General features: G+C 45.3%; 103 protein-coding genes (1 of these 103 running past the window's edge). 46 read left to right on the top strand and 57 right to left on the bottom strand.

Features of this window, described 5'->3' with window-relative positions; translation table 11 throughout:
* The 6 genes in view from ABWW54_RS10400 to ABWW54_RS10375 are tightly spaced (at most 35 nt apart) and all read left to right on the top strand, a layout consistent with a single transcriptional unit that may run on beyond the window.
* A protein-coding gene (locus tag ABWW54_RS10400) for a Gfo/Idh/MocA family protein (RefSeq protein ID WP_353412394.1) crosses the window boundary here: on the top strand, positions 1–87 show its 3' portion. Its footprint begins 1080 nt before the window's first position; 87 of the gene's 1167 nt are visible here — the last part of the coding sequence; its start codon lies off the left edge, out of view; its stop codon occupies positions 85–87.
* A 30-nt stretch (positions 88–117) separates the two neighbouring features.
* Positions 118–1194: a sugar phosphate isomerase/epimerase family protein gene (locus ABWW54_RS10395; protein WP_353412187.1), complete on the top strand. Its 1077-nt coding sequence runs from the start codon at positions 118–120 to the stop codon at positions 1192–1194.
* A gap of 12 nt (positions 1195–1206) precedes the next feature.
* A complete protein-coding gene (locus ABWW54_RS10390) occupies positions 1207–2421 on the top strand; it encodes an MFS transporter (RefSeq protein ID WP_353412186.1) in 1215 nt (404 codons plus the stop codon).
* Positions 2422–2430: 9 nt separating this feature from the next.
* A complete protein-coding gene (locus ABWW54_RS10385) occupies positions 2431–3087 on the top strand; it encodes a gluconate 2-dehydrogenase subunit 3 family protein (protein ID WP_353412185.1) in 657 nt (218 codons plus the stop codon).
* A gap of 21 nt (positions 3088–3108) precedes the next feature.
* Complete coding sequence (locus ABWW54_RS10380; RefSeq protein ID WP_353412184.1) at positions 3109–4836, top strand: GMC oxidoreductase; 1728 nt, start codon at positions 3109–3111, stop codon at positions 4834–4836.
* A gap of 35 nt (positions 4837–4871) precedes the next feature.
* The gene (locus tag ABWW54_RS10375; RefSeq protein WP_353412183.1) at positions 4872–5714 is read left to right on the top strand and encodes a sugar phosphate isomerase/epimerase family protein; all 843 of its coding nucleotides are present in this window, start codon (positions 4872–4874) and stop codon (positions 5712–5714) included.
* 187 nt (positions 5715–5901) lie between these two features.
* On the opposite strand, the gene ABWW54_RS10370 is transcribed toward ABWW54_RS10375, so the two are convergent.
* On the bottom strand, positions 5902–6138 hold the full coding sequence (locus tag ABWW54_RS10370; protein WP_353412182.1) for a DUF6356 family protein: 237 nt from the start codon (positions 6136–6138) through the stop codon (positions 5902–5904).
* A 110-nt stretch (positions 6139–6248) separates the two neighbouring features.
* Between ABWW54_RS10370 and ABWW54_RS10365 the strand changes: the two genes are divergently transcribed.
* Positions 6249–6737, top strand: a complete 489-nt coding sequence (locus ABWW54_RS10365) for an Lrp/AsnC family transcriptional regulator (protein WP_353412181.1) — start codon at positions 6249–6251, stop codon at positions 6735–6737.
* Here the strand turns inward: ABWW54_RS10365 and ABWW54_RS10360 are convergent, their stop codons facing one another.
* On the bottom strand, positions 6738–8216 hold the full coding sequence (locus ABWW54_RS10360; RefSeq protein ID WP_353412180.1) for an NAD(P)H-hydrate dehydratase: 1479 nt from the start codon (positions 8214–8216) through the stop codon (positions 6738–6740).
* A 143-nt stretch (positions 8217–8359) separates the two neighbouring features.
* Between ABWW54_RS10360 and ABWW54_RS10355 the strand changes: the two genes are divergently transcribed.
* Positions 8360–9241, top strand: a complete 882-nt coding sequence (locus tag ABWW54_RS10355; protein ID WP_353412179.1) for a patatin-like phospholipase family protein — start codon at positions 8360–8362, stop codon at positions 9239–9241.
* Between the two features lie 88 nt (positions 9242–9329).
* Here ABWW54_RS10355 and ABWW54_RS10350 read toward each other — a convergent pair whose 3' ends face one another.
* Positions 9330–12110: a G8 domain-containing protein gene (locus ABWW54_RS10350; protein ID WP_353412178.1), complete on the bottom strand. Its 2781-nt coding sequence runs from the start codon at positions 12108–12110 to the stop codon at positions 9330–9332.
* A 518-nt stretch (positions 12111–12628) separates the two neighbouring features.
* Between ABWW54_RS10350 and ABWW54_RS10345 the strand changes: the two genes are divergently transcribed.
* A complete protein-coding gene (locus ABWW54_RS10345) occupies positions 12629–13414 on the top strand; it encodes an amino acid kinase family protein (protein ID WP_353412177.1) in 786 nt (261 codons plus the stop codon).
* Positions 13415–13793: 379 nt separating this feature from the next.
* Positions 13794–15245: an MBL fold metallo-hydrolase gene (locus ABWW54_RS10340; RefSeq protein ID WP_353412176.1), complete on the top strand. Its 1452-nt coding sequence runs from the start codon at positions 13794–13796 to the stop codon at positions 15243–15245.
* 222 nt (positions 15246–15467) lie between these two features.
* Here the strand turns inward: ABWW54_RS10340 and ABWW54_RS10335 are convergent, their stop codons facing one another.
* On the bottom strand, positions 15468–16355 hold the full coding sequence (locus tag ABWW54_RS10335; RefSeq protein ID WP_353412175.1) for a LysR family transcriptional regulator: 888 nt from the start codon (positions 16353–16355) through the stop codon (positions 15468–15470).
* A gap of 173 nt (positions 16356–16528) precedes the next feature.
* Here ABWW54_RS10335 and ABWW54_RS10330 point away from each other — a divergent pair, with 173 nt between their 5' ends.
* Complete coding sequence (locus ABWW54_RS10330) at positions 16529–17323, top strand: SDR family oxidoreductase (RefSeq protein WP_353412174.1); 795 nt, start codon at positions 16529–16531, stop codon at positions 17321–17323.
* Between the two features lie 90 nt (positions 17324–17413).
* Here the strand turns inward: ABWW54_RS10330 and ABWW54_RS10325 are convergent, their stop codons facing one another.
* A complete protein-coding gene (locus tag ABWW54_RS10325; RefSeq protein ID WP_353412173.1) occupies positions 17414–18409 on the bottom strand; it encodes a winged helix-turn-helix transcriptional regulator in 996 nt (331 codons plus the stop codon).
* Positions 18410–18515: 106 nt separating this feature from the next.
* Here ABWW54_RS10325 and ABWW54_RS10320 point away from each other — a divergent pair, with 106 nt between their 5' ends.
* Complete coding sequence (locus tag ABWW54_RS10320) at positions 18516–19994, top strand: carotenoid oxygenase family protein (RefSeq protein ID WP_353412172.1); 1479 nt, start codon at positions 18516–18518, stop codon at positions 19992–19994.
* Positions 19995–20092: 98 nt separating this feature from the next.
* Positions 20093–21340 (top strand): acetyl-CoA acetyltransferase, encoded by a 1248-nt coding sequence (locus ABWW54_RS10315; protein ID WP_353412171.1) that lies wholly within the window; start codon positions 20093–20095, stop codon positions 21338–21340.
* A gap of 131 nt (positions 21341–21471) precedes the next feature.
* Here the strand turns inward: ABWW54_RS10315 and ABWW54_RS10310 are convergent, their stop codons facing one another.
* The gene (locus tag ABWW54_RS10310) at positions 21472–22773 is read right to left on the bottom strand and encodes a pyridoxal phosphate-dependent aminotransferase (protein ID WP_353412170.1); all 1302 of its coding nucleotides are present in this window, start codon (positions 22771–22773) and stop codon (positions 21472–21474) included.
* Positions 22774–22851: 78 nt separating this feature from the next.
* On the opposite strand from ABWW54_RS10310, the gene ABWW54_RS10305 reads away from it, so the two are divergent.
* A complete protein-coding gene (locus tag ABWW54_RS10305; protein WP_353412169.1) occupies positions 22852–23751 on the top strand; it encodes a LysR substrate-binding domain-containing protein in 900 nt (299 codons plus the stop codon).
* 63 nt (positions 23752–23814) lie between these two features.
* Here the strand turns inward: ABWW54_RS10305 and ABWW54_RS10300 are convergent, their stop codons facing one another.
* The 7 genes from ABWW54_RS10300 to ABWW54_RS10270 form a co-directional block, all read right to left on the bottom strand.
* Positions 23815–24657 (bottom strand): NAD-dependent epimerase/dehydratase family protein, encoded by an 843-nt coding sequence (locus tag ABWW54_RS10300; protein WP_353412168.1) that lies wholly within the window; start codon positions 24655–24657, stop codon positions 23815–23817.
* Positions 24658–24690: 33 nt separating this feature from the next.
* Positions 24691–25914 (bottom strand): pyridoxal phosphate-dependent aminotransferase, encoded by a 1224-nt coding sequence (locus ABWW54_RS10295; protein WP_353412167.1) that lies wholly within the window; start codon positions 25912–25914, stop codon positions 24691–24693.
* Between the two features lie 20 nt (positions 25915–25934).
* On the bottom strand, positions 25935–27641 hold the full coding sequence (locus tag ABWW54_RS10290) for a hydantoinase B/oxoprolinase family protein (RefSeq protein ID WP_353412166.1): 1707 nt from the start codon (positions 27639–27641) through the stop codon (positions 25935–25937).
* An 11-nt stretch (positions 27642–27652) separates the two neighbouring features.
* Positions 27653–29728 (bottom strand): hydantoinase/oxoprolinase family protein, encoded by a 2076-nt coding sequence (locus tag ABWW54_RS10285; protein ID WP_353412165.1) that lies wholly within the window; start codon positions 29726–29728, stop codon positions 27653–27655.
* 96 nt (positions 29729–29824) lie between these two features.
* Positions 29825–30736: a LysR family transcriptional regulator gene (locus ABWW54_RS10280; RefSeq protein ID WP_353412164.1), complete on the bottom strand. Its 912-nt coding sequence runs from the start codon at positions 30734–30736 to the stop codon at positions 29825–29827.
* A gap of 222 nt (positions 30737–30958) precedes the next feature.
* Positions 30959–33181 carry a TonB-dependent receptor gene (locus ABWW54_RS10275; RefSeq protein WP_353412163.1) on the bottom strand — a complete coding sequence of 741 codons (2223 nt, stop codon included), beginning with the start codon at positions 33179–33181 and terminating at the stop codon, positions 30959–30961.
* 192 nt (positions 33182–33373) lie between these two features.
* Complete coding sequence (locus ABWW54_RS10270) at positions 33374–34060, bottom strand: Crp/Fnr family transcriptional regulator (RefSeq protein WP_353412162.1); 687 nt, start codon at positions 34058–34060, stop codon at positions 33374–33376.
* Between the two features lie 103 nt (positions 34061–34163).
* Between ABWW54_RS10270 and ABWW54_RS10265 the strand changes: the two genes are divergently transcribed.
* The gene (locus tag ABWW54_RS10265; RefSeq protein WP_353412161.1) at positions 34164–34937 is read left to right on the top strand and encodes a class II aldolase/adducin family protein; all 774 of its coding nucleotides are present in this window, start codon (positions 34164–34166) and stop codon (positions 34935–34937) included.
* A gap of 224 nt (positions 34938–35161) precedes the next feature.
* Here the strand turns inward: ABWW54_RS10265 and ABWW54_RS10260 are convergent, their stop codons facing one another.
* The 12 genes from ABWW54_RS10260 to ABWW54_RS10205 all read right to left on the bottom strand — a co-directional run bounded on the left by ABWW54_RS10260 (position 35162) and on the right by ABWW54_RS10205 (position 44272).
* Positions 35162–36274 (bottom strand): potassium channel family protein, encoded by a 1113-nt coding sequence (locus ABWW54_RS10260; RefSeq protein ID WP_353412160.1) that lies wholly within the window; start codon positions 36272–36274, stop codon positions 35162–35164.
* A gap of 34 nt (positions 36275–36308) precedes the next feature.
* Positions 36309–36803, bottom strand: coding sequence for a hypothetical protein (locus tag ABWW54_RS10255; RefSeq protein ID WP_353412159.1), 495 nt, complete (start codon positions 36801–36803; stop codon positions 36309–36311).
* 8 nt (positions 36804–36811) lie between these two features.
* Positions 36812–37444 carry a hypothetical protein gene (locus tag ABWW54_RS10250; protein ID WP_353412158.1) on the bottom strand — a complete coding sequence of 211 codons (633 nt, stop codon included), beginning with the start codon at positions 37442–37444 and terminating at the stop codon, positions 36812–36814.
* 30 nt (positions 37445–37474) lie between these two features.
* Positions 37475–37885: a hypothetical protein gene (locus ABWW54_RS10245; protein ID WP_353412157.1), complete on the bottom strand. Its 411-nt coding sequence runs from the start codon at positions 37883–37885 to the stop codon at positions 37475–37477.
* Positions 37886–38046: 161 nt separating this feature from the next.
* Complete coding sequence (locus ABWW54_RS10240; protein ID WP_353412156.1) at positions 38047–38727, bottom strand: PspA/IM30 family protein; 681 nt, start codon at positions 38725–38727, stop codon at positions 38047–38049.
* Between the two features lie 58 nt (positions 38728–38785).
* Positions 38786–39196: a DUF2170 family protein gene (locus tag ABWW54_RS10235; protein ID WP_353412155.1), complete on the bottom strand. Its 411-nt coding sequence runs from the start codon at positions 39194–39196 to the stop codon at positions 38786–38788.
* A 35-nt stretch (positions 39197–39231) separates the two neighbouring features.
* On the bottom strand, positions 39232–40971 hold the full coding sequence (locus tag ABWW54_RS10230; protein WP_353412154.1) for a polyamine aminopropyltransferase: 1740 nt from the start codon (positions 40969–40971) through the stop codon (positions 39232–39234).
* Between the two features lie 9 nt (positions 40972–40980).
* Positions 40981–41211 carry a hypothetical protein gene (locus ABWW54_RS10225; protein WP_353412153.1) on the bottom strand — a complete coding sequence of 77 codons (231 nt, stop codon included), beginning with the start codon at positions 41209–41211 and terminating at the stop codon, positions 40981–40983.
* 96 nt (positions 41212–41307) lie between these two features.
* Positions 41308–42210 carry a DUF350 domain-containing protein gene (locus ABWW54_RS10220; RefSeq protein ID WP_353412152.1) on the bottom strand — a complete coding sequence of 301 codons (903 nt, stop codon included), beginning with the start codon at positions 42208–42210 and terminating at the stop codon, positions 41308–41310.
* Between the two features lie 9 nt (positions 42211–42219).
* Positions 42220–43203 (bottom strand): hypothetical protein, encoded by a 984-nt coding sequence (locus ABWW54_RS10215; protein WP_353412151.1) that lies wholly within the window; start codon positions 43201–43203, stop codon positions 42220–42222.
* Complete coding sequence (gene speD, locus ABWW54_RS10210) at positions 43190–43684, bottom strand: adenosylmethionine decarboxylase (RefSeq protein WP_353412150.1); 495 nt, start codon at positions 43682–43684, stop codon at positions 43190–43192. Before speD ends, ABWW54_RS10215 begins: the two co-directional genes overlap by 14 nt.
* A gap of 42 nt (positions 43685–43726) precedes the next feature.
* Entirely contained in the window at positions 43727–44272 is a 546-nt protein-coding gene (locus ABWW54_RS10205; RefSeq protein WP_353412149.1) for a rhomboid family intramembrane serine protease, read from the bottom strand.
* 103 nt (positions 44273–44375) lie between these two features.
* Between ABWW54_RS10205 and ABWW54_RS10200 the strand changes: the two genes are divergently transcribed.
* The 3 genes from ABWW54_RS10200 (at position 44376) to ABWW54_RS10190 (ending at position 47683) form a co-directional block, all read left to right on the top strand.
* The gene (locus tag ABWW54_RS10200) at positions 44376–45116 is read left to right on the top strand and encodes an NUDIX hydrolase (RefSeq protein WP_353412148.1); all 741 of its coding nucleotides are present in this window, start codon (positions 44376–44378) and stop codon (positions 45114–45116) included.
* Between the two features lie 120 nt (positions 45117–45236).
* Complete coding sequence (locus ABWW54_RS10195; RefSeq protein ID WP_353412147.1) at positions 45237–46658, top strand: DUF3500 domain-containing protein; 1422 nt, start codon at positions 45237–45239, stop codon at positions 46656–46658.
* Between the two features lie 71 nt (positions 46659–46729).
* The gene (locus ABWW54_RS10190) at positions 46730–47683 is read left to right on the top strand and encodes a hypothetical protein (RefSeq protein ID WP_353412146.1); all 954 of its coding nucleotides are present in this window, start codon (positions 46730–46732) and stop codon (positions 47681–47683) included.
* Between the two features lie 30 nt (positions 47684–47713).
* Here the strand turns inward: ABWW54_RS10190 and ABWW54_RS10185 are convergent, their stop codons facing one another.
* The gene (locus ABWW54_RS10185) at positions 47714–48787 is read right to left on the bottom strand and encodes a serine aminopeptidase domain-containing protein (protein ID WP_353412145.1); all 1074 of its coding nucleotides are present in this window, start codon (positions 48785–48787) and stop codon (positions 47714–47716) included.
* 70 nt (positions 48788–48857) lie between these two features.
* Here ABWW54_RS10185 and ABWW54_RS10180 point away from each other — a divergent pair, with 70 nt between their 5' ends.
* A complete protein-coding gene (locus ABWW54_RS10180) occupies positions 48858–49745 on the top strand; it encodes an SDR family NAD(P)-dependent oxidoreductase (RefSeq protein ID WP_353412144.1) in 888 nt (295 codons plus the stop codon).
* Between the two features lie 88 nt (positions 49746–49833).
* Here ABWW54_RS10180 and gspD read toward each other — a convergent pair whose 3' ends face one another.
* Positions 49834–51870, bottom strand: a complete 2037-nt coding sequence (gspD, locus tag ABWW54_RS10175; RefSeq protein WP_353412143.1) for a type II secretion system secretin GspD — start codon at positions 51868–51870, stop codon at positions 49834–49836.
* A gap of 240 nt (positions 51871–52110) precedes the next feature.
* On the opposite strand from gspD, the gene ABWW54_RS10170 reads away from it, so the two are divergent.
* The 7 genes from ABWW54_RS10170 to ABWW54_RS10140 are packed head-to-tail and all read left to right on the top strand — an operon-like array spanning position 52111 to position 58299.
* Positions 52111–53691: a GspE/PulE family protein gene (locus ABWW54_RS10170; protein ID WP_353412142.1), complete on the top strand. Its 1581-nt coding sequence runs from the start codon at positions 52111–52113 to the stop codon at positions 53689–53691.
* Positions 53692–54714: a type II secretion system F family protein gene (locus ABWW54_RS10165; protein ID WP_353412141.1), complete on the top strand. Its 1023-nt coding sequence runs from the start codon at positions 53692–53694 to the stop codon at positions 54712–54714.
* A gap of 14 nt (positions 54715–54728) precedes the next feature.
* Entirely contained in the window at positions 54729–55160 is a 432-nt protein-coding gene (locus tag ABWW54_RS10160) for a type IV pilus modification PilV family protein (RefSeq protein ID WP_353412140.1), read from the top strand.
* Entirely contained in the window at positions 55157–55648 is a 492-nt protein-coding gene (locus ABWW54_RS10155; protein WP_353412139.1) for a PulJ/GspJ family protein, read from the top strand. The genes ABWW54_RS10160 and ABWW54_RS10155 overlap by 4 nt, the downstream gene beginning before the upstream one ends.
* The gene (locus ABWW54_RS10150) at positions 55614–56456 is read left to right on the top strand and encodes a pilus assembly PilX N-terminal domain-containing protein (RefSeq protein ID WP_353412138.1); all 843 of its coding nucleotides are present in this window, start codon (positions 55614–55616) and stop codon (positions 56454–56456) included. Before ABWW54_RS10155 ends, ABWW54_RS10150 begins: the two co-directional genes overlap by 35 nt.
* A 26-nt stretch (positions 56457–56482) precedes the next feature.
* Positions 56483–57415, top strand: coding sequence for a hypothetical protein (locus ABWW54_RS10145; protein WP_353412137.1), 933 nt, complete (start codon positions 56483–56485; stop codon positions 57413–57415).
* Positions 57412–58299: a hypothetical protein gene (locus tag ABWW54_RS10140; protein WP_353412136.1), complete on the top strand. Its 888-nt coding sequence runs from the start codon at positions 57412–57414 to the stop codon at positions 58297–58299. The genes ABWW54_RS10145 and ABWW54_RS10140 overlap by 4 nt, the downstream gene beginning before the upstream one ends.
* A 41-nt stretch (positions 58300–58340) precedes the next feature.
* On the opposite strand, the gene ABWW54_RS10135 is transcribed toward ABWW54_RS10140, so the two are convergent.
* Positions 58341–59885 (bottom strand): S1 family peptidase, encoded by a 1545-nt coding sequence (locus ABWW54_RS10135; protein ID WP_353412135.1) that lies wholly within the window; start codon positions 59883–59885, stop codon positions 58341–58343.
* A gap of 179 nt (positions 59886–60064) precedes the next feature.
* Complete coding sequence (locus tag ABWW54_RS10130; RefSeq protein ID WP_353412134.1) at positions 60065–60646, bottom strand: transglutaminase-like domain-containing protein; 582 nt, start codon at positions 60644–60646, stop codon at positions 60065–60067.
* 77 nt (positions 60647–60723) lie between these two features.
* On the opposite strand from ABWW54_RS10130, the gene ABWW54_RS10125 reads away from it, so the two are divergent.
* Complete coding sequence (locus tag ABWW54_RS10125; RefSeq protein ID WP_353412133.1) at positions 60724–61974, top strand: DUF819 family protein; 1251 nt, start codon at positions 60724–60726, stop codon at positions 61972–61974.
* Between the two features lie 723 nt (positions 61975–62697).
* The gene (locus tag ABWW54_RS10120; protein WP_353412132.1) at positions 62698–63681 is read left to right on the top strand and encodes an SGNH/GDSL hydrolase family protein; all 984 of its coding nucleotides are present in this window, start codon (positions 62698–62700) and stop codon (positions 63679–63681) included.
* 89 nt (positions 63682–63770) lie between these two features.
* On the opposite strand, the gene ABWW54_RS10115 is transcribed toward ABWW54_RS10120, so the two are convergent.
* Positions 63771–65183, bottom strand: a complete 1413-nt coding sequence (locus tag ABWW54_RS10115) for an alpha/beta fold hydrolase (RefSeq protein ID WP_353412131.1) — start codon at positions 65181–65183, stop codon at positions 63771–63773.
* 275 nt (positions 65184–65458) lie between these two features.
* Here ABWW54_RS10115 and ABWW54_RS10110 point away from each other — a divergent pair, with 275 nt between their 5' ends.
* Positions 65459–66973, top strand: a complete 1515-nt coding sequence (locus tag ABWW54_RS10110; protein WP_353412130.1) for a LytR/AlgR family response regulator transcription factor — start codon at positions 65459–65461, stop codon at positions 66971–66973.
* A gap of 19 nt (positions 66974–66992) precedes the next feature.
* On the opposite strand, the gene ABWW54_RS10105 is transcribed toward ABWW54_RS10110, so the two are convergent.
* The 3 genes from ABWW54_RS10105 to ABWW54_RS10095 form a co-directional block, all read right to left on the bottom strand.
* Entirely contained in the window at positions 66993–68612 is a 1620-nt protein-coding gene (locus ABWW54_RS10105; RefSeq protein WP_353412129.1) for an ATP-binding protein, read from the bottom strand.
* Positions 68588–69295, bottom strand: a complete 708-nt coding sequence (locus ABWW54_RS10100; protein ID WP_353412128.1) for a response regulator — start codon at positions 69293–69295, stop codon at positions 68588–68590. The genes ABWW54_RS10105 and ABWW54_RS10100 overlap by 25 nt, the downstream gene beginning before the upstream one ends.
* Positions 69296–69394: 99 nt before the next feature.
* Entirely contained in the window at positions 69395–71488 is a 2094-nt protein-coding gene (locus tag ABWW54_RS10095; protein WP_353412127.1) for a TonB-dependent receptor plug domain-containing protein, read from the bottom strand.
* 402 nt (positions 71489–71890) lie between these two features.
* Between ABWW54_RS10095 and ABWW54_RS10090 the strand changes: the two genes are divergently transcribed.
* Positions 71891–72253 (top strand): hypothetical protein, encoded by a 363-nt coding sequence (locus ABWW54_RS10090; RefSeq protein ID WP_353412126.1) that lies wholly within the window; start codon positions 71891–71893, stop codon positions 72251–72253.
* A 118-nt stretch (positions 72254–72371) separates the two neighbouring features.
* Here ABWW54_RS10090 and ABWW54_RS10085 read toward each other — a convergent pair whose 3' ends face one another.
* Positions 72372–72728: a hypothetical protein gene (locus ABWW54_RS10085; RefSeq protein WP_353412125.1), complete on the bottom strand. Its 357-nt coding sequence runs from the start codon at positions 72726–72728 to the stop codon at positions 72372–72374.
* 440 nt (positions 72729–73168) lie between these two features.
* A complete protein-coding gene (locus ABWW54_RS10080; protein WP_353412124.1) occupies positions 73169–74548 on the bottom strand; it encodes an L-serine ammonia-lyase in 1380 nt (459 codons plus the stop codon).
* 498 nt (positions 74549–75046) lie between these two features.
* Here ABWW54_RS10080 and ilvC point away from each other — a divergent pair, with 498 nt between their 5' ends.
* The 3 genes from ilvC (at position 75047) to ABWW54_RS10065 (ending at position 77984) form a co-directional block, all read left to right on the top strand.
* Positions 75047–76525 carry a ketol-acid reductoisomerase gene (gene ilvC / locus ABWW54_RS10075; protein WP_353412123.1) on the top strand — a complete coding sequence of 493 codons (1479 nt, stop codon included), beginning with the start codon at positions 75047–75049 and terminating at the stop codon, positions 76523–76525.
* Between the two features lie 178 nt (positions 76526–76703).
* The gene (locus ABWW54_RS10070) at positions 76704–77219 is read left to right on the top strand and encodes a hypothetical protein (protein WP_353412122.1); all 516 of its coding nucleotides are present in this window, start codon (positions 76704–76706) and stop codon (positions 77217–77219) included.
* A 222-nt stretch (positions 77220–77441) separates the two neighbouring features.
* The gene (locus ABWW54_RS10065) at positions 77442–77984 is read left to right on the top strand and encodes a hypothetical protein (RefSeq protein WP_353412121.1); all 543 of its coding nucleotides are present in this window, start codon (positions 77442–77444) and stop codon (positions 77982–77984) included.
* 366 nt (positions 77985–78350) lie between these two features.
* On the opposite strand, the gene ABWW54_RS10060 is transcribed toward ABWW54_RS10065, so the two are convergent.
* The 3 genes from ABWW54_RS10060 to parE are packed head-to-tail and all read right to left on the bottom strand — an operon-like array spanning position 78351 to position 81214.
* Complete coding sequence (locus tag ABWW54_RS10060; protein ID WP_353412120.1) at positions 78351–78764, bottom strand: chromosome partitioning protein ParB; 414 nt, start codon at positions 78762–78764, stop codon at positions 78351–78353.
* A 44-nt stretch (positions 78765–78808) separates the two neighbouring features.
* Positions 78809–79324: a DUF1653 domain-containing protein gene (locus ABWW54_RS20150; RefSeq protein WP_502907793.1), complete on the bottom strand. Its 516-nt coding sequence runs from the start codon at positions 79322–79324 to the stop codon at positions 78809–78811.
* Complete coding sequence (parE, locus tag ABWW54_RS10045; protein ID WP_353412119.1) at positions 79325–81214, bottom strand: DNA topoisomerase IV subunit B; 1890 nt, start codon at positions 81212–81214, stop codon at positions 79325–79327. It abuts the gene before it with no gap.
* Positions 81215–81405: 191 nt separating this feature from the next.
* On the opposite strand from parE, the gene ABWW54_RS10040 reads away from it, so the two are divergent.
* The 4 genes from ABWW54_RS10040 to folE2 are packed head-to-tail and all read left to right on the top strand — an operon-like array spanning position 81406 to position 85418.
* The gene (locus ABWW54_RS10040; protein WP_353412118.1) at positions 81406–81657 is read left to right on the top strand and encodes an exodeoxyribonuclease VII small subunit; all 252 of its coding nucleotides are present in this window, start codon (positions 81406–81408) and stop codon (positions 81655–81657) included.
* Between the two features lie 45 nt (positions 81658–81702).
* Positions 81703–82614, top strand: a complete 912-nt coding sequence (locus tag ABWW54_RS10035; protein WP_353412117.1) for a polyprenyl synthetase family protein — start codon at positions 81703–81705, stop codon at positions 82612–82614.
* Positions 82615–82660: 46 nt separating this feature from the next.
* On the top strand, positions 82661–84568 hold the full coding sequence (dxs, locus tag ABWW54_RS10030; protein ID WP_353412116.1) for a 1-deoxy-D-xylulose-5-phosphate synthase: 1908 nt from the start codon (positions 82661–82663) through the stop codon (positions 84566–84568).
* A gap of 55 nt (positions 84569–84623) precedes the next feature.
* Positions 84624–85418 (top strand): GTP cyclohydrolase FolE2, encoded by a 795-nt coding sequence (gene folE2, locus ABWW54_RS10025; RefSeq protein ID WP_353412115.1) that lies wholly within the window; start codon positions 84624–84626, stop codon positions 85416–85418.
* 195 nt (positions 85419–85613) lie between these two features.
* Here the strand turns inward: folE2 and ABWW54_RS10020 are convergent, their stop codons facing one another.
* The 5 genes from ABWW54_RS10020 to ABWW54_RS10000 all read right to left on the bottom strand — a co-directional run bounded on the left by ABWW54_RS10020 (position 85614) and on the right by ABWW54_RS10000 (position 89992).
* On the bottom strand, positions 85614–86969 hold the full coding sequence (locus ABWW54_RS10020) for an ATP-binding protein (protein WP_353412114.1): 1356 nt from the start codon (positions 86967–86969) through the stop codon (positions 85614–85616).
* Positions 86970–87003: 34 nt separating this feature from the next.
* On the bottom strand, positions 87004–87696 hold the full coding sequence (locus ABWW54_RS10015; protein ID WP_353412113.1) for a response regulator transcription factor: 693 nt from the start codon (positions 87694–87696) through the stop codon (positions 87004–87006).
* A 23-nt stretch (positions 87697–87719) separates the two neighbouring features.
* Positions 87720–88097, bottom strand: a complete 378-nt coding sequence (locus ABWW54_RS10010) for a PepSY domain-containing protein (protein ID WP_353412112.1) — start codon at positions 88095–88097, stop codon at positions 87720–87722.
* A gap of 112 nt (positions 88098–88209) precedes the next feature.
* Positions 88210–88854, bottom strand: coding sequence for a glycine zipper 2TM domain-containing protein (locus ABWW54_RS10005; protein ID WP_353412111.1), 645 nt, complete (start codon positions 88852–88854; stop codon positions 88210–88212).
* Between the two features lie 151 nt (positions 88855–89005).
* The gene (locus ABWW54_RS10000) at positions 89006–89992 is read right to left on the bottom strand and encodes a GlxA family transcriptional regulator (RefSeq protein ID WP_353412110.1); all 987 of its coding nucleotides are present in this window, start codon (positions 89990–89992) and stop codon (positions 89006–89008) included.
* 135 nt (positions 89993–90127) lie between these two features.
* Here ABWW54_RS10000 and ABWW54_RS09995 point away from each other — a divergent pair, with 135 nt between their 5' ends.
* Positions 90128–91099: a fatty acid desaturase family protein gene (locus ABWW54_RS09995; RefSeq protein ID WP_353412109.1), complete on the top strand. Its 972-nt coding sequence runs from the start codon at positions 90128–90130 to the stop codon at positions 91097–91099.
* A gap of 115 nt (positions 91100–91214) precedes the next feature.
* Here the strand turns inward: ABWW54_RS09995 and rnd are convergent, their stop codons facing one another.
* Entirely contained in the window at positions 91215–92330 is a 1116-nt protein-coding gene (gene rnd, locus ABWW54_RS09990) for a ribonuclease D (RefSeq protein WP_353412108.1), read from the bottom strand.
* A 118-nt stretch (positions 92331–92448) separates the two neighbouring features.
* Here rnd and ABWW54_RS09985 point away from each other — a divergent pair, with 118 nt between their 5' ends.
* From ABWW54_RS09985 to ABWW54_RS09965, 5 genes are all read left to right on the top strand, one after another.
* A complete protein-coding gene (locus ABWW54_RS09985) occupies positions 92449–93006 on the top strand; it encodes a hypothetical protein (RefSeq protein WP_353412107.1) in 558 nt (185 codons plus the stop codon).
* On the top strand, positions 93003–94364 hold the full coding sequence (gene mpl / locus ABWW54_RS09980) for a UDP-N-acetylmuramate:L-alanyl-gamma-D-glutamyl-meso-diaminopimelate ligase (RefSeq protein ID WP_353412106.1): 1362 nt from the start codon (positions 93003–93005) through the stop codon (positions 94362–94364). Before ABWW54_RS09985 ends, mpl begins: the two co-directional genes overlap by 4 nt.
* A gap of 114 nt (positions 94365–94478) precedes the next feature.
* A complete protein-coding gene (locus tag ABWW54_RS09975) occupies positions 94479–95126 on the top strand; it encodes a thiol:disulfide interchange protein DsbA/DsbL (RefSeq protein WP_353412105.1) in 648 nt (215 codons plus the stop codon).
* Positions 95127–95217: 91 nt separating this feature from the next.
* Positions 95218–96561 carry a nucleotide 5'-monophosphate nucleosidase PpnN gene (ppnN, locus tag ABWW54_RS09970; protein WP_353412104.1) on the top strand — a complete coding sequence of 448 codons (1344 nt, stop codon included), beginning with the start codon at positions 95218–95220 and terminating at the stop codon, positions 96559–96561.
* A 263-nt stretch (positions 96562–96824) separates the two neighbouring features.
* Positions 96825–99080 (top strand): TonB-dependent receptor, encoded by a 2256-nt coding sequence (locus tag ABWW54_RS09965; RefSeq protein ID WP_353412103.1) that lies wholly within the window; start codon positions 96825–96827, stop codon positions 99078–99080.
* Between the two features lie 102 nt (positions 99081–99182).
* Here ABWW54_RS09965 and ABWW54_RS09960 read toward each other — a convergent pair whose 3' ends face one another.
* From ABWW54_RS09960 to ABWW54_RS09925, 8 genes are all read right to left on the bottom strand, one after another.
* On the bottom strand, positions 99183–100451 hold the full coding sequence (locus ABWW54_RS09960) for an amidohydrolase family protein (RefSeq protein ID WP_353412102.1): 1269 nt from the start codon (positions 100449–100451) through the stop codon (positions 99183–99185).
* The gene (locus ABWW54_RS09955) at positions 100448–101872 is read right to left on the bottom strand and encodes an amidohydrolase (RefSeq protein WP_353412101.1); all 1425 of its coding nucleotides are present in this window, start codon (positions 101870–101872) and stop codon (positions 100448–100450) included. The genes ABWW54_RS09960 and ABWW54_RS09955 overlap by 4 nt, the downstream gene beginning before the upstream one ends.
* Before the next feature lie 120 nt (positions 101873–101992).
* Positions 101993–102844, bottom strand: a complete 852-nt coding sequence (locus tag ABWW54_RS09950; RefSeq protein WP_353412392.1) for an aspartyl/asparaginyl beta-hydroxylase domain-containing protein — start codon at positions 102842–102844, stop codon at positions 101993–101995.
* 66 nt (positions 102845–102910) lie between these two features.
* Positions 102911–103327: a hypothetical protein gene (locus ABWW54_RS09945; protein ID WP_353412100.1), complete on the bottom strand. Its 417-nt coding sequence runs from the start codon at positions 103325–103327 to the stop codon at positions 102911–102913.
* Positions 103328–103445: 118 nt separating this feature from the next.
* Positions 103446–105086: a DEAD/DEAH box helicase gene (locus tag ABWW54_RS09940; protein ID WP_353412099.1), complete on the bottom strand. Its 1641-nt coding sequence runs from the start codon at positions 105084–105086 to the stop codon at positions 103446–103448.
* Between the two features lie 246 nt (positions 105087–105332).
* Positions 105333–105698, bottom strand: a complete 366-nt coding sequence (locus ABWW54_RS09935) for a 2Fe-2S iron-sulfur cluster-binding protein (RefSeq protein ID WP_353412098.1) — start codon at positions 105696–105698, stop codon at positions 105333–105335.
* Complete coding sequence (locus ABWW54_RS09930) at positions 105674–106108, bottom strand: group II truncated hemoglobin (protein ID WP_353412097.1); 435 nt, start codon at positions 106106–106108, stop codon at positions 105674–105676. Before ABWW54_RS09930 ends, ABWW54_RS09935 begins: the two co-directional genes overlap by 25 nt.
* An 8-nt stretch (positions 106109–106116) precedes the next feature.
* Positions 106117–106527, bottom strand: coding sequence for a TehB family protein (locus tag ABWW54_RS09925; protein ID WP_353412096.1), 411 nt, complete (start codon positions 106525–106527; stop codon positions 106117–106119).
* 148 nt (positions 106528–106675) lie between these two features.
* Between ABWW54_RS09925 and ABWW54_RS09920 the strand changes: the two genes are divergently transcribed.
* Positions 106676–107185, top strand: coding sequence for a hypothetical protein (locus ABWW54_RS09920; protein ID WP_353412095.1), 510 nt, complete (start codon positions 106676–106678; stop codon positions 107183–107185).
* A complete protein-coding gene (locus ABWW54_RS09915; RefSeq protein WP_353412094.1) occupies positions 107178–107681 on the top strand; it encodes a hemerythrin domain-containing protein in 504 nt (167 codons plus the stop codon). The genes ABWW54_RS09920 and ABWW54_RS09915 overlap by 8 nt, the downstream gene beginning before the upstream one ends.
* On the opposite strand, the gene ABWW54_RS09910 is transcribed toward ABWW54_RS09915, so the two are convergent.
* Entirely contained in the window at positions 107678–108106 is a 429-nt protein-coding gene (locus tag ABWW54_RS09910) for an Rrf2 family transcriptional regulator (protein WP_353412093.1), read from the bottom strand. The two genes, ABWW54_RS09915 and ABWW54_RS09910, sit on opposite strands and share 4 nt — an antisense overlap.
* Positions 108107–108870: 764 nt before the next feature.
* Entirely contained in the window at positions 108871–110505 is a 1635-nt protein-coding gene (locus ABWW54_RS09905) for a hypothetical protein (protein WP_353412092.1), read from the bottom strand.
* Positions 110506–110948: 443 nt separating this feature from the next.
* Between ABWW54_RS09905 and ABWW54_RS09900 the strand changes: the two genes are divergently transcribed.
* Positions 110949–112094 carry an IS4 family transposase gene (locus tag ABWW54_RS09900; RefSeq protein WP_353412091.1) on the top strand — a complete coding sequence of 382 codons (1146 nt, stop codon included), beginning with the start codon at positions 110949–110951 and terminating at the stop codon, positions 112092–112094.
* A 241-nt stretch (positions 112095–112335) separates the two neighbouring features.
* On the opposite strand, the gene ABWW54_RS09895 is transcribed toward ABWW54_RS09900, so the two are convergent.
* The 3 genes from ABWW54_RS09895 to ABWW54_RS09885 form a co-directional block, all read right to left on the bottom strand.
* Positions 112336–112734, bottom strand: coding sequence for an excalibur calcium-binding domain-containing protein (locus ABWW54_RS09895; protein ID WP_353412090.1), 399 nt, complete (start codon positions 112732–112734; stop codon positions 112336–112338).
* Positions 112735–112874: 140 nt separating this feature from the next.
* The gene (locus ABWW54_RS09890) at positions 112875–113816 is read right to left on the bottom strand and encodes a TolB-like translocation protein (RefSeq protein WP_353412089.1); all 942 of its coding nucleotides are present in this window, start codon (positions 113814–113816) and stop codon (positions 112875–112877) included.
* Positions 113817–113979: 163 nt separating this feature from the next.
* Positions 113980–114642, bottom strand: coding sequence for a CPBP family intramembrane glutamic endopeptidase (locus ABWW54_RS09885; protein ID WP_353412088.1), 663 nt, complete (start codon positions 114640–114642; stop codon positions 113980–113982).
* Positions 114643–115343: the final 701 nt, after the last annotated feature.

Below are 115343 nucleotides of genomic sequence, written 5' to 3'. Positions count from 1 at the left end.
GTTCGAGGCATGGCGTTTATCGAGTCCGTGGTTTCAGCCAATAAGTCTGACCGAAAATGGCATCCAATTAAGCTTCATATTGATTAACACTGTCTAATTAAACCATACCCGTTACGCATGGAAACAAAGATAAAAAAGCAAACACAAATTAAGGGACCAGCGATCTTTTTGGCTCAGTTTATGGGCGATAAGGCACCATTCAATACCCTGAATGGCTTATGCAATTGGGTCTCAAGTCTCGGTTATAAGGGCATCCAAATTCCCACTTGGGAAACGCAACTTATCGACTTAGACCTTGCAGCGCACAGCCAAGATTACTGCGATCAGCTTTCTGAAACAATCGCTTCATACGGTCTTGAAATCACGGAGCTATCCACCCATTTGCAAGGTCAACTGGTCGCCGTTCACCCCGCCTATAACGACATGTTTGACGGTTTTGCTCCGAAGCATCTTAGGGGCAAACCGCAAGAGCGAACTGAATGGGCAGCAACTCAACTAGCGCTGGCCGCCAAAGCCAGTGCACGCTTAGGGCTTGAATCTCATGCTAGCTTTTCAGGGGCACTTTTGTGGCAAACAAACTACCCGTGGCCTCAACGACCCGCTGGCCTAGTAGAAGAAGGGTTTGCTGAGCTCGCTAGACGATGGTTGCCAATCCTAAACGCATTTGATGACTCTGGCGTTGATGTTTGTTATGAATTACATCCAGGTGAAGATCTGCATGATGGTGTTACCTTTGAGCGCTTCTTGGACGTCACGGGAAATCATCCCAGAGCTAATATCTTATACGACCCGAGCCATTTCGTACTGCAACATTTAGACTACCTATCATTTATTGATCATTACCATGAGCGAATAAAGGCTTTTCACGTCAAAGACGCGGAATTTAATGTCAATGGGAAATCTGGAGTGTACGGAGGTTACCAATCTTGGGTCGATCGCCCTGGTCGATTCAGATCGTTAGGCGATGGCCAAATAGACTTTAGAGCAATATTCAGCAAACTGACTCAATATGGTTATCAAGGTTGGGCAGTTCTAGAATGGGAGTGCTGTTTGAAACACCCTGAAGACGGAGCGGCAGAAGGAGTCCGCTTCATTGAGGAACACCTTATACGCACCACCGACAAAGCGTTTGACGACTTTGCCAGCGTGGAACAAGATCAAAAATTGAACCGCCAAATTCTTGGTCTCACCTAGGAGAGCGACATTATGACTCATCAAGAAGTTACACAACGTAAACTATTTATCGCATGCTGCATCGCCCTCACCGTAACGTCCATGACGTTCGCCATCCGAGCGGGTATCTTGACGCAATTGAGTGAAAGTTTTGGTTTCACCGACACGCAATTAGGGTGGATTAACTCAATGGCCTTTTTAGGGTTTCCCGTTGCCACTGTGTTGGGCGGGCTTCTCTACAACTCCTTAGGCCCAAAAGTACTGTCCGTCGTGGCGTTTGTCGGGCACCTATTAGGCTTAGTGTTGACTATTTATGCCACGGGGTTTTGGAGCCTTCTGATCTCAACGTTCTTTATCGGCTTTGCCAATGGTGCCGTTGAAGCCGCGTGCAACCCTCTTATCGCTGAGTCCTATCCAAACAAAAAAACCACCATGCTCAACCGTTTTCATGTGTGGTTTCCAGGCGGGATTGTGATCGGAGCGTTGATTTCAAAGGTATTTACCGATTTGGGCTTCTCATGGCAAAGCCAGATCGCCGTCATGATCATTCCCACAGCCGTGTACGGTTGGATGATGCTCTCGCTTAAGTTTCCAGAAGCGCGTCACTTTGAAACATCCACGAGTAAAAATGCCAAGGCGCTTTTATCACCGTTATTTTTGTTTATGGTGCTTTGCATGACACTGACGGCCACTGCTGAACTGGGGACACAGCAATGGATTGAACGAATTCTAAGCGCATCAGGGGCATCGCCTATGTTAATACTGGCGATGATCACTGGCCTGATGGCCATCGGGCGCTACTTTGCAGGTCCGCTAATCCAACGTATCAACCCGGTCGGTGTGCTGTTATTTTCGGCCGTTGTATCAACGATTGGCATTTACAGCATGAGTATTGCTACCGGCCCAATGGTTTATCTGGCCGCCATTCTTTTCGCCATCGGCGTTACTTACTTCTGGCCAACCATGGTCGGATTCATCGCAGAGCAAGTGCCCGCCGCTGGAGCATTAGGCATGTCAGTGATTGCCGGAGTCGGAATACTCGCTGTCAGTATTTGGAATCCCGTCATTGGTAGTTGGATTGACTCAGCAAGGCAGCAAGCTCAAGAACAAAACCTAACGGGTGGCGCCGCTGACTTGGTCGCCGGGCAAGCTGCCCTCTCAAATTTAACCCTATTCCCATTAATGCTGATTATCGCGTTCACTGGTTTGTTCTTGGTAATGCGAAAACAATCTCATCAATCATCTTAGAGGAAAGTTATGAATCGTGAAGCCACACCTAACCACGTTACTGAGCCCGATGACTCTAACAGCGCACTCCCTAAGAGCGCACCAGATAGACATAAAAGACGATTGATCCTGGCTATGGGCACGCTTATTGGGGGCGTGGCTGCTGCAGAGCTTTTGGGAAACAACGGCCTGGCGGTAGCAAGCTCATACTCCCCGAACATTGGACAAAACGTTGAACCGGGTAAAATTTTCAGTGTAAAACTAATGGCCGACCTAAAGGCCATTTGCCAATTGGTTATTCCCAGGACAGAAACCCTAGGAGCTGGCGATGTCGATGTCCACGGGTTTATCGACAACCAGCTCTTTCATTGCTATGAGAAAGCACAGCAAATGAAGGTCGAAAATGTTCTCACGGAACTGAACAAACAAAACGAGGCTGGCTTTGTTTCTCTTTCCACAGAGCAACAGATGGCACTGTTAAACAGGTTTGACAGTCAACATAAAGGAATCAAAAACGACCTTATCGATGGGTTTAAACTTCTCAAATCGTTGATTGTGTTTGGCTATTACACGAGCGAAGAAGGCGCGAGCAAGGAACTAAAATATTTGGCTTTTCCTGGGCCGTTTAAAGGTTCTATTCCTTATGAATCCGTGGGTCAAGGCTACGGCGCGTTTGCGTACTATTAATTTTAGAATAAGAAGATCACTATGCAAGAACATACTTACGTAAATGAGACCAAAGAAGAGTTCGACGTTCTGATTGTTGGCTCGGGCATTACGGGAGGCTGGGCCGCAAAAGAGTTTTGCGAACGAGGCTTTAGCACCCTGATGATCGAGCGAGGCCGTGTGGTTAAACACCGCGAAGATTATACTGGTGAAGGCAAACCAGTGTGGGATAAACCATTGCGCTCACGCGTAAAGCTGGATGACGTAAACGAAAACTACCGTATTCAAAAACAGTGCTATGCCTTTAATGATGCCACAAAACAGTTTTTTGGAAACGATAAAGACCTGCCATACAGCACCGAAAAAGGCACCGATTTCAGTTGGATAAGAGCCAATCAATTGGGTGGCAAATCATTGCTCTGGCATCGACAATCGTACCGTTTAAGCGACTTTGATTTCGAAGCTAACGTTAAGGACGGCCACGGAAACGATTGGCCGATCCGCTATGACGACCTTGAAAAGTGGTATGACCATGTCGAGACCTTCGCAGGCATCAGTGGCTCCAAGGAAAATTTACCACAGTTGCCTGACAGCGTTTATCAACCGCCGCATGAACTGACCAAACCAGAACAAGACTTCAAAGACGTGATTAATACGCACTTTGAGAATATTCGACCAATAATAGGCCGTTGCGCTCACTTAACCAAACCAACTGAGCTGCAAATTTCGTTAGGACGCGTGAAGTGCATGTCCAGAAATGAATGTCAGAAAGGCTGTTCGTTAGGCGCCTATTTTTCAACCCAAAGCAGCACGTTGCCCGCCGCCGCGAATACCGGAAATCTACAAATTGCGCCAAACAGCGTTGTTGATAGCCTAATTTATGACGAACGCACCAACCGCGTAAAAGGGGTCCGCGTCATAGACAATGACACCCTTGCAGAACGAGAATATTTTGCCAAAGTCGTTTTTATGTGTGCATCCACTCTAGGTTCCACGCAAATACTGTTAAATTCAAAATCAAAGAAGTTTCCACGCGGAATAGCGAACAGCTCTGGGGTGCTAGGCCACTATTTAATGGACCATAATTACAATGCCAGCATTGGTGGCACCTTACCCGGCTACGAAGACGAATTCTATATCGGCCGTCGACCTACGGGTATGTACATCCCCAATTTTTACTACAAACCCAGCCTCTATAAAAGTAACTTTGTACGAGGGTACGCATTTGCCACCTCGGCTTTCCGAGAAGATTGGCGACAGATGGCAAACAAACAAGGAATTGGAGTCGACTTCAAGAAAAAGCTCAAACATGCAGGCCAGTGGCGTATCCACATGATGGCCCAAGGTGAAATGCTGCCGCGTTATGAAAACCAGGTCAGCTTGCACCCAGACAAAAAGGACAAATGGGGCATTCCTCAACTGCATATGAATGTCCAATGGTCTGACAATGAACGAGAAATGATGCAAGACGCAGTAGAAGTTGGAACCAGCATGCTTAAAAAGGCCGGGGTCGAAGATATCTATGGTTCGGCGAACGATACCCCTCCGGGTCTTGCGATTCATGAGGTGGGCACCGCCAGAATGGGAAAAGACCCGAAAGACTCTGTTCTCAATGGGTACAACCAAACACACGATATACCTAATCTGTTTGTCACCGACGGGGCCAGTTTTTGCTCCACAGCAGTGCAAAATCCTTCGCTCACTTTTATGGCACTCACTGTCCGCGCGGTCGACTACGCTGCTAAAGAGTTTAAAGCAGGCAGGCTCTAATACTTAACTCCCCGAATTCTAGACGATTATCTAAAATGAAATTATCAAAACTCCTCTTTCCATTTCTAATATGTTTTTTAACGCCTCTATCTCATGCAGCAGACCTGAAAGTCAGCGTTCAACTGTGGTCTGTCCGTGATGATCTAAAAAGTGACTTTCGAGGGACGATTAGTAAACTCGCGGAAATGGGTTTTCAGGGTGTTGAATTGGCTGGCGAGTACGGCGAATTTAGTAACGACCCTGAAGGGTTAGCGCAATTCATTGAATCTAAAGGCATGGTCATTAGCGGCACGCACACTGGCTTTGATTTGTTGACGGACGAAAAAATTGAAAACACCTTGGATTATTATCGCCGAGCGGGCGTAACGGCGGCCATCATTTCTTGGGATGAGCGTGCTTTTTCTGAAGATACAGTCTGGCAAACCATAGCGGACTTAAATCGATTACAACCAATAGTCGAATCCCATGGCATTAAGTTTGGATACCATAATCACGCACAAGAATTTGGCACTTACAAAGACACCACACTCTGGGAGCATATCGGCCGCTCTACAAAAGAGTCACTGGTGATGCAATTAGACGCAGGCTGGGCACAATTTGCCTCGAAAGATCCTGCAAAACTGGTCGAGACTCATGCAGGCCGAACGCTATCGACTCATTATAAAGCGGCTGCAAACGAGGCTGATCTGGGCAAGCTGCCGCTCATTGGGCAAGACTCTCTAGATTGGCCGGCCCTCATAGAAGCAAATAGAACCGTTGGCGGCACTGAATGGGTGGTGTTAGAACAGGAGGAGTACCCCAACGGTTTGACCCCGCTTGAAGCAGTTTTGGCGTCAAAACAGGCACTGGATAGATATTTAGCTGAGCGAGAAAACTAATTACGACCCTGCATAAGCTTCCTTGTTACGCCGATTTGGTGGCTATTTAGACTTAGCATCACGTAAGTACTACTAAGTGTGACTGAAGATAACACTCCACCAAATTGCCAACCGGCCTCTAGATTTGTTCATTAGGCCAGAGAGTCCATTCTTAGTCACACAAATTTCATACTCAACACCTAAGGTGTCAATCTGACTGTGAATGCCTGTTTGTTAACATTGAATCATGCAATTCAGAGATCACCTTGCTGCCGGTTTTCACACACAGAAAGGGGAAAACGGCATGCACAAAGCAGGCGCCGCTCGCCATCAGCATCTTTCCTGCAAACGTACATGCGGTGCCAAGGTGTTGAAAGTAACTTTCTCCCACTGAATTCGGGTGTTGCGAGAATGCGCTGATTACACTGCTGCCAAATTGTTTCATGATCCACTGTTATCTCAATTTAAGTACGTAACAAGTGTAACGACGCTTGAGCAATGACGCATCCCATATTACCCTAGTTAAACCCTCCAAATTAGATACCCATACCAATTATGTCGAAAAAGCTAGAACTTGATACCAAGGACATTGAAATTCTAAATATATTACAACGCGACGCAACCAGTTCAGTTCAAGTCATTGCTGAAGAAATCGGATTAACAAATAATCCCTGCTGGAGACGCATAAAGAGGTTACAGGAGAGTGGCGTAATTAACCGTTACTCAATCGATATCAACCGAAAGGTGCTTGGGCTTGGTACAACTGCGTTTGTGACCATTAGAATTGAAAAGCACAGTGCGTCCTGGTTAGATCGCTTCTCTGAGGTGGTAAAAGCCATGCCCGAAATTTTGGAGTGCCATAGAATGACCGGAGACGTGGACTACTTAATGAAAATAGCCGTTAAAGATCTAAACCACTACGACGAGGTGTATCGAAGCTTAATCGAAAAAGTAGACGGACTTTCTGATGTCAGCTCAACGTTTTCTATGGAAGAAATAAAAACTAACCCACTAATAGACGCAAGCACCGTAAAGAGAAAGTAGTTACCACAATGACCTTAAAAAGGGGTAGATATCAGTAGCTCGTAAGTGTTTTCCTAGTTTACGCGTTGCTGAATCACCGGCGGTAGCATGAGCCCATACAGCAAGTTTTGCAGCAGCCTCAAGGCCGAAGCCTTGTGCCAGCAATCCGCCTATCAAACCAGCCAATATATCCCCCATACCGGCGGTGGACATGGACGGGTTGCCATGCTCACAAACATGGATTCTTTGAGCTGTTGCAACAAGCGTTCCTGCGCCTTTTAGCACACAAACGCCACCGTATTTTCGCTGTATTGCTTTGGCTGCGAAAAATCTGTCTCTTTGGATCTCATCAGATTTACAGCCCAAAAGTTTTGCAGCCTCTCCTGGGTGCGGAGTTAACACCCAGTTGGATTTCAGCCTTGGCTGGTCAGCCAAAAACTGCAGCCCTTGGGCATCGACCACCATGGGCTTTTCATAGTCAAGAAAGTGTCGAAAAAGAGAATCTATCTCTTCTGACCATTCTAAACCTGGGCCAAAAATAAGTGCCGAAGAACCACTAAGCCACCGACCTACTTCTTGTTGATGTAGATAATTACTGGTCATAAGCTCGGGGGTTCGAGACAGGGCGACCGCTCTGTGTCCTTCATGGGTCATCAAACGAACCACGCCGGCGCCTGCGATAAAACCAGCTTCCGACGCCATAATACCCGCGCCGCCCATCCCGTCACTACCTCCGATGACAACAAGGGAGCCAAATAAGCCTTTATGTGAGTTAAGAGATCGAGGCGGCAATAGCGGTTTCTCTTCGATTAATCTATGCGCAGATGGTTCAATACCTAGGTCGTTAACTGAAGTCTTAACACCTAAATCGTCAAATACCAACTCACCAGTATAGTAACTTGCTCCCCCCGCCAGGAGCCCTTGCTTTAGCGCTATATAGGTAATAGTTTGAGAAGCTTTCATACAATCACCCAATGGGCTGCCGCTGTCACCACACAACCCCGACGGAATATCCAAACTGAGAACCGGAAGTTTGGTTGCATGTATTCGGCGGATCAATTGTGCGTGATTCTCTCGAATCTTTCCTTGCAGCCCTATTCCCAATAGAGCATCAACAACTACGCCGGAAATCGACAAGTCAGTGATCGACTCCTGAGTTCTAAGAATCGACACCGTTTGCACACCCTGCTTAAGAGCAAAGTCGTAAGCCAGTTTTGCGTCGCCCCGCAACGTCGCCGTATCGACGATGCTCACCACAGAAACCTCTAATGACGAAGACATCGCAAGACCGGCCACAATATAGCCATCACCACCGTTGTTCCCTCCACCACAAACCACGGTGATTTTATCCGCCTCAGGCCATGTCTTTACTAGCAAGTCAAATGATGCACGCCCCGCTCGCATCATTAGCTCAAAGCCAGGTGTCCCATTCTTTATGATCGCCAAATCAATGGCTTTAACCTGGGAACATTGGTACAAAGAACTCGGAAGCGTGGTCATGGTGTTTGGAACTCGTATTATCGCTCTAAAGGCTTGGCATCGGTCAATAACGAATATCTAGATTATAAATAGGTCACGAACCGTAATCATGGCTTAACAAAGCTACAATACACCAAGATTTATCGATGCGCTAAAATGACAACATGAAAACTATCTCGCTGGTACTTGGCAGTGGTGGAGCTAGAGGCTTAGCCCATATCGGAGTAATACGCTACTTAGAGTCTAACGGTTATGACATTAAATCAATTTCAGGAAGTTCCGCTGGCGCTTTAATTGGCGGAGTTTACGCCGCTGGAAAGCTGGATGAATTCGAAGAATGGGTTCGGGCCATCACTAAATTAGACATGGTGCGTTTGTTGGACATCTCTTGGAGCGGCGGCGGGTTCTTTCGCGGTGATAAGTTCATTAATACTCTGATCGAACTTGTGGGAACACAAAATATAGAGGACCTACCAATTAGGTACACGGCCGTGGCGTCTGATATCCGAAACGAAAAAGAAGTTTGGCTAAATTCCGGTGACTTATTCGAAGCAATTCGCGCGTCGATATCACTGCCTTTGTTTTTTACGCCACTTGATAGAAATGGTGCCAAGCTCATTGATGGAGGCGTACTCAATCCGGTTCCGATAGCGCCTACTTTTGGGGATGAAACCGACCTCACGATTGCCGTCAACCTTGGAGGAAAGTTCGACCCGTCACTGAATCCTCAAAAGAACAAGAAAAGGAAGATACCCAAGGTCGATGACTCGTCGCCGGTCAGACTTAAATTGGCTAACTACATCAAGCGCATGCAACTGAGTAGAGCGAACAAAGGAGAGGTTGATATGGGCATGTACGACGTCGCTAACCAAGCCTTTGAAAGCATGCAAGGCTCACTCGCAAATCAAAAACTTGCAGCCTACCCCCCTGATCACACAATAGAAATCCCACGAAATGCCTGCCGAACTCTGGAAGTGGATCGAGCGGACGAAATGATCGAACTAGGCTTAAGCCGAGCCACGCAATACTTCGACTCAATCAGGTAGATGGCAACCGAACTCAGGCAAACCGCGCCGTAAGTTAAATTAAGCACTCAATTGGCATGCCCCGTCGATCATCACTGACTAAAAACACTTACAATGATCCACCAACGGTGACCGAAACCAGGCCTTTACTGAAGTTACCATGAGAATCCGTCACCCAATATTCAAACGAATCGGTGCCGACGAAGCTCGGGAGCGGACGATAGGTTACGGTGTCGTGATCGTCCAGAAAAACCAGTCCATTGCGCGGCTGAACAATGCCGTCAATTTTAAGATCATCGCCATCGGGGTCTGAGTCATTGGCCGTTAGAGTTATCTTTACGTCGTTCTCGACAACGGTATGAGCTAGATCAGGGTTTGCGCTAGGTGATCTACTGCCTAAGTTTATATTTTGAGCCCTAATCGACGGGTAAAATGGCGTAAATCGATTATTAATGGCACTTTTTACGTTAGGCCCAAGATAGGTTTTAAATCCGTACTTATGAATCGTGCCAGTGGCTCTGTCACTGAAATAGTTTTCGATAATCGTGTAATAGTCGCCTGTCGCAGCATCAACTTGATAACCATTCTCCAGAAGGTTGGCCAGCATTTGTCGATATTGAACGCCCACGTCGTCGGTACCAGCGGGAACGGGCGCGGTACCGATACTGTCGGTTTTTGTACCCACATATTGAACATTGACTCCCCCACCTGCTTCCAAATACTCAAAACGACCGTTCGTTTGGTTTAGGTTTAAACTAAAACGGCCAAGTTGTAATTCGTTCTCATTGATAAAGGTATCTGACGCGTCATTCTCCTCATATAAATCCGCAACTCCAGTAAAGCTCGGTTCAATGATCACGTATTGATCTCGTCCAAGGTCGTCTGCATTGGTGTAATGCTTGGACAAGTGCATGCCCACCGGGAAGCCCTCAATATTAGCCCTTCGGATCACCATGTCCGATGTATTTGTGCCCAGCTCAATTCCCCAATTAGGGCTGGAAAATGGCACGGCCGGTGACGCAATTAAATCGGCATTGTCGACAAGGTAATGCGAGGTGTACTCCATCCCGATGCCATGACGAACATTCCATCCTTTAAAATTTGAAATTACGGTGTAAATATTATGCCCTTGATTCGGGTTTGCTTTGACAACGTACATTCCAACCGTGGAAGCGAACGCCTCATTATTGTCAAAGTTCCTGATCGGCGGATCATCAGGAGTCGTGCTTGGATCGAACCCTAATGCCTCAGGCAACATGAAATTTTCGGCTGGAAAATTTAGCATTCCGGCACCACGATGCAGGTAGGCGTAAGCATTGTTAAAACTTGCTGCCACGTTATCGATACTTCGAACCATACGCCCTTGAAACCAAAATCCGACGCCATTACGGCCTATGTCAAACTCCTCACGTTGATTACCATTTTTCGGATTTATGGCGCGATTACCTTCGCCCTTTATCGCGAGATTATTTGACCAGACTCCCGTCTCATTGCCTGTCTCGGCAACGAAACCAGCCCCGAAGGTGTCAAATGACACATTGCTATCAAAAATAGCGTGACTGTCGTGATGCGTATAACCCCATCCAGGCGACCCAAACACCGCATTGCCGACAATCACCGCCGGCGAGCGTTGATCCGAAGTCCCAATGCGATGGAGATGGAGACTGTATCGCCCGCGGACATTACTGTTCGCCATAACCGAAGTCACGTCCGGCACATCGAAGGAGCGGATCGACTTATCTGTTCGACCTAACTGGTGAAACTCGGCATAACGTACATCCACGTTATTGCTGTGCATGAACATCACGTGTCCCCGTTGATGAGTAGGTACGGTGGACCCATTTTCAGTGCGAATAACGACATTTCTAGAGTGATTCGCGACGCTGGTTTTCAGGTCAGCGCGTGGACTCGAATGATCGTATTCAAGGTTGCGATCAAGCCCAATGACCGTACCATTAATCGAGGTTATGATTCGGACCTCATCTTGTGACCCAAAATAACGAACGGCTCGAATGGTGTTATCCCATTTCCACCCTAAATACGTGGTTCCGGCAACAACAATTGTATCTCCGACTTTCCAGCCCACAGGAGATTCCGACAGAACAAGAGAGGATGCTCCTCGAATTGGATTCTGAGATACCTTTGTGTGACTCAGTTTTGCGGCTCCATGGATCCGAGTTTTACCGTGAGCAACAATCCCACGAGATAACAGCATGGGGTCCTTAAGAGTATCAATATCGCCATTATTTGCTATGACCAATTGGACTGTGACGGCTTCGTTCACGGGCTGACCTCGGCTCCCCAGTTGTAATTCCCCTCGAGGATCAACCACCAGAGTATCAACAATCATTTTGCTGGATTGATCTGTAGCAAACTGGAGCTTTCCGTCAACTCTAACGGTGTTAAATCGCTGCTCTAATTCTCTATCATACGTTACCGATACGCCCTCAGGAATCACGACGTTAGCGCAATCTCCTGGTACCCTTCTCTTGTACCAAGTTGAAACACTATTCCACGCTCCATCGCGGACCGCGACATGAGTAGCCGACTCATAATCCACAAAGTCAAAAATTGCGTTGTGCTCGGCCACCTTACTGGCGATGCTATCAATTGCCTGCGGAGTCTCGCCAAAATCATAATCACCGCGCGCGACCGACGCCATCAACTCACACACACTATCGCCTATATTATCTGGGTCATCCAATAACAGCATTAAAGGGCTAATGATTGACACCGCCGCCGTGCGTTTCGCTTTGCTGTCGGACCCATGCCGGTGTTGAGCTAAAGCGCTCTCAGAAAAAGTGGCGACAACAAACGACGAGGAACACAATAGAGCAAGAAGGCAAAGTAGCTGTCGACGCAACACTTGAGCAACATACATTTTCATCATTTAGGAACTTCTTTTCGGGTAATAGCTTAGGGTCAATTAATGCTAGCAACCTACCAAGCGTATTTCTAGACGTCGTTATTTGTCATCACCTGCGGTCAAATTTGATGTTTGACTGAGACGTTCAACTATATGATTCAACCGATAGTTGAACGCCCTACTCACACTTCGAATGCCGAAAGATTAAATACGCCTTTCGTGGTAATAAACTTAAAAAATCGTTACAAAGCGCGTTCACAACGAACGTTCACATTAAGATTCGTCTTTAGAAAAGGTTGTGTTACATACGCTTAGTGGCCGCGTTTTACGCATAAATGTAATAAAAGCGCTGGCGCTCAACGTTATTTTTGATATAGTTCCGCCAGGCGCCGATTTGACTCTGATTGCGGGCGCGGAATAAATTCAGCTAAAGCGAGCTCAACCCGCGTTCCCGTCGTGTTGCCGTCTTTATTGCTAAGTTTTTCCCTCAGTTGGCCTCTATCGTTTTAGAATTTTTAAGCCACTTACCTGAAAGAAATTAAATGAGCACGACCAACATTGTTGTTTTGAAATTCGGTGGATCCGTTATCCATAGTGACGCTGACTTTCATCGTATTCACCACGAAATTAAAAGACACACCTCTCAAGACCACCTTGTCGTCGCTGTTGTATCAGCCTTTTATGGGGTTACCGAATCGTTGATTAATAAAGCGATTAAAAACGGTTTCAAGCCAAGTAGTTCAGACTACGCAGAGCAAATAGCGAAAGGTGAGTTTACATCAGCGAATGAACTGGTTTCGTATTTGAATGCAAGAGGTACGGACGCTTCGAGAAAGTCGCCAGCTGAGCTCGAATTCATGGCTGAAGGCGCTCGCGACTCGGGCAAGCCAATACGGATTAACGCTCATTTGATAAACTCTGCATTAAGTCGGACACCCGTCATTGTGGTGCCCGGGTATTCAGCAATCGACTCTAATGGCGATTGCATATTGCTCGGGCGTGGCGGCAGCGATATTAGCGCGGTGTGCATCGCTGAGTCTCTGGGCTTGAACAGTGTGAGACTATTAAAAGACGTCGATGGCCTTTATGACATGGACCCAAACAAGCACCCAAATGCAACACGCCTAGATTACGTCAATTACGCGACCGCAAAAGAGATTGGCGGTGAATTGATTCAAACTGAAGCCATCGAATTTGCGGCCAGTCGTGGCATATTTATCGATATCGCGGCAATTGGTGAGACCGAAGTGTCGAGAATAGGCCCGATTGAATCGTGCGCGCAATTGGTTGACGTCGCGCCGTTATCGTCTGAGGCCAACGTCGCCTAACGATCATTCGAACTCCTGACGTTTTCTTTCCAATGAGTCATAAGTTATCGAGCCTACAGTTTACAACGTTAGGTTCGTTCTAACCGCATAATAAACGGCTATGCGCGCGCTTTCGATGTGGTCCAGCCAGCGAATCGTCCTAAAGCGTGTTCAATGCGTCCACCGCAGCCCACCCATGCTTTTCACATCACCAAAATAGTTGATAAATACAGTGATTTAGTGATGCTTTCATCGTCCCGCTCAGCATAACAATGCGCGTCCTTGGCGTTGAACCTCGCTCGCATTAGCGTTCTGCGCTCAACTGGTTGCAACGATATGATCAAAAAAACAATCATTAAGTCATAACAAAAACTCATACATCAGCCAAGAGGAACTTAATATGAAAGTGATTTACATCGGTGGAATCGTGATCTACGCCACATTAACCGGCAGCCTACTCGCAGGCGAGGCTGAAAATGAAGTAATCGACAAGCTAGTTTCTGCTTACGGGGGATCATCACTTACCGAGTTAGAAAATTATCAGATATTGACCAAATACCGAACGCCTGCAACCGGACAAAGCCACAGCCCTGAACTGACAGAAATTGGGCATTCCGCCATCAGCTTACTGGTCGAGACTTCGAGCAATAAGGCCGTGCTCGATAATTGGAATGAAAACAGAGGCGGCACTTTTCAAGGAACCACGATCGGTAAGGGAGAGAAAGCGTATACGCTCAACTATCAAACCAACACCTACGGCGAAGCCAATAGTTCAGATCCTAAAATATTTGCTGGTGGGACAATGCGTACCTCAGACACGGTTCTGGCTTTCGAGGCAAATAAGGCCAGGGAACACGCAACGCTTTCTAATGATGTTTCTTATATGAACCGAAAGCATCATGTGTTAACGATGCCGTTTCCCCAAAGCCCTGATCTGAATCTCTACATCGATGCTGATACTTTTCTTATCTCAAAAATGGTTCGAGTGAATCCACAGCTAGGAAATTTGGACTATGTTTTCTCTGATCATCAGAAAACGCAAGGAGTAACCTATGCGTCGAGTGCGTCCTTTTCAATCGCCGGCCTCCCTACGCTAATCAGCACCGCAAGAACCCTTAAGGTCAATCAGGTTTTAAGTGAGAACCACTTTCAACTACCTACGTCGTTTACTCCTGAAGGAGAGCGGGTGGACAGCTCGGAGCTAAAAGCCACGAAAATATCAGACCGTGTTCATCATGTCGGCGCTAACGGTGCCTTCACCCTTTTCATTAACACAAGCATGGGAACGATTGGCGTCGGCGCCTACGCTGGAGTAACGGATCGCTACCACTTTTATAAGAACGAAGCGAAGAACCATAAGCCAATGACCTATCAAGTGGTCACACACCATCATTCTGATCATATTGGAGGAACAGGCGAAGCAATTGAATTAGGAGCCAAGCTTGTGACGGTGAATGAGAACGTGGAGGTGATTGCCGACAGCATCAGCCCTACGCCTAACACGTCCTCGTTTCTCACTGTGGACTCACAAACCACGTTAGGCAGTGGCCGAGCCAAAGTGGATATCTATGAAGTTTCCACGATCCATGCAAACAGTTTTTTGGTTGCCTATGTTCCAGCTGATAAAACAATTTTTCTTGCTGACCATTTTGGCTCACCATTCGCAACCGGTACACCATCCGCAAACCAAAGCACCGTCGACATGTTGGCGGCATTGGATGAGCTAAAGCTTGACGTGAAAAAAATTACCACCGCGCATAACGCCAGAGTCTTCACAATGAAAGAAATGCGAAAATCCGTTGCCGACTTTACACCGACGTCGTGCTTAGCGAATCGTCCAGTGTGTGGTTGAAACCCCATAGTCACTCTGAAAAAAGAGTCGTACAGAGGATAGGTATCTTGGGCTTAGCTTTAAAAGTGGTCAAGTTTAGCCCAAGAGCACTATCGTCACCGACTTAATACGGCATCGGTCGCATACACTGACATACATTAGGGTTTTCTCTAACCAACCTTAATCGCTTAAACCGAAACGACAGATGAAACGCCCATAGAGCGCACCTCGAAAATGCCTCATTTATGGTTCCCCTGAAAGAAACTCAATGAAAGCCCTCGTTTTCGCTGGTAAGAATTTTTTTGAAGAATAAAGTAGCCAGATTGCCGACTCTTCCGACGCACCAGAGGCCTTCCAAGTTGGCAATACATGGACTAACTTCCCTGAATGTAGGTCTTCGTCCACCGTCCAGTCTGCAAGTAATGCGATACCGAATCCATCGTGAACACACTGCCTTATTGCAGCAGCACTGTTTGTCACTAATGCTGGATTAACCGCCAATTTTTGGACCCCCATGTTCGATCGGAACTGCCAAATGTGTCGAAAATCTGGGTAATCAAACGCGACTAACTCATGATTTGTTAAGTCTTGAGGGCATCTGATAGGCTCAGAGTGAGCTAAATAGGAAGCGCTCGCTACCAATCGGTAATTGACCGTGGCAATTTTGCGAGCAATCATACTACTTTCTTCTAATACACCGTGCCTTATTGCGACATCGACCTGCTCACCCACCAGATCAACACGGTTATCCGACAACCTAAAGTTCAGTTCTACTTCGGGGAATCGCTTACGAAACTCCACTAACATTGGCGCGATCACTATCTGTCCATAGGATGTAGACGCGGAAACAGTCAGTCTCCCAGAAGGCTTGATCATGGACTGCCGCAAAGACCGATGTGCCAACTCAATTTCTTCAATAAGAGGCACAATTTGACTAAAGTAATTGTGCCCCTCCTGAGTGGGGGTCAAGTTACGTGTGTTTCTTTGAAACAATCGAATGTTTAAATCTCGCTCTAAAAATGCAATGGATCTGGAAACTGTGGATGGAGCTAGGTTTCTGGTTCTGGCCACAGCGGCAAAGCTTCCAGCGCTGTACACCGCAATAAACAGCTTTATGCTATCAATATTCATTAGTGCATTATTAGCACGAATGAAACTAAAAATGTCTATTTAAGTGCATTTCCTGTTTCTATATAGTCTGCCATAACAGGGTAGATCTTATAACAAGCCGCCCAAAGGTTGCGTAAATCGGCAACTTAGCACGAACAATCCAACATTCGCCCAACACAATAGAGAGAACAATAATGAGACAAACATCACACTTAACGGGAAAAACAGCCTTAATCCTAGGTGCAAGTCAAGGAATTGGACTCGCCAGTGCGAACTCACTGGCTTTTTATGGCGCTACCGTTGTGTTGGCCGCTCGATCAATCGACACCATAGAGACTGAGGCGACAAATCTAGCAAACCTTGGATTCAACGCGTTTGCCATACCTTGCGATGTCACCGACTATGATAGCGTGACTCACGCGGTAGAATTTACTAAAGAGAAAACGGGCCGCGTGGATATTCTTGTAAACAATGCGGGGGTTATCGATCCGCTCACCACACTTATTGACTCAGATCCGACACAGTGGAACCGAGCTATCGACACCAATCTGAAAGGAGTCTATCACGGCATGCGCTCGGCACTACCCATCATGAAAGATCAAAAAGCGGGCACAATCATCAATATGAGTTCAGGCGCCGCAAACAGCGCATTAATCGGCTGGAGTCATTACTGTTCAAGTAAGGCGGCAGCAAAAAAATTAACGGAGGTCGCAAACTTAGAACTCACGGGCACTAACATTCGTGTAATTGGTCTCTCTCCAGGCACAGTTGCCACTCCGATGATGGCTAAAATTCGAGATGCAGGCATAAACCAAGTAAGTACGCTGAACTGGGACGCTCATTTACCTCCACAATGGGTTGGAGAGACGGTTGCCTACTTATGTGGCGAAGGTGGAAACGAATTTTTAGGACGTGACTTTTCACTAAAGGCAGTTGAAGGGAGAAACCTAGTTAAAGAGTTTAGTCGCAACGGTGCCTTCAGAAGTTAAAGGCCTGGCTTTGCGCTTTATGCTTCGTAAAAGCCGGTTATGCGTCATAAACGCAAAAACCATCGACAAATCATACATAGACTCAACAGACTATTTTAGTTCTATGTCTTCCGGCCAGGGTTTTTGTCCACAGCCACCACAAACCACGTCCAACACGAGAGGCTTGCCACATGCGCTGTGTATTAATCTGCCCTCCCTTTGTGATGAAGGCGCCATGTTTTCAACAACCCATTGACGCAAACTCATGATGAACGGAAAAAGTGACTTTCCCTTTTCAGTTAACTGATATTCATGTCGTACCGGATTCGCTTGATAAGCGACACGCGTCAGCACACCGGCTTCAATGAGGAACTTGAGCCTATCCGCAAGAACGCTTGAAGGTATATTCAATTGATTAATGAATGCATCAAACTTCTTGGTATTAAAAAAGCACGCTATCAATAACAGTATCGTCCACCTATCTCCAATCATACTAACCAAGCCTGGATCCTTTTCAAGTTCTGAATCAGTGGGTTTAGGCTTACTCTTTCGGTGTTTCGCGTTACTCGCACGTATTTCTTCCAGCTGCCTATCGAGCTGTTCCGACATGTCTAACCAATTTACTTCGTCAAACCGCACCGGCAATTTGCAAGCGCGGCACACCGGCTTCGGGGATAACCGCTGACCACAAACGCTGTGGTGCAAACGTTGGATGACACTGCTTTGCCTATCGTTATTTTCACGCCAGTCCGCCTCCCATTGAACCGCAAGCAATGACGAACTCATCAGGCCAAGACCTCGTTGTGTAAACTTGTATTCAAATCGCTTTGAGGTTTCCGAATAAGGTGCTTTGTAGAGTATTTCATTATCGATTAACGCGTTCAACCTCCGCGTTAGGGTTGCTCGACTGATTGAAATGCGCTCGCAGAATTGCTCAAACCTAGTACTACCGTAAAAGGCCTCCCTAAGGATCAACAGCGTCCATCGATCCCCAATGACGTCTAAGCCATTAGCAATCGGTTCATTGAGTATCAGTTGGTGGTTCATCGCCTGAGTGTAGCAAAGCTTTTCGCCCAATACTGTGGTCAATATTGTGATACATACCACTTAGTCTCTCTAATAAACCAATAAATACTCTTTATATATAAGCTATTGACTAAATACAAAAACTAAATTAGTTTCATAGTCGAAGTTACATACAGTAAGCATAAAAATGAAAATTCTCGAAAAAAACACCATCAAACACACTTTACGGCGCAGCATACATCCATACCTAAACGGAGCATGGAAACCCAATTACACTGAATACACGGCAACCGAGTTAGACGTAATAGGTGACATCCCAGCAGATATAGACGGTGTGTACATTCGCAACACAGAAAACCAACGCCATGAACCCATTGGTCACTACCACCCTTTTGATGGAGATGGCATGCTCCATGCTATCTCGTTCAAGGATGGTAAAGCCGAGTACCGCAACCGATTTATCAGAACGAAAGGCTACGAAGAGGAGGATAAGCTTGGAAAATCAATTTGGACTGGCTTCGTAAACGACCCAAAAAAATCGAAAAGGCCTGGCTGGGGTGCTCAAGAGCATTTGAAAGACGCATCATCAACGGACGTGGTGGTTCATGCAGGAAAGGTTTTATCTACCTTTTGGCAATGCGGAGATGGTTACCGCCTAGACCCTTATACCTTAGAACAATTTGGAGCCGAAAACTGGGTTCCTAAGGAGGGAATATCGGCACATCCTAAAGTAGATGAGAATACCGGTGAAATGATGTTTTTCAACTATTCCAAACAAGCACCGTACCAACACTATGGGGTGGTTGATAAAAACAATAAGCTCGTTCACTACACGCCAATCCCGTTACCTGGTCCGCGGTTACCGCACGATATGGCGTTCACCAAAAATTACTCAATTTTGATTGACCTGCCCTTCTTCTGGGATCCGGAAAAGCTCAAAAAAAATCAACACGTTCCAACCTATTACGGTGATACGTTGCCAACCCGGTTTGCAATTTTCCCTCGTTTTGGTACCGAGGAAGACGTCATGTGGTTCGAGGCTGATCCAACTTACGTTTTGCATTGGATGAACGCGTACGAAGAAGGAGATGAAATTGTGCTTGACGGATACTTTCAGGACAACCCGGATCCAGCACCACTTAAAGGCATGCCCAAAAAAGTAGGAAAATTCATGGCTGGGTTGGACGAAAGATCGTTCCAATCTAAGTTACACCGTTGGCGTTTTAATCTCAAAACAGGCGAAGTCAAAGAGCAGCACCTAGATGACAGAATATTAGAATTTGGCACGTTTAACCAAAAATACGCGGGCGTAAAATCGCGCTATTTATATTCAACGTGGACAAAGCCGGGCTGGTTCCTATTTTCAGGCATCGTTAAACACGACCTAGAAACCGGAGAATCTTGGAGTTTACCCTTTGGTAAAAAACGCTATGGTAGCGAGGCGCCCTTTATTCCAAGAAACAATGCAAGTTCAGAAGATGATGGGTATTTAGTCAGTTTTATTACGGACATGAAAGAAAATCGCTCTGAATGCATCTTGGTTGACGCTAAAAATATCGAAGCAGGCCCTATATGCCAAATACTATTACCACATAGAATTTGCAGTGGTACTCACGCGACGTGGGCAGACGGACCAAGCATTAGGGCGTATAAAGAAGAGCAGTAAGGCCACCCTTCTTTGAGACGTTTTACGCAGACGTTTGCGTTGAGCCCTTTCTGCAAACACAACTATAGACAATCAATCCACTCTCGGTATCGCAAACAATGTCAATTGAACCCATCTATATACTCGGCGGCCATCAAACGGATTTCACTCGTAATTGGAGCCGAGAAGATAAAGCCATTTATGATCTTTTCGAGCACGCAATTCAGTCTGGTTTGGAAAGCACAGGCCTAGACGCGCAAGAGGTCGATGTTGGGCATGTTGCCAACTTTGAAGGCTCTTTGTACACCGGGCAATCTCACTTAGGTGGTTTTTTCGGTCATGTCGATCCAGCCATGCGTTATTTACCAGCTTCCCGTCATGAAGCTGCGTGCGCCTCTGGATCAATGGCCATACTGGCCGCCATGGCTGACCTAGAATCACAACGCTATGAGCTAGCGTGCGTGGTAGGAATTGAACTAATGCGCCCAAAATTAGACGACAAATTAGACCGTCTGCAAGGGGCTTCATTTGTAGGGAAAGAATGGACCGACGCGAACTACGTATGGCCAAGAGCCTTCAGCGACATGATCGACGCGTATGGGCAACGTTTTGGGATTGACAAACGTCATTTGTCGGCGATTTCAGAAAAAAACTTTTCTAACGCCAAGAGTAACCCGAACTCGCAGTCTAGGCATTGGGAATTCAACCCCATTGCCTTTCAAGCTACGGACAAGCTACCAAGACATGATAAAGAAAACCCGGTTATTGAAGGCAATATACGGAGACTCGATTGTGGTCAAATCACCGATGGTGCAGCAACGATATTTCTCGCAACAGAGAGCCGCGCCAAACAGTACGCTTCAGAACATGGAAAAAACCTAGAAGACATTCCTAGAATCAAAGGCTGGGGACACATCAACGCACCGATGGCGTTTAACCATAAACTTCAACTTGGCGCTCAAACACCCTACCTTCTGCCGCACGTCAATACTCTATTCACCCAAACCTTAGGCCGCGCTAATTTAAGCTCCATTCATGACATCGGCGGAATGGAGGTCCATGACTGCTTCAACATTACCGAGTACATGATTTTGGATCACGCCGGCCTAGTTGAGCCAGGCAAAATCTGGAAGCTCATTGAAAGAAATTACTTTGATAAAAATGGCACACTGCCAGTAAACGCGAGCGGTGGACTGATAGGATTGGGGCACCCTGTCGGAGCAACGGGAGTTAGGATGGCACTCGATTGTTTTAAACAAACCAGTGGCCAAGCTGGCGAAACACAAATCAAAAATGCGAATAATATGATGACATTTAACCTCGGAGGCAGCACCACCACGTGCGCCAGCTTGATCATTGGCACCTAGCTTCTAAACATAGCTCCTAGAAATAGTCCCTAAGCCCGGCAGGCAGACATTTTCTGTCTGCCAAGGCGGGGCACCAATGAAATCATAATCCAAAAACACTCGCACCCCCGCGTAATCAACTCTTGATTGGATTAACCATTAATAGATTCGGTGAGCTTTCTAAACTCGTTCAATGCGCCAACTACGTTTGGAGCTATTTGATTAACCATGTCACTAACAGAGCCTTGACCTTTGTGAGTCTCCCACTGCTGCAACGCTTGACCTCCGTCGTAATCACATCCAGATAAGCGGAGCCTTAGGGTAGACGCAGGCTCGCCAAAGGCGCTACCCGGCAGCGTTGCAACGCCGTGCTCGTTTAACAGATGAAACGACAAATCTTCAGAAGATCCAAATCGCTTAGACAATAACTTAGAAAAGTCCGGCCAGGTATAAAAACCACCTTGAGGAATTGCACAGTCGGCACCAATCGCTCTGAGCTCATGCGCTATGTATTGGTTAACCGTCGCATGAATATCAGTGGTGTCAAAGATAAAACGCTCAATATCATCGTGGCCTTGATAGGCTTCAATGGCCGCATATTGTATTGGTGCGGGCACCGAAGACCACAACTCACTGGCAATGTGGTTGAACCTGTTTAGCAACCCGGACTTGTTCTTGGGAATCATACCTATGCCGAGACGCCAACCGCCTAATGATAAATGTTTTGAAAGTCCACTGGTTACCAGTGTTCCCTCAGGGTATAGCGCGGCTAGGGATCGGTAGGTGTGGTCAAACGAAAGGCGCCCATAGATTTCGTCTGAAATGATAACGATACCATTATCTCGACATATCTGAGCCACATCCAGCAAGTCATCATTTGAGATGGACAAGCCACTTGGGTTATTCGGAAAGTTCACTAACAGTTTAGTTGGGTTAAGGCCTTGTGATCTTGATGTGACGATACTTTCTAATAACGATTGACCATCGAATTTGTAACCCTCGTCGGACAGTATCGTCCCAACCTCTATCACCCGTTGCTGGAGCAAATCCGCTTGCGGTCTGTAACTCACCCAAGATGGTGTCGGTAACAATAAATCACCTGGGATTGCCATCTGCATAGCAAACAAAATCAGCTTACTACCGGGCCCAATCACCACATCGTATTGATCTGTATCCACACCGGCATGCTGATTCTGATGGTCGGCAACGGCCTCAATTAACTCCGGCAACCCCATTACAGGCAAATAGCTCTTCCGATCAGCATGGGCTTGCAAAGCATTGATCATTCGCTGCGGAGCAGGAAATGGCGCCTCCCCAAAACCCATATGAAATATACGACGCCCTTCATCACGTATTCGTTTTACCGACTCATTAATCGCTAACGTTGGCGAAAGATGTTGAGAATATTCTAAACTTGCATGTTGCTTCATAATTAATAAAATAGGGTTATTCATCTAATATTTGCAATTCTATACGCATACAACAGCTCTATTTATAGAATTATATTTATGATATATCTAATTTAGGCATACATGATCTACAATCAACTTCCCCCCCTCAATGCCGTAAAGGCGTTTGACGCCGTGATGCGTCAAGGCTCGATTAGTGAGGCTGCTTTAACTCTTTGCGTGAGTCAAAGTGCGGTCAGTCGACACATAGCCAACCTAGAATCCTTCCTGGGTGTAATGTTACTAATTCGAAGTAAAAGTGGTACGGAACCGACCAAAGAAGGTAAAGCGTTTTTCGAAAAAATCAGCGTTGCGCTCTCTGAGATCATGGATGTCTCGTCACAACTCCGCGCCAAGCAGTCTGGAATTCAAGTCATCAAAATCAGTTCTCTTTCAAGCTTTGCCCTTCGATGGTTGGTCCCGAGAATCGAAGAGTTTCAGAGCAGACACCCAAACATAGCCTTAGAAGTCAGCATTTCTGATCATCGACCCAATTTTGACTTGGGACAAATCGATTGCGCCATCGTCTCTGAACCGTACAAGAATGGCAATGAGCGTGACGCTCACCTTGCATTTGAAGAGTTGGTATTGGTAGGGGAAAGCACCCTACTGGCTGAAAAGCCTGTCTGCTGCGCTCGAGACATTACGAAACATCAAGTGATTCACACCACAACCCGCCCCGAGCTTTGGCTCACGTGGTGCAAAAAGGTCGGGTTAGCTGAAAACTATGAATCGTTGAACGGTTTGGCGTTTCAAGACTTCTACATATCGATTGCCGCCTGCCTAGCTGGGCGAGGACTTGCGTTAGTACCCTCATTCCTAATTAACGATGAGCTACGCAGTGGTAGGCTAACCAAGCCCGATGTGGAGACCTTAACGACAGAGCGTGAATACAAGTTGGCCCTAGCGCCAATAAAAAAACATGACCGAGCGATCATGTCGCTGAAAAATTGGTTAGTCGACACAACCAAAGATTTACCCTAACGTTAAAAGGCCATGGCGCCTCGCCGCATTTAGCCTTTTAACATTGGATTGACGTTGAACGAGTTAGGTCACCTTTTTATCGTTCACAATATTCATTGATGCTACGCCACTGTTGCCAAGTTCGACCGAAGCAAATGGCCCCCCCAAATACAAATGACCTGGGTCTTTTAGATCAAGCGCAGGCGTTTGAGCTAATATTTCTTCGGCAAACTGCTCTGCATTGTCTTTTGGCTTATACCCCAGAAAATCGGCTTTACTGTTATCCACAGGACACCGGTCGTTATTCGAAATACCATAGACGACCGTAAACTCTGTGACAGGGGTGTTAATCGATTGCTCTACCAAATGAATCAAGTCGTCGTAGGAAAGCCATGTGCCTAATGCTCGTGCATTGTTAACCTGCGCACAACTAAAGATCCGCATACACACAGATTCTATGCCGCGCTTGTCCCAATACATACTCGCCAAATCTTCGGTAAAGCACTTCGCCAACCCGTAAAACGTATCAGGCTTATGTGGCGCATCCAAGCCAATTCCTTGAGTGCGCGAATGCATTCCAACGGCGTGCACGGAACTCGCGTAGACCACACGGCGAACCCCATTGCGGTAGGCCGCTTCCCAAACATTGTAGGCGCCAACAATATTTGGCCCCAATATGGTTTCAAACGACGCTTCATCACCGTACGCACCAAAATGCACCACCATATCCGCGCCCTTCAGGACGGCCTGCATTTGCTCTAAACTCGTCAAATCGGCCTGTGTATACTCCTCTCCGGCATAGAGTTCGCCGATCTCCTCAGCAATGTCCGTACTGACAAGCGTTTCGGCCATTTTAGTGAGTGGTTCGCGTAAATATGAGCCCAAACGACCGGCGGCCCCGGTCAGGACAATTTTTTGTAATTTCATTGTTTTATCCTTATCGACAGTAACAAGTTAATACTAGTTGAAAAGTTTCTTGACGCTCGATTCAATTCGATCGAGCGCGCTCATAAGAACTTCCTCGGATGTGGCCGTGGAAATTCGAAAAAATGGAGACAGGCCATAAGCACTGCCTGGGACGGCAGCAACAAGGGCATCTTCCAATAGGTATTGCGTAAAATCGGTATCACTCTCAATAGACTGACCTGAAGGAGTTTTTCGGCCTATGCAGTCAGCACAATCAATGTAGGCATAAAAAGCCCCGTGAGGCTTATCTAAACTAAGCCCTTCAATCAAAGCAACTCTCTCCACCACGGCATTTCGCCGAGCCTCGAATGATTTTCGAAATAACGTAACCGAGTCTTGAGGGCCGTTCAGCGCCGCAGCGGCGGCGGCTTGAGCCACTGAACACGCACCCGATGATATTTGCGACTGTACTTTAGTCATGGCAGAAATGAGCGCTTGAGGACCCGCACCATAGCCAATTCGCCATCCTGTCATCGCGTAGGCCTTCGAAACTCCATTCACTATCAATGTTCGGGGCCTTAGCTCAGGGCAAGCCAACCCAAAAGACACAAATTTGAAATCGTCAAACACAATGTGTTCATATATTTCATCAGCTAACACGAGAACATTTCGATGTTGTGATAGAACCCGACCTAGCTCTTCTAACTCTGACCTGGTATAGGTTGCGCCACAAGGATTGGAAGGTGAATTCAATATTAACCAACGGGTTCGCTCACCAATGGCACTTTCCAGAGAGTCAGGAGTCATTAAAAACCGGTTCTCAGCCTTGCACTCGACCTCAATGGGTTTTGCGCCTAATATCACGACCATGTCTTTATATTGACCAAAGTACGGCGCACAGAGAAGCACTTCATCCCCCGGATTCAACGTTGCCATAAGCGCATTGAAAATCACTTGCTTAGCGCCGTTACTTACGATCACTTCTGGCGATTCAAACTGAACACCGTTCTCACGTTTGAGTTTTCCGACGACGGCCTGTTTTAATTCACTCGTACCATCAGTAGGTGGATAACGAGTCTGGCCATTTAACGCAGCCTGATGCGCGGCGTCTATGATGTGGGAAGGTGTGTCGAAATCCGGCTCACCTAAGCCAAGATCAATCACATCCTTACCTTGTGAACGAAGCTTCTTCGCTGACTGACTCACCCAAGCTGAGGCTGAGGGTTTCACCAATTCAAGCGTTGAAGATGCGTAAGATATTTGTTCAGATAAGTTCATTTAATTTCTCAACGCTATCGTTAAATAGGCTCTCCTTTAGAAATAGACGTTTTAACTTCTTCTATTTTTTCCTCAGAGAGACCGTAGTCCCGTTTGGCGGACTCTTCCGTTATATAGCCTCTTGCGAAGTCACGCTCAATAAGTTCTTGGCTTCGCTCAGCGACTGGACCATAGCCAGCACCGCCAGGAAACTCTAAAAGCACCTTTTGACCGTGCGGGACGAACTGCTTACCTTTCCCCTTCATGGCGCTGCCATCGGAGCGCTTAATCACCGTCGACGCTCCATCTCCACCACCTTGACGACCACGCGCAGGGTGATTAACGCGATCGAACATCGCCTGAAAATCAAACTCATGCCCTTCTGTGGCACTGACCTCCATGAATTGACCAAGCCCCCCTCTGTACTTACCAATTCCACCACTGTCAGGTCGTAATTCTTTTCTCCAGATCACAACCGGCCCAGCGTGTTCAGTGGCTTCTACGGGCATGGTCATGACGCCAGATGGAAAAGCCGTCGCACTTAGACCGTCTTTGGTGGGGCGCGCCCCGGCCCCGCCTGAATTAAATGTAAGCACTTCACCTCGACGAGCATCTTGGGGTGGCTTCTGATCGGTTCTCGGTCGCACCGATAACTGAAAATTGCAGAGCGTACTCGAGCCCTCCGCAGGCACCGTGTTCGGCAGAACCTTGTCCAATGCGTTGTACACGGCGTCAGGAATCAATTGCCCCACAACATGGCGCAGGGCTACCGGCGCGGGCCTTAAGGCATTCAATATACAGTTCTCTGGTGCGGTAATGACAAACGGCGCTAACGATGCTGCGTTATTGGGTATCTCTGGAGCAATTGCGCATTTTAGTGCGTAGCAAGCGTAGGCCTGACTGTAAACCAAAGGCACATTAATGCCTTTTTTATCCAGACCTGAGCTGCCGGCGAAGTCGCAAAGTACCTTATCATCATCAATACTGATGGCCACTTTTAAGTCGATAGGATTGTCATAACCATCGATGGTCATTTCCCCAGTCGCCTTATTATTGGGCAGAGCAGCGATCCTCTCTAAGGTTGCCAATCGGGAATTTTCCAAAATGAATTCAGCTATCTCATTTAAATCCGCTAATTGAAACTCCTGCATCATTTCGACCAAACGATCGTGCCCTATTCCATTACATGTCGCTAAAGCAAAGATATCGCCTACGACTTGATCTGGTTCTCTCACGTTCCCACGTACAATGTGCACAAATGCGTTATCAACTTTGCCTTTGTCGATAAGCTTCATAATTGGAATGTACAGCCCTTCTTCATACACCGAGGCGGCGTCGGCTCCAAACCCTCTGCCGCCAATATCAACCACGTGAGACGTCGAAGCAAAAAAACCTATTAATTTTCCATTAAAAAAGGAAGGACTGACAACGGTAATGTCGTGAAGGTGTCCCGTTCCTTCCCAAGGATCATTGGTAATATAGACATCACCTTCGTGCATATTTTGCTTGCCTATACGACGTATAAAATGCGCAACGGAAGCCGCCATTGCATTAACATGACCTGGCGTGCCGGTAACAGCTTGAGCCAACATCTTTCCACTGTTGTCGTAAACACCGGCTGATAAATCACCGGCCTCTCTCACAGCTGTGGAGAATGCGGTTCGAATTAGGGCCTGTGCTTGTTCCTCAACCACCGAAATAAGCCGGTTCCACATTACCTGCTTGGTTACCGCGTTTAAATTGCTCATCTTTTCATCCTCTACTTCGAAATTACATCTAAACAACCATCAGGCTGTTTGATAACCAAACGGCTACTGGGAACAATGACTGTCGTTTCATCTTCTGTGATGGCGGCTGGCCCGTTCACAAAATCGCCATCGTGCATATTCATTCTTAACGCCACCTCCGCCTCAACGGTCTGACCTATCGCTGGATCAAACATTGGACGAGTGCCTGAACTTCGAGCTTCGCAGCCTTGCTCAAGCTCATGCACTCGGTCGACAGCTGGAGTCGGTGTGGTGGCATTGACGGCCCAAACGGTAATTTCAATATCCATTCCATCCACAGGGCGACCAAACAGACTCACGTACTCGGCCTCAAACAATCGTTTAAATTCCTCACTATCCGGAGCCATCGCTTGCTCTACGGTTAACGCCACTGGAATCTCCCAGCCCTGGCCTGAATAACGCATATAGACCTTAAATTCAGAAAGGATCTCCGCCTGATCATCACAAGAACGGACGAAGCTAGTAGCTTCATTTTCCAAATCCGTGAGTAGCTGGCCGATTTGCTGAGAACTAAAATCAGACAACGTCATAAACACACTACGATTTGCTTCGAAGCTAAACGGTGCACGAAGAAAGCCAATGGCAGAGCCGACACCAGCGCCTGTCGGCACTAATAAACGCTTGATTCCTAACTTTTCGCATAGTCTTCCAGCATGAAGTGGCGCGGCTCCTCCGAACGCAATCATGGTGTACTCTGCTAAGTCTTCCCCATTCTCGACCGCGTGCACCCTCGCTGCGTTAGCCATGTTTTCGTCAACAACCTCTACCAAGCCATAGGCTGCGGTTAATGCATCCATCTCTAGCTTGTTCCCCAATTCATTCACTAAAGCACTCGCCGAAGACCCCTCATCGAGCTTAATTGTTCCACCGGCAAAGTTATTCGGATCAAGTTTGCCAAGCGTCAGATCCGCGTCAGTCACGGCTGGACGCGTACCTCCCCGGCCAAAACACGCTGGCCCCGGTTCGGACCCAGCAGACTCTGGCCCAACGCGAATTTGCCGCATTGAATCCACATGCGCTAAAGAGCCTCCTCCCGCGCCAATCTCCACCATGTCAATAACGGGTATGGAGATGGGCATTCCAGACCCTTTCTTAAATCGATAGGTTCGCGCAACTTCGAATACGCGACTGGTTTTAGGGGTTTTATCATTAATCAAACAAATTTTTGCGGTGGTTCCTCCCATGTCAAAAGACAGCACTTTATCAAGATCGTATCGAGCCGCGATGTTAGCCGCAAATACCGCCCCACCCGCCGGACCAGATTCAACTAAACGCACCGGAAAATCCGCCGCGCTTTCAATCGAAATTATACCGCCGCCGGAGTGCATCAAGAAAATAGCGCACTCCACGCCTTGTTCACGAAGCCTGCCCTCCAGTCTGCCTAAGTAGCTTTTCATCAACGGCTTAATGTAGGCGTTTGCCACTACCGTGTTAAAACGCTCGTACTCGCGCATTTGCGGTGACACTTCACTCGAAATAGACACCATAATGTCTGGCGCTTTTTGTTGAAATACGTCACGAATCAGTTGCTCATGCGAATCGTTCAGGTACGAATGCAATAAGCCGACCGCAACACTTTCAAACCCGCCATCAATGATGTGGTCAACAAGTTTCTCGACTTCAGATTTTACGAGTTCAATGAGAACCTCACCCTGAGCCCCAATTCGTTCAGAGACGGTAAAGCGTTGTTGTCGCGGTATCAGAGGCTCTGGAAGACTTAAGTTTAGATCGTATTGTTCAAATCGCGATTCAGTTCGCATCTCAATGACATCACGAAAGCCTTGTGTCGTTACCAACGCCGTTTTAGCCCCACGTCTTTCGATCAGCGCATTAGTAGCCAGCGTGGTTCCATGAATAATCTGTCCTAAATCAGCGGGTTTAATACCCGCTTTATCACAAACTTGTTGCATGCCATCAATGATCGCATTTTCAGGCGCCACGTAGGTCGTTAACACCTTGGTTGAGAACTGTTGACCATCCTTTTCTAACACAACATCGGTAAACGTACCGCCGATATCGACACCCAGTCTAATTCTTGATTCGCGCATTTCGTGATTGAGTTTCTTGGTAAATAACTTGACCAGTCTACGTCGCACAAATCATAAATAAAAATTATTTATTCTTATTGCAATGATTAAGTTTATTTATTCAACATTGTAAGTAGCGGCCATCTCTTGAGAGATAATCTGGGCTATTAGTGCGGCATTTTCCACAACCTTTGGCGCTCGGTCTGAATTAAAGCGAGCGAAGAACGCAAGCTGCTTTGGCTTCCAGTCATAATCCAATGCGATTAGTGCTTTGGCTTTTAAATGCTCTTCCACCAACGGCTTCAATAAAACCCCAGTTCCATACCCGTCCGCCACCATTTGCACTGATACCATCAAGTTACTGGACGGAACCAATCTCACGGCGTTTTTAGCACCTGCCGCAAAATGTGTCGCCACTTCTTGGTACGCTAACGTATTCTTCGCGTGAGTGATGACGGGTTGAGAAGCAAAATCAGAAATTTTGATTTCCGCTATCTCACATAACTCTGAATGAGGCGATGTAACCCAAATCATTGGAAACTCGCCCAATTCCAAGTTTCCCGACATGGAATGCACAAAAGGGCCACTTTGAAAAGTTAGATCCAAATTATTGTGAAACAATTCGCGCTCCAAGTTAGCAGCAAGATCAACAATCAGCTCAATCAACGTATTCGGGTAGCGCGCTTTAAATTGCTTCAAGAATTGATTTAACCAAGTGTGCGCGACCATTTCAGTCACGCCTATTCGGACCACCCCATCGTATAGATCATGCGCTTCAGCAATGTGAATTAGGTCATCAACACTTTGAACAACCTTACGAGCTTGATCAAGCAGCTTCTTACCTTTAGACGTAAGGCGAATGGAACCAGCATCACGTTCCATCAATGACACTCCGAGGCACTCCTCCAGCGATGAAATTCTGGACGACACATTCGGCTGTGTGGTGTTCAACTGATCAGCTGCTTTGCCAAACCCTCCAAGGTCTGACACAAAAACGAACGTCTCCAATTGTTTAAGTGTTAGTTTCAAAATACTGTGCCACTGTCTTAAATCTTCAAACAAATATACAAGGTTTAGCTTGGTAATTTACTACAAATTGAACGATTTTGGACAAAAGCAGAATCGTAGGTCACTTGCGCGATTAATGCAGTGTGAGACGCTGTCAAAAATGAAAAACCCCTTAACAGCCACGCCGAAAGGGGTCTATCGTTACTAACAACTCTATTTATGCAATAAGCTGGAAGCTCCTAACTAAAAGCTCTTAGAGAATTCAAGCCCCCAAAATCGAGGTTCATTAATGAATGCCGCTGGGTTTAGAAAATCAAGTGCACCATCTGCGACGATTTCGTTGGTGATATTTCGGCCAACCAACGCTACGTCCAAGGTTTGATCAGAATTTTTATAGCCTAATCGCATGCCTCCGATCCAACGCGACTCGGCAACAAACTCAACCGACTCATACAAAAATATGTTTGAGTCGCTTCGGTAGTTCCAATCAGTATTTGCGTACAAATAACCAGAACTGATTTCCCGATCATAACTCAGTGACAAATTAGTCAACCATTTGGGTGCACGCGGCAATGGATTTCCGTCGACAGAAACCAAGTTTACGGTTCCGAAAAACCCTTGAAACGTGTCAACAATGGGATCTAGAGTCGTACACAACGGAGTCGATGAACACAATTCAGTATTTAAATTTGAGTCCTTAATTTCAGTGTCGTTGTAGCTTAAGTTCGCACTAAACTTAAGCCCCTCTGTAAACAGAATTTCGACTTCAGTCTCGAACCCCGCACCATCTACTTTTTCAGCGTTCAACAGTTCATTCGTGTTGCCAGTACCACCGGTAGCCGTAAGCTGTTGATCATCAATAGAGAATGCGTAAACAGCTGAGTTCCATCTCGCTCTTCCACCCAACAATGATGCTTTATGACCGACCTCAAATGAAGTGATTTCTTCGGTTTCCGCCTGACTCGTGAAACCAAAACGACCCAAGGTAACGGGGCCACGAGAAGCCGTGGCTAAACGAGTGTAGACGGCCCAGTCTTCATTTAAGTCGTAGTTGAGTGCCAACTCATAGCTTACGTAGTCATCACTGGCTTCAATCTTAGCGGCCGGTGCATTTGAACCCGCGCCAGGGACAACTTGAAGTTTTTTATCGTCATCGGTGTATCTTATTCCCGCCGTTAGACTTGTCTTGTCATTGAGATCAAACTCTATTTGACCAAAGATAGCCGCTGATCTTGTGTCTTGTACAGCTTGAGTTAACTGCAACCTCGAGCCATCATTACTAAAATCGACACTGTCTACCGTTATTGCTTCGTCGAGGTAATAGGCACCAACTTGGTAAAATAAATTGTCAGTTTGACCAGACAATCTTAGCTCTTGCGTAACTTGATTGTGATCTGATAGGCCATCTCCCGAAGAAACACTAAAGAAAGCTTGCCTTCCCAACTGCCCGATGGCCTCTGGGCCACCTTGAACACCGCCATCAATATCGGCAAAACTAAAACTGTCTAACGAGTCATAAGATGTGATCGACGTTAACCTACGACCTTCCCCTAGCTCAAAGCTCAATTTGGCACTGCCACCAAAATGCTCTAACTCCATACCTTCGTTTTGCAAATCATGTGAAAAGACTTCTTCATTAAATCCAGGGCGTAACCCCTCAACACCAGGAGTAAATGCGTTCCCATAGAAAACTTGTGGCTGGTCGCCGTCTTGCTTGAAGCCATGCACCTTGAATAGCGCCGAAAATGCATCACTCGGTTCTACCAGTACTTGTAAACGATAAGCGAACTCATCAAACGCACCTCGATCATCCCCCACGCCGTTGACCGTGTTGTCTAACCACTTTCCTCTGTCTAGGTATTTGAAGGACGCCCTAGCCGATACTACTTCGGAGATCGCTCCTCCATACGCCCCTTCCAAACTCACAGTCTCACGACTGCCATAGCCGGCTTTTATGTACCCATGTGAGTCTTGTGAGGGCTGCACCGAATCAACTTTAACTACGCCTGCCGTGGTGCTTCGCCCAAACAACGTTCCTTGAGGGCCTTTAAGTACCTCTACGCGAGCCACGTCGTACAATGGAAGGCTTTTTAACACGGAGTTCTCTAAGTTTACTTCATCGTAAATCAACGACACGGGCTGAGTCGCGTTCACATCAAAGTCGTAATTTCCTAGCCCTCTGATGTAAAAGCGAGGCGACTGCCTGCCGTTGGATGATTCAATTTGCAAACTGGGGACTCGGCCAGCCAAGGCTCTAATATTTTCACCAGCACCTAGAAAATCTTCTACTTCCGCGGCTGTAATTGCGGATACTGCAGAGGGTATATCTTGTAAGGATTGCTCGCGTTTTTGGGCGGTTACCACCACTTCCTCTAACACAAATTCGGTGTTTTGAGCTATGACTGTAGGAGTGTAATTAAGGGTTAGCGCAGCCAATACTGCACCTGATAGGTAGGTTCTCTTCATTTTGTTGTCCCTGATCGAAAGGAAGGGAGAAATGTACCATTTACATACTGGAAATTCTCTAAATAGAAGAGCAAAAGGAATTAAATTGATTCAAATGGATGATTCTCACATGGCATCACTTCTTAGGAAGTCGACGCTGTTATGGATACGCCGTCAAGCCGGTGGAAATGTCGGGCATCAATGCACCCGACGTCAGTATGGAGATGGCTCATTCGATGCTAGATCGTGCAAGCCGTCGACCGAAACAATATCAAATCCTCTGTAAATTCGAGCAATAAGCCCTTTATGCTCCCAGCTCTTTAGAATTTTATTGATGCTCTGACGAGACAAGCCAATTAAATCACTCAGATCTTGCTGACTCATTTTTATGGTTTCATCTCCATTTTGCTTCGAATGCATTTCGACCACTCGTTTCGCTAGGCGTCTCTCTGGAGAAATTAACAAAAAATCATCCAGAGCTGAGAAGGCACCTCGAATATGAGCACACAGCATTTGCACCATCAATTCATGGATATCAGGGTGCTCTATAGACATACGTCGCAGCGCCATGGTTGGAAACAAGGCGTAAACGCAATCATCCAAGGCCACTGCATCGTGGGTTCGCGGCTTACCGTCAAGAATTGAAATTTCACCGAACCAGTCTCCGGGAGCAATGGTTGTCAATAAGAACTCAGTACCGGCTATATCGGTCGCTCCGGCTCGAATACGCCCATTTAGCACTCGGATTAGGCCTGCAGGTTCGTCTCCCTTTCGATGTATCACCTGGCCTTCGGATGCGTTCTTAATAACCGCAATCCCCATCAATGAGTCAACTGAACCTGTGACCAAACTGGATAACAGAGTGTCTTTACGTAAGATGTCTTTGCTTGTTTGATCCACATTACCACCACATTTAACCCTAATACACCAAACTGTAAAGTTCTTTACAGTCCCTGTAAAGCTTTCCTGCGATAGTTAAGTCCTCACAACATCGGAGGCCAAAATGAACATTGCTTTATCAACACAAATTGAATCGCTTAAAACTGAGGTAAGTCCAGAAGAATGGGACTTACGCGTAGACTTAGCCGCGGCCTATCGACTGATCGCTCATCACGGGTGGGACGACCTTATATTCACTCATATATCAGTGAGAATCCCGGGGCCCGAGCACCACTTCCTAATAAACCCATATGGATTCCTGTTTGAAGAAATAACGGCAAGCAGTTTAGTGAAAGTAGACCTTAATGGTAAAAAAGTCATGAATTCTCCGTATGAGATCAACCCCGCAGGATTTACCATTCACAGCGCGGTCCATGAAGGCCGTGATAGTGCGAAGTGCGTTATGCACACTCATACCACCAACGGTATTGCGGTCTCGGCTCAAAAAGAAGGCCTATTACCACTGTCCCAACAATCTCTATTTTGCCTCTCATCGATGTCGTACCACGATTATGAAGGAGTGGCTCTGCGTGACGATGAAAAGCCAAGACTGGTTGCAGACCTCGGCAATGCAAATTTTATGATACTGAAAAATCACGGACTGTTAACCTGTGCGCCATCAATCGCCGATACGTTTCTGGCAATGTACACGCTTGAAACCGCTTGCGATATTCAAATAAAAGCTCAGGCTTCTCCGGAATTATCTCTCGTCCCCAATAGCGTCATCTCAAACATGATGGAACAGGCCAGTGAGTCCACTCACGGGCTGGGGGGAGCCCTCGCATGGCCAGCGCTGTTGCGAAAATTAGACCGACTGGATTCTTCTTTCCGCACGTAACTTTATTGTCTAAATCAACTAGGACGGTGGCTTTGCTTCAACGGCCGCCGTTCCTGATCAACTGAACAAAAACCGGCCATCCTTTAAACACAAAAAGGTATCTAAAAACCAAAGAAATCGCCGATAGCAGGTTTGATAACCGCCAGTAGCTTGGACTATCAACGTGCTATTTCAGAAGCGCATCGCCGCTAAAAAAATGCCAGTCAAAAGAATCGAGTTGCCATTCAAGACTCACCAGATAAGGCTTGCTCCAAGCGCCCAACATTTCCAATATCGTGTTGCCGAGAAAGGACAATTAAACCATCACCATCACACACCTGATCGGCTTTGGGTTGCATGTGGATATCACCGTTTTGGGTGTATGCGATGGGAGTTCCCACCCCAGAGATCAAAGCCTGAGACACCAGCTCGAGCCACGTCTTGCCGCTAAATTCAATGTCCTTACGATACAGTGAGTCGCCATCTTCTCGGAGCAGATCCTCAATGATTTTCTCTGTACCTGGGTTAACCATGGCACGAACCACCAGTTCTGGATACGCTCTAATTGGTCTAATCACAACGTTGGCTCCCGCTTCTATAAACCGCGAATAATTATGATCCACAACCGCTTCAGCGACAATTTGCGCATTAGTATTCATGGCTTTTATCTGAGTCAGCACATCAAAAGTCACGCTATCGGATACGGTGTCATAGGGATCACGGGCTAACAATACAATGTAATCAGCCTGATCAAGGGATATTGTCTCCAATATCCCTGTATCTTCAGCTGCACCGGTTCGGTGGAGTAACTTCAAATCAGTCAACGACTGCGGTAAACCATCAGGGTACTTGCGCGAAAGTAATTTCACAGGCGAATCCTTTAACGCTTGAGTATCGGAAATTTCCTTTATTAAACGTTTTAGATACCGCTCCGTGTCCTCATTGGGGCTATTTATTATTTGTATGTGATTACGCATATTCTTCCAGACCCATGAGCCTCTTCGCTTTCTATCGTTTATTAAAAATCGCCATTCAACTATTTCAGAAATCAACAAAGTTAATACTGATATTGCAAACGTATAAAGAGACAATACCGTCGTAATTCGACCGATCGTGGTACCAGGCGAATAGTCTCCATACCCAACCGTTGTAATCGTCGTAAGCGACATCCACAAGCCATCAGAGAGAGTCATCTTCTCGAATACGATCATCGCCGCGGTATTGATCGCCACCAGAGTGACCAGCAACATCAGCAAAAAGCCAATTCGTTTACCAATATTCGAAGATAAATGGCGTGTTAGTCGCCTTTTCCTGCGAGTACGTGACAGCCCGACAATTTGCTGTTTAAGTGAGTTCATAGTTCAAATTATTCGGACGGGTTTCACCGACGAATTACTCGTCAATGTCTTGATCTCGGGATGCCAAGGCTAACTGAAATTTTTCATGAATCCCATCAGATACAGCTTGAAGATCCTTCATTGCACCAACATTGAGCTTTTCATCGAGCGAACCGTTGTCTACTTCTACCGCATTCGAATCGTCCAACGTTTGCGCTGTTGACAAAACCGACGTAACTTCCTGGGTTAACTGCCTTCTAATTTCAGCTTTGTCGTTGGGGTCTACATCATAGCGCCGACCTAACTGCTCCAGCTCTTCATCGTTAAAAGACACACCAATTCTCGCTCGCTTAGGCGGGCTTGATGGCATACCTAAGATCTCTCTAATCATTGAGCTAGGTGCCTTGTGTTCTCTCGCAGCCAGTGTGCGTAACAGGATGTCCGCGGCGTCCGGAAAGTCCAAACTGATTTGCACTTTTCGAATCTTAGCTGACTCTTGCTCCCACTTTTGGTGCTTTGCCGATAGATCTTTACTGCTTTCGTTTGCCATTTAACACGCTAACCACTGGTTAAGTAAGATTCGACCGCCGTCAATGAAACCGAAATCTCGGCGAAGAATTCTGTTTCTCCATCTTCCCATATTTCAATCGAGAGGGAGTGATGGTCTGAACTTCCTTCAAGTTCATGGTAAGTAAACGGTGTGGAATCATCTTCATAGGATGAAATTCCGCTTTCGCGTCGATCCTCACTATAATAGTACGCCTGGCCTTCACATAATGTGCGAGTGTAACGTTCACAAACCCAGGCCTCACGATCCGCCGAAACGGCGTCAGAGCGAAGGTTTAACACAGCTGGCGACGAATCTGGATCAAATATCGATGCAAGCTCATCACCGTCAAATATTTCGATGATCTCTGGGTGTCTGATTTTGTGAGAAAAAGTAATGATCTCGCGATCAGCATCAAATGTTGCATTGACTTTCAAGCCTGACGAGTGGCTTAGGCTTATATCGGACACCAACTGTCCAGCATAATCGTACGTATTTACCGACTCAACGGATAAGGTTTCGCCACTCAGGCCTTCAGGTAATACTTCTCGAAATTTGAATGCAACAAGATCACCAACATGCAATTGATCAAAACGCTCTACCGTGCGGGTCTTTTCAATATTTTTTTTTCGTCCAAATATCATAATACTATTCCTAGCTGCTAAAAATTAACTTCAATGACTCTCAGCTTTCAACCGAGTGCGGTAATTCAGAAAGGCCGCCACCAACAGCGGGACAAAGGTGATGTAGGAGCTCCAACCAAATACTGAGCCATACCATTCAGAATACAAAATGTGCTGGTAAACCGAGTATGCGAAAAAAGGCACACACAACAAAACTGGACCGAATGGCGAATCATCAACCTGAGAAACCAATTTCATCAAAACCACATAAAGGAACATCAAAGGTAAGCCAAGCGTGACCAAATCAACCAACCTCAATGCGATAAGCGGGTGATGCTCAAAAAAGCGCGTCGGGATTGCTATCGCCGCGCCTATGCCAATGATCTGGATCGCCAAAACCACGTAAATGATTCCGAAAATCACACTAACAAAAACACCTTTTGCACTCGAAGGTTTACTCATGTACATCCATAAGAAGTCGACGTCTTAGTCATCGCTGGCACGAACAATCGTCTCATATCTTCCATTCTTAGCTGATGAATCATTGCGAGGCTACTCTGAGCGGCCATACCTATAGCCGCTCTTTCTTCATACCAACGCAACATGATGAAACCAATCTGCGGTTATTTTTTTAGACTAGCTAAAATATCATCAGCACTGGTGCCGGTTGAAGTCAGCCCTGCATCAGCGAGTTCTGCATCAAGATCCGAACCTTTTTCTAAATCAGACAACCACTTATCGGCGTCCATACGATTTTCAGCCTCTTCCTGACGAGTCTTAACTCGATCCATTGCGCGCTGAACACGTTTCGCCCCAGAGTCATTTGTTGGCATGGCCGCCGCTACCGCGGTCTGAGTTTTTTGAACCTGCTCATACGTTTTCAACTTTTCCAACTCTATTTTGTTCTTTTCGATACTCGCTTCACGCTCCTTTACGATCTTGTACAACCGATCAGTTTGGGTGGTCAATTCTTCACCTTGAGCATCGATATCTGCTTTTTCATCGGTTAGTTCTGCTATTTTCACAGCTACCTTACGCGCTAGATCTTCGTTACCCTGTTCGAGAGCGCCTTTGGCTTTAGCCGTGTACTCACTGATGTCTTCAGCCAATTCCGCGCTTTTTTTATCAAACTTAATCGCCTGCGCCTTAAGGTTACGTATATTGACCGTTGCCTTAGCTATGCCCTCTTTGGCCTCACGAATTTCTTGTTCAAGAATCGTCATGGATTGGCTATCGACGATAGCTTCTCCCGCTTTATTTACATTGCCTTTAATTGCAGCAAAAAGATCTTTTAAAATACTCATAAAATACTCCTAAGTAAAAAATAAAATAAATGTTGATAATCTAAATACGATTTACCAATTACTCTATGTAATCGGCAACGGCTTCGAGCACATCGTTATAGTTATCGATTTGCACTTCTATTTCGTGCAGTAAATTTGTCATCGTCGTCTCAATTGCCATGGCACCAAACAAAACATAACGCGTGTCCTGGATGCCTATTGATGAAAGCGACATGGGCAATGAAATAGTGAGCAGCCCCCTATTGAGTTCAGGGCGCAGGTCCTCGCGAACACTGGCTTCCTCAAACAAGGGAGTGATAGTCAATATTTGAGTGTCCGTCGCTACCACTATGACCACGGCATCAGGAGATTCACTGTTTTCAATTGTGACTGTTTCCGATTTTTCATTAAAATCCGCCGAGAACGCGTTTCCGCCCGGCACATTTCCGCGATTTATTTGATAGGCAATTTCTTGCAATTTTTCGTTCATAGCTTAAATTCCTAATTGGTTATTATTGGTTGGTTCTAATTTGCTTGTGTGGTAAACACACCTTGTTGTTTGCGCCACCCCTCAGAGTGATACGAATACAACACAGGCGAACTTAACCGGTTAATTTTTATGTTATCGACGCCATCGTAAAACGGTTTGGGAAAGGTAAACGCCCCAAGAATGAAATCACGATCAACGACCTCACTGACAACTGAATCAGCGGGTACTTGCTTAATTCTTTCGAGAGCACTGAGTCCTCGTTTGGTGCCTATAGTCCACCCCCACTCGCCGAAGGAAGGGACATTTGTATGATATTGATCAACGACTAAACCCGCTTCCGCCACCGTTTTTCCAATCGATAAAAATGCCTTTTTACTGTGATAAGGACTGGTTGATTGAATTGCAATAGCGCCATCACCACTCACCAAATTTGAAAGTTGACGGTAAAAGTAAGTGCTGTACAACTTATTCAAATCTGGGTGATTTGGGTCAGGTAAATCAACAATCACCACGTCAAAACTCTGACGTTCAGCAAGCAAATTTTCCACAAACAGGAAAGCATCCTCGTTCACCACGGTTACCCGGCTATCGTTCAACGAATCTCGGTTAAGTTCGGTCAGCCTCTTGCTTAACCAAAATTCTGACTCTTGGTCTCTGCCTGTAAATAATTTGGTCATTGCCGGATCAAGATCAACTAACGTAATCGACTCAGGTTGGTATCCAAGCACTTCTCTAGCGGCCAAGCCATCGCCCCCACCAATTATCAATACACGCCGCGTTCGGGCGGACGCCAACATGGCCGGGGAAACCAGCATTGAGTGATATATCTTTTCATCCGCGCTGGAAAATTGCAGACGTCCATTAATGTACAAACTCAGTATCGATTCACCAGCGCCGCCTATTATTCGTTCCGTCAAAACCAAGTTTTGGTAACGAGTATTATTGCTGTACACAACTCGATCTTTATAAAGCATACTGTTCATCGAGTTTACCCACTTATCCCCATGAAAAAGCACCGCGAATAACAACGTTCCTATCACCAGCTTTAAAACAACCAAGCACGCTACCCAGCGTATCTTTCCCCAAAACTTAACAACAAAAATTGCTCCCAATAGCAAATTGAGCAAGGCCGTAGCGGAAGCCGAAATTATGATCGGTTGTGATAAACACACCAAAACCCAGATTGCAGCACCAACGCCACCGCCAACGTAATCCATGCCGTACACGGTTCCAGCGTTGTTCTCAACTTTTTCGTAAATATCTTCTCTAATTCGAGCAATAAAAGGTATTTCCATACCAATAAAGAACCCCAATACGGCGCCAATCAGGTAAGGAAAGACTTTAGAGAGCTCTCTTAGCGCATAAATTGGCCCACCGTCGGCTAACACACTGGGATCCATACCAAACGTATTTTGCAACTCATTAGGCAGAACAAATGCGTAAGAAACAACGGCAGCCATTACCAATATTGAAGTACCACCAATAACTGAAATTATGGCCTCCAACCATGCGAATCCAGTGTAGGGATTGCTAATGGTTCGAGCAAAAAATGCGCCAATCCCCATTGAAGCCACCATCACGCCAATCATTCCATACACGGCAACATCCACACTGCCTAGAACTCTACCCGCATAGTGCGCTAACAAATACTCATAGACTATGCCGCAAGCGGCACCAATCGTCATGAGTGCTAGCAACAACACGTCTTTGCGCTGAGTCTGATGCTTATCTGAAAACATCGAGTTACCGTGATTTATTGGTTCTGATGGTTGCACAAGAAAAGCCTATTTTTCACCGTCTTCAAGGGCATCCGATTTATTGAGACTCACTTGGCGTATAGACAGCGCCCCGCAGCACAAAATGCACCCAAACACCAACATTGCTACCTCGAGAAATGAAATAGAATGATGAGGAGCATTAGCGACAAAGTAGCCCACGGATACACCGCAAATCAGAAGCAGCACACTCAACATAAGCTCACTAATACTGATATACATGTTCGTTTGCACTTTCATTCATACTCTCCAAGTCATTCTATTCAATTTAAAGGAACAATCACGTAATGCATCATGCCGTACTGAGTGCCTGCCTATTGCCTCGAAAACTGTCCTCTACACAAGGTACGCTAGCACCATAAATGCAAGTGATATCATCAATGCGGCTTCAACTGCGGCAACCCCGACATTCGCTTGGTGATCGACCTCTTCGACAACGTTCACTTTGTACAAGACTAAGGGCAAGAATAGTCGATACGCCCCCCAGATCACGCCAGCCAACCCAAACGCGTAAAACGCCCAGTATCCAACAGACTCATAAAGCCCCATAGATTCACTGTCCACCAAAGCGCTTGTAATCGTGATCGCGATGCCGGTAGCGATGAGCTGACCTGCATAGCGTAGGGCAATGGCAACGTTACCGGCCTTGATAGCACCCTGCCATGTGTCTGCGGCATCGATACCATTCGTTGAATTTCGTCGATTTCGGCTTCTGTAAACCCCCATTCTTAAGCCCGCCACGGCGGCTAAAACCACTTGAGAAATAACGAATACGGCAATAACGGGTATCAAGCCGTCAAGTTGCTCACTATCAACCCAAGATAGTGTCTTCTTTGCAACTAAGCCGACAACGGCCATATTGGCTGCGACAATGATCGCTGCACTCATATTTCCGTTTTTAATCTCAGTTGCTAACTCAACATCTCGAATCACTAACTTATCTTGAATTAATACGCCAGCAATCAATAACAATGATCCGAGCAAGCCGTACATCAAAAGACTTATTATTTCAGTAACATGACTGGGTAACGGGTCGCCAGATTGCACGCCGGTCAACATGAAAATCAAGCCTAGAACACCGCCCGCAATACTAACTCCAAACGCGAAATTATCTTTACTATCCAGCTCGTGTTTTGCATCAACACCTAAGTGCTTGGCTAACGCAAATCGAACAGGAACCACAAAGAGAAGGCACACCACAATATTAATTAGTAACGTTATAATTTGATCTATATTCATTTTGCTCTCCTACTTACCACCAAACGATGATCGGCGACTTCCAGAGGATCTAGAGTTGTAACCGCTTTTATATGTCTTGCTACTCGACGAGGAATTGGACCTAGAACTGGTCTTAGCGTACGAACTCTTAAATGGTTTATTACTGGATATTCTCGAGCTTTTAGTGCTGTTCGGCTGTCCCTTAATTTTGGTATTTTTTGCGTAAGGGCTTTTAAATGACTTGCCGCGAGCCGTGTAAGACTTTTTGGTCTTAGCCAGCGCGTCAGATTGGTTTGCACGCCCCCTAGGAGAACTATAGGCTCCACGATTTCTATCGTGGTAGTAAGAAGGACGACGTTGTGAAGACCAACTATCGTAGTAAACGGGTCTGTTTCCGAACATCATTGAAAAGAACGCATATTGCCCATACCATTGCCAAAAGCTACTGCCATTTGAGCCCGTCTTCCATTGTCCGTAATTACTGTTCCCAACGTATTCTGAACCGATTGCGCCGCCTTCGGCCTTACTGTCTTCGAATTCAATCTCTCTTACTTTAGGAAGAGTTCCATCCGTAAAATCGGCGAGCATGTTTAAAGCATCGACCAACATCGCATCGTAATTACTCACCGCGGTTCGGATATTCAACAATTCCAAATTAATTGCCGAACCCGCTTCAACCGTCTCAATCTTACCTTGCGCTTTAGGTTTTACTTGATCTAACCGCTGAACGATTGACTGATACGTTGGACCACGCTGAGTTCCCTCAGAAGCAAGCACATCAATAATTTGTCCAAACTCAGGCTTCTTTTCTCGAGCAACTCGTGCATACGCTGGTAGCAATGACGCGTTTCTTAATGTGCCGGCATCAAGCTGATTGTTTAACGAGCTCAATGAACTCTCAGCAGCGCTTAGATTCAACCCTATTTCTTGCCGAATTTCTTTTGTAGGGTCCGAGCCACACGCCACAAGTGACGAGGCAAGGACCAAAATGATCACATACTTAGTGATTTTCATTTTGACTCCAGTTAGGTTTAGATTGTGTGGATTCAGAAAGCTCTGTCGCCACCAATTGCGGTGCGCTTGCAGGCACCGATCTATGTATGACATGGCAATGAAAACATCCCTGTCTGTCCGCCGACCGCAATACTTCTATTGCCGCATCAACGGGCTCCATTCCATTATGACCGATCTCGCTGCAAACGAAAATATCTATCGCAGCGTAGTTGTTTTCTGGCCAGGTGTGTACCGAGATATGACTCTCGGCCAACACCAACACTCCTGTGTTACCTAGACCATCCCCAAAATCATGAAAACACGAAGTCAATACTGTGGCTCCCGCGGCCTCTGCCGCTCTGCGCAACAAACCTTCAAGTTGTTGGCAATCGAAACGACTTATCTTGCCCGAGTGCTCAACAATGGCATGCAATCCCTTCACACTGTTTACTTTTGGGTCCGTCAAGTGGAAGCCTTCTCTCTGTTTGTCATAATATGTCATTATAATCACTCAATTGTCATAATATGTCAACTCCTAATTTCATTATTTTGTATTCCGCGAAGAGCGCTGCAAATATGCAAGGAAAATTCCTGCCACGACCCCGCTGAAATGACCGGCCCAACTGACGCCGTATTGAAATTTGAATAGACCAAAAATAAGAGCGCCGTAAATTAGGAAGGTCAGCAGCGCGATGCCAACATCCTTGATGCTTTTTCTGAGAAAACCATTGGTTATCAAAAATGACCAATACGCGAACACCAAACCAGACGCACCCACGACCACACCAGAAGAGCTGATCAACCAGGTCAACGCACCTGAAAACAGAACCAAGGCAACGGTTCGAGTTGCGAAGAGAGCGGGTGCCAATGCACTAACAAGGCAACCCATAATTAAAAGCGGCACAATATTGGCCAATAAATGCTTAAGACTGGCATGCAAAAATGGCGACACTAAAATACCTGGTAAACCACTTATCGAACGTGGGCGTATTCCAAGCCAGGTTAGATTGCCGGGCAATATGACTTCAATAAGAAAAACCGCCACAATCGCGGCGCTGAGAAGGACTGGAAGAGCAATAATATTTTTCATATAGTGAAAGGTATGATTGAGAATAGATATCGAATGTTGTTGTGTAACCAGCATAGGGACACATGATAGCGCTACGTCTGCAGATCAGGATTAATGTAATTTCATGAATAGTTCACCCCTAAATGCATCGACCAACCTTATCGCGTCGGCGTCCGTAATTCTACTAAGACTGAATGACGGAAATCTCGAAGTTTTGCTTCTACAAAAAAATCGAGACATTACTTTTGGAGGCAGCTGGGTGTTTCCGGGCGGTAGAGTAGACAATTCTGATATCGCGCAAAGCGATGGTGCCCCCTTTTCCACCGAAAGAAACGCAGCTTATCGTGAATGCCTGGAAGAGAGTGGAATTTCAATAGAAAAAAATAGATTGATACCCGTCTCAGAGTGGACAACGCCGGTAATTCGACCAAAGCGATTTCGTACTCTGTTTTTTATCTATGACGCCACCTTCCTCACCGATAGTGTGGTTATCGATCATGGCGAAATTGTAAACTATCAATGGATCGAGATTAATGAGGCTCTGAGGCTGCATCAATCAAAAAGCCTCGTTCTCGCGGGGCCAGCGTTTGTGCAGCTAAGCCAGTTTAAGAACATCCTAAACCTACACGACGAGTTAACTAAACTGCAACAAAACGACCTTCAATTTTATACTCCGCGCGTGCATCTAATCGAAGGCGGTGCAGTTTGCCTGTACTCTGGTGACGATTGCTATGAATGTCTTAACCCAAACGCAGCTTCTGACGATGACGCTACAACCAATCGCTTAGAGAAAGCAATCAACCAACACCGGCTGTATATGTACAAACAGGCTCCTTGGGAGTACGTCGCTCAGTTCACACGGTGAGTTGTTTCTATTTAACTTAAAAATCTCTATTCAATTTAAAGTGCACTCTTTAGTGATAAATCATCTTTAACGATTGGAGTTGAACCCATGGTAGGATTGAACCACCCCTAAGGAGTCAACATGAAGTTACATAAGACACGTCGGACGTTCTTAATTGCCGCTGGTTGTGGCATTGGGATTGCGGCAGATCGTTATTCATCAAATAGCACTTCCCTCGACAAGCGTTCCTTTGAGGAAACTTTTGCAGTGTTGATCAACTCGATGAGCGACACTCAATTAGGGCATACGTTTAAGTCAGAGGATCACCCTGCTCGCCAAATGACTAACACCATCCCTGTGCACTCCGGCCCCCATATAGGAACGCTCTTTAGTGATGAGCAACAGTTATGGATCAAACGCCTTTATGCCTCAATGTTGTCCGTTGATGGGCTCAGCATGTTCCACAATACGGTTAACTTAGAAGGAAAATTAGCAGGATCAAATTTCACGGTGTATGGCGACCATAAAGCACCTATTCATGAGCTTCAAGCTCAGATTAACGGTGGCCATTATATGTTACGCAAAGGCCTCGAATCAAAAAGTGGCTACGCGTTTGGTGGCCCAATAGCGTATGGTCAGCAGATTGGCAACGGACGGTTTATGGTTGAAGGTAACGCCTTTAAACCACACGGGGATGCTTTGCACCGTCTCCACAAGTCGTTAACGAACGAGCAAAAACGAGCCGCCTACATTGCCACCCCTCCAAGTGAGCTAGACCTTCAACCTTTGGGGGATCCCAGTTTGATACCCGGTCTTAGTATGGCTCGAATTTCCGGTTCAGCTAAGCAGGCGGTAACCCAATTGCTGCATGTGATTTTTACAGCTTACACGAAAGAACAAGCGTCATCGGCCTGGTCCGCATTGGATCAACACGGCGGGCTTGATGCCCTGCATCTATCGATGTTTACTGATTACGGTTTCTACAATCGCCACGATAGGTACGACAAAAACAATAAAGCGACTCCGTATATACAGGTTTGGAGATTAGAGGGACCGCATTCGGTCATACACTTTAAAGGCTACCCTCATGTTCACGGCTACATAAATATTCTGCACGACGTAAGAAAAAGAAACGTGGGTAGAACTCTGACTTTCAACCATTCGAGTAAACAATCTAGCGGCATAAAAGAGCTTTGGCAGAAAACTCTCAGGAGTTACACTGGCTTGCCGCTTTCGTTCTACTCGGCCAAACCAAACGGCCGATTACCACGAGGAGAAGTCACAACTGGTAGCGTTTATTGCATTGAACCGTTTGATAATGACCTGGTAATTGTAGATATAAATGTACCCTATTTAAATGCAGCCGCACGCGCTACTCTATTAAAGCAAGGAGCCAACCTAAACAACGCTAAACTTAGAATAGCCACGTATGACTACCTACTCGAATCAAGCGATGAAATCGGAGTCTCGACATCCGTGATTGACAAGGTGATTGAACGAGGCCCGAGCTTGCGTTCAATCATGATTGAGCAACTGGCAATGACCCCCTATATCCCAACCTAACAAACAGAGTATTTTGCATCAAAACTAAAACTCCCCCTGAATACCTGTATTGATACCACAGCATGATAGCCATGACCCGATTAATACCCACTAGAGCATTGGCGTTGAGCTGTTTCTTTCTATTGAGCACGACTTTGTTGGGATTTAGAGTCTCTGTCAGTGAAAATATTGATCAAATTGCGTTGCAACTGAGTCATTGGGCTACCATTTTTATCTGCGGTTTTTCGTTTAGTTTAGCCGAGCGTCATGTGAACAAAAGCAACATGGCGACCGCACATATTCATTTGTTAGCGATGTTATTAGGCGGGGGAAGCGCACTGGGGGTACTTCAGTTGATCAGTATCCAATCATTGTGGGCCATCGCGGCTCTGCCCGTGGCAGTACTACTATCTCTGAATGTTTCAAGACAAGTTCTTAAGGAGAGTCCCAGAGGAAATTTTGCACTCGCGTTTTGGCTAGCGATATTGATATTGATGTGGGTTTTCTCTTACCTAAGCAGCCTCTCATCTGAGGGGTGGTTTCACATCGTTTATCCGCCTCTACTGGGCAAAATCACCACCTATGCATCTTCGGCTTGGCTGCTGCCGTTGATTTTAATATCAATATTTGTGCTCTACTTTCTACTGCCATCAAGCAGGTCGGAAGTGTCACTGATCCTGATTGGAATAGGACTCGTCATCGCGGGTCCTCTGGTGCTGCTCGGCTGGCTAGCTGCCGAGCTGACGAAGCTAATCGAACCCGGCAGGCGAACGAACAAGGCGTTATCAGATGGACTGATTGGCGGCGCTCTACTTTGCTTTTTAGCAGCCGCAAGTAAACATTTGTTTGGCGGTTACACGCCGCCACTTGGCTTTGCAATCCTCATTACTTCCATTCCGTTCTTGTTACTCTGGAACCAACACCGGCTTCAAGGGCTGTATCCATCTACAAGTAGACGACGCATTGAATCTCTTATGATTGGCATCAGTGTGATTTTGGTAGCCATGGTTCTGTTCCACTTAAACCAGTTTGTCGAAGGTGTTTAACAACCATGCAGCCTGCCAGCGTCTGTTAAATCACTCCGCATGATGATCGAAATGGCTAATTGCGTCATTTATTATGCCGTCATACAGCTCATAGTTTTCACGAGTGATACAGTGCCGAGAAGAAGGGTAATGCACCGCTTCACATTGAGCCAATGAATCGCAAAACTTTTCTGCGGCGTCCGTACTCACCAATGAATCGATGCCAGCCGTATATATCTTCACAGGTTGCTTGATTTGAGCAATGAACTCAGAAGAAAGTAACTTTTCGGTGGAATTGGTGGTTTCATAGAGCCACTTATAGGTCACGCTCTTGGTTCGTAGCTTTTCATTAATAGCAAACAAGGCACTCTGCGCCTGTGCGCTATCGGGGTTGGCATTACAGTCAGTCGCTTCTCCAAACACCATTTCATCACCAGGCCACGCACTGCCACCTGGAGAGTAAGCCGCTCCAAGGCCTACCTTGGTCATCATTGAGGAAATCGTTCTTAGGTTTTCGTAAGGAAACTCGCCTGAATTGATTTTAATCATCGGAACGATCAATGCAAACGCAGTGACATCAACGGCCTGCTCGGCGGCCATCCGCATGGTGATGTGAGCCCCTTTTGATATCGAAAAAAAGAACAGTGGAGACCTTTTCTGCTTAACCTTTTTTGCGAACAAGGCAAGCTCAGAACCAAGCGTATTGTAATCTTCAACGTAGCCCTTTTCTGGGTGGTTTTTAAGCGGCCTGTACGACATTCCTTGACCGCGATACTCGATACTTGCCACTCGATAACCGGCGGCATGGATCATACTGATCTCTCGCATTATCATTTCTATTGCACCTGTAAATCCCGGCACTACAATCACGGTGCCCTTGGGGTTAGGGTGTTCCAACAGTCCTGTACGCAAGGAAACCCCTGGCGCTGTTTCAATCATGCTCCATTGAAAGTCGTCAGGGGTTGGCGTCATTTGACTACTTAAATACGCTTTAGCTTCAGCCAATTGACCGTCACTGACTGGGGCGTATGCATGCCCAACGTAATTGACCTTGATAAACGCCACGCCCCAAATCGCAAGTAGCGATATGAGCAAGACAATAAGACCACGTTTAATAATATTCATGTCACTCGAAGTAGAAAAGCATTACTCTTAGATTTAGACAGATTGTTAACTAATTGGAAGGTAAAAGCCAGTGAATATCTATCAGGGCAAAACAGCCGTAATCAGCGGCGGCGCAGAGGGGATCGGATACAGTATTGCTGAAGCACTTGGAAACCAAGGCATGAATTTGGTAATCGCAGATATCGATGAACAAAAATTATTAGAGGCAGAATCTAAACTTAAAGAGAAAGGTTACAAGGTGTTGTCTTCGAAGATGGACGTTACGGATCCTGCGCAATGGAAAAATACAGCCAATCAAACAATAGAGCGTTTTGGCAAGATACACATGGTGGTGAATAACGCGGGTGTCGCATCAGCCCCTGGCCCGATAGAAAAAACCAACGCTGCGGATTGGCGCTGGGTAGTGGATGTCAACTTAATGGGCGTGATCTATGGCGCAGAAGCAATGATTCCGCACATAAAGGAACACGGAGAAGGCGGCTGGATGATCAACACCGCCTCAATGGCCGGAATGCATGGGGTGCCCTACGCAGGGGCCTATACCGCGACCAAAGTCGCGGTTGTGGGAATGTCTGAATCTTGGGAAGTGGAATTGGCAAAACATGACATTCATGTTTCCGTACTGTGCCCCGCGTTCGTTCAAACAAGGATTCACCTATCAGGTAGAAACCGTCAAGACGACTACCAAGATAAGAAACCCGAAAAATCAGAACAAGACAACGCTAAAAAATCTAAAAACACAGCTAAAGAACTTGTCGAAAATGGCATCGCTCCAGAAATAGTAGGCGAACGCGTGGTCGAGGCCCTGAATGCAAAAGAATTCTATATTTTCACGCATCCTAGCCACAGAGAAAATTTAGCGATGCGGGCAGCGCGAATAGATAAAGCATTTGCAAACGCCGCCTCAAGCCCATTGTTAAAGGACATAGAAGATCAGGGCCCTATCGACTTTATGTAGACCCCCTTTCTTTGCTAGGAAGAAGCGGTGAACACGCTTCTTCCTACCAAGACCAGCACAATCAAGCGACGATCAACCCAGCTGTCGGTTATTCTTGTCCTGATGCTAGTGTCTTCAAGCCCTGAAAAGATTCGATATAATCTTCGTTAATTTGAACAAAATCGGCTTGTCTGATGACAACCCGAGGAGTGAGCAAGGCAACAAGTTCAGTACGCCGAGTATTCCGACTTGTCGTACTGAATAGTTTCCCGAGCCCAGGTATATTTTTTAGTACCGGAACTCCAGCGTCACTTGTCGACTCCCGCTCTTGAATCAAGCCTCCCAGCACCACGGTTTGACCATTTTGCACGGCGATTGTGCTCGATAATTTACGTTGTTGAATGATTGGCGCATCAATGTCCGATACCGTATTTCTACCCACACTGCTCACTTCTTGAGATACATCGAGCGTGACCATTCCACCTTCATTAACCCTCGGCGTTACTTCCAACACGATTCCCGTATCTCGGTATTCGATCGAATTAACAGTCGGCGCGTCAGGCGTAAAATTGCTGGTGGATTGAACACGCGGAATCGGTACTTCATCCCCCACTTGAATTCGAGCCGTTCGGTTATTCAGCACCAACAAAGACGGCGAGGAGAGTACTTTTAACTTCGAATCGTCGGCAAACGCATTCAACACAGTTTGGATCTCCCCTGCTCTTTCGATCACGTAATTAAAGCCTGGAATCGGAAGGTCCGCGCCGATGGTGTCGAAATCTAAGCTACCACTAGTGTCGGAGCTTGCTCTGGACCCGCGTAAAAACCACTCTAACCCATAGGTAAGTTCACCAGTCAGGCTCAACTCCATGATTCTCGCTTCAACTAATACCTGCAATGGCCGAGCATCAAGTTCTTTCATCGCCTTTTTAACGAGAGCAAAATGATAGGGGCTTCCCGCTACGATGACGCTGTTAGTCGCTTCATCTGCGATAATTCTAAGCGATTGCACGCTAGGTTCCGAGGAAACAAATGGCCTAGCTCCTTTTACGTTTCCTTCATCTTGATCTAGCAAACTTGCCGGATTAGCATTGAACATCTGATTCGCTAATTTTGCCAAATCTGAGGCTTTACCATTTTTAACGCGGTAAACATAAAAACTCTGGTCGTCCCCAGCGGTTACCTTATCCAGTTCTTCTACCCAGCGCCCCACTTCCTCTACCGCTTGGCGGCTGGCGCCAATAACCATTAAAGCGTTGTTACGAGAAACAGGCAACAATCGAACAGAGCCGACCTGATCATCGTCATCTTTTCCAAACATAGATTTAATGTCTTTCTGCACTTGCTCGGCGGTCGTATTTTGAATGTTATAAATACCTACTGACTGCCCTCTGAACCAATTCACATCAAATGTTTTAGAGAGCTCTCGAATTTCCCTAATTCTCTTTGCTGATTCATTGATGGCAACCATGTTGCCGTTCTTAATTGCCGTAGCGGTAACTCCGTGACTGGCTAACACTGTCACAAAGCTGTCTGCTGACATGTATCGAAGGGGGATAAGATCCAAGCCCTTCGTGTTATAGATAACCTGATTGGCAGCCCCTTTGACGATTCGATATCCATCCCCAATCTTAACCAATTGCGCATCTTGAGAGCCTAACAACACCTCTAAAACTGGAATTAAGTCTTCTTTGTGTAAGCCACCCTGACCATTAAAACTAACGACTCCACGAACGTCGTCATTAACCGTGAACTCCTTACCTAAGTGATCGCCCAAAATTACCTGGGCAGCTTCGTCTATTGCTAATTCCGAGAAGTTCAGTTTTATGTCGCCTCCTCTTCGAACGACATTGCCGACGGGCTCTGACTTTTTATCCATTTTAACAAAGGTCCGCGGCTCACCCTCAATCAACTTGGAGCTTGTGTTTCGATCTGACTCATTGATTTCACTCTCATGAGTTGGCTCTTCGCGGCTAACTTCTGACATCGTCATCGAAGGCAAAAAGTCTTTCCCTATCGGACTTGTGTCATGAACCGAGCTTTGGTGGTTTTGGCATGCCGACAGAAAGATAACACTTGAGAGCAAGCTCAGATTTCTTGCGCCCATTGAAACTAAACTGACCTTTTTATAGTTATTGTTTACCATTTACATTCTTTATCGTTTGAATTATTAAGTGTATGGCTACAAGCTCAAGGCTAACGACCACGTCTGTCCTATACTACTAACATGAGTACTATATTTGACCCAGGCTTGACCCTGAAAATCACCGCCTGGCGCCAGATCTAGTTCTACTGTTAAAGCCTCGTTCATGTATTGTATTATTAGGGGCTACAGCAGTTTTATTTAATTCTGACCCTCACGATAGAAAGTGACATACTCTTGGCAATGAATCAAGCACTCAACTTAGCCGTCATTGAGCTTTTAGAAGCCAGAAATACCTTATCGCTAAAATCTCTCGAACAAGTAAAAAATGTTCCCGACGTTACGGCACCCAATCAAGGTGAACTTCGTAATTTAATCAATTCCGGTATCATTCCTGAGCTCGAACTCGTTCACTGTATCAATGCAATCAGTGGCTTTTCTGTGATGGATCGTGATCACTTTCCACTATCGGCGTTACCTGAGTCAGTTGGCTTATCTCGTTTTCTTAAAGATCATGAGTCTATTCCTGTTTCTATCAACAATGGTTCACTCGATCTTGTGATGAGCGACCCAAGTAACACCTTTATCATCAAGATAGTTGAAGCTAAGCTAAACTGTCGTGTGCGACCCTGTATTGGAGTTAGAAGCGATATTGTGTCGCATTTAAACCAGTTGTATCGCGACACTCAAGATTCGACGCGCGCTGCGTCAGTCCAAAATCAAGACACGCCTTCGGACCTTGATAGTGACTCGCCACTGATACGGGACATACATAAATTACTGCAAAGCGGTGTCAGCCGTGGCGCATCTGACATCCACTTTGAACCATCCAGCGCCGGACTGGTTGTGCGGTTTAGGGTAAACGGATTGTTGGAGACCGTTCAGAATTTTTCTAAAGACGATCGCCCTCGTGTTATCGCTAGGCTTAAACTAATGTCCAAATTAGACGTCACCCAAAAACGCCTGGCACAAAATGGTCGCTTTCAATTTCCGGCCAACGGACGAACGCTGGATTTTAGATCCTCGACACTTCCGCTGCATAATGGCGAGAGTATTGTTCTAAGAATACTTGAAGCTCAGCTCGGAGAAGCGCCTCTCAAGGAGTTGGGTTTCAGGCAAAGTGTGGTTGATAGATTAACTCATGATGTCAATCTTCGCCAAGGACTTATACTTGTCACGGGGCCAACTGGCTCAGGTAAAAGCACCACCCTATACTCGCTATTGAGTATGCTAAACAAGCCTGAACTGAAACTGATCACTATCGAAGATCCGGTTGAGATAAGTCTTAGGAACACCAATCAGATACAAGTAGACGAAGAACATGGAGTGGGGTTCGCCGCTGCGTTAAAATCAGTTTTAAGACAGGACCCTGATGTCATTATGGTCGGGGAAATAAGAGACTTAGAAACGGCTCAGCTGGCGGCTCAAGCTGCCTTAACTGGTCATTTAGTGCTTGCAACACTGCACACCAATTCAGCAATAGCCGCGATGGCGCGACTTCGCAACCTAGGCATACCCGATTTTCTGATAGACAGCTCATTGCGAGGAATACTAGGCCAAAGATTAATTCGAAAAGCCTGCGTGGAATGCTGCGCAGTAAGTGAAAATGGATGCCGACAATGCAACGGAACCGGGTTTTCGAGAAGAACGGTAGTCGCTGAGTACTTACCATTTAGAGAGCATCATACATTGCAAACGCCAGTCAACGAGCTAAACAATCAGCTCTTAGATGGTATGACCATGCTTTCCGATGCGAACCGACTTTTGAGTGACGGCCTAACCACCGAGCAAGAAGTCCATAGAGTGCTTGGAATTTATGTCTAAATGAACTACTCGCACTCTTTTGCTCAAGATTTATCGATACTTTTGAAGACAGGCATGCCTCTTCATGCCGCACTTGAACTGCAATATCAGCACCATCCTGACACACTCTTTAAAGCCACGCTCGGTAACCTTTTATCGGTTGTATTAGACGGGCAACCGTTAAGTGAGGCTCTTAGGCAACACCCAAATTTATTTGGGTCCTACTTTATAGGAATGGTTAAAAGTGGCGAAGCCAGCGCTAATTTACCAAGCGTGTTATCTAGACTGGCTTCACAATTAGACAGGGACATCAAACTAAAGAAACAAGTTACTTCGTCTCTTGTCTACCCCACTATTCTGGTCACAGTCATGTTTATCAGCCTGATCATCATCTTTTCGGTGGTTATACCTCAATTTGCTGAGTTATTTGAAAGTTATTCAGAACGGCTGGATCTCGCGACTCGTGCGATCCTTAGCTCCGCGTATTTCTTTGAACAATGGGGGGCTTGGATGTTACTTGGTAGCAGCGTTATTGTATTAGGTGCCTATACCTATCTAAAAAAGCAGGGAAAATCACTATCCCAATGGCTTATTGTTAATACACCCTATGTAAAGGAGCTCTACGCTGAAATTGACTATTCGCGGTTCAGCCTTAGCTTATCTAATCTACTTGACTCTGGAATTGGACAAATCGAAGCACTGCAAATAGCAAGTCAAAGTGTCAGCATTGAGGCTCATCAAAAACAAGTCGCAGCCCTTGAAGCGAATTTAAGAAATGGTCAGACACTCGGCTCGTGTTTTCCGGCCTTGCATGGAATCAACCCGCTGTATGCGCACAGTATTCTTAGCGCAGAACTCGCTGGAGAATTACCCAAGGCATTAGAACACGTCGCAACTCGGATGGAAGAAAATGTGACAGAAAAAGCCGCGCGACTCGCACAGATTATGGAGCCCCTTCTCGTGATAATTTTGGGGTCGGTTATCGGAGTCATCGTCTATGGTCTGTTTTCGTCTTTACAAAACCTTGGAAATTTCTCATTTTAGTGTGATGCGTCTAAATGCGATGGATTAGACAACAACAAGACGCATTTACACTGATTGAACTTGTGATTGCGTTATCGATCCTAACTCTGGCGATAGCGGGTGCCGTGAAATTAAGTGGCGTGGGATTAACTCAACTGAATCAAACTAGACTGCATCAACAAGCAAGCTATTTCGCCCACGGTCATTTGACGTCCTTAATGCACACAAATCATTTAACTGAGGGAGTTCACTATGGCCACTATTCGAACCAATTTCAATGGACATTGCTGATCTCCCAGATCAAAAACGGCAAGGCTTTTTCCGCCGACCTAACCGTGTCTTTTGACGCACGCAGCCTACAATTTCATACCCTCATTTTCAAACCGTCTAGCTCGAATAACGAACCGGCACTGACACCGCAAGAACAGAGCGAGTCAGCATCAGAAGCTAGGTTTCGGCCGCAATGAATAGCCAAAACGCAAGACAATCAGGATTCACCTTACTCGAAATGCTGATCGCTCTCACCTTGTTTGCCCTGCTCATAGGCCTCGGGTATCAAGCGCTACTCAACATTGCCTTGAGTCAAAAAAAAATAGCACAACACACGGCGCAGCAGACTTCGCACGCAATTGCACACCGCACGATACGACAACTTATTCGTTCTAACGCGGCCATCTCTGGCAGCACACAAAGTCTTACATTCCAATTTGATGGACATGATTCGCCTAACTACGTGAATGAAAAATTCCTAACAATTTCAATCCATCAAAATAAGCTTATTCGTACTGGTTCAACAAACGCAATTCTCTTGTCGGGAATAGATTCAGCGATCTTCAGTTATCAACACAACGGGCAACGACTATCTAACTGGAAACAAAAAAAGCAACCGGACTCAATACAAGTAAGCTGGACCGAAAACGATGAAGATCATTACTGGGAATTTTCAACCCCATGATGCTATGAGTTATCTACGTACACGGCTTCAAGGGTTCGCGCTCATTTCAGCATTGTGGTTCGCTGCCATATTGACTGTGTTAAGTCTTGCGATATCACGTGCATACTTATCAAATACAAAGCTCATCATTGATGATATTCAACGAATACAAAGCGACCTTTTGCATGACGCCGCACTCAGATATGCCGCCTTAGTCATTGTGGAGCCAAAAGACAAAGTATCGGCATCGGGGATTAATAACCATCGGTTCATTTACCCTAATCCTTTATTTCCTGTGCAGGTCGTAATCCGAAACGAATCTTCATTTATAGATCTTTCGAAAGTAGATCACAGCGACCTCGACGCCATATTTGAAAACTTAGGGCTGAGTCTAAGTCCTATTCGAGCGCTGCGGTCGTTAACCAATGATGAAAGACACTTAGTCTCTTCAGATAATGAAAATTTAAATTTCAGATGGCTACGAAAACACGTAAAGGATGATGACAAGGCATTTAATTCCATCGTCCAACACGCAACGTTTTATAATGGGAGTGGGCAGATCAACCCGTATCTTGCAAACCCTAAACTATTAAAGGCATTGCCCAATTTTAAAGAGACTGAGTTAGTTAGCTTAATTGAAATGAGAGATAAGAGCACACCAGATCTAATATCAAGAGCGATTAATCACCCTATGTTCAGTAATCGTCTATCGGGTTTTTATCGGGTTACAACAACGATAGAGGTAGGTGATAATAAAGAATCCAAAACACGTATCATTCGAATATCCAATGTAAACAATGATCTGCTTGAACTTGTCGCAGAACTTTAGAGGCCTTGCTTAAGCATCTTTTTATTATGATTCAACAACTCGATGATTTTTTAGCGTGGTGGTGGAGAGGCTTAAAATCGCCCTGGCCCAGCAAGAGAATTACCAATATAGCCAAATATGATGTCAGCCAACAAACTGTTGTCAATGTCAGCGATCCAAAAAAGCCCCACTACATTCAGGTATCGTCTGATAGCGTCTTATCTGCGCCCATTCCTTCACCCTTGAAGGCAGACCAACTTAATCCACCAAATAGCGCCAGTTCATCTCTTGATGACATCATACAGTCTGCTTTCCCATTCATGCCGCACGAGGTCTACGCTACGATTTCAGACAATCATATTCTGGCCGTTCTAAAACAAGATGTGAACATGGCATTAAGTAAGGCAAAAGATGAAAAGTTACTCGTACGTGGGTTAGCGCTGCCTTATGGTGATGGTAACGCTTTCGTAGCTCTCCCTGACTTTGTCGACGAAAAGCACCCACATAGGATATTCTTTAGCAGCCTATTTTTACTTTTTTGCCTCACGGTAACAGTGCTCTACAATCAAGTTCGAAATGAGCAAACGCGACTACAGAGGAACTCAGATCGGCTCGACGCAATCAGTAGCCAGGCGTCCGTTGCCCCCTATCCAAGTCAGTTGACTTCGCCGGACGGAGTTCTTGCGCAGCAAGTTTCTTTAGCCCTTAAGGAGACATCAAACAGCCTTAATGAAGATACGTCACTCGAACAAATTTCAATTGAGTATTCTGCATCACATTTAGTCCTTATTTTAGACGCAAACTCCAGCAGTGCGGCGGCTCAGCTTACGTCTCTTGAACAAAACGACAACTTTACTCGAACCAACTTCGTTGGTTCTATATCATCCACTCCAGGAAAGAACATTGAGCGCTACCGACTGAAAACTTTCTATACCTTAAAGAAACAGGGTATTGATTCAAATGCAGAGGCCGTTCGATGAGTCACTTAACGAACCAACGAAACACAAAATACGCCTACCTTTTACTAGTGTTTCTTATCCTGATGATAGCGCTTAGTACCAACAAAATGGTCAGCCAGCTCGCTTATTTACAAGATCAGAGTTCTTCTATTGAGAAAAAAATATTAGAACAACAAACGCGACTAAATGCCAAGATTGCCAATCAAAATGCAGACACTAATCGATTGTCCAACTGGGTATCTCAGGGGTATTTTCTGACGCAAGTGAGTCCAGCCGAAGCCGCCGAATCGCTGCAAGACATAGCGAAGAAAGCACTTGAATCTGCGAGTGCAAATTTATCTTTGATGCAACCGGATAAACAAACATTAGACAACCAAGATGTAGCTCACAACCTCGAGCTTAGCTTTAACCTTTTTCCTCAAAATTTTGGCCTGATGCTAAACCAGTTAACGTTATCTCGACCCACCGCATTAGTTAAATCCTTATCGTTAAGAAAGCGTCAGATTAACAACAGATTACAATTAGAGGCTCTGGTACGATTGTCACTCTATTCGTCCGATAGAGCGATTAAAAATCTCCCCGATGTTCAGCTTCCATCACAAGACTATACATCCGAAAATACAGCCTCAGCAAAGGCCAGCCCAGAGTTAATAGGGCTTTTCAACCCTAAGTATCGTCAACGGCATCTATCCGGCGAACTAACCGGCTACCGAATATCAGCAATCAGTCTGGCTGAGACCAGCAAAACTCTAATGCTAGTGGACGAACACACTAAGCAAAGAATTCGCCTGACTTTGGGAGATTCTTTGAATGGGTGGAGACTCAAAAACATTCACGCTGAAAAAGCGATTTTCACTAAAGAAAAAGTAAAGGTTGAACTACGTCTTCAACATGAGAAAAAGTGATCAATTATGCTATCAATACGGCCCTAAATTACTCTTAGTAACTAACCACCCAACTGCTCATCATATCTAAAACGGCCTCTGACTTTTCCTCCAGTGGAAGCACAAACTTGCTCAAAAGAACCCTCGATCACATCATATCCATGGGTATCATTTTTAACCATTCGTGAAATTGTAAACTGTCCATCCTCAGTTTTACATTCATGTCCATTATCAGTAAACAAAAGCCCTGGTAAAGAGTTGTCACCAAATACAGATATCTCAGAAATCGGATGATAGGTTTTAAGTTCTAAATCATCATAGGGAAACACTTCTTGTGGAGTTCTTATCCAAAGCTCAAGTGTTCCAACAGGAATATCAACCAAGAAGTTAACTTCATCGTGCCCGAGTTCTTGATAAACAATTCTATTAGCCGTAGATGTGTAGGTAACAGTTCGATTTCCAATAAGGGTGTCCTTTTCATTGCCTCGAGCCACAATGACAATATTCGTGCCCGAGCCAGATATCGGCGGAAGCTCGGGAAACGGGATAAAAGAATCAGGATTGACTAGAGGCGTAACAGAAGCAGTTGTTTCCGTATTATTGTCGAGCAACAGCCCCAAAATCGGTGCCATGACCACATTAGCGTTCTCAGTTGTATTTACGAACCGCGTATTGGGAGATTCAGACTTTAAAAAGTCGGTCATCTTAGACAGTCTTGCGTAAGTCTGATTTCCTCGATTAGACTCACAACGAGTCAATCCGAAGCTAACCGTGCCGACAGCCACCCGCTGCCCTTTTATCGTCAAATACAAGGGAGAGCCGCTGTCACCACTGCAAGATCCTCGCCCGTCACTCCGAAAGCCAGCGCACATCATGCTTTCTCTGATCGGGGTAATGCCAGCCAAACTACTCCAAATGCTGTTGCATTGACTATTGGTGATTATCGGCGCTGACACTTTCTGGATGACCGTTGGGTTGGTTGCGGGATTGGTTCTAATTAATCCCGCGCCGATCACGGTGCCGGTTTCCCCAACAAACTCATCATCGCCAACATGAACTTTTACGAGGCTGCCAGAGGCGCTGCTGCTAAGAGTGAGCACAGCGACATCATTCTCAGAGGTACTGGAGCGATACCCCGGATGATCGGCGACCCTACTTACTCGAACCAAGTCAGAAGCCGTAATTTGATCATTGAAAGAATAGAAACTCGGGATAACAAAATACCGTCCAGCTGAAAATTGAGCACAGTGCGCGGCGGTTAACACTTTATTTGATGCAATTAATGCCCCACCACACACGCCGATGATATTCGTGCCACCATCAGTTATCAAAACCAGAGCGTGTTCTCTAAATTCGCTTCTCGACGCGTTACTCCCGCCAATAATATAAGGGGACACCGTTTGCGCTTGATCAAATTTGGGCTCTATCCTTAATCGATGATCTAACGATGCGGGAAGCGCCACTTGAATGGGTCTCATTGGCATCCCCGTAACCAACGATTCTTGGTATTCCGCCAGAGAAAAGCCAGTCGTCATCAATGCTTGGCCTTGAGCCGAAGAAAAAGCGAGTGCGCAAAAAGCGAATAAAACGAAGCGAAAGTTTTTCATTCCTAAAAGATTCCCAATATATCTATTAATTACTAAAAGCCGCAGCAGGATCGATACAACCAGATCGGACAATCAACTGAAAGAGCAAAGTGGTTGGCCCTTCATAGAAGTCCTTTTCAGGCGGCGAGTATACGCGAATGAGATTACAAGTTCACCTAAGCTTTAGCGATTAAGGATTCTTACCCTTCAATCGCAATCGCGATTGAATCTGGCAAATTCCCTTCTACGTCTCTCCAACACGTTGACTGTAATAAGACTTCAGTGACGACATCTAATGGCTCAGCATACAGACTGCTGCGCTTGATCTCGCCTTCACCGTCGCATTCGAACGCAAAGCAATCACTATCAAGCGAAAACTCCACGTTAATGTCTTCCCGATTTCCCCGAGCATCAATCAGCCTCCATCCACGCTCTTTAAGGTAAACAGCATTTAGACCATGTAAGCCATAATTCGACCCGCCTAGACTAACTCGTTGATAAGCAAGTGCCGCGGGTATGTCGTTAGCCCTAAATAAGGCGGCTAGCAAATGACTTTTTGCAAAGCAGTAACCTGTTTTATGAGTTAGAACTTCTGACGCTAACGTGGTCACTGGGTTTAGTTTATGATCGCCACTGTGAAAAATTTGATCTCGAACATACTCGAAACAAACCTTTGCAATATCGTTTTTGTTTTCCAGACCAATTGATAATGAGCGTGCGCATGCCGCAACATTTTCGCTACGCCAATCGATGAAGGGTGTCGATTTAAGATACTTGTTCATGGTCAATAAGATTACAACACACCTCAACGCATAGATACAGATTTGAGTCTAGTGGTCGTCACTGATAGGATTGCCCGATGGAAAATTCTCATGCACTCATCACCAACGACGCCGTTATCTTCGGCATGCTGTTGGCAATACTCGCTTTTGTTTTTTATACGTCTAATAGCAACAACACAAAGCTTAGAAAATTTTACAGCTTTGTACCCATGCTTTTGCTCTGCTATTTTTTGCCTTCCTTACTAAATACCTTTGGCATTGTCGATGGAGAAAACTCAAACCTCTATTTTGTTGCGTCAAGGTACCTACTACCAGCTTGCTTAATTCTGCTTACTCTAAGCGTGGATCTGAAGGAAATTGCCAAGCTGGGCTATAAACCTTTGGTGATGTTTTTAACTGGGACAGTGGGCGTGATTTTGGGGGGGCCACTCGCCATACTAATCGCCTCTTGGATTGACCCCAGCTTAGTTGGTGGCGCCGGCCCCGAAGCTGTTTGGCGCGGGATGACAACGGTAGCCGGCAGCTGGATAGGAGGCGGTGCGAACCAAGCCGCAATGTACGAAGTGTTTAATCCAAGCGACAACCTGTTCGGGATTATGATCACCGTGGACATTATTGTGGCCGAAGTCTGGATGGCATTTTTACTGATTGGAATTGGAAAGAAAGATAAAATCGATGCTTTCTTTAAAGCGGATTCGAGTTCAGTCACCAGATTACAGGAGAAAATGGAAGCTTATGGTGACAGCATTTCTCGAAACCCAAGCACGACTGATTTAATGGTTATGCTGGGTGTTGCATTTGCGGCGACGGCCTTCTCGCATTTTGGCGCAGATAATATTGCTCCTTTGATCAAAGAAAACGCGCCAGCATTAGCCAAATTTAGTCTCACGTCAAAGTTCTTTTGGCTGATTGTCATCGCCACCACAATCGGCGTTATCTTATCTTTTACTAAAGTCCGAACCTACGAGGGAGCCGGTGCTTCCAAAATTGGGACTATATTCATCTTTATTTTGGTTGCCACAATTGGCATGAAAATGGACATTAGAACGTTAGGAGATCACCCAGGTCTATTCGCGGTAGGTGGGATTTGGATGCTCTTCCATGTCGTATTACTGGTGGTGGTTGGTTTGCTCATCAAAGCCCCCTATTTCTTCTTAGCAATAGGAAGCAAAGCTAACATTGGGGGCGCAGCTTCTGCGCCCGTATTAGCCGCCGCTTTTCATCCAGCGCTTGCCCCAGTTGGCGTATTACTCGCTGTTTTCGGCTACGTACTTGGAACTTATGGAGCTTGGCTCTGCGGTCTTATAATGCAAGCCGTCGCGCCCTAGGCCATCGTTGCCGACAGGCGTTTGCAAAAACATTGACAACATAAAATCGAACTCATTCGAGTGAGTACCCCTTTCGCTAATCTGACCGTCAATGGTCATCTCGAATGAGTTCAATATTAGGTAAGCCAAACTTACCCGGTAAACAGCAGCTTGGCTCATGATTCTTTGATTTCAAATAACATGCCAAGCATGCTATCTCAAAACAAAGTTAATTTGATCGCCTGACTACTTAACTCACTCAATACTCACAGTTCACACATAATTCCACCAAACTTACAGGTGGATGCTGGATGATGGAATCACGAACAATCAACTGCATCAGTCTTGAGGACGGGTGAGAATGAATCGTTTCAAGTTGACGTTGTCGACGCTCATAAGAAGCAAATACAATCAGACAATCACAGAGATCTATCTCCCTACTTAGGCGTCACAGACAGACTAACTTGGCTAATATTTACGTGATCACTAGTTCAGAAAGTAATCAAAATCAGTTATCTGTACGTATTAAAATGAATTAAACTCTACACGAGTCTAAAAACTAGGCGACTCCTAAGTAAACACTTCTGATCCGTTTAGAACGTGATTACCTAGGTCGGGTAATAAGAAGTCCCGTTGCTGGATGAATACATTATTGATGGTTAGGAACCAATCAGGGCAAATATCAAAAACCTACTTTTAATTATATTTACATCGGCAACGATGATTGTCATTGGCGAATGTACTATGAGAATCGCATTTGAAGAAATCGATTACCTTAGACCGACCCTCATTTCACACCCTCACCTTCGTCATGCAATCCAACCTCACAGCTCAGGCCACGACGCTTGGGGTTTCAGGAACGAGCGCGTTCCAATCAGCACTGAAATATTAACGATTGGCGACTCGTTAACCTATGGCGTTGCAGCGACAGCTGATGAGTCATGGCCTTCTTGGTTACAACGCTTGTCTGGAAAAAAAGTCTACAACTTAGCACTGGGCGGGTTCGGCACCTCTGACTACGAGTGGCTACTTAAACACAAAGCCTATCAATTAAAGCCTAAGACGGTATATATCGCCATTTACCTAGGGAATGACCTCTACCGAAAGCAAATAGGCAACGAAAAGCGAGCACAAAGTCCAACGATCCAACCTCCCTCACGCTTTCAAGGTTGGGCCGGTTTGGTTAGAGAGTACTTATCTAGAAATAGCATGCTCTATCAGGTGACAAAGCTTAACCTCTCTCGGCTAGCATACCGCCTTAAGTCAATGACAACTAATCAGGGAAATACAGCGTTAATACCGCTACATTTTAAGCACATAAATACAGTCCTTACTCCTCGCCGCTTTCCTCATGAAGAAGATGAGATCAAACTGGGGATGTCTCGAGCAACCAACGACACAAAGCGGATGATGACGGAATGTTCAGCACAACCCTATGATTGTGTATTTTTAATTTTACCCACCAAGGAGTCTGTCTACTACGATCTGGCGCGAGAGGCACTCAGCGCAACCACATTTGATCCAATTAGAACCCAAGATCGTGCCGAATCAATCATGCGAAATGAAATCTCCTCGGTCATTAATGAGAGAGGATTCGTGGTTATTGATTTACTACCAAGCATGAAAAACGCGGCAACGCTTAACTCTTTATACCCTGAAAACGACGATGGCCATCCGAACGGAACAGGATATAGGGTCATAGCTAATGCCATCGCCCAAACTCTCTGATCAAGCGAATTAATAACAAGGGAGCTCCTAGGAACGTTGAAGACGCTCGATCAAAAGAGCTCCTCCCATCAGACTTATTCAGAGACCTCCTACCATGGCAAATCAACGTTAATCGTCGTTTTAGTCAATGCTTCTCCACGCATGAACTCATTCATGGTTTGTGCAACTTCTGGGGAGGTCATAAAAAGATTATGACCGGCGTTTATCACGTCCACCACCTGTCGATTCTTCAAACCTGACGTTGCCTCCAATTGGCTTAAGGGATAGATCCTACCGTCTAGACTTCCTCGCAGCACTAAGGTGGGAATGTCACTTACCGGCGCAGAGCGAAAGTCTTCGCCCAAATCCAAACCTGGTATTGCGCCAGTCAAATGAATGCTTGAATTCAAAAAGCTTCCCAATAGAGAGGTCTTCGCCTGCGACATTATTTCCGCGTAACGAGCCTCACTTTGCCCTGAAGCCAAGTCCATCGCTACCGGCATAGCTCGAAAACTAATTGGTGCAGTAACGTCACCAAATCTTTGCATTACCTCGGCTAACGGGGCCGTGTAACCTTGTTCAACCGCGAGATACAACCGCAACATTCTTAGCGCTCCGTCGGGGTCAGATATAGTCGCAGCCAGCATTTGTTGTAAGTCCCTTTTGACGAGTAAAACCTCCACCTCGTCTTCACCTGAACGCACATTCAAACGTAATGGCTGTGAATCAAGCCGAGAATGCACTCTTCGAACGAGAGATTTGATGTCTGGCAGCTGCTCTTTGAGTTTGCTGTCGCTATTAATCGCCTCCTGTAAACGATCAAAGTACGCATCTGTTCGTGCCGGCATTTTAATGGTTTGATCCAGCCCTTCTACCGTGGCAATCATAACCCTATCAATGCTATCACCAATGTATTTCAGTGCGGCTAAAGCTAAATGGCTACCATACGAAATTCCCCATAAACTTATCTTTTTGGCGCCTAAGTGAATTCTTAAATCCTCCAAATCTCTGGCGCTTTCGACTGTCGTGTATCCGTGAATATCAACACCCTGTTTTTTCCATTTGCCTAAACATTGCTCTAAGGCAAGTCTCTGAAGTTCAAAGTAAGCTTCATCCGTAGTCGCCTCAGTCAGTGGCACTACGACATTTGACTGGCAGTGAGGTATGTCATTTGATTTTCCAGTCCCTCTTTGATCCAATGCAATCACATCGGCATGTTTAGTCATTTCCATAAAAAGAGAGAACCTCCGGTACTTGGCCGTTTGAATCCCCGATCCTCCAGGCCCTCCAGAGAGGTACACGATCGGCGCGCCGGGTTTTTTAGATGTCGAAGGAAATCTAACGTAACGAATGGGTATCTTGCGGCTATCAGGCTCACCGCGATTTTCAGGCACATAAAACTCTCCAGCAAACGCAGCAGTCGTTTTACCGGACGCTGATTCGAACACGATGGCCTCCTCTGCCTCAACTGCTTCGCACATAACAAAGATTGAAAATACTAGGACTAAATATTTATTGAACATGGCATGCTACCTTTTGAGAGTTAATCTAAAATACATTGGTCTTCAACCATTCGATCTTGAAAAGCGTTTGACGTTTCCGATAAGCCTCATACTTTAAATCGCTTGGCACAAAGGTAGATTAGATCGCCACTTGAATTACTTCGATAAGAAATACGGCAACGGGCATGCTTTTTCGCTAAGCGGCACGATTAGGTAAGCCGCTTACCGTTGAACGGAACCTAATTCTCGGTGAACGGTGACTGCAAATAACAAAAAATACGACTATTATTTATTCAATGTTAAAAACATTATTTTTGTCTCTGATACTGCTGTTCATACTGAGCTTCATCGCTCCACCCAGTTTTGCCCAACACCACATCAGTACGCTCATGATAGTGTGTCCTAGCCTATCGAACGATCATCGAATTCCGGACTTCAAAAATCCGAATTGTGAAGAGTCTAGTTTCTACACGCTCAAACCACAAAACAGGCAGATTTGGGTCAAAGCGAATCTCGTCTATTCTCCTGACAGCTCAATAGAGAGTAAGCCAATGGCCTTATTTTGGGCAGGAAAGGCATCAAGTCACATTTATCTTAACGGCACGTTGGTGGCAAAAAATGGTGACCCGTCTACCGACAAAAAGTTCGAGAACCCCGGCAAGATGGATTTTGTGGCGTATGTCGCTCCCAGTTTGTTGAGACAAGGCAATAATGAGCTTGTATTGCGAATGTCCGCGCATCATGGATTTCTGAATTTGGGTGCGCCCTTACATCAACTCTCTATTGACGATTACAGTTCACCAAAGCTGTTACTGCTGAAACACTATTGGCCCTCTTTAATCCCGCTCGGAATTCTCTTGTTGGGTGCGGCCTACTTTGGAATCTTAGGACTGAAACTAACACGTCCAGCGCCCTATTTCTTTTTGCCAATGACGGCCGTGTTTAGCGCGGGTCAACTCTGTGTTGAAGTGATGCGCGCTTTTTACACCTACGCCTATCCCTTCCACGACGTGCGCCTCGTTCTAATCCTACTTATGTCGCTAGGGTTTGGTCTTTGCTTATTTGGTTATATTCTTTACTCCCTAAATGCCAGATTCGGACGACTGCTATTCGCTGGAATCAGTGTACTAACATTGACGGCTATTTTCACTGTTCAGGGCTTTGACTATAAATCAGCCATTGCTCTTGGTTTTCCATGCATAGCGAGTCTTGTCGTTAGCTGCCTATACGCATTTAAAAAACGCACGAATGCCCCAATTTTAGCGGCGGCACTTTTGATATACATAAGTACGCTTATTTGGGCACCGAACGATTTTCTAGATATCTATTTTTTCTATTTCGTCTCTGCATTTGTATTCTTTCTGTTTATTCAACAATTGAAAATATCGGAAGAAGAACGCCTTGAAAGCGCACAGGAAAAGGCGCGGGCCGACAAATTACAGTTAATCATTGATCAAAACCAATCGCAGGAAGAAAGCCGTTACCTGACTGTAAGGGGAGCTAGCACGACTGAGCTCGTTAAGATTTCAAACATTGCTATCTGCAAAGGTGCAGGTGACTACGTTGAACTGATACTAACGAACAAGCGCACAATATTACATAACGAAACATTGGCTGAACTAGAAAATATTTTGCCCTCCTCCTTTTTACGCGTACATCGCTCGTACATTGTAAATACCTCATTGATCGAAAAAATAGAACGGAAAAAATCGGGGGTTGGCGTTTTGACACTCACCGATGCAGGGACAATTCCCGTCAGTCGCAGAATCATGCCCAGTGTGCGAGAACGCGTAGAATCAATAGCGACCTAATGGTATGAATAATTGCAATTCAACCATGCAGACTGATTGGTGACCAGCATATGGAAAACCTCGCGCGCCCTAAATCAGACTTCTCAACCGTGACTTTTCCTTTATGCCACTTTGTGATTTGGTAAACGATGGCTAAACCCAACCCTAAACCATTGTTATGATCTCGCTGGTCGTTTCCAAGTTGCGCGTATGGTTGCATAATTCTATCGACGTCTTTTTCATCAATGCCGTGCCCATCGTCCTCCACCCTCAAGCAATACCTATCTTGCGCCATAAAGTAACTCACTTTTACGAACGACTTAGCATGTCTGGCAGCATTGTTTAACAAGTTGGAAAGCGCTCTGACTAGGGCCTTATCATCAACGAATTGGGTGTTGGTCAACAAAGATTCATCGATCTTAGTCTGAAATTCTAAGTCACCGTATTCAAAGTCAAACTGTTCAACTTCCGCGAGCACCGTTCTCGCAAATTCTGTATGCTTAAATTGCTTGATGTCGGTAGATCGGGTGTAGCGGGAATGCAGCAAGGTTTGATTTATCAGGTAATCCAATGCATCTATGCTGTTATTAATTGTGCTGCGGTATCGCGTCGCTTCTTCAGGAGTACAATCGCCTGAATCGAGAATTTCATTAGCGAACCGAAGTCTTGCGAGAGGCGTTCTCAAATCATGAGCCACCGCATTTGTAAGCTGTTGATTGGCGCTGATTAACTGTTGAACGTTGTCAGCCATTTGATTAAATGAGCGACCAATGTCGGCGGCGAATGAACCGCTCTTTATTTCAACCCTCGTATCGAGTTGACCGGCACCAAATGCCAACGCACTGCGCGTCAGCTTTTTGTGATCTCTCCAAAGTGGCCATAACCAAAGCGACACCCCTATAGCCAAGGCCAAAAAGAATATGGCAATCACCGTGACGATCAGGAAAGTAAGGTAAAGCGCCGCCTGCAACGGATACAATACAACGTACTGCAGCTCGCCTGTCGGTACAACAAAAACCTCATTGTCATCCTCATCTCGATACCAGGACCACCCAGCGTCGCTAAATGTATTGAGTTTAATGTCAGGCGACCGCGTATGAAACTCATCGACTGAGACTAGTTCAATTCTAAACCCATACAACTCGGCAAGATCGGCTACTTTGCGTTCGAGATCAGAACCTCTAAGATTTTCCAACTCCATTTTCACTAAAAACAACGAGCCACTGGCTGATCGATAAACATCCTGTGTCGGCGTTTCATCGATAGCCATTGTAACCACTAAATCATGGCGACCAAGTTTGTATGCGAGCACGTTACCGTCTCCGGCAACTGAAACCACTTCTCCTTGGTTCAGGCGTCTAATTTTTGATTCAGATGATGTCAACTCATTTAGCTCTCTGAGCCTTATTTCCATCCCAAACTTTTCTGCCAATTCTTCAAAACGCAGCCTCAAATCTTCATCACTCACGCCATCTAACTTTTGCTCTAATTGCCGGAATGTGCCCAAATACACGTTGGAGAAGATTTCCTCATTAACCTTGTCAGAAATTGCCCTTAGCGGTCCGTAGCCATCAGAGATAACCAAAAAAATTAACGGAATCATGCCGAGCAAGCATAATTTTAGCAGCGCCTTAATCATGATAAGTCTGTTCCCAGACACAAAAGGTATCCTTTTCCGCGCACCGTTTTAATACTGGTTGACTTAGCCACGTTCGCTAACTTCTTACGCAACCTCGAAATTCGCCTGTCAATCGAACGGTCAAGACCGTCATACTCGAAGCCACGCAACTCTTGAACGATCGTATTTCGATCCACTACCTGCCCGAGATCTTGCGCCAACAAAATCAATAGTTCATATTCAGAAGACGTTAACTCGATTTCTTGACCGTCGGCTGTAACTCTGCGGTTATTCACATCGATCTTGAGTTGACCAATGGAGATCGCCTCCTGGTTTGCTTTATTTGCTGTTTTTTTTGTTTGTTGAAGTCTACGCAGAAGCGTACGTATTCGTGCCAATAAAAGCCTGGGTTGCACAGGCTTAATGATGTAATCGTCAGCCCCTAATTCCAGGCCGAGCATGTGATCCATGTCATCATCCAATGCGGTAAGCATTAGCAAAGCGCCATCAAACTTTCCTCTTACCTCGCGGCAAACATCCATGCCATTTGCCCCTGGTAACATGATGTCCAGTATGACCAAATCCGGCTGCTGACTTACAATCTGAGCAATGGCTTCTATCCCATCGGAAACGATACTAACGCGATATCCGTTCTTCTCGAGATAATCATGCACCAAACTAGCAAGTTCTTGGTCATCTTCAATCAGTAGTATTGAATTATTCATCTGAATTTTGTCGGTTACATTCTGTTCGGGTATAACGATTATGTTAATGACCAAAGCGACTAAACGTCAGTGGGCCGCTCTGGCGTTTTCAATGACGATCTAAAAATGCACTTCTACCCCTATTGACGGTATCGCCCCCTGGCTAACGGACGTGGATACAGGAACATTGGAGCCAAAGCCAGCCGGAGGTTGATTTAACACGTCCACACCGTTGGGCGCAAAATCGTACCCAGATACGTTTTCTCTGCCATATAGATTGATGATATCAGCATAAACACTCCAATAACCCCATGCTTTTTCTTTCTTGTATTGAACCCTAAAGTCTAGACGATGATAATCAGGCGTTGTTTCCGAATTACGCTGCCCGTAGATTGGTTCCAATACTCGAGAATTCAATGAATTACGTGCAACGTCAACAATTGGCGTATAACGATCTCCAGTCTGGAATTTCCATTTAACTCCGAAACTCCAGCGATCGCTTAAATGGTAGTTTGCGACCAAGTCAAACATGACGGGACGATCATAGTCAAAGGGTATGGTTTCATTGTTAATTAGGTCCGTTCGTTCCGCCTTACCCAAACTCAGAGCCACCCAGCCATCCCACTTTCCAACCCTATCTTTATTAACCATCAATTCGACACCGTAGGCTTTTCCCGAAGCCCGGTTTGTGTAATTTTTATCGAAATCTGGGTGCAAAGGATCCGTAACACTGATAACTAAATCAGAGATATCCTTATAGTACAAATCTGTTTTCCAGCTCCATCCATGTCCTAAAGATTGCCCAATTCCCCAGACAAAATGATTGGCCTTTATCGTTTCTAAGTTAGGGTTTCCAATATCTGGAGCAATGTATTCAAGGTCTGGTAATTGAGAATACTGCCCTAACGCGATGTAGGTACTCCATTGATCATCAACTTGATAGTTCCAACGAATACGTGGCTCGATCTGCGTATCGTCTAAATAGTCATCAGACGAATAATGCAACCCAAACGTCAACTCCTGCTTATCACTTAGTTTGAATAGATCTTCGACGTACGCGGTTAGGCGCGTTACTTCCACTTGATTGACATAACGTTGAATCGTTACATCCGTAGTCGAACAGTTCGCGTCAAAATCGGAGCAGCTAACAAATTTTTGATTAGCATCGATATCGTAGGCATTGTCCTCGTAGATTAAACCAGCCTTAATGGTATGCGAATTCAGCAAGGATACAGAGTAGTCTCCTCGCACGGATGTTCTATCCACATCCGTTTTAAGATACTGATTTCCCCCATAGAAAAAATCAGACTCTTCTGTCATATTCGTTGCTAGCAAACTGAAGCTACTCAATCCGGTAGCCGACTTCCATTTCCAGTTCAGCCCCTGGCTATCAAAACTCTCTGAGTAATCGATGGCGCCAGCTAAATCTGGATCCACAAGTACGTCATTATTGTTGTCGGTTAAACGCGCTCCTGCTTCATCACTTGACCCCGCGGCCGTAAACGACAGGCGATTTCGATCATTGACTTCCCATACATACTTTGCCTGATAGTCACTCGATGAGGGCGAGTCTTCAATGATTACACCGTCATTTTCTTCTGTTAGATCTTCCTCCTTGGCTATCTTATCTAACATACTTTGCCGAGCAGAAACGTAGAATGCCTGATTATCAGAAATACGACTCTCCATTAACACCGCCGCCTGCAAAAAACTTAACGAGGCCGTGGTTTCAAAGGGCACGTTCTTAGGGTCTCTAAGGCGCACATCAATAACGCCCCCTGTTGCATTTCCATATTGACTTGAGAACGCAGCTGGATGCAATTCAAAATCACGGATTACGTACTTGTTGAAAATACTATTACCCCAAACATGATAAAGATTTCGTGCAGGAACCATATCAATATAGAACGCATTATCACCTGGTCCCGACCCTCGGATAACCGGTTCGCCATCATCAGAGAAAGTCACCCCGGGCATTGAAAAAACGGCCTGAAGTGGATCTTCGACGGCTCCAGCAACTCCGAGAAGTCGTTCTGTCTCAACACTAACTTGAGTATTATCTCGAGCGTCTCCCCACTCTCCTATCGTGACAATCTCAGTAAGAGTCTCATCAGGCACCAACGTTTGACCATTTACTGCATTGCTAGAGCCTAGGCAACACATAACAACCGCTGTCGTTTGAGTGAGCCGATTACTAATTATTTTGTAAGCCATAAATCCTATTCCACTATTCGCTTGGCAACCAACCTGGCTGCATAAATAACCTCTATAGAATAGGAAACACAGGCAAAGGAGTCTGTGGCCTTAATGGGACTAAGTGTGACCAAAGAGCGTTAACGGACAAAACAAGCGCATCACGTTTTACTTGTTTAAGCGACTTTTTCAAAATAAGGTGGGAGCTAAAACATCAGAAAGTCGTAAATATTAACAATAAACGGACTAATCTAAGACTAAAGTCCATTGCCTATTAAGACAAACCGACATAGGGTGTAAGTATTAGATTGAATTATGTTTATTGGAACGGGTAGGTCACATTAAACATTAAGGAGGCGACTGGAAATGCCCCCTGACGTATAACCTAGGGACAGAATCAATTAAGTGGGCGACAGGTAAAGAGTGAAGAGAACCGATACAATCGATCAAGTAATTTCTAAGCTAGCTGAATTAAAAAACACCGAACAAGATGGTTCGGTAGTACTATCCGAAGAGGTTTCAATAAGGAAATTGGCCGCACTTTTTGAAGAAGCAAAAAACCACGAATCTGAAGAAACAGCAAAAGAGCTATTCATTCAAGCTGGGTATGGTTGGGTCGGTGAATTGGACCAAAATGAAGTACAAGCCATGGCGGAACTAAGCAACTTCAAACATGACGAGCTTTTTCACATTCAGCAATCTTCCACAGGAACTTCTCAAGCACATATTCAATTCAGTGAAGAAGAATTTATGAATTTGATACCAGTGAATGCCTATTTTCACTAGCAAATCTAAAGCGCACCATTGAATCTAGAAGTGTGTTGCACCTACTCGATAATTGTCATGCTCTGAGCCTGCATATTAATCGCTCTACTCTCAATCACTCTGAATGTTCTAACCTGTTTCACGAGCGAGTCAACCCTAAAGAGTATAAATTATAGGGTTCACCCAACTCATTAACCCCAGCCGCCACAGCAATCAGAATAAATCCATCTTTAAGCATTCTATTCACCTCTTCTGCACTGGATGTGGTTTGTACTTTAGCTATCTGCGTTGCATCGTACGAGGCACTATGGAGCATTGGGGTCAGACTAGAGTCGGCGCCAGAATTAAATGTGGAGACTACGTTGCCTATTCGGATAAGCTTTTCATAAGCAATATCTAACGCTCCGGTTCTTTTAGACACATTATCAACAACCACTGCTCCGATCATCCCCAGAATGAAAAACGGCCATAAACTCTGCTGTAACACCTTACTCATAATTCGGGTCTCTTTTATAGGTTCTGTAGCTGCCAAACTAGCTACATTCAATCAACACCCAAAGAGTCTCATAAACCAATAACGCTTGGCCTGAGCGTTAAGTGGAAAAAATATGATGGTTTTATGATGACGTTTTATTTATTAAAAATCAAAAACTTAAAACCCATACCATCGTCTTTTTATACAGCAGACCGTCGTAACAAAGAAGCTGACATGTAAATATGAACAGTACAAGACAACCCCACTTTCCCTTGTCAATCAAACACTAATTCGATATTCAGAATAAGATCGTCAATACAAAAAAACCTTTCCTAAGTATTACTGAATATCGTATTCAGAGCGACACGGCCATCAAGGATATCGACGAACTAAACACAACAAAACATCGAGCCATCCTAGAGCGATCAAAAATACAGTTATCCAGACTCATCAACGTTTAGCTAACACTCAATCACACTTACCGCTAACCCTCCTAACGATGTCTCCTTGTACTTTGTCTGCATATCAGCGCCAGTATCTCGCATTGTCTGAATCACTTTATCCAATGAAACAAAGTGTTGACCATCCCCTCGACTGGCAAGGCGGGCAGAGTTAATTGCTTTGACGGAGGCCATTGCATTGCGTTCGATGCACGGTACCTGTACGAGTCCACCAACCGGGTCACAGGTTAACCCCAGATTATGTTCCATTGCGATTTCCGCGGCGTTCTCTACCTGGTCGGGAGAACTACCCAGAACTTCGGCCAGCCCGCTTGCTGCCATCGAACAGGCAGAGCCAACTTCTCCTTGGCAACCTACTTCGGCTCCAGAAATGGAAGCATTCTTTTTAAATAAGCTTCCAATGGCTCCAGCCGTCAACAGGAAATTAACAATGCCGTTTTCGTCAGCTCCGGGTACAAACCGAACATAGTAATGCAACACAGCAGGCACAATTCCAGCCGCGCCATTCGTAGGCGCCGTCACCACTCTACCTCCAGCGGCATTTTCCTCATTCACAGCCAAGGCGTATAAATTCACCCAATCCATCACAGTCAATGGGTCACGCAAGGCTGCTTCGGGGTTAGTGCACAATGTGTCATAAAGTTGAGATGCACGGCGTTTTACTCCTAGCCCCCCAGGAAGAATGCCCGTCTGCTGACAGCCACGTTTTACGCAGTCTCGCATCGCGTACCATATCTCAAGCAACCCTTCTCTCACCTCTTCTTCAGAACGCCAAACTTTTTCGTTCTCCAACATAAGTTGACTGATACTCAGGCTATTTTGCTCACACAAATTGACCAACTCTTCGGCGGAATTAAATGGATACGGAAGCTCCTTTTCATCCGCTTCTTCTACCGGGTTCTCAATTTCCTCGAGTGTTAATACAAACCCACCCCCGATAGAAAAGTACGTCTGTTCAAATAACACATCATGATTGTCGCTGTAAGCCGTGAAAACCGCTCCGTTACTATGCTGTGGAAGCGCGTCATAGCGATGAAGAATCAGATCATCCTCCTCGTTAAATAACACCGAACCACCTTTAGCCAATTCTAACCGCTTGGATTCACGAATTTTGGACACCATGGGTTGCACTTGATCAACGTCGATTTTTTCAGCGATTTCGCCTTGCAATCCGAGCAGCACAGCCACATCGGTTCCATGACCCCGGCCTGTAGCTCCCAATGAACCATACAATTCGACTTTAACCCGTCCCACATCGCTGAGTAATTTTTTTTCGGACAGTAACTCCACAAATGCATTCGCAGCTCTCATAGGGCCGATAGTGTGAGAACTCGAGGGCCCAATTCCGATGGTAAACAGATCAAAAACGCTGATATTCATGAAAGATTCCTAAGTGTCGACATTCTAATTCAGGACACTTGTTTGTGTCATTTTGGTGCAAAGGTAGTGTACTCGCTTATCTGGCGCTGCGCAGCCTTCATTCGCAAACCTAGTGCGACTCAATCATCCAAATTAAACTCTATGATGATCATGGACCGAAATAAGGCAAACAACTCCTAACACAGGAAAACTCTAGGGTTAAACGCTCAGAGTACTAACCTATGAATCCCAACGTCGCCTCGTTTGACGTAAATCACCCAGGTAGAAGAACCAAACCATCGCATTTAATTCTAATGTCCATAACAATGGCAAATTAAATTCAATTTTCTCCGCATAAATTCACATAATATCAACCATCATGATCACATCGAAAACCCTGATAAAGTCGCGTAAACAGTAAATTTCCGCACTTTTTTGCGTATTTTTAAAGCATGAAGTTTAAGTTTGTTTTAAAATTGCGCACCTTTTCTGGAAACTTACAAAAATTTGGAGCCAAAAGTGCGCCTTAATTATTTTAATACGTTGCCACTTCGTGTGCAGTTAGAAGAACTCGGCAAGTGCCGTTTCATGGGTAGCGATGAATTCGCTAACGGTGTTGATTACATTAAAGACAAGAAAATTGTCATCATCGGTTGTGGTGCTCAAGGCCTGAATCAAGGCTTGTGCTTAAAAGATTCCGGATTAGACGTCAGCTATGCTCTTCGTCCAGAAGCTATCGAGCAAAAGCGTCAATCTTTTCTAAACGCTACTGAGAATGGATTTGTTGTTGGGACCTATGAAGAACTTATCCCCACGGCAGACATCGTAATGAATCTTACACCTGACAAACAACACAGCCCAGTAGTTTCAGCTGTCATGCCCTTGATGAAGCCTGGTTCATGTCTAGACTACGCACACGGTTTCAATTTGGTGGAAGAAGGAATGCAAATCAATAAGGACATTACCGTTGTAATGATGTGTCCTAAATGCCCTGGCTCGGAAGTACGAAATGAATTCGTAAGAGGATTCGGCGTTCCTACTTTAATTGCCGTACACAGAGAAAACGATCCAAATGGCGACGGCTTGGAAATAGCCAAAGCCTTAGCGGCAGGTACTGGCGGTCATCGTGCTGGAGTATTGCAATCATCACCCATAGCTGAAGTTAAGTCAGACTTAATGGGCGAACAAACCATTTTATGTGGGATGCTACAAACTGGAGCGATACTTGGCTTCGACAAAATGGTAGAAGAAGGCGTGGAGCCTGGCTATGCTGCAAAGTTGATTCAATATGGCTGGGAAACAGTCACCGAAGCTCTTAAGCACGGTGGCGTAACCAACATGATGGACCGCTTGAGTAACCCTGCCAAAATACGGGCGTTTGAGTTATCTGAAGAGCTTAAAGAATTGTTACGTCCATTGTTTCAAAAACATCAAGACGACATCATGTCAGGTGAGTTTTCAAGCACCATGATGGCTGACTGGGATAATGATGACGTAAACCTCCTAAAATGGCGCGCTGAAACACTTGAAACCAATTTTGAGAAGCAAGCTCTGACCGACCAGGAAATACCTGAACAAGAGTACTTCGATAATGGCATCTTCCTCGTGGCAATGGTGCGCGCTGGCGTTGAGTTGGCCTTCGAAACCATGGTTGATGCTGGCATCATTGAAGAATCAGCTTATTACGAGTCACTACATGAAACGCCACTAATAGCGAATACTATTGCTCGCAAAAAGCTGTATGAGATGAACGTTGTTATTTCTGATACGGCAGAGTACGGTTGTTACTTATTTGACCAAGCGGCACGCCCCTTACTGGCTGAAAAAATCATGCCAAACCTGTCAGCAGAATTGCTAGGAAAAGGGCTAGCGAACAACAACGGAAGCGTAGACAACTCTCGTCTAGTAGAAGTGAACAGAGCACTGCGTGAGCACCCAGTAGAACTGATTGGAGAAGCTCTACGCGAACATATGCACGGCATGAAGGCAATAGTCTAATATTGCACCATAGCAGTGCGAATTTTTAGCACAATAAAGCCGGCTCATCATGAGCCGGCTTTTTTTTCGATGAATATTTGGCAGCATCTAATGCCGATTGATCACAATCCCGTTTCAATGCGGTTACAATAAAATTAGAATAGTTCACTAAAGTAATTCACAAGTTACCGTATTTAATATGAGCCAAGTTAACCTTAAAACTGATCTTTTACTCAACGCAATTCTAACTCATCTTAATCAACGCTTTTTTACTGACTCCAGAGATGCAGCTAAGACCTTGTTCAATCATATTGCTCAGGGAGAACGGATACCTTTTATGAAGTTCGACTTAGGTGAAAGTGGCGAAATGGTTTGTGAGCTGGAATTAGAAACGTCAGAATATATTGGAAGACTCAACTTTGGTAAGTTTAGACGTGGCTTAGCGCTTATGCTCCAAGGAATTCATCAGCGGTTAGAGGCAAAGGAGAGTCTCAACCCATTGAGCAGTGAAACTGGCGAACTGCTGTTCAACATTCCAGGTATTTTAAAAACCGACGATGGGGTAAATATCATGGTCTGCGGTTTTCGCCCGTTAGCCGCTGGGCTCTACTCGGTTAGATTAATGTACTTAGAACCCAAAGCCTATACCGAAGCGGCTGGATTAGATATGACCTCTATGGAGACCAACGACGACGGACCCGACAACCTCGACTAAAAAGCCACCTAACACGATTTATTCGATAACGCAAAATCCGAATCACCACATTGATCAGTATGATGTTACAAATTGATTGGTGATTCCCTATTTGAGTTGGCATATATTTTGCTTTAACTAGGTAAATTATAGTGAATCTTTGGCATTGCCCCAGATTTGCTGCGATTTACATTTTATTCGTATAGTATAATTTACGTTCAGCAATCACTAACAAGTAGGTCAATGGTGAATAATCTAATTAGGGGCGGGTTGGTCGCCATCGGGTTTGCACTAACCCTAGCAATGAGTGTGAGTGCAGCATACGCACAAGAAATGGGCTTCAGCGTTTGGGAAGTTGTTAATGATAACGAGTGTCGTGCTCGGATTACCTTTCTTGGAGCACGGGAATTTTTGTTTGAAAGTGGCGAACAAGTTGCCACCAAGTCCTACAAAATAAAGCCTTTTGGTAAAAAAGGATTTCACAAGTTCCACATGAGAACAACCTCTCATAATGGGGAAGTTAACTGCGCGGGCAAGCTCGGTGCAGGCCTCGGGGATCGACAGGACACCTTCATTCTATTTAATGACGCACTTAATGAAATGACGTTTTACGGTGCACCAAAACCCGATGCTAGCTTTAATATCATTTTTAGAAAAGTCGTCGCACCGGCCGAAGACGAACCGGTTGCTGAGGTTGAGGTTGCTCTTGACACCAGCACCGCTTCCGATGAAAACGCCACGGAATCTGAACCAGAGCCCGAGCCTGAACCTGAGTCTCAAGAATAAACAATTGAACGCCAAGACTTTTTAGCTAGCACGCACAGAAAACCTAGCCAGAACCGATGAAAAACCAAGTGTTTTTCGTTAACTATACCTATTGATAATTTGTTGCCAAAGACTAGTTAGGTGTGGCTTGAAGTCTACGCGCTCGTACAGACCCAAACCTTTTTACGCATCCGCTTAAGGTTGATCGTCAGAAAAAATAACGCACCAACCTCTTTTAGATGACCTTATGCCGTGTTCGGTTCAATCGAATAGCTGCCATAACGGACCACATTAAAAAGCCCGTCGACCAAAATCAAAACGGGCTCAACACACCTAACTATGGCGAGCATTACAACATAACGCCCTACCATTAATGCAATCTCAATTTTAGCTGTCTTTCTTAGCCTTTGACTTAGCTGCCTTCTTTGCCTTTGCCTTAGACTTATTTGTAGACGACTTAGCCTTTGCTTTAACTTTGCTCTTAGAGGTTTTACTCTTTACGGCACTTGTCTTGGATTTAACCGAGTCTGTGTTTTTCGAACTGACTTTAGATGTCTTTTCCTTAGCTTTAGCCTTGTTGTTTGACGCCTTGGTTTTCAAGGATTTCTTCGCTTTTCCAGGAAGCGCACGACAATGGGCCTTAGTTTTTTTACCGTTTTTATCAACCGACGACTTCCGCCAAGTACACGTACTGTTCTTGCCGCACACTGAATTGCTTAAACCAGAACACTGGCTTTGAGCGCTGACGGAAGAAAAAGAAAAACCCAGAACCAAGGTAACAATAACAATTCTAATAGACATACTTGCTCTCATATTTTTGTGGTGATCAGAAAAGGCCAATTAGATCAACAAAGTTCAGTGAAGTGCTCTACCGCCGGAAAAGGCTCATAGAAGTGATGAAGCAGCTCTTTCCAAAGCTTATAGTCGGATGACTGCCGAAACCCCACCTCGTGGTCTTCAATAGTTTGCCAACTCACCAACAACAAGTACTTGTTATTGGCTTCAATGCACTTACTCAAACTATGACTAATATAGCCGGACATGGATGAGATTATAGACTCAGCACGCTTAAATGCTTGCTCAAACGCCAACTGTTGACCTTGTTTGACATTCAGCATAGCGTGCTCTAAAACCTCGGTCTGAGGATCAATGTAAGCAAAACGCGAAACCTGTTCACCGGCAGACTCCACCCGCTCCGTAAACATCGACAAAGGCCTAACCCAAATACCTTTAGCGCCATAGAGCGCTTGATACACCACAAGTTTTTCTTCGGTTTCAGAGTGCGTGGCAATATCTGTGACTTTGTAATACGCGCCTTTATAGTGTCGATACAAGCCGAATGGTAATGAGCTATCTTTCATCTATATTTCAGCCTGGTCACCCTTGGAACTTAACCAAGTTTTTCGTGCGCCTGCCTGCTTTTTGCCCAACAACATATCCATGATTTTTGCGGTACCATCGCCCATACCAATGGTCATTTGAACAAGCCTACGAGTTTCTTCTTTCATCGTAGTTTCGCGCAATTGACCAGGATTCATTTCGCCTAAGCCTTTAAAGCGCTGTACGTCGATCTTCGCTCTCGGTTTTTCAGCCTTAATTTGATCAATAATCTGGTCGTGCTCATGATCATCAAGCGCGTAATATACTTTCTTGGCAACGTCAATTCGATATAGCGGGGGCATGGCAACATAAAGGTGGCCGGCCTCCACTAAGGCTCCAAAGTGTTTTACAAATAATGCACATAGCAACGTTGCTATGTGCAGTCCATCTGAATCAGCATCCGCCAAAATACATATTTTGCCGTATCGTAGGCCTTCTAGGTTATCTGACCCAGGATCAACACCCAATGCGACCGAAATGTCGTGCACCTCTTGCGATGCTAAAACTTGAGCAGATTCAACCTCCCAAGTATTCAATATCTTACCCCGCAACGGCATAATCGCTTGCGTTTCGCGATTACGTGCTTGTTTTGCCGAGCCTCCTGCAGAGTCACCTTCCACCAAAAACAATTCAGTGACGTCAATGTCTTCGCTTGAACAATCTGCCAATTTACCCGGAAGCGCAGGTCCGGCAGTGACCTTTTTACGTGTTATTTTTTTTGCGGATTTTAGACGACTCTGGGCATTTTCAATCGCCACCATCGCAATTCGCTCGCCCATTTCAAGATTAGCATTCAACCACAATGCGAACGCATCTTTTACTTTGGTCGAAATAAATAACGACACTTCTCGTGACGACAACTTTTCTTTAGTTTGACCAGAAAACTGAGGATCTTTCATCCGGACAGACAACACGTACTGACATTGAGCCCAAACGTCGTCAGGTGACAACTTCACCCCTTTGGGTAATAAGTTTCTAAAGTCACAAAACTCTCGAATAGCCTCTGTCAGACCGAGTCGCAGACCATTTACGTGTGTCCCGCCTTGCGACGTTGGAATTAAGTTTACATAACTTTCGGTTATCAACTCAGCGGACTCAGCAGACCAAGCAACAATCCATTCTACCTCTTCGTCTTGATCTCCCTCCTTCCCTTGAAAGCCATCTTCAGGAATGCGTTCATTGTCACCTAATGCACCAAGCAAATATGCCTTTAAACCATCTTCATAGTACCAAGACTGATTATTTTCCGGCTTAGCTTCATCTTCAAAATTGATGGTCAGGCCAGGACACAACACGGCCTTTGCACGCAACAGACGACATAACCGAGCCGCGTGCACAGCCGGGGAATCAAAGAAACTTGCGTCGGGCCAAAATCTTATAGTGGTGCCGGTATTGCGTTGCCCAACCGTGCCGATTTCCTCCAGGTCATTTTTCTTAACGCCATTCGCAAAGGACATATTGTATTCAACGCCACCTCGCTTAACCCAGACTTCCACATTGTTACTCAACGCATTAACAACGGAAATTCCCACACCGTGTAAGCCGCCAGAGAACCGATAATTTTTATTTGAAAACTTACCACCGGCATGGAGACGAGTCATAATTACTTCGACTCCAGGTACGCCCTCTTCCGGGTGTATATCAATTGGCATACCGCGGCCGTTGTCAGATACTTCGACCGACCCGTCCTTAAACAAGGTAACGTCAATTTTCTTACAATAACCGGCTATGGCCTCGTCGACACTATTATCGACAACTTCTTGCACTAAGTGGTTCGGCCTATCAGTATTGGTATACATGCCGGGCCGTTTTCGTACCGGCTCAAGTCCAGTTAAAACTTCAATCGCCGAAGAATCGTACTCTGTAGACATAAAGCGTCTTTACTATCTGGTTATCAATAGTGCGAGTGTAACGTGAAACTGGCTCACTAAAAACCCATAAAAGAAACACAATTGCTGAACTAAATTTTTAGCAAAATAGCCATTAGAAATACCGCAAATAACAGTTTTAATCCATAACGATGGTAGAATATGACAATGGTTAATGTGGCACTAGAAATTTAATGACAACTGACAAAAAAAACACAGAAGATATTGACTTCGAACAGGCTTATTCTGAACTAGAAAGTATTGTTGAACGAATGGAACGCGGTGATCAAAACTTAGAAAAGTCCTTAGCCGACTTTGAACGCGGTGTGAGCTTGATGAAACGTTGCCATGGTGTATTAAAAAATGCCGAGCAAAAAGTAGATGTTTTAGTTAAAGATAATGAAGGCTTATTCAACACCGAGCCGTTTGACGATAAATCGCTCTAGCGACATGCCACTTCTCTAGCCCTTAACAATAAGATTGACTGAAGAATGCAAGAATTTCTCGCGCGAACACACGACAAATTAGAGCAAGCTCTGACGGTAGCTGAGGTTCCAACACGATTGAACGACGCAATGCGTTATTCAACGCTCAATGGCGGCAAACGAGTCCGAGCTCTTTTGGTCTATGCTGCCGGCACAGCTCTTGATGCACCGCTTGAACGATTGGATAGCGTCGCTGCGGCGATAGAATGTGTTCATGCGTACTCTCTGATTCACGATGACCTACCAGCGATGGACGACGACGACTTGCGTCGCGGCAAACCAACCACACATATTCAATTTGATGAGGCAACCGCAATTCTCGCTGGGGATGCACTTCAAACCATGGCCTTCGAATTAGTTGCCTGCGATTCATCAGGCCTTGATGACAAGCAAGCGAGAGCGATAACCTTAAAGCTGGCCCAAGCCAGCGGGTCCTGTGGCATGGTCGGAGGTCAGATGCTCGATATATTGGCAACCAACACCAGTCTTAGCCAAGCCCAATTAGAAAACGTACATCGACGTAAAACAGGAGCTTTAATTAACGCAGCAGTGCTGTGCGGCTCGTTATGCAGTGATGATGTCAACGCTGAACAATTGTCAGTTTTAAGCCAGTACGCAGATCATTTGGGGCTGGCGTTTCAAGTTATCGATGACATATTAGATATTGAATCTTCTACCGAAATTTTGGGTAAGCCTAGCGGTGCAGATATTGAATTAGGAAAATCCACTTACCCAGCACTACTTGGCTTGGCTGAATCAAAAGAGTTAGCCAAAAATCTTTACGATAGAGCCATAGATTGCGTGCAAACAATAAGCGATAATAGCGAGCTGGTTCAGCACCACAAACTAGACGGACTGACAAACAAATTCAGCCTGTTATACGATCTAGCGACATTAATTGTAGATCGCAAAAACTGACTCACTCCAACCACAATCTACTGTTTTTAAAAGAGTATTTACCAAATTGAATACAACAACAGACAAATACCCCTTGCTGATGACGCTGAATGACCCTAGCGATCTGCGTCAATGCACGGAAGATCAACTGCAGCAGGTCTGTGACGAAACTCGTTCTTTTTTAATTGACACAGTTTCTAAAATTGGAGGGCATCTTGCCGCTGGGCTCGGCACGGTTGAGCTAACAACAGCTCTTCATTACGTCTTTAATACTCCGGACGATCGGATAGTTTGGGATATTGGTCATCAAGCCTACCCACATAAAATTCTAACGGGCCGAAGAGATGAACTGCACACAATCAGGCAGCCCGGTGGCTTATCCGGCTTTCTGAAACGCAACGAGAGTATCTATGATACGTTTGGAGCGGGCCACTCGAGCACATCAATTAGCGCAGCCTTGGGAATGGCGGTGGCTGCTTCTCAACAGAATTTAGATCGCGACGTTGTAGCCATTATCGGCGACGGTGCAATTACCGCCGGCATGGCGTTTGAGGCCCTTAATAACGCTGGCGATATGGACGCGAACGTGTTGGTCATTTTGAACGACAATGACATGTCAATTTCACCCAACGTAGGTGCCTTTAAAAACTACCTAACCAGACTCATGACGGGACCAACCGTCAGTTCAGTTCGACAAGGCGCCAAAAAGGCGCTCAATATAATGCCTGAAGTACGTGACTACGCCAGACGCTGGGAAGAACACGTAAAGGGGATGATACTGCCGAGCACCTTCTTCGAAGAGATGGGGTTTTATTACGCTGGGCCAATAGATGGCCATGACATTGACACCTTAGTTACCACCTTGAATAACTTGAAAGAGATTCAAGGCCCAAGGTTTCTTCACATCGTGACGAAAAAAGGCAAGGGGTTTGAGCCTGCTGAAGACGCTCCCATTAAATATCATGGCGTTGCCCCCTTTAACAGGACCACTGGGGAGTTTGGAAAGAAATCCAAGGTTAGAACGTACACCGATGTGTTCAGCGACTGGTTATGTGACATGGCCGTGCAGGATAAAAAGCTTGTGGGCATCACCCCCGCCATGCGTGAAGGTTCGGGACTAGTGAGATTTTCTGAAGAACACGCTGATCGGTATTACGATGTTGCAATTGCAGAACAACATGCACTAACTTTTGCCGCTGGCATGGCGTGCGATGGACAAAAACCCGTTGTCGCTATTTATTCCACCTTTTTACAACGAGCATACGATCAACTAATCCACGACATCAGCGTACAAGACCTTGATGTGATGCTAGCCATCGACCGAGCAGGCTTAGTAGGGGCTGATGGAGCCACTCACGCAGGAATGTTTGATTTAAGTTTTTTACGTTGCGTTCCGCATTGCGTGATTTACGCACCAAGTGACGAAGCCGAATGCAGGGATATGCTCTACTCGGCCTATCAACACAAAGGGCTAACCGCCGTTCGCTACCCTAGGGGTACCGGAATAGGCGCAAAGGAGCGCGTAGAGATGACTGAAATTCCACTTGGTACGGCCAATGTTGTCGCACAGGGGTCAAAGGTGGCTATTTTGAGCTTTGGTACCGTACTGCCAGCTGCGCAGAAAGCAGCGCAGGCTCTGGACGCAACGGTGGTTAACATGAGATTTGTTAAACCTCTGGATGGAAAATTGATACGTAAATTAGCCGCTGAGCACGACTTCTTAGTCACTGTTGAAGAGAACGTGGTTGCGGGTGGTGCAGGCTCTGGGGTGAATGAATTTCTTTCAAGCGCGGGAATCAACATTCCAACCTTGAATTTAGGTCTTCCGGACCGATACATAGATCACGGCAGTCAAGAATCCTTACTCGCTGAGTGCGGACTTGACGCAACTGGCATTGAAACCTCAATAACGAATTCGCCATTCTTTAAGATGGACGACTCGTTGTCGACTGAAAGAAAAACCGCAGTCAAGTAGCCTTGTGCTATTCGGCTCCTTGAAATGATCGGCCTAGCGCCAATTTGTGACTAAAATGACTACTTCTGTACCGATGGAAGATGTCCAAGGCAGCTTGGACACCCGTCAAATTCCGATTAATCGCGTCGGCATCAAAGACATCCAACACCCCATTACAGTGCTGAACCGTGATGGCAGTAAATCCCCAAGTATTGCCACGTTCTCCATGGCTGTGAGTTTACCTCATGACCAAAAAGGCACCCACATGTCTCGCTTTATACAAATGTTGAACGAGACAGAAACGGTAATTTCAGCCAAGAGCTTCCATAAAATGCTCGCGTCAATGGTCGAGCGCTTAGAAGCGGATTCTGGCTACGTTGAACTGCAGTTTACCTATTTCATGGAAAAAACGGCTCCGGTGTCGGGCGTTAAAAGTTTGATGGACTATCAAGTAAACCTGATGGGGCAAATTGAACACGGCCACTTAGCTTCCACGCTAGAAATCACCATTCCAGTTAAGAGTCTTTGCCCATGCTCAAAGAAGATCTCGGAATACGGCGCTCATAACCAGCGATCGCATTTAACCGTTGGCGTGAATTGTTCAAGCAAAGTATGGCTCGATGACATTATTAAGTCAGTCGAAAGCCAAGCCAGTGCCGAACTTTTTGCGATTCTAAAGCGCCCTGACGAAAAATACATCACCGAACGAGCCTACAACAACCCTAAGTTTGTTGAGGACGTAGTAAGGGATGTCGCAAATGTATTTGATAATAACGACAAAATAAGTCGCTATTACGTACACGCCGAAAATTTCGAGTCGATCCACAATCATTCTGCGTTTGCAGTCATTGAACACGACAAAACGATATAGCCTGTCCGAGTAGAGAAAACGGTTACAGCGCTGAGTAGTGGCCGTTTAAGGAAGCTAAACGCAAGCCGGAACGCAATTGGAAAAACCGCTGATACAAGGCGATTCAGCCTCCTGAGTCTCATAGGCAAGAAAGCCCCTATTTGTTTTTTAAGTTATCGGGGCAACTCTCCTTGCTGCATCGCGCGATATCGAAGGTTAATTCAATATTATCTCGAACCTAGTGCCTGTTTTCGAATGCATGGGCACACCTAACATTATTTGGCCATCGTACGCATCGACAACGCCCTTGACTATGTGCATCCCTAAGCCATGCCCAGGAGTTTGACTGTCTAAGCGTACACCTCGTTGTAAAATTAGGTCTCGTTGGGATTCGTCAATTCCAGGCCCGTCATCAGACACCACTAATCGTATCGGCTTTTTATGAGATGCGTGCTCTCCCAGCTCAACCTGCTCTACGCGAATACTCACATGCGTTTGAGCCCATTTAAACGCGTTATCACACAGGTTTCCGAACACCTCCATCCAATCTCCCTTGTCGCCAAAGAACACAACACCTTCCTCAATATCAACGTTGACTGTTAGCTCCTTAGTTGAATGTAACTTTTCCAAACTTCGCACTATCTGCCCGCTCGGCTCACGAATATCAATGGCCTTGGAAAAACGTCTCCTTCCAACCGCCGAAGCACTCTGGAGTTGGTAATCAATTATCGTTTGCATGGCTTCTAGCTGCTCATCACTCTCTGCTTTAACCTGACGGCTATAACCTAAGCCCTTGAGCACCGCAATTGGCGTCTTGAGGCTGTGAGCCAAATTTCCGAGAACCTCTCTCTGACGAATGATTCTTTCCTCTTCAAAGTTCAATAATTGATTCAGGTTTTGAGTCAGTCTGCTGACTTCTAGGGGGTAGTTTTCGTTAAATCGCTCCCGACGCCCTTCTTCAATTTCACCCACTTCCGTGCGCACGCGCTCAAGCGGTTGTAGAGCCCACCGGAGTATTCCTAGAAGTAAAACGATCAACGCGCCACCAAAGAAGATTAGCCAGACACCAACCTGCCGCTGGTACCTTACTAGTCGCCGCTTGTAGACTGTATCTGACTCGGCAACTTGGACTTCAAATGGAACGGTGCCAGTCACGGCTTCCCATTCCACCGATAAGGTCATGGTATTGATCGAGCTACCCTCCCAAGCATTGGATGGATAGAATTTAAAGTTTCCTAATAGGCTGTCCTTAAATGGAATACTGCGTTCAAAAAGGGATTTTGAGCGCCAGACTACCGCTTTATCACCTTCCTCTCCTACTAAGATTTGCGCAAATAAGTCAGAGTCCGGTTGCTGTAATCTCGGCTCTGGCAAAATAGGCGGCATGACTACAGCTCCATCAATCACCTCCACCGAGGATATAAGTAACAATATTTGATTTCGCAACGCGTCCTCAGCGCTACTTAACACACTACGTTTAAACGCACTATTGAGACCTAGCCCCATAATGCCTAGAAAGACGAGTAATAGTATCGTTGCTGAAATCAGCAGTCGACGACGGAGCGAATACATTTTCAATCAACCGTTACTTGGTTGATACCCAATGTTAAGCCGCATCTGAGCTCGTTCGCGGTATTCTGAAACGATAGCCACGTCCTCGTTGAGTCTCGATTGGCTTTAACTCACCACTGGGGTCAAGCTTCGTGCGTAAACGGCGTATAAATACTTCAATGGTGTTGCTATCACGATCGTCATCTTCTTCATAAATATGGTCGACCAGTTCGCGCTTTGATAACACTTTACCAGTGTGCATCATCAAATATGAAAGCAAGCGATATTCGTAGGCCGTGATTGTGATCGCTTCGTCATTCAAAAATACTTGCTTGGACGAGGTATCAATTTTAACAGGCCCACAAACTAGTGAGTTATCGGCTAAGCCTACCGAACGCCTTAATTGAACCTTAATTCGCGCCAAAAGCTCCTCAGGATGGAACGGCTTGGTCAGATAATCATCACCTCCGGCCTCCAGCCCTTCAACCTTTTCTTGCCACCGATTTCGCGCCGTTAGTATTAATATGGGATAACTAATGCCATCCTGTCGAGCCCGTCTGATTAACTCCACGCCGTCCATTTTGGGCAACCCCAAATCAACGATCGCCATATCTATGGGGTATTCTTTAGCAAAATAGAGTCCCTCTTCGCCATCGCTCGCCGTATCCACAACGTAGCCCTGGTCCCGTAAACTATCAGCCAACTGTTGTTGTAAAGCCAACTCATCTTCAACAATTAAAATTCTCACATCAATTCCCTCTAATCTTCGAATTAGCGATACGCACTAACACTGACTTCTCTAACACGACCATTAGGCATCAGGATTCTCACTCGGTAAGCGGAACCGCTTTGATTCATTGAGATCTTCAACACTTCAGCATTGTATTGTCGTTTCACCTGCCTAACTACTTCGCTTTGACTGCGCCGCACTTTCTGAGGCGCTCTTTGTTGAGATTGTGCGTAGGAATGCTCAACAATTGAAGTACCATTTGGCGAAGACAAACCAGAAGCTCGCTCAGCCCAATCCAGACTCTCTAATACTGTGACTTCTGTCTCAAATGCTTCGACTGATGAGCACAGCAGCAACCCACATAACGCAGCGGTGCTTAGAACACCTCTCATTTTTGTCGATCCGGCTAATAATTTCATACAGCTAACACTCATATATATAAATCAATCGATGAACGTTGGTGATTGAATCCAGACTGTCAAAGACCGTTCAATCACCTCAGTTTTTCTAAATTTTTGATCAGGCTCCATTCTATACCGGATTAACAGTTACTTTAACCTTAATTCTCTTTCCAGGATGCTCGTCGAATCTATTGTGAAAGATATTTCCACGGTACTTATAAGTCACATCATATCCAATCAATTCTTGTCGAGTTTCGTATGAATCACGTGTTTCACACCGTTGAACGGTTTCATAGCGATCTTGACGGTCATATCGATCATGATAGCGATTATTACGCTTATTATGCTTAACATCTCGCGCAATGCTTCCACCAAGAACCGCACCAACAACAGTAGCAACGTCTCGGGCCTTACCCCCGCCTTTTTTGCCAATTCGATTACCGATCGCTCCGCCAATTATTCCGCCCAAGATTTCCGGGGTTTTACTATCATGCCTGCTGTGACGACGATTATCTCTGACTCGAACACGCTCATCGTAGCATTGCTCGACGGGGTTGTTCACCTGATAAGTTTCATACAGCGGCTCGACGTTTACAACTTTCGCATAATCAAAAGCCTCATTGGCATAAGAGCGATATTTTTTCGCTGCCACAGGTACCGATACTAAGGTCATTGAGCCTGCGATAATTAGTGGCAAAGCGAATTTCTTAAGCTTGCCAGCGTTGATTGTTGTATTAACGTCTTCGCTATGTTTGTTTGCAGTTGAGTTGATCATTAGTGACTCCTGAATCATCGTTTCGGGTTTTGATGTTGCCACTTTAGGTCACGCTCCCTGAATGGAACCTGAATTATCGATTTTAATTGGATTTAAACTTTTTCAACAGAACGAAAATAAACATAAACCATTGATTAATATACTCATTTATCTAACTCATCAATATTGAAGATTTTCGATACTCACTCGGCGTCTTTCCCGTATAAGCCTTAAATTGTCGCCCAAATACCGTCAGCGAATCGTAGCCAACATTGAAACACACGTCCTGAATAGCATCACTTGTTGTTCTTAGCACTGCTTTCGCCACTATCAATCTTTTAGCCTGCAAGTACTGAAATAACGTCATTCCAGTAGCGGACTTGAATCGACGCGTTAAGTTTCGTTGACTAAATCCGAAACGAGCCCCAATTTCTTCCAAGCTAAGCGGCTCCGTGTAATGAGTATCAATCCATTGCTGCACTTCCTTAATGCGGGCGTCGTTATAAGGTTCGATACGCAGTGTGTTTTCACTGGCGGCGTGACTGGTCCGCCTGTAATCACGCCTAGACCCCATTAAACAATGCCGTTCGCATTGCTGGGCTATCGTGCTTCCACAAAAACGATGAATCAACTGGATGCTTAAATCCATCGTGGCCGTCACTCCGCCACCGCAATATAAACCCTGGTCTTCCGTCTGCATCAACTGTGCTTGCAATTTTACATGAGGATAGCGGCGCCGAAAATCATCAGCGAACTTCCAATGCGTAGTGGCTAAGCGCTGATCTAATAATCCAGCTTCAGCCATTAAGTAAGCGCCCGTTAATAAACCGAATAACAATGCACCCTGTTCATATTGAGTATTCAGCCATGGATACAATTTTTTATGTCGCTCGAGAAACCCTGAGTCAATATTCCATACAGTGGGTATTAAGATCGCATCAAATACACCTGAACATTCATCGATCGTTGCGGATGGATCGATGCCAATACCAGAAAAAGATATCGTCGCATGATCATCAACCCCCACCAACGTCACTTCGATCTGCTCTCTGCCCAATTGCTTCACACTAAACGCATTGGCAACATTGAACATTTCCACGCACATCGCGATAGAACCAGCCCAGGCCGAATCAAACACCAAGATAGCAATATTACGCATAACTAGTAATCTTTAAGCACAACCAATTTAACAGCATGGCCAGAATCGTTGAATATATGTCCTTAAGACGTTATCAGGTATTTGAGCTAACTGATAGAGTCATTGTTAATCAGCATAACCTTATTGGTGTTTCCAATGTCCCTACGAACGCAACTGAAACCGGCCGACTTAAAAGAGTTCACAGAACGGTCAGACCTAAAGGCTACATGGCTCATTTTGTTTAACTGGGGGTTACTTCTTGGTGCCTTCGCCATTCCAATCCTATGGTTCCATCCGGCATCAATTCTGATAAGCATTATACTCATCGCGAACCGACAATTAGGTTTAGCAATTCTCATGCATGAATGTGCGCATTATTCACTTTTTTCGTCCAAAAAGCTCAATCAATGGGTGGGGAAGTTGCTATGTGGCGCACCAGTTTTGGCGGACCTCGATGGGTATCGGAAATATCACATGCGTCATCACGCTGAGGCTGGAACCAAAACAGACCCAGATTACCCAAACTACAAACCCTACCCAGTGACCAAACAGAGTATGTGGCGCAAAGTAGCCAGAGACTTAATCGGGTTGACAGCCCTTAAACAGCTTTACGCACTATTGTTAATGAATGCTGGAATCCTCTCTTATGACATGTCCTATCAATCAAACAGCACAAACGAAAGCATACGTTTGAGAGAGGCGCTGATAAACCTCGGCAAAAATCTATTTCTTCCCATTCTGATTCACGCTGGCCTCTTTAGTATTTTCTATTTTACCGGCAATGCATGGGCTTATGGTCTTTGGTGGGCAAGCTATTTTACGGTCTATATGCTCATTCTACGGATTCGTAATGCCGCTGAACATGGCAATGTTCCCGATTTATTGAGCACTGACCCTCAACTACACGCCAGAACCACCTACGCCAGTTGGTGGGAGCGCCTAACCTGTGCACCGAACTATGTTAACTACCACATGGAACACCATCTTAGACCAAGCGTCCCTTGCTATAATCTAAAAAAGTTTCATGAATATCTAAAGAGCAAAGGTCTGATAGAAGAGCGTTCAGTGGCCAACGGTTACGCTGAGGTTATTCGTCGCTTAACGCAATTAGAGCCTACCTCGACATAGCCGCGGCACATTAATCGACAAACAAAAGAGAGGCTATAAACATGACAAATCGGATCTCTCTTTTTACTAAAAGACCCGTGGAGAGACGAACCGAAACAGGCAGATAAAACCCTTTTTACTGCCCTGAGCCTTCTTCTGATCTAACGAAGTCGAGCAATGGCTTCCCTACGACCGTCTCTCGCCAGCCCTTAAGCAACTTTTTAGATTGGCGGTTTCGATACAATGACTCGATGTCCTTGCGAGTTCCGAGCAATGCTTGGGCTACGCCATGTTGGGTAGAAAGCGCCGAGAGTTCGCGCATCATACTACTGCATAACGACTTCTGAGACTTGGTCAGTGGCTCAACTTTACGCCAGACCACACTGTCGCCAGTCTTGGTCTTTCGTATAACATCCATTGCTTGAGGGGCTAAATACGTCGCTGAACGTCGGCCAAACACACCCAATTCAATAATTTCTTGCTCAGACTTAACGTTTGCTTGCACCAAATCATACAGTTTGTCATCACGGATCACCCAGGTTCTTGGAATGTCTCGCTCTTGTGCCGCTGATTCTCGCCAATTAGACAATGCCTTTAATAAATACTGCTGTTTTATTCTAAGCATTCCGCCAGACATACGTTTATAGGCTGTCTCTGGATCAATGATATACAACGACTCATCGTAATAGGTTTCAAGTTCAGCGTTATACCAATCCAACTTATTTTGTTGCTTTAAATTTTCTAAACCGTCGTTGTAAAGCTCTTCCAAATGAGCAACGTCTTCCCCTGCATACTTCACCTGCTCATCACTCAATGGTCTGCGAGTCCAATCGGTTCTAGATTGAGTTTTAGGTAATTCAATTCCTGTGACTTCTTGCACCAAACCACCGTAACCAATTTGCATGTCCGCCCCACAAAATGCGGCGGCTAGCTGGGTATCAAAAATTGGCTTGGGCAAAACCTCTAATGTCTGCAGAATTACTTCAAGATCTTGTCGAGCGGCATGAAATAGCTTTAACACATTTTCCGCTCGAAATAGCTCTACCAATATTGACGTATTGTGGATTTTTAAAACATCAATACAATATTGATGCTCGCCAATTCCTAACTGCACTAAACATAACTTGGCGTTGTAGGTTTTTTCGCGCAGAAACTCAGTGTCGACTGCAACCACACCTCCTTGGTCACACAGCGACTGCAATAGTGGCTCTAACTCCGTAAGCTGGGCCTGCTCCTCGATGAGATGGTTCATTTATCTCTTTTGATCAGATTTTGGTAATGATGTTTCTTATATATAACGTCTGATGCTAACATGCGCGACAGTTTATTCTTAGCGAAATTTGCAGTAAGCCTGCCCAAAACGAATTCTCATGAACATTATTAGCCAGCTTGTACAGTTCATCCTACTCAAACGAGAGGTGAAAGACATTCAATTCAGCCCACCAATGGCTGTCACCGTCATTGCTGTTGATTCGTTGCTTTTACTCATGGCCGCCAACTTTATTAATAACGCGGGAATTCAAGTCGGCGAGGTAACAATAAACCGATTTCCGTATTCGGCCGCTCTCAGCTATTCAATCCTATACGTTGGTCTATTCTATTCCTTTTTTGCGGCTCAAGAAAAACAAGCCAGATTCATACAGGCGGCAATTGCTTTTTTCGGGACCTCAGTAATTTTGACATTGGCGAACGTGATAGTTGCACCGCTGCCCGGCGCAGGAATACTCATTCTAGCGCTGGCCTTTTTGAAGATATTTTGCTCTGTCCGTGTTCTGACTCAATCGTTGGGTTACAGTGCACTGCGCGCGGCTTTCTCATTACTCGGGATATCGATGATGTCCTATTTAATCGCAACGACCGTCTTTCCAATACAAGCAACTCAAACACCATCAACGACGACAGAAGTTCAAAACACTCTTTCCCAATGAAAATTCATATTATCGGCATTTGTGGCACCTTCATGGGTGGATTGGCACGTCTGGCAAAAGACATGAAATTTGTCGTCAGTGGATCAGATGCAAACACCTATCCGCCGATGAGTACTCAATTGGAGTCATTGGGTGTGGCGCTATTTGAAGGATATCGAAAGGATAACATTCCAGATGACGTCGACATGGTCATAGTAGGCAACACTATCGGGCGAGGAAACCCAGAGCTTGAAGCTGTTCTGGATGGAAACATTCCTTTCACGTCTGGCGCCCAATGGCTAGGCGAAAACGTCTTAAGAGACCGATGGGTAATTGGCGTTGCGGGTACTCATGGTAAAACCACAACCAGCAGTTTAGTCGCCTGGATTCTGCAGGAAAATGATTTAGCACCTGGATTTTTGATCGGCGGCGTGCCGGAAAATTTTGGCGAATCAGCTCGGCTGGGAGAAACGCCGTTTTTTGTCATCGAAGCCGATGAGTACGACACCGCGTTTTCCGACAAACGATCAAAGTTCATCCACTATAAATCAAAAACCCTGATTTTAAATAATCTAGAGTTTGATCACGCCGACATATTTAGAGACATCGATGCCATCGAGGCTCAGTTTCATCACCTAGTTAAAACGATTCCAAGCCACGGACAAATAGTTCACAACGCGACATCGGAATCAATAAACACCGTCTTAGAGCAAGGGTGCTGGAGTGAGAGAAAGAGTTTTGGCTTAGTTGATTCAGATTGGGCAGTTAGAAAGGTGAAAGACGACGCCAGTGAATTTGTTATCAGTCATGACGATCAAGAGCACTTAGCTTCTTGGAACTTGATTGGCGACCACAATATGCAAAATGCACTCGCGGCGATCGCCGCATCACACCACGTTGGCGTCCAAGTTAAGGATGCCGTAAGAGCGCTAAGTACTTTCCAATCGGTAAAACGACGCATGGAGAAAATTTTCGAAGGCAACGTGTTTGGTAAAACCGTTCGTGTTTTCGATGACTTTGCTCACCACCCCACGGCCATTGCGCACACAGTAAGTGGACTGCGACGGAGCATAGGAAATCAAACCTTAATCTCCGTACTAGAACCACGTTCAAACACCATGAAGCAAGGCGTGCATAAACATTTGCTGAAAGACTCATTAGCAGATGCCGATCTATCTCTAATTTATGCAAGCGAACAAGTAAAATGGGACGTTAACGCACTCGAAAGCTCAACGACACAAACTTTTGGAAACGTTGAGGAACTGTTGAGCATCCTAATTAAGCAACTCAAGAATGCCGATGATCAATGCAATGTTCTTATAATGAGCAACGGCGGTTTCGAAGGCCTTTATCGCAAGTTAATAGATAAATTAAGCTAACGTTCATCTTAACGCTTTTATAATTATTTCAAATATTGATACTCTCGTGAGTATTGATAACCACACTGTAAACCACTACATTCTGTCTAGATTGAATTTAACTGAGAGAAACACATGTCACTACGCTCTATAACTTTAAAATTGTCGTCCGGTCTTCTAGCCGCACTCACATTGGCTTTTGCTGTTTCTCACAGCAATGCTCAACCCCTTGATGAATCCACCTACAAACCAGTAGCCACACAATTCAACGTCAGTTCTGGCGATAAAATTGAAGTCGCTGAGTTATTTTGGTTCGGTTGTGGTCATTGTTTCGCATTAGAGCCCACGGTAAAAAAATGGAACGCAAACAAACCTGACAACGTTGAGTTTGTGAAGATACCAGCCATTTTCAGCAAACGTTGGGAGTTCCATGGCAAGGCGTTTTACACAATGAAGGCTCTTAATGTTCCAGAAGAAGCTTACGATGCCTTCTTTCACAGCATTCATATTAAACGTAAGCAGATTAACAACTTGGGAGCACTGACTGAGTTCTTAGCAAAGTTTGACAAAACAGAAGATCAAATCAACTCGGCTTTTAATTCATTCGAGGTTGATAGCAAAGTTCGAGCTGCAATTAAGATTTCCAGACAATCAGGCGCCACAGGCGTACCAACCATAGTGGTTGACGGAAAGTACCAAACCAGCCAAGGCATGACCGGTGGCGTCGACGGCTTATTTAAAACTGTCGACCTTCTGGTTGAGAAAGCGGCAAGCGAACGTTAAGATTGTAAAAACGTTACTGAAAGGCCATCACAGTGATGGCCTTTTTTATGCGCGCAGGAAAAGCGCCAGCACATTTTGAGGACTCAGCCACATGGCAAACATCATTATCAGCCCGAAAGGACCCCTAGACCTACTGTCAAAAAGCGAAATAGAAGCGCTTCAGACCAGCAGCGGCAATCAATATCATCAACTATTCAGAGATTGCGCACTCGCCGTTTTAAGTACCGGAGCGAACAGTGATGATGGTCACGAACTGCTTGCGGCCCATGAAGACTTTGACGTGGAAGTACTTTCATCGCCAAGAGGTGTAAAACTTCAGCTTACCAATGCGCCCGAAAACGCATTTGTGGACGGTAAGATGATCGCGGGTATACGCAATCATCTTTTTGCGGTCCTACGCGATATCGTTTTTATCCAGAATCAGTATGAGCTATGGACTCAACAGGGCGAATCCATCACGGACATTGTGTTTAAAACCTTGCGTAACGCCCATGCACTGCAACCGCGTAGGCAACCCAATCTTGTGGTTTGTTGGGGCGGACACTCAATCAGCGAATATGAATACGACTACACAAAAGAAGTGGGCTACCGCTTAGGCTTACGCGGCCTAGACATCTGCACTGGTTGCGGTATTGGAGCCATGAAGGGTCCAATGAAAGGCGCAGCAATCGGACACGCCAAACAACGTGTTGAGAATTCTCGATTCATTGGCATAACAGAACCAGGAATCATTGCCTCTGAGGCCCCCAATGCTGTGGTAAATCAGCTCATCATTATGCCTGACATAGAGAAACGCTTAGAGGCATTTGTCCGACTGGGCCATGGAATAATTGTGTTCCCGGGTGGGGCTGGTACCGCAGAAGAAATCTTGTACATCCTAGGTGTATTGCTCAATGAGGAAAACAAGGACATTCGCTTACCATTAATCTTTACTGGCCCTGAAAACAGTAAGCAATACTTTGAAGATATGGATCGATTTATCGGGAAGACACTCGGCCCCGAAGCACAATCACTTTATAAAATTATTGTTGATGATCCAATCAAAGTTGCAAAGGTGATGAACAAAGCGATGCGTAAAGTGTACAAAAACCGCCGAAAACTTGATGACGCATTCTTCTATAACTGGTCACTGAAAATTGATACGAATTTTCAATATGCGTTCGACCCAACCCATGAAAACATGGCCGCGCTTGATTTAAGTAAAGGTCGTCCAGCCGCCGAGCTTGCGGCAGACCTGCGTCGAGCTTTCTCTGGTATCGTTGCTGGTAATGTCAAACCGCAAGGAATTAAGGCAATAAAAGAACATGGTCCATTTAAACTGAAGGGCGATACTGAAATTATGGCCGAGCTTGATGCGACGTTAGAGAGCTTCGTAAAACAAAAACGAATGAAACTATCAGGTGAATACACCCCTTGCTATGAATTAGAAAGCTAATCGTCAACAGAGGATTAATCAGACCTCGATCGCACTGCCCAAAAGCTTGAGGTCTTTTCACAGTCTGTTCACAGTATGTTCAATATTTCGTAATACACTTGTGATGATAGACTGTAGTAAAGTATAAATTAAACACCCTAAGCAAAGCACTTAGGGTTCGTATTGAACGATAACGACTTAGTCTTCGTATTGAACATAGTGACTTAGATCAATCGTTCGCCGAAAATCATAATCAAAACGGCATTTTAACCAAAGGAGCAAACATGAGAGATTTGAAGAGGTTTAACCCCAAAGCCAAAATCACGACCTTAGTGGTCGCGGGCATACTGAGTTCGGCAAGCTCATTTACCTACGCCCAAGAAGAATCCCAAAGTGCAACATCACTGTTACTTGAAGAGGTGGTCGTAACCGCTCGCAAACGAGAAGAATCGATTATGGATGTTCCGATTGCGGTTTCGGCGTTTAACTCTGATCAACTCGAGATTTTGAAGGTACGAGACATTCAGAGCTTATCAGTAGGATTACCAAACGTCGCTTTCGATGATATTGGCACGACAAGAGGCGTAGCAAACTTTTCCATTCGTGGGTTAGGAATCAACAGTTCGATTCCAAGCATCGACCCAACGGTAGGAACATTTATTGATGGAGTATACCTAGGCACAAATGCCGGCGTGGTATTTGATGTATTTGACCTAGACAGTATTGAAGTTTTAAGAGGTCCACAAGGGACCCTGTTTGGGCGAAATGTGACTGGTGGCGCCGTACTTCTCAACAGCAAGGCTCCCGGTGAAGAATTTGAGGGAAAGATAAAGGCGTCTATCGAAGGCGGTGGTGAAGACACAAACCAATACCTAATGGGCTCATTCGGAGGCCCAATTAGCGATACGTTAGCGGCAAAGATCTCCTTCTACAGTAATCAGGATGACGGCTACTTTCTAAACCAGTTCTCTGGCGAAGCATTCGGAAAACAAGACACCGTATCAGTAAGGCCCATGATTGTTTGGACACCGAGCGATTCGGTGAGCGTCACAGCGATTTACGATTACTTTGACTCAGAAGGCGACGGACCAGCCTCTCAGAACCACGTAAGTGGCAGTGAAACCTCGAACGGTGTCGCCAACTTTGATCGTGATAGTTTGGATTTCTCAATCGATAACGACGGGTTTCTCACGACTAAGTCCGATTTCTTTCGAACCACGACTGAGATCGAGGTTGGAAACGGAACAATCACAAATGTATTTGGATACCGAGATTTGGAACAAACCGGCAGCCTAGATGTCGACGCCACGCCTCTTGATTTATTCAATTCATTGACGGCATTAGATGCAGAACAAATCAGCAATGAACTGCGTTACAGCGGAGAAATTAGCGACAAACTGCAATTAACCACCGGCGTCTACTACTTTAAAAACGAACTTAAATACAACGAAAATAGACGATTACTGGGTCTCGTTGCACCACCAGGAATATTCGGCTTGACCCAAGATGGCGGCGGCGAATACGACGTTAAAACACTCGGCGTTTTTGCGACCCTTGATTACAGCATGAGTGATAGAACGACGTTGAACTTTGGCCTTCGTTACACCGATGAAGAGAAGAGCGCAAATATTGCATCGCTCATACGTAACTTAAACGCGCCATGCAGCGTGGTTGCTGGGAACTGCCCATTCGACTTCCAAGATGAAGAAAGCTGGAGCAACCTGTCGCCGAAAATTGGCTTCACTCACGATATGGGCGACACGTCCTTGGTCTATGGACATTGGACTCGTGGATTTAGATCTGGTGGGTACAACTTGAGAAACACGGCGATTGATACCGTCAATTTTGGACCAGGCCCGTTTGATGAAGAAACCGTTGAAAATCTAGAATTAGGGTACAAAACCACTTTTGCAAATGGCGGTCGTTTGACCGCGGCTGTTTTCTACAATCAAATAGATGACATGCAGAGAGAAATTAACTTGGCCGACCCGATCTCAGGCGTCGTTCAAGTTATACGAAATACCGCAGATGCCACCATTACTGGGATAGAAGTTGATGTTCTAATGCCACTCAGTGACAATTTGCTGCTCAATGCGTCAATGGGCTATATCGACCCAGAGTACGACAGCGTTAGATTCGACCTGAACGGCGATGGCGCCGTTAACGGCGCGGACCTAAACCTAGACCTTCCTAGAGCCGCAAACCTTACCTATGCCGTCGGGCTCACGCTTGACACAGCCATCGGTGCATGGGGAACAGCAACGTCTCGTCTGTCCTACGCTTTTCGTGATGAATCTGCGTATACCGACAACAACCTAGGCTTTATTAACGAGCAAGGAATTTTGGATTTCGGCATTGATTTTCGCTCAGAAAACGGCCGTTGGGACTTCGGGCTCTACGGCAAAAACTTAACAGACGAAGTAAAGCATGGCGGAGACACGCAATTGCCGTCTCTACTTGGACCGATACCTCTAGGTGGTACCTTTTCGCCACTGGCTAAGGGTCGTATTTACGGCGCAGAGGTTACTTTCAACTTTTAGCCAGGTTAATGATTGGACGAGCCATCAGTATTGAGGCTCACCTTAAAATCAAAAAGGCGAACCAAATTTTGGTTCGCCTTTTTTAATCACATTAAAAACAGATTATTTTTTGAGCTTATTAAAATAGCGATCTCTTAATCTTGTAGATCGGCTTTCAAGCCCATATTCCTGCCCATTTACTAAAACGTGACGCGGATTAGACATCACTTCAAGAGGATCCCCAGACCACACCACAAGGCTGGCCTCCTTGCCCTCTTCTATTGCACCGTAATTTGGCAAACCAAAGATCTTTGCAGGATTGGTGGTAATAGCCGCTATGGCGGCGCCATAGGGCAAACCATTAGACACGGCATTACCAGCAGACTGACGCACTAAATACGCGTTATGGGTGTTTTGCCAGCCCATCCCGGTAAACATGATAGTCACCCCTGCGTCCGACAGAATTTTTGCGTTGTCTAACCGTGTGCCTAAGGTTTCATAAGAACTTGGCAAATTATTAATCGGATCGAAAATCACCGGAACTTTAGCATCGGCTATTTTATCAGCGATTCGCCAACCTTCACTCACGCCCTTTAAAATCAAGCTCAAGCGATACTCCTTAGCAAACGCCAATACCCGCTCAATATCCACCGCTCGTTCAACATTAACTAAAAGAGGCAGTCGGCGTTGAACAACCGGAATCAGCGCTTCCAAATCGTGCCTAGATAACGCGTAATCGCGGCGATTACCAGCATTGTAATTAGACTTATTTTTAGCGTAGTCCCGGGTATCTTCTATCGCTTCTCTGAGCATTGCCATAGCCGCGGATCTCGACCCTCCGGCCATTGCACTACCCGACTCGCCAAGCGAGACTACCATGGCTGCTTCCTTGACGTTAACCGAATTATTCATGCCTAAGTTCACAACAGAAGCAATGCCCGCAAACAGGCCTGCGCCATTCGAAGGCTGAATTAAAGAATGCGTCAGTCCCATTGAGCGGTTATAGGGAATAACCACCGAACTCGGGTTAAAGGAATCAACTATTCGCAATGAAGCAGTGATTTTACTGTTATCTGCAGAGGCATCCACAGTAGACTTCACCGAGCTTACTTCGCGCACACCAATTTGCGTATCGGCATTAAAAAAGCCTGCACTTACGGGCTTGTCTTTCGCGTCAATGATGCGAGTGTCTTCATCGCTGATAAGGTCAATACCGATTTTGGCAATGGTTTCGCCGTCAATCAAAATATCGGTCGACGTTTCAGAAATACCTTGGGTACTCACGATGCGAGCATTTTTTATTAATATCGACTCGGCGACTGCGGCGGTGTTTGAGAAAAATAACCCGAGCAGCGCCATCGCTAGTATTGATCTAGTTTTAACTCTGTTCATGGTCGATCTCCTTCAGGGGTAATTATGCCAAGATTAAAATCACTGGTTGGTCTGACGGTTTTATTACTACGATCAAATCGTAGCGCGCCATCGATCCAAACCTTCTCTGCTTTACTGTAAACACTGAATGGGTCCGAAGACCACAAAACCACATCAGCATTTTTTCCAACCTCTAAGCTTCCTATTTTGTCTTCCAAGCCTATCGACTTAGCAGAATTATAGGTGACCCATCGAATGACTTGGCCTCTGGTCATCTCCAACCCCATGTCATTGGCGGCACTGAGTACTTTGGCCACCTCTTGTGTCAGGCGCTGAATCTGTATTTCATCATCAGAATGAATAATTGCACACGCCCCCGCCATTTCCAAAAGAGCGGCATTTTCTCTAACAATATCAAATGCTTCCTGCTTAAAGCCCCACCAATCAGCCCACACAACACCACAAATACCATTTTCAGCAAGCAGTGGAGCGACTTTGTACGCCTCAACGGCATGATGGAAAGCCGCAATTTCGTACCCAAACTCTTTTGACAGCTCAATCATGTTTGCCATTTCGTCGGCGCGATAACAATGATTATGAATCTTAATTTCACCATTTAACACGCCCCGTAATGTTTCCATTTCAAGGTTTCTTCCAGGAGCTTCAGCACTCTCATCGCCCTTATTTACTTTGTCTTCATAGGCCGTCCACTTCTTATCGTATTCCTTAGCGGCAATCCAAGCTTCTCGGTACCCTGCCACATTGCCCATGCGCGTGTATGGACCTCCTTTTTCGCCGTAGACCCGTTTTGGGTTCTCGCCACAGGCTATTTTTAGAGCGTGTGGCGCATCAGGAAACTTCATGCCCATCATCGTTATTGACGGTACATTTTTAAGAGTTACGCCTCGGCCCCCAAACAAGTTCGCGGAACCCGGCAAAATCTGTGCTGTGGTGACACCGCCAGCCAACGCTTTTTCAAAATTAGGATCTTGAGGCCAAACAGAATGCTCTGCCCAAACCTTAGCCGTTGCTGGCCCAACAATCTCGTTGCCGTCAGAATGGGAACTGATCGCTGGGTTTGGGTACACTCCCATATGAGAATGCACATCGATGATGCCCGGAGTAACCCACATTCCGCTGCCATCGATAACAACGGCGCTTTCAGGTAGATCCAAATCACTTCCGATCGCTTGTATCTTACCGTCACTGAATATCAACGAAGCATCATCAAGCTGAGCGCCAGTGCCAGTCAATATGGTTGCTCCGCGTACTACATAGGCTGGCGAATCAGGAATTTTATAAGTTGATTGAAAGGGAACGTATGATGCATTTTCAGCGTCTGTCAAGCCAACACCATCGGTCTTATTACCACTGCTGGTCGTAGACACACAGGCACTGAGTACAGAGCACACTGCAAATATTAATAGGGGTTTACGCAACACGGCGACTCCTCAAAATTAGATTAGCGTTAAAGGTAAATTAGCATACTAACGACGCTAATGAGATGGGTCCATCAAAGATTCACTTTAGCCCACTCAGAAAAACACAATCTTATGTCGAAGCTAAAAAAATATTAAATAGAGCAACCCAATATAAAGAGAATACTTGACCATGATGTAGGCAACAATATTCCACTTTTTAAAACGCCGAGAAATTGTTCGAACGGAATAGAGTTTGCCAAACAATTTATTCAAAAAGCCTATCTCTTCGCCCTCTTCGTTACCAGTAGCTGAGGCTCTTGCGACGGTCCCGGCCATAAAGGCATTAAGGCGATTTATGAGTTCGATTCGCATTGGCCTACGGACATCGCAAAACAGAATTATTCGATCGCGCTCGGTCTTATTGTGAGCCTCATGAATAAACGTCTCGTCGAACAAAACATCATCCCCATCACGCCAAGAGTACTTTTGCCCGTCCACCAAAATAAAGCATTCGTCACTGTTAGGGGTCAACAATCCTAAGTGGTACCTCAAGGACCCCGCAAAAGGATCTCTGTGTGGCGTCAGAAGGCCCCCAGCGGGTAACATCGCAAACATCGCCGCCTTGATATTAGGCGTTTTAGACAACAACGCGACGGTGTTAGGACAGTCTCGACAAGCAGAAGGCAATACATCGCCGTACCACTTCAAATAAAAACGTGTCCACCCAAATTTAAAGAATGAATTAAACCCCGCATCGTCAAGCTTGTCAGAGCGTTTAATACTTCCAATGTCGTAGAGTGATACGGCTTCATCGCGAATGATTTCCCAGTTCTCTCTTAGGATGGCTAATTCATCAATATCGTCGCAATCGAGTATGGGTTTGTTAGGCAGCGCAGAAAACGCGTCCATGAGTAAGTTATACGGTGCCAAATAATTAGTGTGGGTCAAAAGTTGCCTAAACGCGGGGAACCGAACACTCCCTCGGTAGTGCATTTGAAGCACTGATACAACGTACACCAATAAAATCAGAAATGCGACAGACAAGATTCTCTCCTATACTCACTGCATTTTTTGAGCAATACCTATGGTATAGATGGACGCGTACAATCCACCAAAGATGTACCCTAATATAACAGTGTTGAATATTTCTGGGGTTCCCGCCAAATAATTGACCCACCAAGACCCAGAAAAAACAATAGAGCACGAAATAAGAACCGTTAGGCCTATGGCCGCGTTATTGCTAGAAAACAGGTTCTGGGCACGCCTATACGTAGATTCAAGAAGCAAGGTCATAAAAAAGGTAAGAATAAAACTATAAACACCTTGTACTAGACCCGCCTTGACGGCCGATTCTTTCCCATGCATGAGGTTAACCATGACGGCCCAACCACCATAAAACACAAACCCTATACAGGCGCTAACAATACTGCGATTAATCGCAGACAGCCGTTTAAAATACTCGATGAAACTTTTCATGAATTAGGATTTAAACTGGGTATTTACTCCGACGCCCGAAACGCCCTCTTTGATATTTTCAGCAAGAAACAAATTATCGCCGTAGGCCCAACGTATACAAAGAGAGGCTCTGGCAGTTTTAACCAATACTCGGCTCACTCTTTCGCTTAGGTCCGTACTTTTTCTTAGCCCGGTTCCCGGAAAAGGGGGTTTTAGCACTTCTGTTTGCTGGTTGATCAGCCGCAGTGCTGTTCGATGAGTTTGATTCCGAGCGCTTTTTACTGGGCCGCGCACTATTACGATCTAACTCACCGTCTTTCTTGCCGCCAGAATTAGCCCCTTTTGACTGTGCAGAAGCATGGCGACTTTGCGTTTTTTTCCGCTGATTTGACCTAGAGTTTGGGCCTTTGTTATTGCTGTCTGGCCGGTCACCTGAATTCGCTTTGCCATTACCCCTTGAGTCGCGGCTTTCGCTTGAGTTTCGGCTTCCGCTTCGGCTTCTGCTTCGGCTTCCAGACTCATCTCCTGACGCACCATCTCGACCACGCCGTCTGCCACCATTAGAGTTCTGATTACTCGATGGTTTTTTCGCCTTCTTGGGCTTTCTATCTCTAAAATCGCCTTTCGATTCTGGCAATGCGTTCTGTGGGTCATAACCTTCAAGCACTGTTCGAGGAATGACTTTCTTAATAAACCGTTCAATATCGATCAGTTGTTTATATTCATCGTGGCTCACTAACGACACAGCTTCTCCGGTTGCGCCAGCACGCCCAGTTCGCCCGATTCTATGAACGTAATCCTCAGCCACATTGGGTAAATCGAAATTTACAACATGAGGTAACTGTTCAATATCAATGCCTCTGGCAGCGATGTCTGTCGCCACCAACACTCTAACCTTACCCGCCTTAAACTCGGCAAGCGCTTTCGTGCGCGCGCCTTGGCTCTTATTGCCGTGGATAGCCATAGAGTGAATATCACGCGCATCAAGTTGTTTTGCCAAACGGTTTGCGCCGTGTTTTGTACGTGAAAAAACCAATACTTGGAACCAATCGTTTTCCTGTATCAAGCGAGTCAACACCTTCGTTTTATCGCTTTTTTCCACTGCAATCAGACATTGCTTTACTGCATCGACCGTACTATTGGGTGGTGTGACTGACACCTCAATGGGTTTATGAACAATGGTGCGAGCTAATTCTCTAATATCGTTAGAAAACGTAGCAGAGAATAATAGAGTTTGGCGTTTTTTCGGCAACAGCTTAATGATTCGCTTAATGTCGTGAATAAAGCCCATATCGAGCATTCGATCTGCCTCATCGAGCACTAAAACTTCCAGCTTATCAAACTGGACAGCTCTTTGATTATGCAGATCCAGTAATCGCCCAGGTGTGGCGATCAAGATATCCACACCGCCTCTTAGTTTCTGCATTTGCGGGTTTATACTGACCCCACCAAATACAACGGCACTCTTAATTCTTAAGTTTTGGCTATATTCCTTTACGTTTTGAGCTATCTGAGCCGCAAGCTCTCGAGTGGGCGTTAAAATCAACACTCTGGCTTGGTTGCCAGCATGCTTAGGCCTTGGCGTTGTCGCCAGATTATGCAAAATTGGCAGCGTAAAACCGGCGGTCTTACCGGTACCAGTCTGGGCCGCCGCCATAACGTCTTTTCCTTCGATAACAGAAGGAATGGCTTTGGCTTGAATAGGAGAAGGTTCAGTGTAACCCAACGACTCTATAGCTTCTAAAATGGGGTCGGTTAGACCTAGATCTTTAAATATCATTCTGTGTTCCGAATACTCACTTAAATTAATGTGAGCTCTTAGAACGATTTCTATGCCCACCGTGGAATTCGGCGCAGAGTACATCAATGCGTTTCATAAAACCATGAAAATAGAGCGATTTAGAGTACATGTTCTAATCCAAAACCCTCAACCGAAGCCCGCCAGCACAATAAGACCGCATTCCTCCGCTTAAGGTCAACATTAATCGGCAAGCAAGCACAAAAACCAGATCCTTGTTCGAGTAAGCTAATCATCGCCTTTAAACGTCACTACCCTGTTATTGAGTTCTTCGATAATGTCTATCTGACAAGCCAGTCGACTATTTACAGCACGATCATAGACTTTCGATAAGGCATCCTGCTCATCAAGGCTCAACGGCAGCGCATCATTAAGGCTGTTTAACTCGTCAATAGTTACATGGCAACTGCGACACCAAGCCTTACCTCTGCACTCTCCCCAATCTTCATACCCAAAATCTCTAACCACTTCCATTAAGTTAGATGTTCGATTCTCTTCGGGGACAGCAATACAATAGCGCCAACCGCTGCTGTTAATGTAAGTAAATTCGATATAGCCAGAGGAGGTTTCTAACGTAGCGTTCTTCTTTGACACACCACCTCTACCCGATTAGCTGGCACACTTAACTGAGTCAATAAATACACTGAAAACTCCGGTGTGTATGGCTGATCATCAATGGCCAGTCGCATGCATTCGAGCCAAGCGTCTCTTTCTTCAGGGCCAATCGCCAAGTGTTGATGTACGCCTGGTATGGAGATACCTCCGTAGTTTTTAGAATATAACTTTGGCCCACCTAACCAGCCTGACAAAAAATACGTCAATTTTCGCCGCGATTCCTTAATGTCTTTGGGGTGCATCTTAAAAATTTTCTTCGAAAAATCATGGCGCTCCATGTGATCATAAAAATCATCCACCAATTTCGCTATCCCATCAAAACTGCCCGCGGCAATGTAAGAGTTGTCGTGATAGCCGAATCGGCCTTCTTCATTATTGGGGTTTGTCACAAGGGCCTCTATTTACCTTTTGCGTAGAATGCTACGTAAAATTCTACCGGTCCGACTATTTCTAGGTGATGCACCATTTCAGGTGCAATGATCCCATCAATACCCGGCTGCAATCGAAATTTCTCGTTATCCAGTTCATCTATCACATAATCAAGCTCGCCGGACTTAACAATAATTTTGCCCCACGTAGCGGCTTTAGTGCTATGTGCAGCTAACAGACCTTTTGGCACCGAAGTTTGATTAAAGGTCTTAGTGCTCAGGTAATGAGTCACGTTAGTTGGCATACAAAGTACGTCAAATTGATCACAAGAAAGTGTGGGCTTATGTTTATCGTCTCTCTCAGAATCACGCTGCGTGTTTCCGCTCTTCAGCGGGGCAATATCACCCTTATTGTTAACCCGTTTCACATTTTTCACCATTGAGTTAAACCTAAACTTGGTATGACACTTGGCAAGCCATCACATCACCGTGATAGAGCCAATGAGCAATCCAGATTACGCCCGCTTGACCATGACTATCAAGACTCCGTAACCATATTGATATGACACAATAATACATGTATATTTTATGCATGTATATATTCTCGATTTAGTGATGACTAACGCTTCTCAGCGGTTTCAAGCCGCGCAACTACTCCCTGCTATTTTGCTAGTTTGGTTTGGCTTAGTCATTGGCGTGTCGTTCATTGCCACGCCCGCGAAATTTATCGTTCCCGAACTGGATTTAATTACGGCGATTAAAGTCGGCCGCGCGACCTTCCATGTTTTTCTATACGTTGAAGGCAGCATAGCCGCCACAATCGTCCTGATATTAATAACCCAAAATCTAAGCCGAATTAAAAGACTCTACTTGGGTACCTTGATCACATTATTTTTACTCCAGCAGACGGTCATCAGCCCGTTAGTAAAAATCAACTCCGAGAGCTTGTTCAACGGAAACGCTGACTACTCAAGCTACCCACATATCGTATTTATAGGATCCGAAGTAATTAAAGCGCTTTTATTAGTTGGTTACACGACAATAACCAGCAGAGTCGAAACGGCTTATGAAAAAATAACTAAGGCTTCACATGTTTAAATTCGTAAGCGACAAACTTAAATTTAGACGTTCTAAAACGTGTAAAGAACACACCGTGCCATACAATGGAAAACTCATCCAAGACTTCGAAGACGAGCACCTCACCATCATCAATCTGTTTAAGCAGATAGCCTCCGTCCGAGTTGACATCGGTTTCAACCCATTGCTTGATACTCATTTATCCGAATTCAAGTCAAAGTTCCAAGAGCATCTGATCATCGAAAACTTGGAGCTCTATAAGTACCTGGAGCAAAACTTCGATGGAAACTCATCATCGGAAGCCATTACCAACGCATTTAAACAGGACATGAATGATGTTGCATCACACATCAGTCACTTTTGTACTGCGTATGAATCCCAAGAATTTGATGCCAAAAAGCTCGACGACTTTGATGCGGCCTATCACGAAATATCAATTACCTTGAACCACCGGTTTCATTTAGAAGAAAGAGAGCTATTTGAGCTCTACAAAGACACGTCACTCGAAAAGGGTTAATCAGATCTGTTAAGGACTCGGTCTAACTCTGAGTTCTGTTTCGCGACATTGGCTAACACATGCTGGTCTAAGGCGGCGTAAAAAGCATCGTTAGCGTCGTTTAAGATGCCTTGCAGGTTACACTCAGGGTACAGCGGACAGTCGGCGGTTTTGCAGTTAATTATTCGAGTCGTAGTCTCGGTACACCTGACGATATCACCAAGCGTAATGCTCGATGGCGACTTAGCGATCTGTATTCCCCCGTGTCGACCACGGACAGATTTCAGATACCCCTCCCCGATCAGGCTTTGAATCACTTTAGTCATGTGATTCTTCGAAACTCTAAACCTGGTAGATAACTCCGTGATGCCAAACAGGCGATCAGCGTCATGAGCCACTGCCATCATAACTCTCAGAGCGATATCGCTAAACTTAGTTATTTGCATAAGGTCGTCTCATAAAGTCATCAGAAAAGTAAACAGGCCTACCGGCACCCGAACAATCGGAGACAAAATTATATTGTACTTTCGCACTACGACACTTTTTTTTTGAATAGCTATCCGGCTGCTAATAATTTCAGTCGGAAAAAATAACTCTAATTGCTATCAAGCCCCCAAACCCAATCAGCGAAACCAACCAATAAAGCGGCTCTCCGAACGGCGATCCGAATGGCTATCCGAACGGCGATGTTTTATCGGTTTAGCAAAAAAATGGTTGGGCAAGAATATGAGAAAAACGACCTAAACTAGACTAATCGCATGATCGACAAAGTGAGAAAACGCATCACAGTAAAGTGGCTCGCCACAGCCATTTATAAAAACACCCCACTGAACCCTTCCTCTCTAGAACTCACTGGCGTGAAAAGCGTACGAAATAAGCCACCGGAGATTCTTTCAAAATGGGTGTCTGTTATTTCTTTCGTCTAAACGCCCTACCCGCGAGCGTCCAGCTTTGAAGAAAATACTTTGCGATGGGTGTCCAGGAACCTGTCCAGGAACCTGTCCAGTTAGCTGTCCAGTTAGCTGTCCAGTTAGCTGTCCAGTTAGCTGTCCAGACACTGGGACAGCTAACTTTCAATCTACGCCGAACTGTTTTCTAAACGACACTTCTCGACAACAAGAAAAGCGGGTAGACACCCATCATTACTCTATTTTCATTGCAAGTGCGTGGTATTGGCATTACCACACGGGCTTAGAAAACCTATTAGACCTTATTGTTCATACTTTTCCACTAGCGTCCAAGTCCCAGAATTTTCTATTACGACGTCTGAATCATTGATATCTCTTCGACTACAGTAAACAAATGGTTCCACTCGATAGGTTCCCGCTTCGGTAACTTGATAGATAAGTTCTGACGTCAGATTATGGTACTTATATGGGGCTTTCAAATACCGCCCAGCAGGCACTGAGAACTCCCTAAAATACTCACCACCTAGCGCGTCGTCTTTGAACACTTTTATTCGCGAATAGCAGGAGCGAACATCCGCGCCAGTGTATTCCAGACTGGCGTGGGATTTTATTCTTAGTAACCCTTTATCTTCAGAAAACACGACAGGTAAACCTTGACCTTGTCGATCTCGACCGATGTTAAACACTTTCTGATGCTCATCAACCAAAACATCAGCGGGCGGGTATTCGATATAAATTTTCTTCAAGAACATGCTTTCTGCGCGCAGTCCTTTTTCAAACACAAGCCCTTCTAACCTAGCTTGTGAAGCCCTGGCGTCTAGCGAGGGCTTATTAGGCGCCGTCTCCAAACTGTATATGCGCGTCTTTATGTCAACGCTACTGGTCGTGTTGGTGGTTTTAAGCGCGCCATAGACATTTTGTGATAGGCGGTATAACTCTGAGGGTGTTGGGTTCTCGGTAGCTGTAGCAAGTACAGACCTTGTTAAACTGTTGGACGACTGTTTAACCTGAACCAACTGCAAACCAAATAGGGGCACACCGGTGTTGGGTCGCTCTGCCGACGCCTGCGCATTTAAAAACACCCATGAGTCACTCTCCAAGCCAGACAGAGGTAGGCTCTGCCATTCATAAAATGTGGCTGAATTGCGTATTTTGTTTTCCGGCAATGGAAAAACGAAATGATGAACCGGGTCTTGAAATGTCAATATTCCATTGTTGAGTGCAGGTCTGGTTTTATCAATATTATGCACAGTCAGGTTATTCTCACCTCGGGTCTCCGCACCGTTGATAACAGCCAAACTACTGGGCGGTGAAGCCTTTAGCTTAGTTGTAGCCATATAATAAGCATCAAGCGGTGAGCTTACAGGGTCCACTTTTCCAAAACGATCAACGTACATTTTTGTCTGGTTAGCAAAATCTATCAGACCATTGTCGAGATCAGACCTTACTTTTAATTCGATATTTACTTGGCCATTAGTGGTTTTGTTATAGTGGCAAAAACCACTGGCAACCATAGCACCGTGATGATTTCCACCCTGCCGCTTAATCGATTTACTGCGATAGGCAGAAATTCTAACCCCATCGCAGGTCAAATATGAAAGGGCTCTCGCCACGGAAGAAAATTCCGGCGAACCTTCGTCGGGCTGGTGGGTGATCGCAACGACAGCTCTAACAACCAAAACGTCATCTGGTTCAACAGTAATTGCCTCGTCAAAATAGCTTTCAATGGTTGTTGAGAGTTGACAACTCTTGCCATTGCCGCCGTCCCAATCCAGATCACATATATTATCTTCAATAACATCGCTCATATTCACTTCGATAGAATCAATAAGTGCATAGTTACTTTGCGAGGGAAACGAAAAGTCAACGTCGGCTGCCAGCGAACAAAAGCTCAAAGCAGAAAGAAGCAAAAGCGGTAAGGGTTTGTTTAGAATCATAGTTAGGGTATTGGTGATATTTAAGTTATTAGGGTTATTTAAAGGTTTGGGGATTAGTATTATTAAAAGTGCCACCTAATGCACGCGTTAGGTCATCCCTGGTCACGCTCGGCTAGGCCCTCATTAATGCAATGCCCTCCATCTACGCAGAAGGAATTGCCTAAAACTGAGAAGTGACTCGGTTTATAACACCAAATCACCCTTAGTTGTTGGAACAATGAAGGCAAACCCCAAATTAGGTACCCTAGCGCTGCAGTGAGTCTCCGGCTAACTGCTTGCGGATAACCCACTCCTTTCTCTGATACCTATGTTCTTCCTTCATACGTCTAATTCGGCTCTGACCCACTGCTGTCCCACTTACGACACAATAAAAAAGGCTTAAATCCAATCTCGTTATACAATGTAAGTGCGAACAAACGTTGTAGAACAAGAGGATTTAAGCCATGGGTCATCATAACACCGTCTTTTCACAAATTCTAAAATTGGTTCCGAGACATGAATTTTCGTCACTGTCGATGAAACATGATGGAGTGCGTCGGCGTGATGCGATGAGTCGCTGGACCCAGTTTGTAGACATGGCATCGGCTCAGCTAACCGGGCGGTCGAGTTTGCGTGATGTTGAGTTAACTTTAGAGCGACAATCGAACTTGCGATACCATTTAGGAACGGGTTCGGTGAAACGCACAACTCTTGCTCGGACCAACAAACAACTTTCGGCGGGCTTCTATCAAGCACTGTTCAGTAAGCTTTATTCACGATGCCAGTCGTATTCTCCAAGGCACTACTTTCGATTTAAGAAAAAGCTTTTTTCTTTAGATGCGTCACTGATTAATGTGTCGTTAAAGGTATTTCCTCATCGCGACTACAACCGAAAGAAAGCGGCGTATAAATTACATGTTGGTCTTGATCACGACGGACTAATTCCAGCCTTTGCGGCGGTAACGGCTGGTAAGGTAGGTGATCAAATGCAGGCAAAGCTGATGAGTTTCCCAAAAGACAGTGTTGTTGTTTTTGATAAGGGATATGCCGATTACTCATGGCATAACCAATTGACTGAAAAAGGGATATTTTGGGTAACCCGAATAAGAAGTAATGCTAAGTATCGAGTATTGGAGCGACGCAAAGTGAATCACTCACGCGGAATTACGAGCGACCAGACCATAGAATACACCGCCAAGATATCTCGGGATAAAAATTTAAACCCAGTTCGACGAATTGGATTTTATGATGAAGAAAGCGACAAACACTATGTCTTTATCACGAATCACTTTGAGTGGTCGGCAAACACAATTTCCCAGATATATAAGCAGCGCTGGCAGGTCGAACTATTCTTTAAATGGGTCAAACAAAACCTGAAGATAAAATCGTTCCTCGGAAATAAAGACAACGCCGTTATGACTCAAATCATGATGGCGATGTGTACCTACTTGATTCTGGCTTTTATTAAATTCCAGTCAAAATTCAAACAGAGCCTTCAACAAATGGTGCGGCTCATTCAAACAAATTTATTCGCTAAACGAAGCTTGATAGAGTTGTTTAATCCGCCGCCACCGGTCCGACGAAGCCCTCAAATGAGTTTGCTCGTATGAAAATTATTAAGTGGGACAGCAGTGGCTCTGACCCCTTTAATTAATGTGCTGATAACTTTCTATTTTAACTTCGAAACCATTTAGACTCGGCTAAGTGGCTATTACTTCAAACACCTTATTTAGAGACAAGGTGTTGAAGCCCAAATGCGAGCAAAGGGCGAAACCTTGAAGCGACATCGCTGACAGCGTCACTGAAGTTTGAGCTTTCGCGCCGATAATGCATTGTCATTTGTCATGCAGACTAAAACTTACACCATTGTTTTTCGCACGGGATCCCATCATTATTACCATCCATTGAGGTATTAGGGCAATGTTTCAAATAATACTTCGCCTCAGAACAAGATGTCATTTGCGAGCAATACCTGCGTCCATCACATTTGTTATTCCCATTTTTGGTTGGCGATTCAGTCACATTTTGAGAAAGGCTTTTAACTACAGTGATTGATGTATCGACGTTTTCCATTGTTTGACAAACAACCCCTTCAGGTATGTCACCATAGTAAACTTTACCAGCACTGGTTGTGCATTTCTCTTCCACATTTTTCCCATTCGAGAACGCACTAATTTTGTTGCTAATAGAAGGGGAAAAATAGAAGCTAGACGCAGCAATTAAAACGATAAAAACTAATAATATCTTCATGAATTCACCTAATAACTAACGCTGAGTATTCGTCGTTCAATAAACTGTATGGAAATAGCATTTTCATGGTTATGTATGTTTAATACCAGCCGAAGCAGCCAGCAACTTTTTGAGAGTCCAGCGCATTAACTTGGCGATGCTTACGGCGCTTTGTTATGGACACTAATTTTTGGCCTAAGTGTTTCAATAAACGTTGCATCCACCCAAAATATGTCTACGTTTTCGTACTGATCGCTGCCCATATTCCTATTGAAGAAAAGATATTTGCCATCCGGAGTCACGCTGGCAACGGCTTCCCAGGCTTCGGTGTTTATTTTGTTACCCAAATTAATGGGGTCACTCCAAGAACCATTTTTTTGTCGATAACTGATGTAAAGATCAGAGCCTCCATATCCGCCTTCTCTTTTACCATCAAAGATTAAATAAGACTCATCTGGCGCAATGAAGGGATGAAAACTTTTTCCGCCGTTGATCTTTTTGCTAAGCAACTTCGGCGCCTCATACTTCCCTTCCACCAACCTAGAATAACGAATGGAACCGGTAAAATCTCGTTTAAACTCATCAAAAAAATACGTTTTCTTAGAAGAAGCCGTAAGGCGCATTATCGGCAGGTCCTTAAAAGGAGAGCCTAAACTTTTCTTCTCTGACCAGCCTGTATCGGTCCGCTCCCTATACCTTTTACCTAAATGCATGGTTTTTCCATCAGGCGAGATAAAAGGTGTTCCAATTCTCGGAGATACAACCGATTCGTGCCACCGGTTATTCTCGTTTTTGAAAACAACAAGTGAAGGTTTTTCATATTTTCCACCATCCCTTATGAGATAAAACTCGTTCATATCAGGGGTGAAAACACCCGTAAGTTCGTAATGTTCTGTAGTAACAAAGCCAGGAGCGAAAGCCTCAGGAGTATTGCCCGGAGGCTTTTGCCCAAGGTAGGGTCCTTCCAAGACTGATAATTCATCTTGAGCGTAACTTTTGATATTCATTGTTAAAACCGAAAGCAACAAGACAACTGGGATAGAGATAGGCATCATAGTTAGTTGATATTTAAATACGATTAAACGAGTGGCGAGTTTAATCAAACCAGAACCAAAAAAGCTGACGCCCTTATGACTTAAAGATGATTTTTCCCTGACGCCGATAATCCAGTTTTCATGAAGAACGCCCTATTAATTGGTAAATTATAGTTAGCTAAAACGTGAAGCAGAACCAGTCAACTGTCATTTTTCAAGCTTGAACAGCTTGTTAATTTCTTTCCGACCAATACCCCAACTTATCTCTATTTGCAGATATTAATAAGCCCGGTTCAATTAAGGCCGTTATAAAAAAATGGGCAACGATACATGGTGCTAAACTTCTGTCTCCTACCCAATATACAATCCCTAATGTTAACCCCAATATGAATGTTGACAATGCTGCATTAATTCCAGCTTTGATATTTTTTAGTCCCCACATTAAATGTAATAGACCAAAAGCTAACCCAGAAAAAAATATTTGAAAAAAGACAGAAAAACCTTCGGATTCAGCGTAATCCATTACCCATTTTCGGAAGACAATTTCTTCGACTATGCCGGCGCAGACTGCTGCAATAACAGCAACAAACTTCAATAAATCTGCCTTAAACATATACCTTTTAACATCAGAAATTCCTGAAGCACTATAGCAATACAGGACCACTACAATTAAGGCTAAACACCAACTTGACTGTGTTCCAGCACCTCCATTAGTGAAGCCTAAATATCGAATAAATCCTGAATAATTTGATAGCACATTTATTGCTATAAACGATCCCATTGTTGATATTAAAATGGCAAAGATTAAATATATAGGTTTATGATTCATAGCCTTTCCTTTTAAACTGACGCCGCGAGCACGATCGCGTCCGAGCGAAGGGATTGTGTCTGGCATGGTTAACTGCCGTCTTTTTCTATTAACTCTTTTATTCCTTCAACTGAATTCTTTTTTCCTTCTGACGCATTAGAGAATATTGAATTTAAATAGTCTCTATAAAATACCTCATACTTTGTCAGGTAACTTAACCTAGCTTTAAAAAACTCTTCATCCATTTACCATCGCATGTTCGATAAAACACTTAACCAAAACGGATTCAGCTTCCTCGTACTGCCCCTATTTCACTAGAAAATCTGACAAAAAACTTCTCAATAAAGCAACAATTGCTACCTTGTTCTTTCCTAAAAGCCTGCAACAAAGAGCCATATTCTCCATCAATATCTTGGCTATGCCAATGTGAGGAATCACTTACTTTTATTGCATCCAAACATTTAGGCTCGTCTTGAAGCAAACTGATAACCACTTTCAAATAGTGGTGTTAGTTTTTCCATTCTTTTAGATCACTCATTTTTGGAGCTTTAAATGCTGGACCAGCATCATAGACTTTGCCCCTGCACTGAGGGGCACACCACATCATATTGAATTGCTTCCCACGAGCCATTAGAACGTTGTGAAAACCGATCTTTTTTAAATGACTTTCAACAAGTCAAACAAGCGAATGTGCTAGTAATCGATTTCTTCATATGCATAACGTCTTTGCAAGGGGCACGTTGAAAACGCTCCCGCGCAGTGGGTGCAACGAACGAAGTGCACTTGGC

Origin of the sequence: Arenicella sp. 4NH20-0111, from assembly GCF_040366405.1 — a bacterium.
Taxonomy (GTDB): Bacteria; Pseudomonadota; Gammaproteobacteria; order Arenicellales; family Arenicellaceae; genus Arenicella.
Note: the sequence above shows the minus strand (reverse complement) of the source record. Positions and strands in the feature narration are given on the sequence as shown.

Coding starts and splice junctions, on each gene's coding strand:
- ABWW54_RS10395 (WP_353412187.1), top strand. CDS start 118: ATGGAAACAAAGATAAAAAAGCAAACACAAATTAAGGGACCAGCGATC.
- ABWW54_RS10390 (WP_353412186.1), top strand. CDS start 1,207: ATGACTCATCAAGAAGTTACACAACGTAAACTATTTATCGCATGCTGC.
- ABWW54_RS10385 (WP_353412185.1), top strand. CDS start 2,431: ATGAATCGTGAAGCCACACCTAACCACGTTACTGAGCCCGATGACTCT.
- ABWW54_RS10380 (WP_353412184.1), top strand. CDS start 3,109: ATGCAAGAACATACTTACGTAAATGAGACCAAAGAAGAGTTCGACGTT.
- ABWW54_RS10375 (WP_353412183.1), top strand. CDS start 4,872: ATGAAATTATCAAAACTCCTCTTTCCATTTCTAATATGTTTTTTAACG.
- ABWW54_RS10370 (WP_353412182.1), bottom strand. CDS start 6,138: ATGAAACAATTTGGCAGCAGTGTAATCAGCGCATTCTCGCAACACCCG.
- ABWW54_RS10365 (WP_353412181.1), top strand. CDS start 6,249: ATGTCGAAAAAGCTAGAACTTGATACCAAGGACATTGAAATTCTAAAT.
- ABWW54_RS10360 (WP_353412180.1), bottom strand. CDS start 8,216: ATGACCACGCTTCCGAGTTCTTTGTACCAATGTTCCCAGGTTAAAGCC.
- ABWW54_RS10355 (WP_353412179.1), top strand. CDS start 8,360: ATGAAAACTATCTCGCTGGTACTTGGCAGTGGTGGAGCTAGAGGCTTA.
- ABWW54_RS10350 (WP_353412178.1), bottom strand. CDS start 12,110: ATGATGAAAATGTATGTTGCTCAAGTGTTGCGTCGACAGCTACTTTGC.
- ABWW54_RS10345 (WP_353412177.1), top strand. CDS start 12,629: ATGAGCACGACCAACATTGTTGTTTTGAAATTCGGTGGATCCGTTATC.
- ABWW54_RS10340 (WP_353412176.1), top strand. CDS start 13,794: ATGAAAGTGATTTACATCGGTGGAATCGTGATCTACGCCACATTAACC.
- ABWW54_RS10335 (WP_353412175.1), bottom strand. CDS start 16,355: ATGAATATTGATAGCATAAAGCTGTTTATTGCGGTGTACAGCGCTGGA.
- ABWW54_RS10330 (WP_353412174.1), top strand. CDS start 16,529: ATGAGACAAACATCACACTTAACGGGAAAAACAGCCTTAATCCTAGGT.
- ABWW54_RS10320 (WP_353412172.1), top strand. CDS start 18,516: ATGAAAATTCTCGAAAAAAACACCATCAAACACACTTTACGGCGCAGC.
- ABWW54_RS10315 (WP_353412171.1), top strand. CDS start 20,093: ATGTCAATTGAACCCATCTATATACTCGGCGGCCATCAAACGGATTTC.
- ABWW54_RS10310 (WP_353412170.1), bottom strand. CDS start 22,773: ATGAATAACCCTATTTTATTAATTATGAAGCAACATGCAAGTTTAGAA.
- ABWW54_RS10305 (WP_353412169.1), top strand. CDS start 22,852: ATGATCTACAATCAACTTCCCCCCCTCAATGCCGTAAAGGCGTTTGAC.
- ABWW54_RS10300 (WP_353412168.1), bottom strand. CDS start 24,657: ATGAAATTACAAAAAATTGTCCTGACCGGGGCCGCCGGTCGTTTGGGC.
- ABWW54_RS10295 (WP_353412167.1), bottom strand. CDS start 25,914: ATGAACTTATCTGAACAAATATCTTACGCATCTTCAACGCTTGAATTG.
- ABWW54_RS10290 (WP_353412166.1), bottom strand. CDS start 27,641: ATGAGCAATTTAAACGCGGTAACCAAGCAGGTAATGTGGAACCGGCTT.
- ABWW54_RS10285 (WP_353412165.1), bottom strand. CDS start 29,728: ATGCGCGAATCAAGAATTAGACTGGGTGTCGATATCGGCGGTACGTTT.
- ABWW54_RS10275 (WP_353412163.1), bottom strand. CDS start 33,181: ATGAAGAGAACCTACCTATCAGGTGCAGTATTGGCTGCGCTAACCCTT.
- ABWW54_RS10265 (WP_353412161.1), top strand. CDS start 34,164: ATGAACATTGCTTTATCAACACAAATTGAATCGCTTAAAACTGAGGTA.
- ABWW54_RS10260 (WP_353412160.1), bottom strand. CDS start 36,274: ATGAACTCACTTAAACAGCAAATTGTCGGGCTGTCACGTACTCGCAGG.
- ABWW54_RS10255 (WP_353412159.1), bottom strand. CDS start 36,803: ATGGCAAACGAAAGCAGTAAAGATCTATCGGCAAAGCACCAAAAGTGG.
- ABWW54_RS10250 (WP_353412158.1), bottom strand. CDS start 37,444: ATGATATTTGGACGAAAAAAAAATATTGAAAAGACCCGCACGGTAGAG.
- ABWW54_RS10245 (WP_353412157.1), bottom strand. CDS start 37,885: ATGAGTAAACCTTCGAGTGCAAAAGGTGTTTTTGTTAGTGTGATTTTC.
- ABWW54_RS10240 (WP_353412156.1), bottom strand. CDS start 38,727: ATGAGTATTTTAAAAGATCTTTTTGCTGCAATTAAAGGCAATGTAAAT.
- ABWW54_RS10235 (WP_353412155.1), bottom strand. CDS start 39,196: ATGAACGAAAAATTGCAAGAAATTGCCTATCAAATAAATCGCGGAAAT.
- ABWW54_RS10225 (WP_353412153.1), bottom strand. CDS start 41,211: ATGAAAGTGCAAACGAACATGTATATCAGTATTAGTGAGCTTATGTTG.
- ABWW54_RS10220 (WP_353412152.1), bottom strand. CDS start 42,210: ATGAATATAGATCAAATTATAACGTTACTAATTAATATTGTGGTGTGC.
- ABWW54_RS10215 (WP_353412151.1), bottom strand. CDS start 43,203: ATGAAAATCACTAAGTATGTGATCATTTTGGTCCTTGCCTCGTCACTT.
- speD (WP_353412150.1), bottom strand. CDS start 43,684: ATGACATATTATGACAAACAGAGAGAAGGCTTCCACTTGACGGACCCA.
- ABWW54_RS10205 (WP_353412149.1), bottom strand. CDS start 44,272: ATGAAAAATATTATTGCTCTTCCAGTCCTTCTCAGCGCCGCGATTGTG.
- ABWW54_RS10200 (WP_353412148.1), top strand. CDS start 44,376: ATGAATAGTTCACCCCTAAATGCATCGACCAACCTTATCGCGTCGGCG.
- ABWW54_RS10195 (WP_353412147.1), top strand. CDS start 45,237: ATGAAGTTACATAAGACACGTCGGACGTTCTTAATTGCCGCTGGTTGT.
- ABWW54_RS10190 (WP_353412146.1), top strand. CDS start 46,730: ATGACCCGATTAATACCCACTAGAGCATTGGCGTTGAGCTGTTTCTTT.
- ABWW54_RS10185 (WP_353412145.1), bottom strand. CDS start 48,787: ATGAATATTATTAAACGTGGTCTTATTGTCTTGCTCATATCGCTACTT.
- gspD (WP_353412143.1), bottom strand. CDS start 51,870: ATGGTAAACAATAACTATAAAAAGGTCAGTTTAGTTTCAATGGGCGCA.
- ABWW54_RS10170 (WP_353412142.1), top strand. CDS start 52,111: ATGAATCAAGCACTCAACTTAGCCGTCATTGAGCTTTTAGAAGCCAGA.
- ABWW54_RS10165 (WP_353412141.1), top strand. CDS start 53,692: ATGAACTACTCGCACTCTTTTGCTCAAGATTTATCGATACTTTTGAAG.
- ABWW54_RS10160 (WP_353412140.1), top strand. CDS start 54,729: ATGCGATGGATTAGACAACAACAAGACGCATTTACACTGATTGAACTT.
- ABWW54_RS10155 (WP_353412139.1), top strand. CDS start 55,157: ATGAATAGCCAAAACGCAAGACAATCAGGATTCACCTTACTCGAAATG.
- ABWW54_RS10150 (WP_353412138.1), top strand. CDS start 55,614: ATGAAGATCATTACTGGGAATTTTCAACCCCATGATGCTATGAGTTAT.
- ABWW54_RS10145 (WP_353412137.1), top strand. CDS start 56,483: ATGATTCAACAACTCGATGATTTTTTAGCGTGGTGGTGGAGAGGCTTA.
- ABWW54_RS10140 (WP_353412136.1), top strand. CDS start 57,412: ATGAGTCACTTAACGAACCAACGAAACACAAAATACGCCTACCTTTTA.
- ABWW54_RS10135 (WP_353412135.1), bottom strand. CDS start 59,885: ATGAAAAACTTTCGCTTCGTTTTATTCGCTTTTTGCGCACTCGCTTTT.
- ABWW54_RS10130 (WP_353412134.1), bottom strand. CDS start 60,646: ATGAACAAGTATCTTAAATCGACACCCTTCATCGATTGGCGTAGCGAA.
- ABWW54_RS10125 (WP_353412133.1), top strand. CDS start 60,724: ATGGAAAATTCTCATGCACTCATCACCAACGACGCCGTTATCTTCGGC.
- ABWW54_RS10120 (WP_353412132.1), top strand. CDS start 62,698: ATGAGAATCGCATTTGAAGAAATCGATTACCTTAGACCGACCCTCATT.
- ABWW54_RS10115 (WP_353412131.1), bottom strand. CDS start 65,183: ATGTTCAATAAATATTTAGTCCTAGTATTTTCAATCTTTGTTATGTGC.
- ABWW54_RS10110 (WP_353412130.1), top strand. CDS start 65,459: ATGTTAAAAACATTATTTTTGTCTCTGATACTGCTGTTCATACTGAGC.
- ABWW54_RS10100 (WP_353412128.1), bottom strand. CDS start 69,295: ATGAATAATTCAATACTACTGATTGAAGATGACCAAGAACTTGCTAGT.
- ABWW54_RS10095 (WP_353412127.1), bottom strand. CDS start 71,488: ATGGCTTACAAAATAATTAGTAATCGGCTCACTCAAACGACAGCGGTT.
- ABWW54_RS10085 (WP_353412125.1), bottom strand. CDS start 72,728: ATGAGTAAGGTGTTACAGCAGAGTTTATGGCCGTTTTTCATTCTGGGG.
- ABWW54_RS10080 (WP_353412124.1), bottom strand. CDS start 74,548: ATGAATATCAGCGTTTTTGATCTGTTTACCATCGGAATTGGGCCCTCG.
- ABWW54_RS10070 (WP_353412122.1), top strand. CDS start 76,704: ATGAGCCAAGTTAACCTTAAAACTGATCTTTTACTCAACGCAATTCTA.
- ABWW54_RS10065 (WP_353412121.1), top strand. CDS start 77,442: ATGGTGAATAATCTAATTAGGGGCGGGTTGGTCGCCATCGGGTTTGCA.
- ABWW54_RS10060 (WP_353412120.1), bottom strand. CDS start 78,764: ATGTCTATTAGAATTGTTATTGTTACCTTGGTTCTGGGTTTTTCTTTT.
- ABWW54_RS20150 (WP_502907793.1), bottom strand. CDS start 79,324: ATGAAAGATAGCTCATTACCATTCGGCTTGTATCGACACTATAAAGGC.
- parE (WP_353412119.1), bottom strand. CDS start 81,214: ATGTCTACAGAGTACGATTCTTCGGCGATTGAAGTTTTAACTGGACTT.
- ABWW54_RS10040 (WP_353412118.1), top strand. CDS start 81,406: ATGACAACTGACAAAAAAAACACAGAAGATATTGACTTCGAACAGGCT.
- ABWW54_RS10035 (WP_353412117.1), top strand. CDS start 81,703: ATGCAAGAATTTCTCGCGCGAACACACGACAAATTAGAGCAAGCTCTG.
- folE2 (WP_353412115.1), top strand. CDS start 84,624: ATGACTACTTCTGTACCGATGGAAGATGTCCAAGGCAGCTTGGACACC.
- ABWW54_RS10020 (WP_353412114.1), bottom strand. CDS start 86,969: ATGTATTCGCTCCGTCGTCGACTGCTGATTTCAGCAACGATACTATTA.
- ABWW54_RS10010 (WP_353412112.1), bottom strand. CDS start 88,097: ATGAAATTATTAGCCGGATCGACAAAAATGAGAGGTGTTCTAAGCACC.
- ABWW54_RS10005 (WP_353412111.1), bottom strand. CDS start 88,854: ATGATCAACTCAACTGCAAACAAACATAGCGAAGACGTTAATACAACA.
- ABWW54_RS10000 (WP_353412110.1), bottom strand. CDS start 89,992: ATGCGTAATATTGCTATCTTGGTGTTTGATTCGGCCTGGGCTGGTTCT.
- ABWW54_RS09995 (WP_353412109.1), top strand. CDS start 90,128: ATGTCCCTACGAACGCAACTGAAACCGGCCGACTTAAAAGAGTTCACA.
- rnd (WP_353412108.1), bottom strand. CDS start 92,330: ATGAACCATCTCATCGAGGAGCAGGCCCAGCTTACGGAGTTAGAGCCA.
- ABWW54_RS09985 (WP_353412107.1), top strand. CDS start 92,449: ATGAACATTATTAGCCAGCTTGTACAGTTCATCCTACTCAAACGAGAG.
- mpl (WP_353412106.1), top strand. CDS start 93,003: ATGAAAATTCATATTATCGGCATTTGTGGCACCTTCATGGGTGGATTG.
- ABWW54_RS09975 (WP_353412105.1), top strand. CDS start 94,479: ATGTCACTACGCTCTATAACTTTAAAATTGTCGTCCGGTCTTCTAGCC.
- ppnN (WP_353412104.1), top strand. CDS start 95,218: ATGGCAAACATCATTATCAGCCCGAAAGGACCCCTAGACCTACTGTCA.
- ABWW54_RS09965 (WP_353412103.1), top strand. CDS start 96,825: ATGAGAGATTTGAAGAGGTTTAACCCCAAAGCCAAAATCACGACCTTA.
- ABWW54_RS09960 (WP_353412102.1), bottom strand. CDS start 100,451: ATGAACAGAGTTAAAACTAGATCAATACTAGCGATGGCGCTGCTCGGG.
- ABWW54_RS09950 (WP_353412392.1), bottom strand. CDS start 102,844: ATGCACTACCGAGGGAGTGTTCGGTTCCCCGCGTTTAGGCAACTTTTG.
- ABWW54_RS09945 (WP_353412100.1), bottom strand. CDS start 103,327: ATGAAAAGTTTCATCGAGTATTTTAAACGGCTGTCTGCGATTAATCGC.
- ABWW54_RS09940 (WP_353412099.1), bottom strand. CDS start 105,086: ATGATATTTAAAGATCTAGGTCTAACCGACCCCATTTTAGAAGCTATA.
- ABWW54_RS09925 (WP_353412096.1), bottom strand. CDS start 106,527: ATGGTGAAAAATGTGAAACGGGTTAACAATAAGGGTGATATTGCCCCG.
- ABWW54_RS09920 (WP_353412095.1), top strand. CDS start 106,676: ATGCATGTATATATTCTCGATTTAGTGATGACTAACGCTTCTCAGCGG.
- ABWW54_RS09915 (WP_353412094.1), top strand. CDS start 107,178: ATGTTTAAATTCGTAAGCGACAAACTTAAATTTAGACGTTCTAAAACG.
- ABWW54_RS09910 (WP_353412093.1), bottom strand. CDS start 108,106: ATGCAAATAACTAAGTTTAGCGATATCGCTCTGAGAGTTATGATGGCA.
- ABWW54_RS09905 (WP_353412092.1), bottom strand. CDS start 110,505: ATGATTCTAAACAAACCCTTACCGCTTTTGCTTCTTTCTGCTTTGAGC.
- ABWW54_RS09900 (WP_353412091.1), top strand. CDS start 110,949: ATGGGTCATCATAACACCGTCTTTTCACAAATTCTAAAATTGGTTCCG.
- ABWW54_RS09895 (WP_353412090.1), bottom strand. CDS start 112,734: ATGAAGATATTATTAGTTTTTATCGTTTTAATTGCTGCGTCTAGCTTC.
- ABWW54_RS09885 (WP_353412088.1), bottom strand. CDS start 114,642: ATGCCAGACACAATCCCTTCGCTCGGACGCGATCGTGCTCGCGGCGTC.